This window comes from Flexithrix dorotheae DSM 6795, assembly GCF_000379765.1.
Lineage (GTDB): Bacteria > Bacteroidota > Bacteroidia > Cytophagales > Flammeovirgaceae > Flexithrix > Flexithrix dorotheae.
Genome location: NZ_KB903448.1, coordinates 1 through 104,965, shown reverse-complemented (window position 1 = coordinate 104,965; position 104,965 = coordinate 1). Strand labels below are relative to the sequence as shown.

At 37.0% G+C, this 104,965-nt stretch carries 89 protein-coding genes; 48 read left to right on the top strand and 41 right to left on the bottom strand.

The window, feature by feature from the left end; all coding sequences use genetic code 11:
- The 4 genes from A3EM_RS47110 to A3EM_RS0120275 all read right to left on the bottom strand — a co-directional run.
- The coding region (locus A3EM_RS47110) for an RHS repeat-associated core domain-containing protein (protein ID WP_026210446.1) at positions 1-240 on the bottom strand (240 nt) is incomplete at its 3' end.
- Entirely contained in the window at positions 209-1,102 is an 894-nt protein-coding gene (locus A3EM_RS0120285) for a fibronectin type III domain-containing protein (RefSeq protein WP_020530079.1), read from the bottom strand. The genes A3EM_RS47110 and A3EM_RS0120285, both read right to left, overlap by 32 nt.
- Before the next feature lie 552 nt (positions 1,103-1,654).
- The gene (locus A3EM_RS0120280) at positions 1,655-2,530 is read right to left on the bottom strand and encodes an AraC family transcriptional regulator (RefSeq protein ID WP_020530078.1); all 876 of its coding nucleotides are present in this window, start codon (positions 2,528-2,530) and stop codon (positions 1,655-1,657) included.
- 12 nt (positions 2,531-2,542) lie between these two features.
- Positions 2,543-3,418 carry a sugar phosphate isomerase/epimerase family protein gene (locus A3EM_RS0120275; RefSeq protein ID WP_020530077.1) on the bottom strand — a complete coding sequence of 292 codons (876 nt, stop codon included), beginning with the start codon at positions 3,416-3,418 and terminating at the stop codon, positions 2,543-2,545.
- 280 nt (positions 3,419-3,698) lie between these two features.
- On the opposite strand from A3EM_RS0120275, the gene A3EM_RS0120270 reads away from it, so the two are divergent.
- The 13 genes from A3EM_RS0120270 (at position 3,699) to A3EM_RS0120205 (ending at position 19,036) form a co-directional block, all read left to right on the top strand.
- Positions 3,699-6,578, top strand: coding sequence for a PVC-type heme-binding CxxCH protein (locus A3EM_RS0120270; protein ID WP_020530076.1), 2,880 nt, complete (start codon positions 3,699-3,701; stop codon positions 6,576-6,578).
- A 129-nt stretch (positions 6,579-6,707) separates the two neighbouring features.
- Positions 6,708-7,607 carry a sugar phosphate isomerase/epimerase family protein gene (locus tag A3EM_RS0120265; RefSeq protein WP_020530075.1) on the top strand — a complete coding sequence of 300 codons (900 nt, stop codon included), beginning with the start codon at positions 6,708-6,710 and terminating at the stop codon, positions 7,605-7,607.
- A 130-nt stretch (positions 7,608-7,737) separates the two neighbouring features.
- Positions 7,738-8,937 (top strand): Gfo/Idh/MocA family protein, encoded by a 1,200-nt coding sequence (locus A3EM_RS0120260; RefSeq protein WP_020530074.1) that lies wholly within the window; start codon positions 7,738-7,740, stop codon positions 8,935-8,937.
- Between the two features lie 51 nt (positions 8,938-8,988).
- Complete coding sequence (locus A3EM_RS0120255) at positions 8,989-10,389, top strand: Gfo/Idh/MocA family oxidoreductase (protein WP_020530073.1); 1,401 nt, start codon at positions 8,989-8,991, stop codon at positions 10,387-10,389.
- 251 nt (positions 10,390-10,640) lie between these two features.
- The gene (locus tag A3EM_RS0120250) at positions 10,641-11,420 is read left to right on the top strand and encodes an SDR family NAD(P)-dependent oxidoreductase (RefSeq protein WP_026210443.1); all 780 of its coding nucleotides are present in this window, start codon (positions 10,641-10,643) and stop codon (positions 11,418-11,420) included.
- A 34-nt stretch (positions 11,421-11,454) separates the two neighbouring features.
- Positions 11,455-12,411, top strand: a complete 957-nt coding sequence (locus tag A3EM_RS0120245) for an ROK family protein (RefSeq protein WP_044239189.1) — start codon at positions 11,455-11,457, stop codon at positions 12,409-12,411.
- Between the two features lie 139 nt (positions 12,412-12,550).
- On the top strand, positions 12,551-13,330 hold the full coding sequence (locus tag A3EM_RS0120240) for a sugar isomerase domain-containing protein (RefSeq protein ID WP_020530070.1): 780 nt from the start codon (positions 12,551-12,553) through the stop codon (positions 13,328-13,330).
- A gap of 1 nt (position 13,331) precedes the next feature.
- Positions 13,332-14,702, top strand: a complete 1,371-nt coding sequence (locus A3EM_RS0120235) for an FAD-dependent oxidoreductase (protein ID WP_020530069.1) — start codon at positions 13,332-13,334, stop codon at positions 14,700-14,702.
- 153 nt (positions 14,703-14,855) lie between these two features.
- Positions 14,856-15,884 (top strand): hypothetical protein, encoded by a 1,029-nt coding sequence (locus A3EM_RS0120230; protein WP_020530068.1) that lies wholly within the window; start codon positions 14,856-14,858, stop codon positions 15,882-15,884.
- Between the two features lie 428 nt (positions 15,885-16,312).
- Positions 16,313-17,161: an MBL fold metallo-hydrolase gene (locus tag A3EM_RS0120220; RefSeq protein WP_020530066.1), complete on the top strand. Its 849-nt coding sequence runs from the start codon at positions 16,313-16,315 to the stop codon at positions 17,159-17,161.
- Between the two features lie 35 nt (positions 17,162-17,196).
- A complete protein-coding gene (locus A3EM_RS0120215) occupies positions 17,197-18,147 on the top strand; it encodes a phosphotriesterase family protein (protein ID WP_020530065.1) in 951 nt (316 codons plus the stop codon).
- A gap of 9 nt (positions 18,148-18,156) precedes the next feature.
- Entirely contained in the window at positions 18,157-18,420 is a 264-nt protein-coding gene (locus A3EM_RS0120210; RefSeq protein ID WP_020530064.1) for a hypothetical protein, read from the top strand.
- Between the two features lie 265 nt (positions 18,421-18,685).
- The gene (locus A3EM_RS0120205) at positions 18,686-19,036 is read left to right on the top strand and encodes a hypothetical protein (protein ID WP_157637991.1); all 351 of its coding nucleotides are present in this window, start codon (positions 18,686-18,688) and stop codon (positions 19,034-19,036) included.
- A 37-nt stretch (positions 19,037-19,073) separates the two neighbouring features.
- Here the strand turns inward: A3EM_RS0120205 and A3EM_RS0120200 are convergent, their stop codons facing one another.
- From A3EM_RS0120200 to A3EM_RS0120180, 5 genes are all read right to left on the bottom strand, one after another.
- Positions 19,074-19,601, bottom strand: coding sequence for a hypothetical protein (locus A3EM_RS0120200; protein WP_157637990.1), 528 nt, complete (start codon positions 19,599-19,601; stop codon positions 19,074-19,076).
- Between the two features lie 379 nt (positions 19,602-19,980).
- Positions 19,981-20,361, bottom strand: coding sequence for a hypothetical protein (locus A3EM_RS0120195; RefSeq protein ID WP_169513392.1), 381 nt, complete (start codon positions 20,359-20,361; stop codon positions 19,981-19,983).
- A gap of 58 nt (positions 20,362-20,419) precedes the next feature.
- Positions 20,420-21,541, bottom strand: coding sequence for an amidohydrolase family protein (locus A3EM_RS0120190; RefSeq protein WP_020530060.1), 1,122 nt, complete (start codon positions 21,539-21,541; stop codon positions 20,420-20,422).
- Between the two features lie 21 nt (positions 21,542-21,562).
- Positions 21,563-22,531, bottom strand: coding sequence for a hypothetical protein (locus A3EM_RS0120185; protein WP_157637989.1), 969 nt, complete (start codon positions 22,529-22,531; stop codon positions 21,563-21,565).
- A 231-nt stretch (positions 22,532-22,762) separates the two neighbouring features.
- Positions 22,763-25,141 carry a family 78 glycoside hydrolase catalytic domain gene (locus A3EM_RS0120180; protein WP_020530058.1) on the bottom strand — a complete coding sequence of 793 codons (2,379 nt, stop codon included), beginning with the start codon at positions 25,139-25,141 and terminating at the stop codon, positions 22,763-22,765.
- Between the two features lie 356 nt (positions 25,142-25,497).
- On the opposite strand from A3EM_RS0120180, the gene A3EM_RS0120175 reads away from it, so the two are divergent.
- Complete coding sequence (locus A3EM_RS0120175; RefSeq protein WP_020530057.1) at positions 25,498-26,682, top strand: FG-GAP repeat domain-containing protein; 1,185 nt, start codon at positions 25,498-25,500, stop codon at positions 26,680-26,682.
- Between the two features lie 72 nt (positions 26,683-26,754).
- Here the strand turns inward: A3EM_RS0120175 and A3EM_RS0120170 are convergent, their stop codons facing one another.
- The 8 genes from A3EM_RS0120170 to mce all read right to left on the bottom strand — a co-directional run bounded on the left by A3EM_RS0120170 (position 26,755) and on the right by mce (position 38,344).
- On the bottom strand, positions 26,755-30,228 hold the full coding sequence (locus A3EM_RS0120170; RefSeq protein WP_020530056.1) for a caspase family protein: 3,474 nt from the start codon (positions 30,226-30,228) through the stop codon (positions 26,755-26,757).
- A gap of 301 nt (positions 30,229-30,529) precedes the next feature.
- Positions 30,530-31,690 (bottom strand): methylmalonyl-CoA mutase family protein, encoded by a 1,161-nt coding sequence (locus tag A3EM_RS0120165; protein ID WP_157637986.1) that lies wholly within the window; start codon positions 31,688-31,690, stop codon positions 30,530-30,532.
- A 64-nt stretch (positions 31,691-31,754) separates the two neighbouring features.
- A complete protein-coding gene (gene scpA, locus A3EM_RS0120160; protein WP_020530054.1) occupies positions 31,755-33,941 on the bottom strand; it encodes a methylmalonyl-CoA mutase in 2,187 nt (728 codons plus the stop codon).
- 129 nt (positions 33,942-34,070) lie between these two features.
- Complete coding sequence (locus A3EM_RS0120155; RefSeq protein WP_020530053.1) at positions 34,071-35,225, bottom strand: sodium ion-translocating decarboxylase subunit beta; 1,155 nt, start codon at positions 35,223-35,225, stop codon at positions 34,071-34,073.
- Between the two features lie 176 nt (positions 35,226-35,401).
- Complete coding sequence (locus A3EM_RS0120150; protein WP_020530052.1) at positions 35,402-35,824, bottom strand: acetyl-CoA carboxylase biotin carboxyl carrier protein; 423 nt, start codon at positions 35,822-35,824, stop codon at positions 35,402-35,404.
- A 50-nt stretch (positions 35,825-35,874) separates the two neighbouring features.
- Positions 35,875-36,240, bottom strand: a complete 366-nt coding sequence (locus A3EM_RS43080) for an OadG family protein (RefSeq protein ID WP_020530051.1) — start codon at positions 36,238-36,240, stop codon at positions 35,875-35,877.
- 124 nt (positions 36,241-36,364) lie between these two features.
- Entirely contained in the window at positions 36,365-37,927 is a 1,563-nt protein-coding gene (locus A3EM_RS0120140; protein ID WP_020530050.1) for an acyl-CoA carboxylase subunit beta, read from the bottom strand.
- Positions 37,928-37,933: 6 nt separating this feature from the next.
- Positions 37,934-38,344 carry a methylmalonyl-CoA epimerase gene (gene mce / locus A3EM_RS0120135; protein WP_020530049.1) on the bottom strand — a complete coding sequence of 137 codons (411 nt, stop codon included), beginning with the start codon at positions 38,342-38,344 and terminating at the stop codon, positions 37,934-37,936.
- 802 nt (positions 38,345-39,146) lie between these two features.
- Between mce and A3EM_RS0120130 the strand changes: the two genes are divergently transcribed.
- Entirely contained in the window at positions 39,147-39,560 is a 414-nt protein-coding gene (locus A3EM_RS0120130) for a MaoC family dehydratase (protein WP_020530048.1), read from the top strand.
- Between the two features lie 81 nt (positions 39,561-39,641).
- The gene (locus A3EM_RS0120125) at positions 39,642-41,189 is read left to right on the top strand and encodes a DUF4301 family protein (protein ID WP_020530047.1); all 1,548 of its coding nucleotides are present in this window, start codon (positions 39,642-39,644) and stop codon (positions 41,187-41,189) included.
- A gap of 254 nt (positions 41,190-41,443) precedes the next feature.
- On the opposite strand, the gene A3EM_RS46045 is transcribed toward A3EM_RS0120125, so the two are convergent.
- A complete protein-coding gene (locus tag A3EM_RS46045) occupies positions 41,444-42,361 on the bottom strand; it encodes a DUF4178 domain-containing protein (protein WP_020530046.1) in 918 nt (305 codons plus the stop codon).
- Between the two features lie 639 nt (positions 42,362-43,000).
- On the opposite strand from A3EM_RS46045, the gene A3EM_RS46040 reads away from it, so the two are divergent.
- Together A3EM_RS46040 and A3EM_RS0120100 are read left to right on the top strand one after the other, a co-directional pair.
- Positions 43,001-43,789: a tetratricopeptide repeat protein gene (locus A3EM_RS46040; protein ID WP_157637985.1), complete on the top strand. Its 789-nt coding sequence runs from the start codon at positions 43,001-43,003 to the stop codon at positions 43,787-43,789.
- A 280-nt stretch (positions 43,790-44,069) separates the two neighbouring features.
- Positions 44,070-44,855 (top strand): tetratricopeptide repeat protein, encoded by a 786-nt coding sequence (locus A3EM_RS0120100; RefSeq protein WP_020530042.1) that lies wholly within the window; start codon positions 44,070-44,072, stop codon positions 44,853-44,855.
- A gap of 60 nt (positions 44,856-44,915) precedes the next feature.
- On the opposite strand, the gene A3EM_RS46035 is transcribed toward A3EM_RS0120100, so the two are convergent.
- Positions 44,916-46,658 carry a T9SS type A sorting domain-containing protein gene (locus A3EM_RS46035; RefSeq protein ID WP_020530041.1) on the bottom strand — a complete coding sequence of 581 codons (1,743 nt, stop codon included), beginning with the start codon at positions 46,656-46,658 and terminating at the stop codon, positions 44,916-44,918.
- Between the two features lie 275 nt (positions 46,659-46,933).
- Between A3EM_RS46035 and A3EM_RS0120090 the strand changes: the two genes are divergently transcribed.
- From A3EM_RS0120090 to A3EM_RS0120070, 5 genes are all read left to right on the top strand, one after another.
- Positions 46,934-48,274 carry an ATP-binding protein gene (locus A3EM_RS0120090; RefSeq protein ID WP_020530040.1) on the top strand — a complete coding sequence of 447 codons (1,341 nt, stop codon included), beginning with the start codon at positions 46,934-46,936 and terminating at the stop codon, positions 48,272-48,274.
- Complete coding sequence (locus tag A3EM_RS0120085; RefSeq protein WP_020530039.1) at positions 48,275-49,519, top strand: tetratricopeptide repeat protein; 1,245 nt, start codon at positions 48,275-48,277, stop codon at positions 49,517-49,519. It begins immediately after the preceding gene.
- Between the two features lie 68 nt (positions 49,520-49,587).
- On the top strand, positions 49,588-50,640 hold the full coding sequence (locus A3EM_RS0120080) for a LacI family DNA-binding transcriptional regulator (protein ID WP_020530038.1): 1,053 nt from the start codon (positions 49,588-49,590) through the stop codon (positions 50,638-50,640).
- 90 nt (positions 50,641-50,730) lie between these two features.
- Entirely contained in the window at positions 50,731-51,204 is a 474-nt protein-coding gene (locus A3EM_RS0120075; protein ID WP_020530037.1) for a DUF4293 domain-containing protein, read from the top strand.
- Positions 51,205-51,276: 72 nt separating this feature from the next.
- Positions 51,277-51,834, top strand: a complete 558-nt coding sequence (locus A3EM_RS0120070) for a hypothetical protein (protein ID WP_020530036.1) — start codon at positions 51,277-51,279, stop codon at positions 51,832-51,834.
- Between the two features lie 148 nt (positions 51,835-51,982).
- Here the strand turns inward: A3EM_RS0120070 and A3EM_RS0120065 are convergent, their stop codons facing one another.
- The 3 genes from A3EM_RS0120065 to A3EM_RS0120050 all read right to left on the bottom strand — a co-directional run bounded on the left by A3EM_RS0120065 (position 51,983) and on the right by A3EM_RS0120050 (position 56,365).
- Positions 51,983-53,227: an RNA polymerase sigma factor gene (locus A3EM_RS0120065; RefSeq protein ID WP_020530035.1), complete on the bottom strand. Its 1,245-nt coding sequence runs from the start codon at positions 53,225-53,227 to the stop codon at positions 51,983-51,985.
- Between the two features lie 238 nt (positions 53,228-53,465).
- Complete coding sequence (locus tag A3EM_RS0120055; protein ID WP_020530034.1) at positions 53,466-53,813, bottom strand: YciI family protein; 348 nt, start codon at positions 53,811-53,813, stop codon at positions 53,466-53,468.
- 170 nt (positions 53,814-53,983) lie between these two features.
- Positions 53,984-56,365, bottom strand: coding sequence for a SpoIIE family protein phosphatase (locus tag A3EM_RS0120050; protein ID WP_083925274.1), 2,382 nt, complete (start codon positions 56,363-56,365; stop codon positions 53,984-53,986).
- Between the two features lie 241 nt (positions 56,366-56,606).
- Between A3EM_RS0120050 and A3EM_RS0120045 the strand changes: the two genes are divergently transcribed.
- From A3EM_RS0120045 to A3EM_RS0120020, 5 genes are all read left to right on the top strand, one after another.
- Entirely contained in the window at positions 56,607-56,849 is a 243-nt protein-coding gene (locus A3EM_RS0120045; RefSeq protein ID WP_020530032.1) for a hypothetical protein, read from the top strand.
- A gap of 289 nt (positions 56,850-57,138) precedes the next feature.
- Positions 57,139-57,783: an OB-fold-containig protein gene (locus A3EM_RS0120035; protein WP_020530030.1), complete on the top strand. Its 645-nt coding sequence runs from the start codon at positions 57,139-57,141 to the stop codon at positions 57,781-57,783.
- 59 nt (positions 57,784-57,842) lie between these two features.
- Positions 57,843-60,035 carry a flotillin family protein gene (locus A3EM_RS0120030; RefSeq protein ID WP_020530029.1) on the top strand — a complete coding sequence of 731 codons (2,193 nt, stop codon included), beginning with the start codon at positions 57,843-57,845 and terminating at the stop codon, positions 60,033-60,035.
- Positions 60,036-60,326: 291 nt separating this feature from the next.
- Positions 60,327-65,270 (top strand): DNA repair ATPase, encoded by a 4,944-nt coding sequence (locus A3EM_RS0120025; RefSeq protein WP_026210438.1) that lies wholly within the window; start codon positions 60,327-60,329, stop codon positions 65,268-65,270.
- Positions 65,271-65,347: 77 nt separating this feature from the next.
- Positions 65,348-65,614, top strand: coding sequence for a hypothetical protein (locus A3EM_RS0120020; protein WP_020530027.1), 267 nt, complete (start codon positions 65,348-65,350; stop codon positions 65,612-65,614).
- Positions 65,615-65,836: 222 nt separating this feature from the next.
- Here the strand turns inward: A3EM_RS0120020 and A3EM_RS0120015 are convergent, their stop codons facing one another.
- Positions 65,837-66,439: an MCP four helix bundle domain-containing protein gene (locus tag A3EM_RS0120015; RefSeq protein WP_020530026.1), complete on the bottom strand. Its 603-nt coding sequence runs from the start codon at positions 66,437-66,439 to the stop codon at positions 65,837-65,839.
- 333 nt (positions 66,440-66,772) lie between these two features.
- Between A3EM_RS0120015 and A3EM_RS47665 the strand changes: the two genes are divergently transcribed.
- The 6 genes from A3EM_RS47665 to A3EM_RS0119980 all read left to right on the top strand — a co-directional run bounded on the left by A3EM_RS47665 (position 66,773) and on the right by A3EM_RS0119980 (position 70,545).
- A complete protein-coding gene (locus tag A3EM_RS47665) occupies positions 66,773-66,952 on the top strand; it encodes a glycine zipper domain-containing protein (RefSeq protein WP_026210437.1) in 180 nt (59 codons plus the stop codon).
- An 18-nt stretch (positions 66,953-66,970) separates the two neighbouring features.
- On the top strand, positions 66,971-67,348 hold the full coding sequence (locus A3EM_RS0120000; RefSeq protein ID WP_020530023.1) for an iron chaperone: 378 nt from the start codon (positions 66,971-66,973) through the stop codon (positions 67,346-67,348).
- Between the two features lie 283 nt (positions 67,349-67,631).
- A complete protein-coding gene (locus A3EM_RS0119995) occupies positions 67,632-68,534 on the top strand; it encodes an NAD(P)-dependent oxidoreductase (RefSeq protein ID WP_020530022.1) in 903 nt (300 codons plus the stop codon).
- 15 nt (positions 68,535-68,549) lie between these two features.
- The gene (locus tag A3EM_RS0119990) at positions 68,550-69,365 is read left to right on the top strand and encodes a carcinine hydrolase/isopenicillin-N N-acyltransferase family protein (RefSeq protein ID WP_020530021.1); all 816 of its coding nucleotides are present in this window, start codon (positions 68,550-68,552) and stop codon (positions 69,363-69,365) included.
- A 41-nt stretch (positions 69,366-69,406) separates the two neighbouring features.
- Positions 69,407-69,880: a nuclear transport factor 2 family protein gene (locus tag A3EM_RS0119985; protein WP_157637984.1), complete on the top strand. Its 474-nt coding sequence runs from the start codon at positions 69,407-69,409 to the stop codon at positions 69,878-69,880.
- A gap of 32 nt (positions 69,881-69,912) precedes the next feature.
- On the top strand, positions 69,913-70,545 hold the full coding sequence (locus A3EM_RS0119980) for a hypothetical protein (RefSeq protein ID WP_020530019.1): 633 nt from the start codon (positions 69,913-69,915) through the stop codon (positions 70,543-70,545).
- A gap of 158 nt (positions 70,546-70,703) precedes the next feature.
- Here A3EM_RS0119980 and A3EM_RS0119975 read toward each other — a convergent pair whose 3' ends face one another.
- Positions 70,704-74,066, bottom strand: coding sequence for a ligand-binding sensor domain-containing protein (locus A3EM_RS0119975; protein ID WP_020530018.1), 3,363 nt, complete (start codon positions 74,064-74,066; stop codon positions 70,704-70,706).
- Positions 74,067-74,757: 691 nt separating this feature from the next.
- Between A3EM_RS0119975 and A3EM_RS46030 the strand changes: the two genes are divergently transcribed.
- Positions 74,758-76,401, top strand: a complete 1,644-nt coding sequence (locus tag A3EM_RS46030) for a PAS domain-containing sensor histidine kinase (RefSeq protein ID WP_020530017.1) — start codon at positions 74,758-74,760, stop codon at positions 76,399-76,401.
- Positions 76,402-76,409: 8 nt separating this feature from the next.
- On the opposite strand, the gene A3EM_RS0119965 is transcribed toward A3EM_RS46030, so the two are convergent.
- The 5 genes from A3EM_RS0119965 to A3EM_RS43050 form a co-directional block, all read right to left on the bottom strand.
- On the bottom strand, positions 76,410-76,946 hold the full coding sequence (locus A3EM_RS0119965; protein WP_020530016.1) for an inorganic diphosphatase: 537 nt from the start codon (positions 76,944-76,946) through the stop codon (positions 76,410-76,412).
- Between the two features lie 228 nt (positions 76,947-77,174).
- The gene (locus tag A3EM_RS0119960; protein WP_020530015.1) at positions 77,175-77,843 is read right to left on the bottom strand and encodes a PKD domain-containing protein; all 669 of its coding nucleotides are present in this window, start codon (positions 77,841-77,843) and stop codon (positions 77,175-77,177) included.
- 463 nt (positions 77,844-78,306) lie between these two features.
- Positions 78,307-79,248, bottom strand: a complete 942-nt coding sequence (locus tag A3EM_RS43055) for a sugar phosphate isomerase/epimerase family protein (RefSeq protein ID WP_020530014.1) — start codon at positions 79,246-79,248, stop codon at positions 78,307-78,309.
- A gap of 71 nt (positions 79,249-79,319) precedes the next feature.
- The gene (locus A3EM_RS0119950) at positions 79,320-79,751 is read right to left on the bottom strand and encodes a VOC family protein (protein WP_020530013.1); all 432 of its coding nucleotides are present in this window, start codon (positions 79,749-79,751) and stop codon (positions 79,320-79,322) included.
- 15 nt (positions 79,752-79,766) lie between these two features.
- Positions 79,767-82,079, bottom strand: coding sequence for a tetratricopeptide repeat protein (locus A3EM_RS43050; protein WP_020530012.1), 2,313 nt, complete (start codon positions 82,077-82,079; stop codon positions 79,767-79,769).
- Positions 82,080-82,297: 218 nt separating this feature from the next.
- On the opposite strand from A3EM_RS43050, the gene A3EM_RS43045 reads away from it, so the two are divergent.
- Together A3EM_RS43045 and A3EM_RS0119930 are read left to right on the top strand one after the other, a co-directional pair.
- Positions 82,298-83,062 (top strand): formylglycine-generating enzyme family protein, encoded by a 765-nt coding sequence (locus A3EM_RS43045; RefSeq protein ID WP_020530010.1) that lies wholly within the window; start codon positions 82,298-82,300, stop codon positions 83,060-83,062.
- Positions 83,063-83,132: 70 nt separating this feature from the next.
- Complete coding sequence (locus tag A3EM_RS0119930; RefSeq protein ID WP_020530009.1) at positions 83,133-84,116, top strand: hypothetical protein; 984 nt, start codon at positions 83,133-83,135, stop codon at positions 84,114-84,116.
- Between the two features lie 2 nt (positions 84,117-84,118).
- Here the strand turns inward: A3EM_RS0119930 and A3EM_RS0119925 are convergent, their stop codons facing one another.
- Positions 84,119-84,670, bottom strand: a complete 552-nt coding sequence (locus A3EM_RS0119925; RefSeq protein WP_020530008.1) for a DUF502 domain-containing protein — start codon at positions 84,668-84,670, stop codon at positions 84,119-84,121.
- Positions 84,671-84,900: 230 nt separating this feature from the next.
- Here A3EM_RS0119925 and A3EM_RS0119920 point away from each other — a divergent pair, with 230 nt between their 5' ends.
- The 6 genes from A3EM_RS0119920 to A3EM_RS0119895 all read left to right on the top strand — a co-directional run bounded on the left by A3EM_RS0119920 (position 84,901) and on the right by A3EM_RS0119895 (position 88,843).
- On the top strand, positions 84,901-85,365 hold the full coding sequence (locus A3EM_RS0119920) for a hypothetical protein (protein WP_020530007.1): 465 nt from the start codon (positions 84,901-84,903) through the stop codon (positions 85,363-85,365).
- A gap of 245 nt (positions 85,366-85,610) precedes the next feature.
- A complete protein-coding gene (locus tag A3EM_RS0119915) occupies positions 85,611-85,922 on the top strand; it encodes a hypothetical protein (protein WP_020530006.1) in 312 nt (103 codons plus the stop codon).
- A 135-nt stretch (positions 85,923-86,057) separates the two neighbouring features.
- Complete coding sequence (locus tag A3EM_RS0119910) at positions 86,058-86,489, top strand: SRPBCC family protein (RefSeq protein ID WP_020530005.1); 432 nt, start codon at positions 86,058-86,060, stop codon at positions 86,487-86,489.
- Between the two features lie 23 nt (positions 86,490-86,512).
- Positions 86,513-87,388 carry a zinc-dependent peptidase gene (locus A3EM_RS0119905; RefSeq protein WP_020530004.1) on the top strand — a complete coding sequence of 292 codons (876 nt, stop codon included), beginning with the start codon at positions 86,513-86,515 and terminating at the stop codon, positions 87,386-87,388.
- A gap of 33 nt (positions 87,389-87,421) precedes the next feature.
- A complete protein-coding gene (locus A3EM_RS0119900) occupies positions 87,422-88,054 on the top strand; it encodes a macro domain-containing protein (RefSeq protein WP_020530003.1) in 633 nt (210 codons plus the stop codon).
- Positions 88,055-88,216: 162 nt separating this feature from the next.
- Positions 88,217-88,843, top strand: coding sequence for a carbonic anhydrase (locus tag A3EM_RS0119895; protein WP_020530002.1), 627 nt, complete (start codon positions 88,217-88,219; stop codon positions 88,841-88,843).
- A gap of 65 nt (positions 88,844-88,908) precedes the next feature.
- On the opposite strand, the gene A3EM_RS0119890 is transcribed toward A3EM_RS0119895, so the two are convergent.
- The 6 genes from A3EM_RS0119890 to A3EM_RS0119865 all read right to left on the bottom strand — a co-directional run bounded on the left by A3EM_RS0119890 (position 88,909) and on the right by A3EM_RS0119865 (position 93,991).
- Complete coding sequence (locus A3EM_RS0119890; RefSeq protein WP_020530001.1) at positions 88,909-90,015, bottom strand: adenylate/guanylate cyclase domain-containing protein; 1,107 nt, start codon at positions 90,013-90,015, stop codon at positions 88,909-88,911.
- A gap of 153 nt (positions 90,016-90,168) precedes the next feature.
- Positions 90,169-90,576, bottom strand: coding sequence for a hypothetical protein (locus A3EM_RS0119885; RefSeq protein WP_020530000.1), 408 nt, complete (start codon positions 90,574-90,576; stop codon positions 90,169-90,171).
- Between the two features lie 71 nt (positions 90,577-90,647).
- On the bottom strand, positions 90,648-91,499 hold the full coding sequence (locus A3EM_RS0119880; protein ID WP_020529999.1) for a beta/alpha barrel domain-containing protein: 852 nt from the start codon (positions 91,497-91,499) through the stop codon (positions 90,648-90,650).
- Positions 91,500-91,511: 12 nt separating this feature from the next.
- Positions 91,512-92,159 carry a PAQR family membrane homeostasis protein TrhA gene (gene trhA / locus A3EM_RS0119875; RefSeq protein WP_020529998.1) on the bottom strand — a complete coding sequence of 216 codons (648 nt, stop codon included), beginning with the start codon at positions 92,157-92,159 and terminating at the stop codon, positions 91,512-91,514.
- A 258-nt stretch (positions 92,160-92,417) separates the two neighbouring features.
- Positions 92,418-93,185 carry an acyl-CoA desaturase gene (locus A3EM_RS0119870; RefSeq protein ID WP_020529997.1) on the bottom strand — a complete coding sequence of 256 codons (768 nt, stop codon included), beginning with the start codon at positions 93,183-93,185 and terminating at the stop codon, positions 92,418-92,420.
- A gap of 194 nt (positions 93,186-93,379) precedes the next feature.
- Positions 93,380-93,991: a sigma-70 family RNA polymerase sigma factor gene (locus A3EM_RS0119865; protein WP_085948282.1), complete on the bottom strand. Its 612-nt coding sequence runs from the start codon at positions 93,989-93,991 to the stop codon at positions 93,380-93,382.
- A 333-nt stretch (positions 93,992-94,324) separates the two neighbouring features.
- On the opposite strand from A3EM_RS0119865, the gene A3EM_RS0119860 reads away from it, so the two are divergent.
- Positions 94,325-96,031, top strand: coding sequence for a DEAD/DEAH box helicase (locus tag A3EM_RS0119860; protein WP_044239172.1), 1,707 nt, complete (start codon positions 94,325-94,327; stop codon positions 96,029-96,031).
- A gap of 154 nt (positions 96,032-96,185) precedes the next feature.
- Here A3EM_RS0119860 and A3EM_RS0119855 read toward each other — a convergent pair whose 3' ends face one another.
- From A3EM_RS0119855 to A3EM_RS0119845, 3 genes are all read right to left on the bottom strand, one after another.
- A complete protein-coding gene (locus A3EM_RS0119855; protein WP_020529994.1) occupies positions 96,186-96,932 on the bottom strand; it encodes a tetratricopeptide repeat protein in 747 nt (248 codons plus the stop codon).
- On the bottom strand, positions 96,929-97,540 hold the full coding sequence (locus A3EM_RS0119850) for an RNA polymerase sigma factor (protein ID WP_020529993.1): 612 nt from the start codon (positions 97,538-97,540) through the stop codon (positions 96,929-96,931). The genes A3EM_RS0119855 and A3EM_RS0119850 overlap by 4 nt, the downstream gene beginning before the upstream one ends.
- A gap of 238 nt (positions 97,541-97,778) precedes the next feature.
- Complete coding sequence (locus A3EM_RS0119845) at positions 97,779-98,564, bottom strand: peptidylprolyl isomerase (RefSeq protein WP_020529992.1); 786 nt, start codon at positions 98,562-98,564, stop codon at positions 97,779-97,781.
- A 222-nt stretch (positions 98,565-98,786) separates the two neighbouring features.
- Between A3EM_RS0119845 and A3EM_RS0119840 the strand changes: the two genes are divergently transcribed.
- Positions 98,787-99,407 (top strand): sterol desaturase family protein, encoded by a 621-nt coding sequence (locus tag A3EM_RS0119840; RefSeq protein ID WP_020529991.1) that lies wholly within the window; start codon positions 98,787-98,789, stop codon positions 99,405-99,407.
- A 105-nt stretch (positions 99,408-99,512) separates the two neighbouring features.
- The gene (locus A3EM_RS0119835) at positions 99,513-100,886 is read left to right on the top strand and encodes a dipeptidase (protein WP_020529990.1); all 1,374 of its coding nucleotides are present in this window, start codon (positions 99,513-99,515) and stop codon (positions 100,884-100,886) included.
- Between the two features lie 53 nt (positions 100,887-100,939).
- Here A3EM_RS0119835 and A3EM_RS0119830 read toward each other — a convergent pair whose 3' ends face one another.
- Complete coding sequence (locus A3EM_RS0119830) at positions 100,940-102,142, bottom strand: NAD(P)-dependent oxidoreductase (protein ID WP_020529989.1); 1,203 nt, start codon at positions 102,140-102,142, stop codon at positions 100,940-100,942.
- Between the two features lie 264 nt (positions 102,143-102,406).
- Here A3EM_RS0119830 and A3EM_RS0119820 point away from each other — a divergent pair, with 264 nt between their 5' ends.
- A complete protein-coding gene (locus A3EM_RS0119820) occupies positions 102,407-102,826 on the top strand; it encodes a nucleoside-diphosphate kinase (RefSeq protein ID WP_020529988.1) in 420 nt (139 codons plus the stop codon).
- 77 nt (positions 102,827-102,903) lie between these two features.
- Here A3EM_RS0119820 and A3EM_RS0119815 read toward each other — a convergent pair whose 3' ends face one another.
- Positions 102,904-103,716 (bottom strand): prolipoprotein diacylglyceryl transferase, encoded by an 813-nt coding sequence (locus A3EM_RS0119815; RefSeq protein WP_044239168.1) that lies wholly within the window; start codon positions 103,714-103,716, stop codon positions 102,904-102,906.
- Between the two features lie 118 nt (positions 103,717-103,834).
- Here A3EM_RS0119815 and A3EM_RS0119810 point away from each other — a divergent pair, with 118 nt between their 5' ends.
- The gene (locus A3EM_RS0119810) at positions 103,835-104,785 is read left to right on the top strand and encodes an NAD(P)-dependent oxidoreductase (protein WP_020529986.1); all 951 of its coding nucleotides are present in this window, start codon (positions 103,835-103,837) and stop codon (positions 104,783-104,785) included.
- The last annotated feature ends 180 nt before the right edge of the window (positions 104,786-104,965 follow it).

Genomic DNA, 104,965 nt, shown 5'->3' with positions numbered 1-104,965 from the left:
AAACTCATTCCCATCAATATCATAATTCCGTATCGGATTGTTACCTGCATAGTGGTAAGGAGAATAAGAGACATATTTCTCAGACATTCCATCTACTCCATGCCATCTACCTAAAGCAGGATCGTAATTTCTCCAACCATAGTCATACCAGTTCAAATCGAAGTCTTCCTGTTTTTCTTTACCGTTGTACTGGAACTTATGATCCGGACTACCTTTTTTCTCTATGCCAGTGAGGTTCATACCGAAGGGCAGTTATTTTATAGGCTTTGGTAGTACCTTCACTTAAACCACTATGTTGATAATATAAAGAATATCTGTCAACTGTCTCCAAGGTTGTATAGGTACCTCCCTTATTATCTGCTACTTCAATTTTATAACCAGTTACTCCAGGAACAGCATCCCAACCAATATTAAGTTTGGTAGAATTTAATTCTTTAAGAGTTAAATTTCCAGGTGCTGGTAATGGACCCGAATATGGGCCAGCCATGTCAACCTCTCCCACTTCTATGAAGTCTACAGCTTGAAAAAAACCATCAGCCTGAATCTCTATATAGTGATCTGTGCCTGATAAATTTACAATTCCATCAATTTCTAAAGTAGACCAATATGAACCTCCTAAATCTGGGCTTTTAGGAGAAATACTTCCATTAATTAGGGTGAAGTTTTTTTCTATACCATCTACATTAATAGTGTAATTCGCATTTCCATTGTCCCCACTTCTTAATCTTACGAAGAATACATAATCACCATCAGCATCAATTGTAAAAGGAATTTTTATTTTATCCCCTGGGTCAGGGATATAAGCAACTTTCTTTTTTGAGGCTGCATCTGGTTCACGTAAACCCACATTTGTATTAACAACATCAGTAATATTTGCTATATCCCCAAGGGCATCCTCAGCCTCAAAGATTTCTGAACTCAAAAGCTTGTATGTCGTGGTGTCATAAAATGAGCTGGTTAAGGCTTCATGTTCGGTAACATTACTTCCAAAACTCATTTGGAAGCTGAATAAAAGACCAAACAAGACAAACAGTGCTTTCTGCACCGATTTTGCCCGGCCTCCTATCAAGGTGTGAAATTGGATCGTGTATGTTTTTCCCATAGTCTATTATGATAATTGATAAAATGTTATTGATGATTGATTCTTTATTTGCAGTTTAAAAGTAGTCTTTCTACTACATTTTGCCAACTGGATGAAATTTAATTAAGATTATGATTATTCATATTAATATTAAAATAGTTATATAAGTTATGTGATGTAATATTTTCTTTTTAATAAACCATTCCTTTCATTGTTCCCCATCTGGTTTTGAATACAAGGGTTTTATGAAAAATGAAAACAAAAAAAAGAGGATTTATCTTTAAATTCCTTACATAAAAGGTGCCATAATTCTGGCCTTTAGTTACTATAACATCTGAAAATAGTTCAATATATGATTATCCTACTTTGAATACTCTTGGTTAACAAATATTATACTATATTTGTCTTGTGGGCAACATTTCCCACCCCCGTAAGAAAATTTGTTATTTTGGGTTTTATAATATTAAATAATAGGAAAATTGAACTAAATAGATTTTAGTTAATTTGGCGGGTCTTAGTTTGATCAACAGAAATTGTTTTAAAAAGAGAAACAAATATATTTTATTTCCCCCATTATTTCCCTAAAACCTGATGTTGTTTTTTATAAGCAAGGGGAGACTTGCCCGTAATTTTCTTGAATTGCCTGTTAAAGTTGGACAGATTATTAAATCCGCTTTCATAGCATATTTGGGAAATATGCAATTTATCCTCAATTAAAAGTTTACAGGCATTTCCAACCCTGATTTCATTGAGAAAAGTAGAAAAAGTCTTCCTGGTCCTGGCTTTAAAAAATCTGCAAAAAGCATTGGGAGACATATTTGCCTTTTCTGCTATTTCATCCAACTGGATATCAGAGGCAAAATTCTTCATGATGTATTCATAAACGTTTGTAAGCCTTTCAGAACCAGAGTTAGAATAATTCTTTACAAATCCGGGACTCGCCAGAAGTTGGTACTCCTGTGAGAGGGAGAGTTCTTCCAATATTTGCAATAATTTAATAATTCGGGTCTGCTCCTCATAAATGAATAAATCTTCCATAGCCTGGGCTACATTTGTCCTGGTTTGCCCGGTTATTTTGATGCCATATTTCGATTTTTCGAAAAAACGGGAGACTTTATGCATTTCCGGGATGGAAAAGAATCCCTTTCCCAGAAAATCTTCCTTAAAATGAATTACAATTGCCTCTGCTTCAAGGTCTTCCCTTCCTTCATAATATTCCGGATCATTATCGTAAACATGTGGGAGATTTGGTCCCATAAAAACCAAATCCCCATCATTAAAATTTTCAATATTATCTCCAACTATCCTTTTCCCCGAGCTTTTCACCACTAAAACCAGCTCGTATTCCGGATGATAATGCCATGGTGTGGGATAATAAGGCAACTTGTCCCTCAGTAATACAAAGGAATTCTTGGGCTCGAGGGTTAATTTCTCTAAAAGTGGTTTCATTTTCTTTTTTGGCTAGCCTATTTTATCGGGAAACAGACTTTTGACAAATTCTCTGTTTTTGATATAACTTTCCACCCTTTCTCCTCCTTCCGGGATAGCCCCCTCAATTTGAACCCATCCTCTGTAGCCAATATCATCGATGGCAGCTCTTACTTTCTTAAAATCAACTACACCTTCTCCAAGTAAATTGCCATTTTCTTTCAGGTGAAATTCGCAAATATTTTTCTTCCCCAACCATCGGATTTCTTCATAAATGTCGTAGCCCATTTTATTGGAATTGGCGGTGTCATAATATACTTTTATCATATCCGATTCCACTGCATCAATTATTTCCATGTGTTCCTTGGCACTCAACCATGATTCTATACCCAGAGTGATTTTTTCCTTTTCCGCTTTTGGAGCTGCTTTTTTGAGTCGCTTTATTACTTCTTTTGTCCCTTCCTTATCTCCTTTAATATCTCCCTTTCCAAAAAATGCAAGTAAAACTACTTTTACCCCCATTGCCTTGGCCACATCTATACTGTCCAATACCCACTGCTCGGTTTCTGGAGCAGATTTATAGGGTACAGAGTTTAGTTCCCCAATAGCCATTCCTCCAATAGCAACTCCATTTTCTTTTGAGGCTTTTTTATAGGCTTCCTGTATGGCTTTAGTCCTTAGGTGCATATTATCTTCAACAGTACCCAAACTAACCTGAACCCCATCTAACCCAATGCTTTTTGCTACACTCATGGCTTCTACTTTTGCTCTTTGCCCAATTGACCAGTCACATGCTCCAACTTTGAAGCCTTTCATTTTGCCATTATTTAAAAAATCATCCAATGTAATAAAAGGAATTGAGGCGGTTGCCACGGTGGACATTCTCAACATTTCTCTTCGGTTAATCATAGTCTTTTGGAATTTGGAAAAGTGAATATTAAATTAATTAAATTTCAATATAAACTTAAGCATTTCCCTAATTATGATAAAATATTATCTGGGTTGCCGCTAAGATTTTTGAATTTCTTGGTAAAATAGTACCAAAAACCATTGAAAAATCTTGTGATATTTGAAAAATGAAAGTCAATGGGAATTTTTAAGATTTTTACTTAGTGCAATTTGACTAAACTAAAATCCCGATAAATGAACCTGCGATTTATTCAAATAAACATTGAATTTTAAATTGAAAATGAAAAAAAACATCATCATTATTCTGGTGACTTTAATAGGGTTGATTTCCTGTAAAGACCCCAGAAAAGTTAAAGAATTTTATACTCCGCTTGATTTTACCAGGCAATTTGATGGTAACTTATACCTCCCCGATGATTGGGAATCTACCTTATGGGCAGAATCTCCCCAATTTTATAATCCCACAAATATGGATGTGGATGCAAAGGGAAGAATTTGGGTGACTGAGGCAGTGAACTATAGGGATTTTAATAATAATCCTGAAGACAGATTACATTTTGAAGAAGGGGACAGGGTGGTGATTCTTGAAGATACCAATAATGATGGAATAGCAGATAATAACAAAGTTTTTGTGCAGGATAAGGACTTGGTTGCTCCTTTGGGAATTGCTGTAATGGGCAATCAGGTAATCGTTTCCTGTGCGCCAAATGTGATCATTTATACAGATGAAAATGGAGACGATAAACCCGATAAAAAAGAGATTTTCCTTACTGGTTTTGGAGGACTGGATCACGATCATAGTTTGCATTCATTTGTAGCTGGTCCTGATGGAAACTGGTATTTTAACACAGGTAATGCAGGGCCTCACAAGGTAGTTGACAAAGCAGGGTGGACTTTAAGATCGGGAAGTATTTATAAAGGGGGTACTCCATATAATAAAGTAAATGAACCAAAACAAGTAAGTGACGATGGCAGAGTTTGGGTAGGAGGTTTGGCTTTAAAAATTGGTCCTGATGGAAAAGGTCTGGGGGTTTTAGCACATAATTTCCGAAATGCTTATGAATTGGCGGTAGATTCTTATGGCAATATGTGGCAGAATGACAACGATGATGAAGTGGTGGCTTGCAGGGTAAACTGGGTAATGGAAGGAAGTAATGCAGGATATTTTAGCGCAGATGGAAGCAGGACCTGGAAAGCGGATAGAAGACCGGGGCAGGATATTTTTACGGCACACTGGCATCAGGAAGATCCGGGGGTCTTACCCATTGGCGATAGAACCGGGGCTGGAGCACCCACTGGTGTGGCACTTTATGAAGGAGATGCCTTTGGTGACAAATACAGAGGAATGTTTTTAAGTGCTGATGCCGGAAGGAATGTAGTTTTCGGTTATCAGCCTGAATTGAAAGGGGCCGGTTATAAGTTTGATAAAAAAGATTTAATTACCTCTCTTGATGAATCTACCGAAGATTATGTGTGGAATGCAAAAGGTACTGATGAAAGAAAATTATTCAGGCCTAGTGATGTAGCTATCGGAACCGATGGAGCTATTTATGTCTGCGATTGGTATGACCAAATTGTGGGGGGGCACCAAATGAAGGATAAAAAAGGCTATGGTCGTATCTATAGAATTACCCCAAAAGGAAAAAATCTAACTAAACCAAAATATGATTTATCCACAATTGATGGACAAATTGAGGCTTTAAAAAGCCCGGCCATTAATGTCAGAAACCTTGGTTTTGTAAAATTAAAAGCACAGGGAGAAACTGTATTACCACAAGTTAAGGAGCTGATAAGTGATTCAAACCCTTATATAAAAGCCAGGGCAGTTTGGTTATTGGCTCAATTAGGGGAGAAGGGAGAGGTAGAAGTAGAAGGTATACTTAGAAATAATACTTCTCCTTTATTAAGAGTTGCCGCATATAGAGCGTTAAAAGCTGATCAGGATAAAATATTAGAAATTGCCAATATTGCCAAAGATGATCCATCCACCGCAGTTTTAAGAGAAGTAGCTATTTCTTTGAGGGATATTCCCTGGGAAAATTCAAAGGAAATTTTAATTGAACTGGCTAAGGCTTATGATGGTTTTGATGCCTATTATCTTGAGGCACTGGGCATCGGTGCAGATAAGAAGGAAAAAGAATTATACCTGGCTTTATTGGAAAATCAGCATGAAGATTTTACAAAATGGTCTCCTAGGTTTGCCAATATCGCCTGGAGGTTACATCCTGATGTGGCACTTCCAGCCTTCATGGAAAGGGCCGTGGCTGTCAATATTTCCGATGAGGACAGATCGAAAGCCATGGTGGCCATGAGTTATATCAATAATCCTGAGGCAATAAAAGCAATGGCTAAATTGGCAGACTCTCCCGTGAAAGCCGTAGGTGAACAGGCGGAATGGTTATTAAACTTTAGAAAATCAAACAACTGGTTTTCTCTGGTTGACTGGAAAGCCTTTGAGAATGAAAATAACACTGAAATTTCCCATGAACTATTAGCCCAAAAAGCGATAGTACTTGATGCAGAGAAATCGAATCAGGAAAAAATTGTAGCTATTCAAAAACTGGCAAAGGAAATTGATGGAGGGAAAATCCTTATTGCGCTGGCTTCAGACAATCAATTGACTGATGCATTGAAAAAGGAAACTGCCAGGGTGATTTTTAATAATCCAGATCAGGAGGTAAGAACATTGGCTGCTGAATATTTTGAAAATCCAGATAAAAAGGATGTTGCCTATGATGAAATAACGGCTTTAGCAGGAACTGTTGAAAAAGGCAATGAAATTTTCGGGCAGAAATGTACTACCTGTCACAAGGTGGGAGACATCGGAAAAGAAATCGGCCCAAACCTGAGTAAAATCGGGTCGAAGTTCGATCAGAATGGCTTACTAAATGCTATTCTTGAACCGAGTGCAGCATTAGCATTTGGTTACACTATGGTGGAGGTAAAAACCAAAGGCGATAATTCTTATTTCGGATTTATGGTTTCTGAAGGAGAAACTACAGTGTTGAGGGATGTAGCTGGTAAACAAACCGTAATTGATTCCCGGGAAATTGTGGCCAAAAAACCAATGGCCACCAGCATTATGCCAAGTGGAACGGCTTTGGGATTGAACAACCAGGATTTAGCAGACTTAACTACATATTTATTGACATTGAAATAATGATTTCCTCCCCCTAGCCGCCTCAATGGAGGGGGAAACGATTCTCCCCTTCTGGAAGTGGTTCGGCATTCCGAAGTTAGGGGAAGATCTTTAACATCTTGTTGTTTTGAAAAAGTAAATGATCTATATATGAAATTGAAAATCAAACTAATAACCTTTATTTTTTTTACTTTCTCACTGATTGTTAACGCACAGAAAAAGTCAATTGAAAATCCTTTTTTCTCTTTTAACACAGGTATCAAAAGTGGTGGTTACGAAACACTTGAGGAGCAGGCAAAACTTTTAAAAGATCTGGGTTATGATGGAGTGGAAAAAGAAGGAATCGATGGTTTTTCCGCCATGCAAAAAGCCATTGAAAATGAAGGATTAAATATTTATACCAATTATATAAGAGTAGATCTGGACAATGAACCGCAGCCTTATGATCCACGAATTGAAGAAATTTTTAAAATGGTTGAAGGAAAACCTACTATGATCTGGTTGCATGTGGTGAGTAAAAAATATAAACCTTCATCAGTAGAAAATGATGGAATAGCAGTACCAATTCTTCAGGAAATTGCAGATATGGCTGCCCAATACAATGCAAAAGTAATGCTCTATCCTCATGTATATTTTTGGATAGAATGTGCTGAAGATGCCATAAGAGTGGCAGAAAAAGTAAACAGAAGAAATTTGGGGATGACTTTTAACCTTTGCCATTACCTGGCGCATTGCCATATGAAAGGTATTGATCCAATACAAAAGTTTCCCTCAATAGCGAATGCATCAGTTCCATACTTATTTGCCATAAGCTTTAACGGTGCAGATGCAAATCCTGCAGATGAAAAACAAATATGGAAGTCATTTATTCAGCCACTGGGTGAAGGTGATTATGATACATATAATTATTTAAAAACTTTTCTGGACCTGGGATTTACCGGCCCGGTTGGATTGCAGACTTATAATATCAAATTAAACAGTGATATTCATTTAAAAAAGTCAATGGAAACCTGGCAGTCTTTTAAGAAGAAATATACTGCTGGGAAGTAGTTAATCGATGGATGCTGCTTTTCATTTATCAATAGAGGTTATAGTAAAAGCCTTAACTAATATAAGTTTTAAGCAGGCAAAAGATCAGTTTACAAAATACTAAAGCATAAATTATTTAAAAAAACAGAAAATGAAAGGACATAAAATTACAATGTTGGGCACAGGTTTAATTGGTAACTTTTACACCATGACTTTGCACAGCCAGAGGGGAAAAGACCGGGTGCAAACCATCTATTCAAGATCAGAGGAGAGAGCGAAAAAATTTGCCTCCGATTGGGGAATTCCCAAGTGGGAAACGGATATGGAGAAAGCAGTCAATGATCCGGAAACGAGTGTAGTGATTATAGGATTACCAAATAATCTGCACAAGGAAGCCATCACTCTGGCTGCCAAGGCTGGTAAAGCGATTTTATGTACAAAACCACTGGCCAGAAGCGCAAGGGAGGCCAAAGAGATTTTGGATATTGTGGAAAAAGCAGCTGTATTTGCCGGATATCTGGAAGATTTGGTCTATACCCCCAAAACCTTAAAAGCCATAAAGTCAGTTCAGAATGGGGCATTGGGAAAAGTGACCTGGACAAGATCAAGGGAAGCACATCCTGGCCCTCACAGTGACTGGTTTTGGAATTCGGAAGTTTCAGGTGGAGGAGCTATTGTGGATATGGGTTGCCATTGTATTGAAATCGGAAGAAATTTTATAGGAAAAGATATTTTGCCTGTAGAAGTCATGTGCTGGGCAGATACCTTAGTGAAACCAATCAATGCTGAAGACAATGCAGTTGGCCTGGTAAAATATGCTACAGGTGCAGTGAGTCAGTTTGAGGTAAGCTGGTCATATAGGGGAGGAATGGATTTGAGAGATGAAGTCGCAGGAGTAGAAGGGACAATTAGATTAGACCATTTTTTAAGAACAGGGTTTGAATTATTCACTGCAGTAGGGGAAGATGGCTATGTAGCCGAAAAAGCGGAATCGGAAACGGGCTGGTTATTTCCGGTAGGGGATGAAGCTCATGCCTTGGGTTATAATCACATGTTTACTGATATGTTTGATGCTATTGATAAAGGCACGGCACCAATGGAAACTTTCTACGATGGATATGTGGTGAATGCCATTATGGATGCCTGCTATAAATCTGCTAAGACTAAAAAATGGGAACCTGTGGAACTTGAAGACTGGAGAGGCAGAACTGATGTAACCAGTGGGATTGACATGGTAGAATATGATGCGGATCACTATTTGATCAAAACCGAAAAATTACCCGATGGTCGGGATAAAGTTATTTTGAAAAACAAAAATACAGGAGAAATCAGCCAGAAAGTGACTGGATGATTCAATTCAATACACAAAATTTTTATTTAAGTTTTTGAACTAAAAAGATTAATGAAAATGAAAAAGAATAGAAGGTCATTTATTAAAAAACTGGGCGCATCTTCTGCTATTATAGCAGGTGCTCCAACTGTATTATCTGCAAAAAACCGCAATCAACATGTGGAAATATTAGCCCATCCCAAAGAGGAAAAGAAGAATATTTCTGCTAATGATAAAATCAGAATCGCCTGTCTGGGAACCGGTGGAATGGGAATTGGCGATACACAAACGGCTTTAATGGTGGATGGGGTTGAGGTAGTTGCTGCCTGTGATTTGTATGATGGAAGGTTGACAAAAGCAAAAGAGTTATGGGGGAAAGATATTCAGACCACAAGGGATTATAAGGAAATTATTGATCGGGATGATATTGATGCAGTAATTGTGGCTACTTCCGACCACTGGCACGAGAAAATTGCCATCGATTCTATGAAAAAAGGCAAGGCAGTTTATTGTGAAAAACCAATGGTGCAGTATGTGGAGGAAGGTCATCGGCTCATTAATGCACAAAAGGAAACCAAACAGGTTTTTCAGGTAGGCTCTCAGTTTGTGAGTTCAATTATCCATGCGAAAGCTAAAGCACTTTTAGCTGCTGGAGAAATTGGTAAATTGAATTTTGTAGAGGCTCAATTTGATAGATTTAATGCGATCGGAGCATGGCAATATTCTATTCCACTGGATGCCTCGGAAAAAACGGTGGATTGGAAAACTTATGTCAGCAATACCACCAAGCGTGATTTTGATCCGAAAAGATTTTTCAGGTGGAGAAATTACCTCGATTATGGTACTGGGGTTTCAGGTGATTTGTTTGTGCATCTGCTTTCTATGTTACATTTCATTACCGGCTCCAAAGGTCCGACTTCCATCATGTCTATGGGGGGATTAAGGTACTGGACTGATGGCCGAGAAGTACCTGATATTCAAATCGGTATGTTTGAATATCCGGAAACGGATGCACATCCTGATTTTAATCTGGTTCTAAGGGCAAATTTTGCCGATGGTTCTGGAGGAAAATACCTTTTCAGACTGGTAGGCTCGGAAGGGGAAATTTCTGTAGGGTGGGATGAGTTGAAATTGACCAAAAAGAAATTGCCAAAAGCACCTGGTATGTCTATAGGATCTTTCCCAGAAGCGCAGAAGGAAGCCTATACCAAATGGTATAATGAAAAATATCCTGAGGAATATGAAATGGTAGCTCCTGAAGAATTTATCTTCAAAACACCAAAGGGATACAAGGGAGATCGCTATTTGCATTTTAAAAATTTCTTCGATTCGGTAAGAAACGGGACCCCGGTAGTGGAAGATGCAGTTTTCGGAATGAGAGCAGCCGGTGTATCTCTGGCGGGAAATAAAAGTTACTTCGAAAAGAAACTGGTGCAATGGGATCCTGAGAATATGCAAATAAAGGAGGTTTAATGATAAAAAATATAAGAGATATTTTGTCTTGGTCTTTGGGTAAAAACCATGAATAAAATTATTCCTCTCTGGAGTGGTTCGGCATTCCGAGGAGAAAGGAAAGGTTTTTCAAGTATAAAAACCTAATTCCAAAAATATTCTGTGATCAAATGCGCAGTATTTTATAATTATTAAATACTGATAAAGAGTGCGATAATTCTTGAAATAAAATAGTATCTGGTGCTGTTCGGATGCTTAAAAAAGTAGAAAAAATGCTAAAGGATAAAAAAATTGTAGTCATTGGAGGAACCACCGGATTAGGTTTTTCTGCCGCCAAAGCTTTTGTAGAAAATGGTGCTCAGATAGTAGTAGTGGGCAGAAAAAAAGAAAGCTGTGATAGTGCGCAGGAAGCTTTGGGGGATAATTGCTTGGCATTCAGGGGAGATGCTACAGATGAACTGGTCGCTGAAAGAGCCATCGCTTTGTGTAAGGAAACATTTGGTGGATTTGATGGTCTTTATCATGTAGCTGGTGGAAGTGGAAGACGATTTGGAGATGGCCCTTTGCATGAAATTACTCTGGAAGGATGGAATAAAACTTTCGAACTAAATCTGACTTCCATAATGCTATCTAACAGAGCTGCAGTAAAAGCTTTTTTGGAAGACGGTAAAAAAGGAACCATCCTGAATATGGGATCGGTGTTGGGCTACTCGCCTTCCCCTAAATATTTCGTGACACATGCTTATGCAGCAGCCAAATCAGCAGTAATTGGCTATACAAAATCCATAGCTGCCTATTATGCCGAAAATAACATTCGGATTAATGTACTGGCTCCTGCTTTAGTGGAAACGCCAATGGCACAAAGAGCTGCCAATGATGAGGTAATTCAGAAATTTATTAAAACCAAACAGCCTATGGATGGCGGAAGAATTGGAAAACCAGAAGACCTGGATGGGGCTGCAGTTTATTTTATGTCCGATTATTCTGCATTTACAACTGGACAGGTGCTTTCCGTAGATGGCGGCTGGAGCATAAGTGAAGGACAGTATTAAGCAACCCTCAAATTATCATGAAATAGCAAAAGCAATGGGAAATTACGCGATAGGAATAGATTTGGGAGGCACAAATATCAAAGCTATTCTCATTAATGAAGATGGGGAAATTTTAGCACAGCGCCAGCAGCCCATAATTGATACTGTAAAGGACAATGGGGCTCAATGGAAAAATTCTATTAAGGAATTTATTGAAGAACTTAAGAGCATATCCGGAGTCAATACGGAGACTATTGGAATTGCGGCTCCAGGTTTACCAGATCATTCAAACCACAATATTTCTTTTATGCCAGGCAGGTTATATGGCTTAGAAAACTTTAACTGGTCGGAGTTCCTGCAAGAGGAAAATGTGATGGTTATAAATGATGCCCAGGCAGCATTAATTGCAGAAAGTAAAATTGGGGCAGGGAAGGATTATTCCAATTTGTTGATGGTGACACTGGGTACCGGAGTAGGTGGAGGAATAATGATAGATGGGAAAATCCATCAGGGAAATGGACAGCGGGCTGGGCACCTGGGCCATATCTCCCTGGATTTCCAGGGCCATTGTGGCATCACCGGAATTCCGGGAAGTCTGGAAGATGCCATAGGGAATTCCACAATTGAAAAAAGGTCTTTAGGAAAATATCTTTCTACAGCCTCATTGGTGGAGGACTATAAAAAGGGGAAACCATTTGCCTCCTGGATTTGGCTGGATAGTGTGCGAAAATTAGCCATAGGGCTGGCTTCATTTTGCAATGTGCTCTCTCCTGACAAGATTATCCTTGGAGGAGGAATTTGCAATGCCGGAAAAGCTTTGTTTACCCCACTGGAAGAATTTATGGAAAATTATGAATGGAAACCTGGAGGCTTAAAAGTCCCTATTGTAAAAGCCAAATGTAACGAGTTTTCCGGAGCAGTAGGTGCAGCTTTTTTTGCCATGGTAAGTTCATCTGAGGAAAAGTTGAGAAGTTGGAAGTTGGGAAAAAATAAAATCGGAACCGGACTTTAGTATCAAGCGAAGCAAATACTTGAGCCTTTTCATAATGGAAAGTTTGCAACTTTCCTGCTTACTGGTGATATAATCGCCTTTTTCAGGCATCCTTGTTACAAATAAGGATGATAAATATTAAAATCAAAACCTAAAAAAAATGAGTTTAACCTTAGATTATTTGGAAAAATGCAAGGATATTATTGAAACTGTTGCCAACCAGAAAGATAAAATATTAATTGCTGCAGAATGGTATGCAGAGTCAATTTTAGCAGGCAGAATGGTGCATTTATTTGGTTCGGGTCACAGCCGGATTATGACCGAGGAAATGTGGCCAAGATATGGTTCTTTTCCGGGTTTTAACCCCATTGTTGAGCTGTCCCTGAGCTTTCATAACCTGGTGGTGGGTGCGAACGGACAAAGGCAGGCTATGTTTTTGGAAAATGTGACTGGTTTGGCCGGTAGAATTGTAAGAAACTTTGCTTTAAGCGATAAAGACTCTGCTTTGGTAGTTTCTTCAAGTGGATGTAATGTGGTGCCTATCGAAATAGCTGAAGAATTCCAGAAACAAAAAGTTAAAGTGGTAGGCTTAATTTCCAAAAAGCATTCTGATGAAAGTACCAGTAAAAGAGCCGATGGATTGAAACTAAGTGATTTTTCTGATTTGGTACTGGATACCGGGGCACCTGTGGGAGATGCTATGGTCAAAGTTCCCGGACTTGATACACCTGTTTCCCCCGGTTCCACTGTTGGTGGAGTACTGATCGTAAATACCATAAAAGCAGAAGTAGCCAGAATTCTTACAGAAAATGGACAACCTCCGAAGGTATTAAGTGGAGCTGCGGTAGTTGGGCCGGAAAGAGCAGTTGAATTATTTGAATCTGCTTATGATGAGCATGCCCACCGATTGGCGAAGTTGTATGAAAATGTAGGCAAATAAGATGGGAAGCATTTTTAATTTTGAACAGATTCCCATATTGGCGAAAACCGATGTGCTGGTAGTAGGAGGAGGCTCGGCTGGTTGCGTGGCAGCTTTGGGAACCAGAGAAAGCAGAAAATATAAAGTATTGCTTATTGAGCGGTATGGATTTCCCGGAGGCTCATCTACTCAGATGTTGGATACTTTCTATGGTTTTTTTACACCGGGAGATACTCCTAAAAAAGTGGTGGGGGGATTGCCAGACAGGGTAGTGAATAAACTGGATGAAACTAGAGATATTTTCCTCCGACCAAATACATATGGAGCAGGAACGGGAGTAAATTATAATCCGGAAAGACTGAAGTGGGTGTGGGATCATTTATTGGAAAGTGCGGGTGTGAAAGTTGCTTTACATACCACTCTGGTAGCTGTAGAGGAACTCGGGGACCATCAGATCTCCTGTGTGGTGTGGCATAAAAGTGGTTTTTTTAAGATCATTACTAAAAAAGTGATAGATGCTTCCGGTGATGCAGATTTTTGTCATTTGGCAGGATTATCTTACGAAAAAGCCGGAGACACTGATCCTGCCCAAAGTATGACTACCACCTTTCGCATGAGCAATGTGGATTTGGAAAAATATGAGAGGGAGGGAGGTAAAAAAATGGCAAAGGCAAAAATGGCAGAAGCAGTGGAAAAAGGAACTCATCCACTGCCGAGAAAGGAAGGATCTGCCCATGAAATGGTACAGAGGGGTTGTATTTCTACAGTTGCAGTGAAAGTAGCAGACCTCGACCCTCTGGATGTTTTTCAAATGAGTCAGGCTGAAAAAGAAGGGAGAAAACAGGCTTTTATCTATGAGAAATTTTTTCAGGATGAGATTCCGGGATATGAAAACTCCCAAATCATAGGGCTTTCTCACCAGATTGGAGTAAGGGAAACCAGAAGGGTTTTTGGCGAAAAAAGACTGACTAAAGAGGATTGTATGAGTGGCAAGGTAGAAAATGATTCTATATTGCTTTGTGGTGCTCCAATTGAAGATCACCGAAAGGGAAAGGATGGGCAGAGTGAAACTTTCTGGCAGTATGTGCCCAACGGAGGAGTTTATGGTGTCTCTTACGGAACCATTGTTCCAAAAGGAATGGATACTGTATGGGTGGTAGGCAGATGTTTTTCTGCAACTCATGATGCACATGCTTCCTGCAGATCGATGGGACAAACCATGGGATTGGGAATGGCTGCAGGATTAGCCACCTCAATGGCTTTGGATAAAAACTATGGTGCAAAAGATCTGGATGTAAAACAATTACGAGAAGTAATTCTTGAAAAAGGGGGAATCCTTGAGTTTCCAGATAAAGCTGCGGATGTCTCCAGGGATGGATGGAAGAATAATTAATTTTAGGAATTGGTGATTTGGGGTTGGTGATTAGTTTTTAAGACTTAGAGACAAAAACGTCCTAATCACCAATTCCTAATCCCCAGTCACTAACAACTAATAACCAGCAACTAACCACTAACGACTAATCCCCAACTAAACTAAATGTAAAAAATGAAAGAAACGCCCATTAGAACAACAGTTATCGGAAGTTATGCATTTCCCGGATGGTTAGAGTTTGCCAGTCAGCATCTTGATAAATTTGGAGAGGCAGATATTGCTGAAATGCAGGAAGATGCAGTAATTGCTGCAATTCACGATCAGGTTTCAGCAGGTCTGGACGTGATTACTGATGGAGAACAAACTAGATTTGATTTTAACCTGTCTTTTTACGGGTTTCTAACTGGTATTGAGCAAAATGAAATCAATCCCAGAAAATTTGGCCCTCCTGCCCACGACCAAAGAGGAAAACATTTAATTACCGGAGATATCACTGCTCCAAATGGCCTGGGTGTGGTGGAGGAGTTTGAAAGACTGAAAAAACTGGCTCCTGAAGGTCCTGTCTTAAAGGCTAGTATTCCCGGGCCATTTACGCTGAGCGGAAGACTTTTACCGAATGCCCAATACAAAGACAGGTATGCTATTACTGAAGCCCTTATTCCAATTGTGAGGGAGGAAATGGAAAAAGTGGTGGCAGCAGGCTGTACTGAACTCACCATTGATGAGCCATCCATGAGTTGCTATGCCTATAAAGAAGATACTAAAAAGTTTGTAGATATTTTTAACAGAACAGTTGAACCAGTGGTTGGGAAATGTAATTTGTCTACGCATTTGTGCTTCGGAAATTTCAAGGGTCATGCCGTGGGTTATCGGAAAATTTCTCCAATGATTCCCGCTTTTCTTGATTTTAAGGTTAACGAAATGCATGTGGAAATGGCGAATAGAGAATTTGCGGAAATAGAACTGATTGAACCCATTGCCAAAAAGATGAATGTAGCGGTAGGAGTGGTAGATGTGAAAAGCTATTACATTGAAACAGTGGAAGATATCAAAGAAAGCTTAAAGCTTTGCCTCAAATACGCACCGGCAGATAAACTATCTATTGCTCCGGATTGCGGATTAAGCCAGACAGCCAGGTGGGCGGCAAGGAAAAAACTAGAGAATATGGTAGCCGGAGCAGTAGAAATGAGAAAGCTGATATAGAAGAAAGGGGAAGATTAAAAATTCTAAAAGTGTTAATAGCAAAAGTTGAAAGTATTATAATCTTCCCGAAATAATTAGAAATAGCTAGAATTACAATGTAGATTTTTCCAAATACTGACAAAGGGGATATGTCAAATTACCTTATTTGTTTTGAAAGGAAAATAGGGCGGGTTGTCAGAAAGGCGGGGAGGTGTGTTGGTATAGTGTGGGAGGAAGCATCTTTTGAATGGTCCGACACTCGGCTAGACTTTTTTTGCTTCCTTTTTTGTGGCAATGACAAAAAGGAGCCGGGCTTGCATTCAAGTCGGGTTGAAAGGTGAAATCCTTTGGAAGTAGGATGGATAAATAATGTATTGAAAAGGGGGTAAAACTTTTTCAATAAAAATAGTCTAATTGACAGGAAAAAATAGCTTCAAAAAAGAATACAAATGCAATTAATCAAACCAAAATTACAAGGCAAGGCATTTCTGGATGATGTGAAAAGTGCCCCTGCAGGAAAAAATGAATTTTATATGTGGTGGCTGGGGCAATCTGGATATTTAATTCAGTGGGATGGAAAATTCATTTTGCTTGATCCTTATATTTCCGATTCCCTCACCAGGAAATATGCTGCTACAGAAAAGCCACATGTCCGAATGACTGAGTTGGTCATCCGGCCGGAAGATTTGGATTTTATTGAAGTGGTGACTTCAAGTCATAACCATACCGATCACTTGGATGGAGAGACATTGATTCCCCTAATTGAAAAAAATCCGGATATGAAAATGATAATTCCGGAAGCAAACAGGGCTTTCGTGGCCAATAGAATCAAAATGCCTGAAGGTTTCCCAATTGGTTTAACTGATGGAGAATCAATAGAGATAAACGGTTTTAAATTTTCAGCAGTTCCTGCAGCCCATGAGGACCTGGCCAGAGATGAAAAGGGAAATTACCATTACCTTGGCTACCTGATACAATTTGGTGATTTCACAATTTACCACAGTGGAGATACCCTGATTTACGAAGGTATGGTGGAGAAGCTGAGCGCTTTCGATATTGATGTGGCTTTACTTCCCATAAATGGCCGAGACCCCAAAAGAAAGGTGGCTGGTAACCTGAATAGTGAGCAGGCTGTCTGGCTAGGAAAGGAAATTGGGGCAAATGTGGTGATTCCCTGCCACTATGATATGTTTACATTTAACACTGCAGACCCGAAAGATTTTAAAGTTATTGCCCAAAAAGAAGAAGTAGGGTATAAGGTTTTAGAAGGAGGGGAAAGATTTGTGTATAAATATTAGGACTACAATTTCAAAAGCACCACAAATCTAAATTTATGAAATTTGCCAGAACTGTATTAGGAGATATTCCTGTAGAGCAAATGGGTTTGACCTATTCCCATGAGCATATTGTAATTGACGAAAGTTACCCGACTTTGGGTAATGAACTTTTTCTGCTCAATGATGTGGAAAAAATTTCCAAAGAGTTGAAGGAATTTTACGATTTGGGAGGGAGAACCATGGTGGATACCATGCCGGCTGATGCGGGAAGAAATGTGCTAAAATTGGCTGAAGTTTCGAAAAAATCAGGTGTGCAAATCATTGCCCCAACGGGAATCCATCTTGAAATCTATTACCTGCCCAACCATTGGCGGTATAGTTATTCGGAAGACCAGCTGACACAACTGTTTATTGATGACGTAAATATTGGAATCGATAAGCATGACTACAATGGCCCTTTTGTAGAGAGAACTAGTCATAAGGCTGGTATGATAAAACTGGCTACTGGTGATGAGCCTATCAGTCCACATCAGGAAAAAATTTTCAGGGCAGTGGTGAATGCCCATCTGGAAACTGGGGCGCCAATTTTAACTCATTCTAACTTTGGGAAACATGCAATTGCCCAAGCTGAAATGTTTGACAAGCTTGGTGCTGATTTATCCCACATTGTCATTTCGCATGTAGATCGTTACAAGGATGTGGGGTATAACAGGGCTTTATTACAAACCGGTATAAATGTGGAGTATGATAGTGCTTTTCGGTGGAAATCTGGTGATGAAAACTGGACTTATAAATTACTAAAAGAATTACTTCCGGAATTTCCTGCCCAAATTACCATGGGAATGGATGCTGCTAAAAGTTCCTATTGGAAATCTTACGGTGGTTCACCTGGACTATCTTTTTTACTAACCACCTTTAAAAGCGATCTGAAACAAATGGGATTGGCTGAATATTTCGACAAAATATTCTTTGAGAACCCTCAGCGGTTATATGCTTTTTTAAAATAATTAGGAAATATGAAATTAAAACAATTAGTTTTTGGCTGCTTAATCATGATCGCAGCCTGCCAGCATGAAAAACATGATGTTCTTGTACAGCCATCTGTAGAAAGATTTAAGAAAGTTACACTAACTACCGATTTGGAAGAACCTATGGAACTGGAGATTCTACCAAATGGTAAAATCCTTTTTGTGGAAAGAACCGGGAATATCAAGTTGCTCAACCCCCAAAACAGAAAAGGTAAAACTGTTGTCAAAATTAAATATTTACCATGGACATGAGCATGGGTTGTTGGGAGTGGTTTTTAATCCAAACGATGAGTAAGTCTCTCCGTTTTATTTAAAATAATATTTTTGAAAAAATCTGGTTTACAGTATTGATGATTTGATTTTTGAGTTGGTAATTAAAATGTGCTAAATGATTAATTACTTATCATGATAAATGTGAAATTGTAATTAAATTTTGGTAATTTTTACATCTTTTATGGCTGATATACACTTTTATCAAAGCAAATTTATTTTACGTTTTTTTAACTGTGAAAAGAATTTGCTAACCTCCAAATGGCAACCTACTTCAGCAGAAATGGTTACGACAGATTTTAAAAGGGAAATGACACTGCTTATAGAACACATAAAAAAGTTTAAAGCACAATACCTCCTTACCCTTACAAATGAGATGCAGTTTACCATTTCTCCTGAACTTCAAGAATGGGTGATTGGCAATATTATCCCTGAGTTACAAAAAACAGGTTTGAAAAAACAGGCTATGATTGTCCCCCATGAATTTTTTGCAAAGCTTTCTGTTGAACAAACTATCCATGATATCAATTCTACTAAAAGACCTATAACTAAAATTTTTTCTCATAAAGAGGGTGCTATGGAATGGCTATATAATTAGATTACATATCATCAAAACTTAGTTTTGTGCAAGTAGTCTAATTCCCAGCCGTTTCCAATTCAATTTTTGGTTGATTTGCTCCACCTTTTGTGAGTAGGATATGCAAAGCTAAAACTGCAGTGGATACTACAATAAAGATGATAGAATTGAATTTTATTAATTCAAAACTCCAGAACAGGGGCGTTTGAAATGTTTCTGTTAATTCTATTTGTTGGCTCACTTTTGCGGCACTATAATCCAGCGTATTCCACTTTTCATGAGATTTTTCCATTTCTGAAGCCACATAGTTTTTATTTAGAAAGGTGGCATTTATAAAATATCCGGCCCCTAATAAACCAATTCCTATGGCACCAATAGCTATTAAATGAATGATGTTTTTTACTACTGATTTGATTTTTTCAATTCTTAAAAATGCCATAGCCACTATTCCATAAATGCCAAAAAATAGCCCTGTCATTATAATGGCTGGAGTGGAATTGGTGGTAATTTCATGATTAATAATGGTCCAAATAGTTAAAGCTAACCCAAGGATAGCTCCATAAATCAGGGTCTTGTTAAGGTTCATAGTTTTAATGGTTGTAAGCAGAGCAAAAAAAAATGTAAATTTTAAAATAAAAAAATAATTTAAGTAGTAATTCAAAATTAAGCTTATATTTTTTTGCCATAAAGGACTGATAGAGAGATTACTATTTCTCTGAAATAATAGTACCCGTTGTGGAGCACCCGGTGTGGAGTACCCGGTGTGGAGCACTGGTGCTTAATCAAGAGGTTACCCTTAATTCTTAAAATTAGGATTTCTTTTATAAAATGCAAACAATCAGGGAATTAGAAACCTTTTTTCTTTTGAAATGGGTGAAGTTTAGAAAAATAAGTTATAGAGCATGTTTAAAATTTAGGTTTTCAAGCGAAACAGTTAAAATTTAAACATGCTCTTATTGGAAAGATTATCTTTCCGATAAATGCTTTTCCAGGGCATTTTTTAATTTTTGAAAAGTGTTTTCGTTGAGTTTGATTCTGGCAATTACAGGATCGCCTATTTTGAGCGTTCGGAATTTGAACAGTAAAACTTTTGATTCTTCTGTGCCTTTAATTTCCTCCCAGGGAATAAACAGCGGAGGATGAAAAAGCCTAAACAGAAACAGCACACTTAGAAAGATTCCTTCATCATTGTATTTCAGGATGAGGGCATTTTTGTACCTGGTTTTGTTGATATAGCCACTGATTAACCCCAATGATTTTGCAATTGGAGGTTTTTCTATTTGGAATTTTCCAGCCAACTTACTCCAACCTCCTTTAGAAATTAAAAAAGTTATAAAAACCCACATTCCAATAAAAAGAAAAGGGAATAAAATAAATTGGAGCCCCATGATTTAAATGATCTGGTTACACATCAAAGAAGACTGTTTGTAAAAACCTTTTGGGATTTTCCACTGCAATTTTTTGAAAAATATTTTCCCCCATCACCTTTCTGAAATTAAGGTAAAGTGCTGATTCTGTTTGTTTTTCCTGAGTGGTCATGTAAAAATCAGTTCCGAATAAGATTTTATCAGCCAGTTCGGGATTATTTTCAATTTCCTTTAACAACATTTGATTAAAGGCTTTGTCAGCCAGTGAGTAGGATACATCAGTAAAAATGTTGGGAAAATCAGGATTTAGAAGCAAATTTTTAATTTTTTCAAACAATTCTTCTCGCTTAAAGAGGGCTTTTCCTTTGCCAGTGTAAAAATCCCAACCAAAGTGGGCAAAGCAGACTTTTAAATCTGGAAATTTTTTGAAAACGGCTTCAAAATGATCCGGATGAATGAAATTGTCACAGAAAAGAGCATTGGTCTCACTGGGCTCAATTTTTGGTACATAATCTTTGACGAAGCTATTCGGATTTTGAAATTCGGAAGGCATGGTTTCCCCGGCAAAATAAATCCCTCCCTGACCACAATGGGTAATGATTGGAATTTCATGTTGAACGGCAAACTCATAAACCTTTTCTAAACCAGGATCGAAAGGGTAATAACCTAATGGTGGATATAGTTTTATGCCATTAAAGCCTTTACGAATATATTTTTCTAAAAAGTTTTTATTGCCTGTGGGCGTATCCGCCCTGGGATCGATATGGACAAATGGCAGAAAAGTGTTGGGATATTTTCTCTTCACTTCCATCATTTCATCCAACTGCTGGGTATATGAATTTTGCAGAGCACCTAACCCTATAAACTTAAAATTCAGCGGCAAAACCACAAACTTTGTGCCCTCAGGATAAGCCTTTTTCTCCTCTTCAAAAATCAAATCCTGAGTTTCCATAAGTCCAATTAATACAAAAGCCAGATGCTTGGACAGAAATGGATTTTTGATGAGTCTGGCGGCAATTCTGGCCACTTTTTTTTGCTGTAATAACCTTTTTAGGATAGGGTGGAGGACCCTTGGCACTTTCCGCATTCCATATTGCAGGAAGTTGTCGGGGGTGTTTTTGATACTAAAAGTATGGATGTGGGAATTGATAATTGTCATTCCTTTATTGTTTTATGAAGCTTATTTGTCTTTTTGTGCTGAACTTTTTACACTCATAACTTTCCCCAGTATCTCAAACCAAAGGGGCGCTCCGAATGAAATAAAAAGGGCACTCATAAGCCAGCCAATAATTGAAATGAGGCCTTGTATAAATAAGTTTTGTTTAATAGGTTTAGGTGATTTTTCCAATTCATTTTTGTTATTGAATAACTCATTTAATTTCCATCCAATTGGTAATTCCTGAAGTGATTTTAAATCCTGATAAACTGTTTGCATATCGCTTTCCTCAGGCATTGAGCTAATTTTATTTTCCTCATACCAATTGGTGGCTATGGAAGTTACTTCCCCTCTAAGTTGGTGGTTTTGCCAAAAAGACTTGGCAATGTGTATAGAATTGACATTTAGAAAAATGGAAATGATTAACCCCAAAAGAAACAGGCCTTTTTGAATCCTAATTTTAAACCATCCTCTCACCTGTTCCATATAGTAGGAAAACCAGGTGGAAATATTTTCTTCCAGTTCTTCCTGCGTTCGGGCATCTTTGCAGAATGTTTCCAGCCATTTTTTAAAATCGCTGTATTGAAGTGTTTCCAGCCCTGCTTTAAATCGCAAAAGTTTGTCCTCTAATAATTCTCCTTTTTCATAAACAATATCACCATTTCCCTTTTGCTCAAATTTTCCTTCATTCTTTTCATATTCATCGCCAATGATATCGATTAGTACTTTGGTAAATACCTCATTGGGGATGTATGGAGGATAACTGGTTTGCTTTTTCTTCAGTAAATCCACCAGGGGGTGGTTGTATAAAATATCTGCAAAGTTTTTATTGAGATGATCATTCATAATTTCCTCTATGGACCACCTAAGTAGTTTTCCTCTCGTCTGGCGGTATTGTAACCACCATTCATTGAGGGTGGAAGCCAGTGTGCTGAGGGTAAAATAGAAAAAGATAAAGGAAATACCGGTATCAAGGATAGGGGAGAGTAGCATTTTTTGGTTAGACTTGAATAAAAAATAAAGGCCAATGAAATTCAGTATGAATCTGATTTCCATTGGCCCTAAAATAACACTAAGCTTTGGAAAATGATAATGCTTTCCCTTTGAAAAATTTAATTTCTCAAATTGCTTAAAATTGGTTGAGTAAATTTCCAAAAGGCAGTATCCCAAAAAAAACAGATCCCGCTTGCAAAGAATGAATATTTTTGTGCTGCTTAAATAAAATTAAAATTTTATTTTTTGATCTCCGGCTTTTAAGGCCGTTTGTTTTCCTTCCCATTCGAAAATCCCTGTTATTCTGGGAGGAAGTGTAACCGTACCTTCAATACCATTCTTAGTTTTATTTAAATCCACTACCAATGCTCCATTGGGATGAGGGATGCTCCCTTTAATCTTGTTAAGATCGCCCAAATTCGGAGCAATTTTCACTGTTTTAAATCCAGGAGAAGCGGTTTCAATACCACAGATTAAGGCCAGAAAGTCGTAATTAGGACTTGCACTCCAGGCATGACAGTCCGATCGGGTAGGATCGGGTTTTTCAGCAAAGGTGGTCAGTCCAATGTCGAGCATTTCCTGCCATGGCTTTATCTGTTCCAGATATTTATGTCCATATCCACTTTTTTTCATGGCTTGGAATAAATAAAATTTAAAGTAAAATGAGGCCTGAATAATGGATGTATCGTACATGGTTTTCTCCATAACTGCTGAAACGGATTCCTGAGGAATGGCACCAGATAATATAGCCAGAATATTGGCATGTTGGCTGAAAATTGTTTTTTCCGGAGTATCGGCAATTAAGCCCTTTTCTTCATTCCAGCATAAATCGTAAGTGGCCTTTTTAAGATCCTCCGATATTTTAGCATACTTTTCGGCAAGGTGTTTTTCTCCAAAAGCATTAAAAAGTTGAACTGCGTAATCAATGGTATAGGCATACTGTAAAGAGATAATGGCCGAGTTGCCATCCTTTACTCCGGCTGGTACTCCTCCAATTCTATCCACCTCATTCCATTTCCAGGCCTCCGTCCAGTCTACAAAATTCCACCATTTCATGGCACCAAGCATTTGATTTTCATCCAATTGTTGTTCATACCATTCCAACACATTTCTTACTGCGGGAATCAGGTCTTTCACAAATTTTTCATCATCCCTGTGCATCCAGTAATCGTGGATCATAGTGACCCAGAAAAGGGAATAGGTAGGAATCAGTTGCATTTTAGAACAGGGGTATCGGCTTTGTGTGAGGCCATTAGGCAGGATTGAATTTTTAAAATTAAGGATTGATTTTTTCATTAAACGGTCATCTCCAGCTACATAAAGGGAAATGAATGCCTGGATTCTGGTGTCGCCCACATATTGCAATTGCTCATAATAGGGGCAATCCACATAAGTTTCCAGTCCACATAATCTGGCTGTTCGCCAACCTGTATCCCAAATTTTCTCCAATGCTTCATTATCAGAGGAAAAGCTGCCTTTTTCCTCAAATGGATAAACTGATAAATAGCCGTAAAAGTCTTCAATTGTAAGTGGAGCATTTCCTGTTTTGATATCAAGCTGAATATAGCGGTAAGTTCTGTTCCATAAGGGATGATAAGTTTGGTCCACATTACCATCAGGTAAATAGATGTCAAAATAACCTCTCATTTTTTTCCCTTCAATTTTATCTCTGTTCCCTTTCTGGTTATTTTCGTCAAACAGGGCTTCACTATAGGTAATTTTAATTTCACTGCCTTTCCCTCCTTTTACTTTTAGCTCCGGATAGCCAACTGTAAGGTAAGATTGATCAATTAAAACTTTTACTTCAGTATTTGCAGGAATGGCGATTGGATTATTTCCGGTTAAAAAGTCATCATTTATTTCAATCCCTTCAGTGCGGACAATTTTTTTCATTCTTAGTAAATCCATGGTCATTTGAGGGATAGTCCTTGGAGTAAGCAGCCATGATCCATCCGTGCCCAGTCCTATGGGTTTGGCTCTTTCTATTACCCTCACATTGTTCCAATTACTGTCATCAAAAGCCAGTTTTTCCCATTCCCAGGGGTATTTTGCGGCATCTAGTTTTTCACCAGCACCTACTACCAGATAGGCGTTTAATTTGGCCTCATACAGTGGAATTGGTTGATAGGCTTCATTTTTCATCACCTTCCAGGAATCATCTGTGTTTACTATCCATTCTTTTTCAGTATTTCCCTGAACCACCAGAGCAGTTTGTTGGGTAATCTGGGCTGCAGGAATATGTTCGCCAAAATTCCAGACTACTGCAGCCAGTACATTTTTCCCGGGTTGTAAGTATTCCGCAATATCATAGGTTTCGAAGCGCCAGTTTTGTAAACTTCCCCGGGATGGACCATTTCCAATATAATGTCCGTTTACAAAAAGTTTGTAGCGGTTGTCTGCTGAAATATTTATGATAAATTCTTCCGGTTTTTGGCTTAAGTCAAATGATTTTCTAAAGTGATACACTCCATAATTTTGTAAGAATTCATGAGGCTGACTTACCCAACTGGCTTCCCAAAAATGGGTAAGCAATTTTGGATTGAATTTTTCCTGGGCAATTGAGGAAAAAGAAGTAATTAAAAAAAGGTACAGCAATAAGTGAATTTTCATATTTAGACTATTTTGAAAATAATTTTGGGAATTTCTAAATTCTGTAGCCTAAATCAAAACTTCCCTCTATAAATAACTATCCTTTACTGTCCGGGCTTGATTTTCTCGTGAATTTCCCCGTTATTGAATAGAAAGGTTTTTCCTGCTAAACAATTTGTGGAAATCCTTGTTCCATAGAAACTAAATTCAAATGGTTTGTTTGTTGTTGGTAATCAGATGATTAGCTGCCTGAAAAACCATACTTGTTTCGTGTTAGTCGCACTAGCTTGTTCTACATATGCAGCAACAACCATGGTCAGAAACTTATTAAATTCTGATTTCAAACTTCAGTTTTCTAACCTTTAAAGCCCAAACCTATGAAACTTATTTTTCCCGTTTTTTTCGTAATTATTTTCATTTCCAGACTCTATGCGCAGGAAGTGCTACCTCCAAAATTTGAAGCCCAGGTGATAGATAATGTAGTGGAGATTGGATATGGCTTAGCCATTGGTGATGTGGATGGAGATCAGAATAAGGATATTTTAATGGTGGATAAAAAGCAGGTGGTATGGTACAGGAATCCGGATTGGAAAAGGTTTGTAATTGCCGAAAATTTAACCGAAAGGGATAATGTTTGTATTGCTGCCAGAGATGTGGATGGCGATGGGAGGGTGGAAGTAGCAGTGGGTGCCCAATGGAACCCTGGAGAAACTTCAAACAAAGAGGAATCAGGAGCCGTTTTTTACCTTGCTGCACCTGAAAATCCGGAAGAAATGTGGGAGGCAATACCCTTGTTTCATACACCAACAGTTCACCGAATGCATTGGGTAAAAATAGGGCAAAGTAATTTTCAACTGGTTATGTTGCCTTTACACGGAGAAGGAAATAACAACGGGGAAGGAGATCCTGTGAAAGTCATCATTTATGATTTGCCCTCCAAACCTTCAGTAAAAAATGCATGGCAGTTCGGTTTTATTAATACTGGAATGCATAAAACACATAATTTTGATATAGTTACTGATGAAAAAACCGGGGCCGAAGGGTTGCTAATTGCTGGACAGGAAGGAGTGAAAATTTATAAAAATAACCTTGGGAGGTGGGACAATGGAGAAGAGTTACCCAAAGTAAGAGGTGCTGGAGAAGTGCGATGGGGAACTTCCAATAAAAAGAAAAATGATAGATTTTTAGTAACAATTGAAGCAATGCATGGCCACGAGTTGGTTTTTTATGATAATTTCAAGTTTGGCAAAAGAAAGGTTTTGACCGGAAGTTTGAACCAGGGCCATGCGCTGGCTTGTGCGGATTTATTGGGTAAAGATTTTGATCAGGTGGTTGTGGGATGGAGAAATAAGGACAATGAGGAAAAAGTAGGAATTAAACTTTTTGTGCCTGATAAAAGATGGTCAAATTGGAAATCATATATCATAGATGATGATAATATGGCTTGTGAGGATTTGAAGATTGCCGATCTGGATAATGATGGTAAACCGGATATTATCGCTTCAGGAAGAGCAACTAATAATCTGATTGTTTATTGGAATAGAAGTGAACTTTCGAATTAGAATCCATTAAAAAAACAAACCCCAGGTTTCATGTGGAAACCTGGGGTTTGTTTTAGTGTAAATATTTGGAAATTAATACTTCATGATTACCTTGTCATCAAAGCCATAAAGTTCCGGAGTTTGTGTCCGGTTGTTCAGTCTCCTGGCCATATAGGTGACGTTTTCTTGCAAATAGGCACTCATTTCACTCATTACTAAAACTCCGTCTTTATTGGTGTCTGCCTCTCCCTGCAGCCCTTTCAGGAAGTAATAAGTAAACAAGGAGTGTTTCTTTTCAGGATACCAGGAAGAAACCTGATCTCCAGCTGCTGAGGTGAAAACCAGTGAATTTTCCGAAGCTTTAATTTTGTTTTCAGTTTTTATGAATACAGGGGAAATGTTATGCAGCAGCATTCCCTGATCAGAAGAACCGCTGAAACAGGCATCTACTACAATGGTCAGGTTTCTATAAGGCATTTGAGCCAGGTTTTCATAAAATGTATTAATTGAGTAACCATTAAATGCTACCAATGACGGATTACAATCCACTGGTACAAAATACCCTTCCTTACTTTCCGGATCTGGTGCACCATGGCCACTGTAGAAAACGAAAACATCAGATTTCCCAGGCTTTATCAGATTATAAAGCTGAGCTTTGTAATTTCCTTTTTTACCGAATGTACTGTTAAAATCTGATTGTGAAGCATTGGAAAAATAGATAATATTGTTTTCATCGAAACCAAATGCTTCAATCAGATACCTTTTCATGATTTGGGCATCCTGGATGGCAAAATCCACAGTAGGCACATCTGAGTTTTTATAATCCTTGTTTCCAATAACCACAGCAATGGCATCAGGATTCTGCACATTTACCTGAGGAATATTTTTATCCACATCGGAACTTAAGGACACCTGTCGTATTGGGGTATTGACCTGGATGTTTTTGGATGATACAACTACATTATTCGAATTCTGCAATTGCTGGTTCAGTTTCACCGCCATGGATTTGGTTTTGCCAAAACTACCCGAGCCTTCGGAAATCTGAGCAGTTACCGGAACATCTGTATCCGCATACCTTTTGTTGGTAAAGAATTCAAAGTCAATAGTTTTTGAATCACCCGGTCCTAAATTTCCTATGCTAAAAGAATTGTCACCCGCAGAAAATACATTTTGAGGCAAAGAGATATTTAATTTTACATTATCAGCCTGCCCCTGACCCACATTTTGTACCGCCATTTTCAGGTTAATGGGAATACCAAGGGCCATTTTTCCACCCAGTTCACTGGAGAACTGATAATCTACAATCTCCAGTTCCGGAGGCATAAAAGCAAAAGTTGGAATGGTGATTTTTATTGGGTCAGCATCAAATCCATTGTCTTCCAATACTTCTATATGGAAGTTCGCCTGACCAGTTTGCAACTGCATATTTCCTTTCACAGGGATAATCACTTCTTTTTCTGCTCCGGGGGCAAGGTCACCAAGATAATGTGTCGGATTAAATTCTAAACCACTTAATCGGGCTTGTTCGGTGACTTTTACCTGCATCGCTTTTGCAGGTCCTTTTCCCATATTCCTGATTACAAATTTAATATTAGTGGTTTCTCCTCCATCTATCTGATTGTCCTGATCAGTATCAGAAAAATTTAAATTATCAGTAACCAGATAGGCTGGTGCTGTTGGGGTATTTCCTCCCGGAGATACATTCCCTGTATTATTGCTCACATAAGTATTGCTGGAATAAGCACCTTTCTTTTTAAGATAAGAAACTCTTAAATAGTCAATCTGTAGCTCTGTTGACAGGGTGGCCAAAAAACCTACCCTTTCTCCAAAAACAGGTTCGTACGGCATGGTGTGCACCAGATTTTCATTGATGTACATATAATAATTTGCACCTATTTTTCTCACAGTTAACTTATTGAAACCATTTGGATCTATCTGGTCATTTTTGGTCCAGGGCACATAATATGACCATTCTCCATCAATGGTTTTACACACCCTAAAACTACCGTAGTTGTTGTAGCCCAGCCTAAAATCACTACTTTCTTCTTTACCCCAAAGCAGGGCGTTCAGGTAGCCTCCATCTCCTTTGGTAATCACTTTCATTCTGGTTTCAATTTCAAAATCTCTCGACTCGTCAAATGAAATTTTTCGGTATTTTGTCCATGCTCCGGATTTTCTGTAATGTTCAAAATGCAGGTAACCATTGGAAATCTTTGAACTTTGGTCATTTGTTTTTGACAAATCCCAGTTATTGACATCACTGTTAAAATCGTCTGAAAATATTGATTCTTTTTGGCTTGAAGAATAATAGCTGTAAGATCGGAAATCTGTGTCAGACTGGGCGTCCAGATAGGAAACTCTTAAATAATCAATTTGAATTTTTGTATGTGGAGCCACCTGAAAAGCTACCCGCTGACCAAAGAATTTTTTATTGCTCATAGAGTACAAAAACTGCTCATTTATAAAAAAATACAATTTCTGACCTACTTTCCTAATGGTTAATTTATTGTAACCATATTTATTCACAGCGGAAGAAGCAGTCCACTTTACATAATCATCATAAGATCCTTCATATTTATCAATTTTGTAGGAGCCATTTCCATTAAAAATGAAATCATAACTGTAAATATTTACGTTTTCATATCCCCAAAGCAATCCATTTGCACTGTATTCTTTCCCCTTTATATATTTCATTTTAGCCTCTATCTCCCAATCCTTATTTTCATCAATGCTAATTTCTTTGGAAGTCAGTTGGGCCTGATCTGTTAAAGATTCCCAGGAATAATAGCCATTTTCTACTTTTCCAACTCTTTTGCCCGGAGTTCCATATGACCAGCTATTTGAATTATTATTGAAATCATCGAAAAATATGTCCCTTTTCTGTGAGGTGGAAAAAGCAGAATAATTTGCCGGAGAGGCACTGAAAGACTTGAGGTAACCTACTGTGAGGTAATCGATATTAATGATGGTATTTGTTCCACACATAAACCCTATCCTGTTGCCAAAAAAGGGTTCAAAGGATTTGGTTTTTACCAGTGTTTCATTAATGAAAAAGTAATAATTATTTCCTACTTTTCTTACCGTTAGTTTATTGTAACCATCTTTATTTACAGCACTGGATTCTTCCCAGTCGATAATGCTTTCGTATTCTGAATTTACATACCGTGCGCTTCTTTTTTCACCATTGTCATTAAAACCAAAAGTGAAACAATCTCCATCGGATGATCTTCCCCAATTCAGCCCATTAAAATTGTATTGATTCCCAGTGATAAATTTTATTCTGGTTTCAATTTGAAAGTCCTTACTTTCATCAAGATCGACTTCTTTCCAGGTAGATCCTGAACTTTTAATTTGCGATTCCCAGTGGTAATAACCATAATTGACCTTTCCTACTCTTTCTCCGGCAGTGCCACTGCTCCAGTTATTATCGTTGTTATCAAATTGTTCATTGAAAACATAATCCAGCTGACTTTCCGAATAATCCGAGTAATTGGACTGGCCAAATAAATGGCTAAAAAAACAGGCATTAATTAGTAAATAGGTTAATAGTAATCTTTTTGTGAACATGTTAAAAAATTGTTGGTGGATGTGATTTTTGCAAAAACCAGATTTTAATTATTCAGGCTATATTTATGACATGTATAATTTAAAATAATTGCCCTGAATTTCAACTTTTTCTACGAAATGTTCAAAATTTTCCTAAAATCTTTCAGCATTTTGGGTCAGAAAAAAAATACCCGTTCCAATTGGGGTCAGAACGGGTAAAAAAATGTACCATTTCAGGTGTGTAAATTCTCTTCGTAAAGCTGAAAAAATAAAGAAGAATCAGGTAAAGAGATCAAGTGGAAAACGAAAACTTATTTTCTACCTAGACACTTTCTGAAAATAACTTCCAGGATTTCTCCGCAAGCTGGTCTGTGAGATTTTCTATGTAATACGATCCAGCTGCAGGATCAGCAACTTTATCCAGATAGGCCTCTTCTTTTAAAATATTGGACACATTTCGGGCAATCCTTTCTGCAAAATCATCTGATTGTTCAATGCCCAGGTTGTGAGGTAAAACGGTTAAGGAGTCACAGCCCCCAATTATGGCAGACATGGCCTGATTTGTATTCGAAAGCATATTCAGGTAAGGATCGGCCTTGGTTTCCTCATTTACAGTGATGTGGGTATTTACATGAATTTTTACATTAGGGTATTGGAAACTATCCAAACCATAAACCCGGGCTATTTGCACAATTAAAATTTTTAAAGCTCTTAGCGCAGCGATTTCAAAAAAGTAGTTGTTTCCCGAGTCCCAGCTAAATTGAATTTGTTTAAAAATCTGATCGGGTTCAAAACTTATTTCTCTTAATTTTTCAATAAGCTCAACCCCTGCAGTAAGCACCTTTGAAATACTTTCCTGATAATTTAAACCTTCCCTGTTCACAGTAAGAATTAATTTGAATCCGGGTAAACTGGTTAATAACTCGAATGATTCGGCAAAATCTTCGGTAGAGATATCTTCGAAATTGAAATTTAAAGTACCTTGGAGGGTTTCCGGATTGAAACCTGCTTTTTCAGTATAAGAAATAATATGTTTTAATAAAGCCATGGGAGAATAAATACCTTTGAATCCTATGCTGCAATAAGGCAACTGAATTCCATCAATTAACTGGCTGAACTCTCCTCTGTTCAGGTTTTTGGGAAGAGAGAAAACTATTCCATCTGCTCCATTATTTAGGGCTAATAAGGCTTTCCTGTTTGCTTCTCTTTTGTCTTTTACTGGAATTTCCGGAAGATTAAGCCATTGTCTAGGTCCTGTTTCTGGTTGATTTTCCTGCATACCTGAATTACTGATTTGCTTCAAATATTCCAAACCATTTAAATCTTCATGGTTATAAAAAGGATTGACTTTAAAGCCTTCTTTTGTATTCCATACTACTTTTTCTTCATAATTAGCTCCCCTCAAATCTTTTTCAATTTTGCTTTTCCAGGCGGCTTTATCTACCTGTTCAAATTCGTGAAATAGTTTGCCATTATTTTCCATGATGCGATTTTTCAAGTCTTTAATAAAATAATTTTTGACTCTGGAATTTGCCAGTTCTTTTTTTTTATTCGGCAAATTCAGCAAGTAAGTCTTCAAGAATTTTGCTTGCTGCAACTGAAATGACCGTTCCCGGACCGAATACTTCTACTACACCTGCATCGTATAAAAAATCATAGTCCTTTGGTGGAATTACTCCTCCTGCTACAACTTTTATATCCTCTCTGCCAATCTTTTTTAACTCATTGATTAATTGGGGAATTAAAGTTTTATGACCGGCAGCCAGAGAAGAACAACCAATAATATGCACATCATTTTCAGCTCCCTGCCTAGCCACTTCTTCAGGAGTCTGGAAAAGTGGACCGACATCTACATCAAAACCTAAATCGGCAAAACTGGTGGCAATTACTTTTGCTCCCCTGTCGTGACCATCCTGTCCCATTTTCGCCACCATTATTCTTGGTCTTCTGCCATCCAGTTCAGCGAATTTATCTGAAAGCCCTTTGGCTTTTTTGAAGTCATCATCATCTGCTGCCTCATTGGAATAAACTCCAGAAATAGACCGAATGGTAGCCGTAAACCTGCCAAATACTTTTTCCATAGCATCGGAAATCTCTCCTAAACTGGCTCTTTTTCTTGCTGCATCTACCGCCAGTGCCAGTAGGTTTTCATCATCATTATTAGGATTATCCGTATTGTTTTTCTTTTTCTCCGCACAAGCCGTGATTGCCTTCAAAGCTGCCTGAACATCCGCTTCATTCCTTTCTGCTCTCAACTTTTTAAGTCGTTCTAATTGAGACTGCAAAACCGCTTTATTGTCCACTTCCAGTAAATCAATTTCTTTATCTTCTGCAGTTTTGTATTTATTTACGCCCACAATCACATCTTTACCTGAATCTATTCTGGCTTGTCTTCTGGCAGCGGCTTCTTCAATCCGCATTTTGGGAATACCGCTTTCTATAGCCTTAGCCATTCCTCCCAACTCTTCTACTTCCTCCATCAAAGTCCAGGCACTTTTCACCAGTTCCTGAGTTAAATGCTCCACATAATAACTTCCTCCCCAAGGATCTACCACTTTACAAATATCAGTCTCCTGCTGAATGAATTTTTGGGTGTTTCTGGCTATTCTGGCAGAGAAATCAGTTGGTAGGGCAATGGCTTCATCCAAAGAATTGGTATGTAGTGATTGGGTGTGTCCAAGTGCTGCTCCCATTGCTTCCACATAAGTTCTGGCCACATTATTAAAAGCATCTTGCTCTGTAAGAGACCAGCCTGAAGTTTGGGAGTGTGTCCGTAAAGCCATTGACTTGGGATTCACAGGGTCGAACTGTTTCACAATTTTTGACCATAATAACCGGCCTGCTCTCATCTTGGCTATTTCCATAAAATGATTCATTCCAATTGCCCAGAAAAAGGAAAGTCTGGGTGCAAAATCATCTACTTTTAAGCCTGCTTTTATTCCCGTCCTGATATATTCCAAACCATCGGCAAGGGTATAGGCCAATTCAATATCATTGGTAGCTCCGGCTTCCTGCATATGGTAACCACTGATACTGATCGAATTGAATTTTGGCATGTGTCTGGACGTATAAGCAAAAATATCGGCAATGATTTTCATGCTGGGCAGGGGAGGGTAGATGTAGGTATTTCTCACCATAAACTCCTTCAGAATGTCATTTTGGATAGTCCCGCTTAATAATTCTTTTTTGACTCCCTGTTCCTCTGCAGCTACAATATAAAATGCCATAATGGGAATTACTGCCCCGTTCATGGTCATAGATACTGACATTTTATCCAGGGGAATCTGGTCGAAAAGGACTTCCATATCCAGAATAGAATCGATGGCTACACCGGCTTTTCCTACATCTCCAACTACTCTCGGATGATCTGAATCATAGCCACGGTGGGTAGCCAGGTCAAATGCTACTGAAAGTCCTTTCTGACCGGCAGCCAGGTTTCTTCTATAAAATGCGTTGGATTCTTCCGCAGTACTAAAACCGGCATATTGTCTGATGGTCCAGGGTCTCAAAACATACATGGTCGAATAGGGCCCCCGCAGGTAGGGAGGCAGTCCGGCTGCAAAATTTAGATGATCATAATCTTTGATGTCCTCAGAGAAATAGGCAGGTTTTACCGTAATTTTTTCTGCAGTATTCCAGTCTGGAAAATGGTTGTTTTTAGCATTCGAAGCGGGAGAATTTTTAATTTCCTCCCTAATTTTATCGAAACTAATATTTTTAAAATCAGGCTTCATAACTTTTGTGTTTTGAGGTTATAAAAATGATAACCCGTAAAGCAATTATAGCTAAATATTATGGCAATTTCTCTAATATGAATAAGTCGTGTTATCAAAGTGACTTGTCAGATTAAAAAAACTATTTATTTAAAGTAAAAAACTCATTAATATACCAGCAGCTACAGCAGATCCGATTACGCCTGATACATTAGGTGCCATGGCATGCATCAGTAAGTGATTGGTTGGGTCGGCTTTCAAACCTTCATGTTGTACAACCCTTGCGCTGTCAGGCACTGCTGAAACACCAGCTGCTCCAACCAGCGGGTTGATTTTGTTCCCTTCATTTAAGAATAGGTTCATAATCTTGGCGAAAGTGATTCCTCCGGCCGTGGCAATAATGAAAGATAATGCCCCAAGAACAAAAATCAGAATAGATTGTGGAGTCAGAAAAACATTGGCCTGAGTTGAAGCGCCAACTGTTACTCCTAGTAAAATGGTTACAATATCAATTAAGGCATTTCTAGCTGTATCGGCAAGTCTTTTAGTCACCATCGATTCTTTTAATAGGTTTCCAAAGAACAGCATTCCCAATAATGGCAGGGCTCCGGGTGCTAAAAATCCGGTTAATAATAATCCCAGAATCGGAAAAATAATTTTTTCCTCTTTTGAAACAGTTCTTGGAGGCTTCATCCTGATTTTTCTTTCACTTTTATTGGTTAATAACTTCATGATTGGTGGCTGAATAACCGGAACCAGAGCCATATAAGAATATGCTGCAATGGCTATTGGTCCAATTAAGTTTTTAGTGCCGTTCAGTCCATTTGCCAATTTGGAAGAAAGAAAAATGGCGGTTGGGCCATCTGCGCCTCCTATAATGCCAATGGCAGCCGATTCCTGCATATTAAATCCAAGAGCCAAGGCTCCCAGGAAGGTAAGGAAAATTCCTATTTGTGCTGCAGCTCCTAAAAGCATTAATCTCGGGCTGGAAATTAAGGTGGAAAAATCAGTCATGGCTCCAATGCCCAGAAAAATCAAAGGAGGATAAACCCCTTTCAAAACTCCCTGATATAAATAATTAAGTACACTGCCTTTTTCATAAATTCCCAGACTTAGCCCTGCATTTTCCACAAAGGGAATGTTACCTATTAATATACCAAACCCAATTGGAACCAGTAAAAGCGGTTCGTATTCATATCGGATAGCCAGAAAAATGAAAAATAAACCCACCAGGATCATGATGACATGGCCAATGGTTACATTGGCAAATCCTGAATATTCGTAGAATTGAAGTAATCCGTCCATAGCTTTTTAGATTGGGGTAAAATGCCTGAAATTAGGATGAAATCTGTGTCTCAGGAGTTCTTTTAGTTTGTTGTTTGTAGTTAAATAAACCCGGTTAATATAGTATCCTCTCGCATGGGAACTGGCTTTTTGAAAGCGAAATGAAAATGCTTAATATTAAAAGCTCAGGAACTTAATTATTCAATTTCAATCAGTACCTGCCCCTGCAAAACACTTTCGCCTACCGTGACTTTTATGGATTTCACTTTTCCGGATAATTCAGCCAAAACCTTATTTTCCATCTTCATTGCTTCCATTACCATCAATACCTGCTCTTTTTTCACTTCATCGCCTTCTTTTACCATTATTTCAAGAATATTCCCAGGCAGAGGTGCTTTTACCTGGCTTAGAGAAGCCTTTTTAGATAAAGGATTCGGTGCCGAAGTGGGTTTAGGTGTTTTTGCCCTCACCAGCTTAGGTGTTTTGGATGCTTTTACTTCTTTATGAAGCTCTACCGAATATTGAGTGCCATTTACCTCCAGTTCAGCCACATTATCTTCCAGTGACTTCAAACTGACATTGTAAGTGTTGCCATTTATGGTGAATTTATAATCTTTCATTTTTTTAGATTTATAGATTTTAAATCGGTAATCTCAAAGCCGCTTTTTCTCTATTTCTTTTGATGATTCAGCATCATTCTGCCCATTGTTCCATAGATTTTTGAATTCCAGGGTGAATAGGATTTGGATACCTTATTGATGGTTAAAATGGTTTCTTCCTCATCGTGTAATTCTTCAAAATATAAAATCAGCGCAGTAGAAATGGCAGCATTTACTTCCCCGGAAATCGCCAGTCTTTTTTTTATTGGCTCATGTTTCTCCACAATCTTCGATTTAGAAGGTTTAAGTAAAAAATTGAGCAGTCGGGGGAGATTATTAAAAACCAGAAAAAGCAAAACCAACGCGGCAAAAACAATGAAATAACCCACCAGTGCAATGGTTAGTCCTTCTTCGGTTATATTGGAAAAATCAAACATGGTCAAATATGATTTTGGTTATTTTTACTTAAAAAAAGTCAAAGCAATTCCATGCTAAACCCGAATAGTTTAGTTGATTTAAAATACAGTTAAACTGTGTTTTAGAGATGATTTATGCTATTGTTTATAATGGAATATTTCCATGTTTTTTAGGAGGATTTAGATCCTTCTTAGTTGCAAGAGTTTCAAGAGCTCTTATAATTCTGAACCTTGTATTTCTGGGTTCAATTACATCATCAATATAACCGTATTGGGCTGCCTGATAGGGATTGGCAAATTTGTTACGGTATTCATTTTCTTTTTCAGCAATAAATTCAGCTTTTGCTTCATCGCTTTCCATTCCTTTCAATTCCCGGAAATGCAGTACTTCGATTGCTCCCCTGGGTCCCATTACCGCAATTTCTGCTGTTGGCCAGGCATAATTGATATCACCTCTCAAGTGTTTGGAACTCATTACATCATAGGCCCCACCGTAAGCTTTTCGCAGGATAATTGTAATTTTCGGAACAGTTGCTTCACCATAAGCATAAAGTAATTTGGCTCCATGAAGAATGATTCCGCCATATTCCTGGGCACTTCCTGGCAAAAAGCCGGGAACATCAACCAGTGTGAGAATAGGAATATTAAATGCATCACAAAACCTGACAAACCTGCCTGCTTTTCTGGAAGCTTCAATATCCAATACTCCGGCAAGGTAATTTGGCTGATTGGCCACTATCCCCACAGACTTTCCATTAAACTTGGCAAACCCTATTACCATATTTCTGGCATATTGCCTGTGTACTTCCAGAAATTCCCCGTCATCTGCTATAGAATAAATAATATCCTTTACATCGTATGGGATGTTAGGGCTGTCTGGGATAATTTCGTTCAGTGAATCTTCAAGCCGGTCTATTGGATCAGAACAAGGGGTGATGGGTGTTTCCTCGAGATTATTTTGTGGAAGATAGGATAACAATTTCCTTAATATTGAAATACCTTCTTCTTCATGTTCCGCTACAAAGTGGGTCACTCCAGATTTGGTGGCGTGGATAGTAGCTCCTCCCAATTCTTCTTCTGTAATGTCTTCACCTGTTACTGTTTTGGAAACCTTAGGGCCTGTTACAAACATGTAACTGGTTTTGTCGGTCATTAAAGTAAAATCGGTAAGGGCTGGTGAGTAAACCGCTCCACCGGCACAAGGACCAAAAATAGCAGAGAGTTGGGGAATCACTCCGGAGGCCATAATATTTCTTTGGAAAATATCGGCATAACCTGCAAGACTTCTCACACCTTCCTGAATTCTTGCTCCTCCGCTGTCATTTATCCCAATTAAAGGTGCCCCTACTTTCATGGCCTGATCCATAATTTTACAAATTTTATTGGCATAGGCTTTTGAAAGTGACCCGCCAAATACGGTAAAATCCTGGAAGAAAACATAAACCACCCTGCCATCGATAGTGCCATGGCCAGTGACTACTCCATCCGATAAGTATTTGATTTTGTCGAGACCGAAATCGGTCGTGTGGTGGGTTACAAACATGTCATACTCCTCAAAACTTCCCTCATCCAGTAACATTTCTATTCTTTCTCTGGCAGTAAATTTACCTTTTGCATGCTGAGCTTCAATCCGCTTTTGCCCTCCTCCCAGGCGAGCTTCCTCCCTCTTTTCAATGAGCTCCTTGATTTTGTCTGTGTTAGATCCCATGGTTTATTATTCCTCTTTTTTTTCGCAAAGTTCTGTGAGTACTCCATTAGTGGATTTCGGATGTAGAAAAGCAATTTGAAGGCCTTCTGCTCCTTTCCTTGGAGTTTCATCTATTAACCGGACACCTTTTTCTTTTACCGTTTGAAGTTTATCTTCAATTTCGTTTACCGCAAATGCAATGTGGTGCATGCCTTCTCCTTTTTTCTCAATGAATTTTCCAATAGGTCCGCTGGGGTCAGTAGATTCTAATAATTCAATTTTTGTCTGGCCAACTTTAAAAAATGCCGTTTTTACTTTCTGGTCCTTTACCTCTTCAATGGCATAGCATTTCATTCCGAGTATCTCTTCATAATATTTAATGGAGGCTTCCAGGTCTTTTACAGCTATACCGATGTGTTCTATGTGGGTGGGTATCATGTGAATAAGTAGTTAAATAAAAGTAATTTGTGAAATTGTAGCTAAAAATAACTGCCTACAATATAAATATTCTCAAATTATAGTTTAGCACAGCAACTGAAATATTGATTCAGGTTTTTGCCAACAGCTCAAAGGTATATAGCGCATTAAGGTTTTTATATGATGCCAGTCAGCTTTTAGGCTAATTATCCCATTGAAAAATTGACTTTAAAGCATAAAAAATATGATGAAAAGCAGATTTAATGAATTGCAATGTTGGATAAGCGAATATGTGATTTATTTAAAATGGTTTAAATGAAAAATAGAGGGGTTTTTAGGGGAAATAGAATCGTTTAGACAATTACGAAAACAGGAAGGGCTATAAAACAAAAAAGAGCTTCGTTAAAAACAAAGCCCTTAGTCTAGTAAATATGAAAATGAAAAATCTTTAAATTCGCCCGTAGGCTAAAATTTTATATCTTTAAAGGTTTAAAACCTGTTTTATCTATTTGGTGAACCATTTAATTAATGATTACAATACAAAAGTACATTCGAGTGAGCAAATATCAAAATCGTCTAAGCGAATATGTAAATAAATAATGTGATTTTTAACTTTTTTTAATAGTATTTCTTACGTTTAACTAAATTTATTTGTCTGGTTTTGTGGTTTTTTATTTTTGTATTTGTGTTTTTTTTAGGTTATTATATTATTAATCAGGTTATTCCTTTTATTTATTTTTGTTGAGTTAATTTTTTAGATTTTTTTTAAAAAATATCATTAAAATTACGCTTTGTAAGGTTTTTTCATTTATCGTTAACATTTATGTCACATAAAATTAAGGTAGGAGATAGTTACGAATACGAGTTTTCATTTTCACAGGAAGATGTTGAAGCATTTGCAAAAGTTTCAGGGGATAATAATCCCGTCCATCTGGATGAGGAATTTGCCTCGAAGACGATATTTAAGCAGCCCATTATTCATGGATTTCTATCTGCCAGTGTATTTTCGAAAGTTCTGGGCACAGATTTTCCCGGATTTGGTTCTATATATTTGAAGCAAACCATGGATTTTCTCAGGCCTATGTATGTAAATTTGAAATACAAAGCTAAATTTACAGTGGAGGAAATAAATGAAGCCAGGCATCAGGCTGTCATTAAAACTGAGGTGGTAGATTTAGAAAAAGGGAAAACAACAATTTCTGGTTCAGCTACTGTGATGCACAAAGAAAGAATTTAAGGTAGAATATTATCTTTTTAATGATCTACAGGAATTTCACTATCCTCAGTAAAATTGATTTATTAACCAAAAAATATATAAATGTTTTCGGAAAAAGAATTAGACCAGTTTACCGCACAGGGAATTGAAGTTTCAGCGATTAAATCACAGATTGAAAATTTTAGGAAAGGATTTCCCTTTCTAAAGGCAGTAAAAGCTGCCACACTTGGAGATGGTATAATTTCCTTATCTGAAAATGACATCAACAATAGCGGAGAATTGTATGATCAATTATCAGAGGAACTAGAAGTGCTGAAATTTGTGCCTGCCTCAGGTGCGGCAAGCCGGATGTTTAAGGCATTATTTTCCTTTGTGGACACTTATTCAGGTTCGGAGGAAGATTATAAGAAATACTTTAGTGATAAAGGAACCAATTCGATTTTTGCCTTTTTCAAACGACTGGATGACTTTGCCTTTTATGAAGATTTAAAAAAATATTTTGAGGAAAATGGTGCTTCACTGGAGCAACTTCACCTGCAGAAAGAATTTGTAAAAATCCTTGAGGCGCTTTTGAACGAAGATGGCCTGAATTACGGAGGATTACCAAAAGGCTTACTGAAATTTCATAATTATGAAGATAAAGCCAGAACCCCTTTTGAAGAGCATCTGGTGGAAGGAGCAAATTATTGTAAGGATAAAAAGGGAAGGGTAAACTTGCATTTTACGGTTTCGCCTGAGCATGAAAGCAAGTTTAAGGAAAAACTGAATGAAGTGGTGGATGCTTATGAGAAGGAGTTTAGAGCCATTTTTGACATTTCATTTTCCCAACAAAAAAAATCCACAGATACCATTGCAGTGGATATGGATAATGAGCCTTTCAAAGAAGAGGATGGAAGTATTTTATTCCGGCCTGGAGGACATGGAGCCTTAATCGAAAATCTGAACGATTCGAAAGCAGATATTATATTTATTAAAAATATAGATAATGTGGTGCCTGACCGATTAAAAGGAACCACCTATTTGTATAAAAAAGCCTTAGGTGGTGTGCTTTTAAAATTCCAGCAGAAAACATTTGAATATTTAAAATTGATAGAGGCTGGTGAAGTAGATTCAGGTAAATTGGCGGAGATTACCAGTTTTGTTGAAAAAGAGCTTTGCATTTTACCTCCTGAGGGTTTTGCTAACAAATCGGACGAGGTAAAAATCGATTATCTTAAATCGAAACTAAACCGGCCAATCAGGGTTTGCGGAATGGTGAAAAATGAGGGAGAGCCAGGGGGAGGACCTTTCTGGGTAGAAAATTCTGATGGCACAACTTCTTTACAAATAGTGGAAAGTGCCCAACTGGATATGGAGGATGAAGCTCAAAAGGCTATTGCCATGGGAGCCACTCACTTTAACCCGGTAGATTTAGTTTGTGGGGTGAAAGATTATAAAGGAGAGCAATTCAACTTACTAGAGTTTAGAGATCCTTCTACAGGATTTATTTCTTATAAATCAAAAAATGGGAAGGAATTAAAAGCACAGGAATTGCCCGGACTATGGAATGGGGCAATGGCCTTTTGGAATACCATTTTCCTTGAAGTACCGATTATTACTTTTAATCCTGTGAAAACGGTGAATGATTTACTTCGGGATGAACACCAGTAAATTACATGCCTATTAAGATACAAAAAAGGCATTTCCTAAAAAAAAAGCCCTTGCCAGAAGCAAGGGCTTTTTTTATTCTGTTTATACTACCTACCTTAAATCGATATACTTATTATTATTTAAATTTTGTGCCAAATGCCAAAAGTTCTCTAAATACCTGCTATTGGTGTTTTTAGAGAGAAATGTTGTGGTTTGGAGTCTCACCTTGTAGAGAATTTCTACACAATGTGTGGAATTTGGAGCACAATGAAGGTTTAGTGGACTGGAAGAATATCAGAAAATTCGGTGGAGGATTTCAGGCTTCCGGCAAATCCTTTAAATTCATTTACTCCGATTTGCTCAACCCTGAGGTAATTTCTTCTGGAATCATCAAAATATTCCCATGAAATTATTTTCTTTCCAATCGATTTGCTGGAAAGATTAAATTCAAAACCTTGTTTTTGGGTTTCCCGGTAATATCTCTTTCCCTGAAAAACCAGGGCATTGGATGGTCGCTTATATTTGAAAATATCAGATTCTAAATTTTCATTAATTGCGTAAATATTGATGGGTTTTCCTGTGATTATCAGATAACTTCCTTCTTCTTTAATGAGGTGAATCACAGCCCTTTCATGGCTCTGACCGGATAATACAAAACTTCTTTCAGTTAAACCATTCTCCCAGTCATACTGTTTTTCAGTGATTACCTTCCAGGTTTTTAAGTCAAAATCAAGCATAAATCCGGTTTTCAGGTTATTTACTTTTAGATTGGAAGGATCGTAACTGATATTCAGTTTTCTGGGTTCATTGGCCAATATTGGTTTTTGAGGACCTTTTTTAATAGTTCTAAGGCCGTATTTTACAAAAAGCCTTCCCAGTTGCTCTTTGGCAATACCATAATTTTGTTTTCTTACCAATCCAGGGAGCCGGAAAAAGTCTATGAGGGTCCAGAGGCCTAATCCACCTATGGTCAGCCAGAAGATGATTTGGGTAAACCATTTTCCCCTGTATCCATAGGCTGCACCTATCATTATATGAAAGATATAAGCCAGTATTAATGATTTCTTTTTAGTGCTAAATTCAAATAAAAATTCTTTTTGACCACTTTCAGGCAGTTCCGCAAGCCTGTCCTGCAGGGTAAGTGGCAATTGATTAATTATATTGTTTGATTCAAATTCGGCTAATTCGTTCATTCAAAAATTCGGTAAGTAATTGCATCTAATAAAATTGGGATTAACCCTCATTGGGCTATAAATATAAGGTTAAAATAAATGAGGTGGAAAATTTCTTTTCTGAATGGAAAAATTTCTGTTTGGGGAGCTAGAAAGTGACTGATTTTAACGGATTGGAATGAAGGTAAACAACAATACTTATATTTAATGTTGGGTCTTTTTTCTTTGGTGAGAGCCTGAAATAGGGTAAAGTACTTCTTCATGGTTTGGAACCATGACTACACGAAAAAATTCAGGGACTTTCAAAAGGTTATCGGTAGTGGTCAGGTATCGCTTAGGACAAGAGTTGCAATCCCAAAGTTTTGATTTAAAAAATTAGTCTGCATTAGTTTTATTGATAAAAATTTGTAAATTTAGACAAGCAACCAAACTACAAATGGTAATTAATACTATCCTCACCAACTACACAAATTTTCAGGTTGCTTGTATGGAGTCCTTCAGCTAATTGGTAACAAATTAAACTTCCCTTTTAAGATTACCCTTTCAACCAAAGGAGTGAATGCGCCTGTGTTTAATCCGTCTTATGAAGGATTATGCCTTGTTGTTCAATTTCCCCCATCACTAACCTGTTTTTCTGAAAACTAAAAACCCAATTTAATTATGAAAAAGTTAATGAATCGTGTTATGCTTTATGCATGTATGATCTTTTTCCTGGCTCCATTTTTTGCCTCCGCACAGGATTTAATGCCTGTTACTGTCGATTCCAAACAAGCACATGAAATCTTTAATGAAGCTTTTGAGGCTGGATGGGTAGCAGATTTCGGGACTTTCACCGATAATCTGGAAATGGCCTTAGAGACCGATCCTGATTTTTTTATTGGTAATTTATATGCTGCTATGTGGTATAAAAATATTGGAGATATGGAGAGATTTGAAGAATATGCCAACAAAGCCATCGAACAAAAAGAAAATCTTAATGAAGATGAGCAACATCTTTGTGCCGGCCTGGAATTAATGCTTAATGATAAAGCAAAAGAAGCCACTCCTCATTTTGAAGTAGTGGCAGCAAATTATCCCAAAGATTTTAAAGCGAATGCCTATCATGGTTTTCAGCTGTTTTTAGCAGGAGAATATGAACAGTCGATTGCACAACTGGACAAAATGCTGGTGATCAGACCGGAAATGGAACCAATGATCCATAATATGAAAGGCTACAATTATCTCAAAGCAGAACAATTTGAAAAAGCAGAAGCTTCCTTCGATAAATACATTGAATTAAATCCTGATCATCCAAATCCTTATGATTCTAAAGGAGATTATTTTATGGCGGTGAAAGATTTTGCCAATGCAGTAGAAATGTTTAATAAGGCCTACGAAATGGACAATGAAAACTTTGAGTTTTCGAAGCAGAAAGCTGATCAGGCTAAGAAAATGATGGAGGGAAATTAGAATCATTATTTTTTCAGGAAAGGGTATATAAAAATGAATATACCTTTTTCTATTTTTTTGAAAAACCAATAGCAATTCCCAATGTATCCCAAAAATGCTTTTTCATAGCAAGGTCTTCGGTAAAGGCATTGTGTAAATCGAAATTGGGAGGCTTAAAAGACACAGTGACAGGAAAACGAAGACCAAGCTGAGACAACCTGTCCGGAACATCTTTTTTATCACATTGGAAATTGTTGGAAAACTAACCTGTTTTTTCTAAAAACCATTAAATCAATAGATTATGAAAAAAATACTGAATTTTTCTATGCTTTATGCATGTATGGTTTGTGTACTTTGGCCTGAGTTTGCTTTGGCCCAAACTGAAATGCCCATTACGGTAAATTCTGAAGAAGCACTGGAAGCTTATCATGAAGCTTTACAAACGGAATGGGATGGCAAAAGAACTCAAAGCCAGGAAAAATTAGAAATGGCTCTCGATTTAGATCCTGATTTTTTTATGGCATATCTTTTTGGAGCCATGCGAGCAAAAAATATGGGGGATATGGAGACATTTGAAGAAATGGCTGGAAAAGGAATCGATTTAAAAGATAATTTAAATGAAGATGAAAAACATTTGTGTGCAGGGCTTGAGCTAATCCTGAATGATAAAGCGGGAGAAGCTTCCCCTCATTTTGAAGTGGTAGCCGCAACATACCCTCAGGATTATGATGCAGTGGCTTATCATGCTTTTCAATTGTACATGGCCAAAGAACATGATCAATCGAATAAATATTTTGCAAAATTACTTGAAATCAATCCTGAAAGGACTGCTGTCTATAATATGATGGGGTATAACTATATGTTTGCAGAACAGTTTGAAAAAGCGGAGGCCTCATTCGATAAATATATAGAGACAAACCCAGATCACCCCAATCCCTATGATTCTAAAGGAGATTATTTCATGGCTGTAAAGGATTTTGCAAATGCAGTGGAAATGTTTAATAAAGCCTACGAAATGGATAAGGAAAATTATGAGTTCTCGAAAAAAAAGGCTGATCAAGCCAGGAAAATGATGGAAGGGAATTAAAACAAAATGGCTGCTATTTATTGGTGTTGGGTGTAGAATTAGTTTTCTACACCCTTTTTTTTATTCTTTTATAAATTTTTTAATGAGGGGGATTTCATTTCCAGCTTCAAGCTCAAGGATGTAAAACCCTTTCTGTAGCTCACTAATATCCATTAGTATTTCCCCATTTATTCCCTCCGAAAAAGTATTGCCTAAAATAAGTTGCCCCTGATAATTCAATATTTTAACTCCAACTGGTTTGTTTGGATTGATATTTTTTAAATCAATTTGAATCTGGTTTTGAGCCGGATTGGGAAATAATTCAAAGTCAAAAATTTCTTTTTCTGTGGAGGTAACTCCTGTTATAATATTGCCAGAATAATTAATACTACTAATCCATTGCACACCAGAACTTATGGGGTCCAGCCATGCTTTTAGCCCTCTGTCAGGTCCGTCATCCTCCTCTCTGGGATCATCAGGTACAATATTCGATTCCCAATGGTAGGACATTTTGCCATAGTAATCAGGCCTTCCATCTTTGTCGCAACTGGCGTTCCCTCCCGTAAGCGTGCCTACGATTTGCCCACCTAGATTAAATATGGGAGACCCTGAAGAGCCTGGTTCTGTAGCTCCTTTGCCATTTTCTGTTTGGGTCCAGATGACTTTCCAATGGGTATCATCCACTTCATCTCCGAAAGTTCCCGATTCAAGTGGTGTATTGTAGGTAGATATTTTTTTTGCATCCCCCTGTGGATGGTGGATAGAAACACCACTTCTGCTCGGCATTTCACTTATATCCCATCCGGCAAAAACAGGCTCATATTCTATTGGAATTTGTTCTTTCAATTCAAGTAATAAAAAGTCGGAGCCTTCTTCTCCTCCCTTATCATTGCTATGGGAAACCGGAGTTGCGCCTACCATGGTATTTCTGGGTAAATCTCCTTCGGTAAAGGCTCCCTGGCAACCATCTATTTCGTAATTAAAGAAAAATATCCACTGATCGAAATCTTCCTGAGGAATAAGCCTTTTTGAAAAATCATTCATGCCACAATGCATGGCAGTAAGAAAGTAAGGTGTAAAATCGTATCGGGTATTGTTGATGACACTTCCGGAACACCAGCCGATATTATCCCGGTTCCTTAACAAAATCCTTACTACTGATTTCCTGGTATCTGTCCATAAATCCCCTTCCGGACAACCTACATTTACATGACAACTGGCTGCATCTCCAAAGCTTTTGCGATTGTCCCTTGCTTCCACAAATCTGTAAGCATAACCCAATTCTGCGATTTCAAGGATTCCTTTTCCTTTTTGTAAAGCAGGCTCATAGTATTCTATTACCGCAACTTCTCCATGAATAAAATCGGTGGCAAATCGTCCTGAAACCGTATTGTTTTCAGCCGTAAAAGCTCCTAAAACTTCATATTTATCCTGGCTGTATATGAATAATTTTCCTCCTTCCGGAATGTGGAAATTATTAAAATAAAAATTAAGGCCTTTGGCTCCTTCAGATTTTACCTTTATACGCCAAATTCTGTCTCCGTTGTGAAGTACAGCCCATTCTCCACTGTTTTTAGGAGAAATATTTAAGGGAAGCAATCTGCCAATATTTGGAATATTTCCCTCAGCTTCAAGCACAAGGTCTTCTGCCGCTATCAGCTCTAAATCAGGCTTTTGGATAGTTTTGGTGGTTACATCCTGAACAGGAACTACATTGGATAGAAAACTAGTTGGTATTTCATTTTGACTGATTTGACCAAAACAAATGGTTGGAAAAATGAATAAAGTAATGCTGGCGAAAAGTTTTGAAAAAATATTTTTCATTCTTGGTGAATAGGGGAAGAAATGGTGTTAACCGTTCAAAAAAATCTTTGGTAAAAAAGTCGGTTGAAGTTTTAAGTAATTATTTATACAAATAATGGGCAAGTTACCCCACTATTGTCTTTAAAAATAGTACCAGAATAAAAATTATTTATCTTTTTATCCCAAAAGGGTTATGTTGTGAATTGTAATAGGTTGTTTGACTAAAACGGAAACCGAAAGAATTTCAGATATTGACAGGGCTGGTTTATATTTGATGGATAAAAAATCGAAATAATTTGGAACAGGACGAACTAAATAATCTAAAAGAGGCGATAAAAAATTCTCCGGAGAATATTCCCCTACGAAAATATCTGGCTGAATTATTAATGAAACACAAAAGATACGAAGAGGCTGAGCTGGAATATAAGGCTGGCCTTCAGTATTCGGCTGATGATTTACAATTAAAAATTGGACTGGCAGAATCCTTTTTGCACCAGGGGAAAATTTCGGCAGGTTTGGTGTTGGTGGAGTCCATTCAGGTAGAGGAAAAAGTACCTGTTAAAACCTGGCTGCTTTATGCCAAGTTACTTTTCGAGAATAAACAACTACTAGAAGCCAAAGACAATTATGAGAAGGCTTTAATTCTGGATCCATCCCTTGCCGATAGTTATTTTGAGTCTGAAATGAATATGAGCATCCAACAGGATGAAAATCAGGGGCCAGAGAAAATAAAACTGGGTTCAGGTGAGACTGATGAAGATAAAGACATTGAAATTGAAAAGCCTGAGGTGAATTTTGAGCAGGTGGGAGGGATGGAAAACCTGAAAGAGGAGATTCGAATGAAGATAATCGCCCCGCTGAAACATCCGGAGATTTTTAAGGCTTACGGAAAAAAGATTGGTGGTGGAATTCTAATGTATGGCCCTCCGGGTTGTGGTAAGACACATTTGGCAAGGGCTACTGCCGGAGAAGTAAATGCAAATTTTATTTCTGTGGGCATCAGTGATATTTTAGATTTGTACTTGGGGCAAAGTGAGAAAAATCTGCATGCGATTTTTGAAAAAGCCAGACGCCTAAAGCCTTCAGTATTATTTTTTGATGAAGTGGATGCACTTGGTGCCAACCGAACTGACATGAGGCAAAGTTCTGCCCGACAGTTAATCAATCAGTTTTTATCGGAAATGGATGGCATTGAATATTCCAATGATGGGGTATTGATTTTAGCGGCTACCAATGCTCCTTGGCATTTAGATCCAGCTTTCAGACGTCCAGGAAGATTTGATAGAATCCTGTTTGTCCCGCCACCCGATCAGGAAGCTAGGGAATCGATTTTGGATATTAAACTAAAAGAAAAACCCACAGATAAAATTGATTATAAAAAAATAGTAAAAAATACTCAGGATTATTCAGGGGCCGATCTGAACGCTATAATTGACCTGGCGATTGAATCTAAACTGGAAGAATCATTTAAGAAAGGGATTCCCGTGCCCATTGGGACAAAAGATTTGCTTCAGGCCAGTAAAAAACATAAGGCTTCAACCAAAGAGTGGTTTAATACAGCAAAAAATTATGCTTTATTTTCCAATGAATCTGGTTTGTATGATGATATTTTAGATTATTTAAAAATTAAGAAATAAATGAGTGGGTTTTTATTCAGGGCACAAATCCTGGTGCAGCAAGACAGATTTAAAGAAGCAGAAACCGAATTAAAAAAAGCCATTGCAGAAAACCCAAACGATGCTATGGCCTATGCTTTTCTGGCTGAATGTCAGTCGGAAAGTAACGAGCATGAGCAGGCTTTGAAGATGATCAAAAAGGCACTTTCCATAGATCCGGGAAATGCTTCATTTTTTTATATTTTATCCAAAGTCTATCTTCACTGGGGAAAACTGAAAGAAGCGGAAGAAGCTATAGATGAGGCAATTGGCCTTGATCCTTATGATGCAAATTATTTCCTGATCAAATCAAACATTGCTTACCAGAAAGGCAATTGGGAAAAATCCTTAAGCTTTGCGGAAAAAGGCCTGGAAGTAGAGGCAGAGCATGTAGGCTGCATCAATATGAGAGCCATGGCTTTAGTAAAACTGAACAGGAAAAAGGAAGCTGCTCAGGTGATGGATTATGCTTTGAATAAAGAGCCTGAAAATTCTTATTCCCATGCCAATAAAGGATGGGCAAAGATCGAATTGGGGGAATACAATGAGGCGATGGAGATCTTTAAAGAAGCATTAAGGCTGGACCCCAATAACCAGTATGCTAAGGAAGGGCTAAAAGAATCGATTAAAGGGAAAAACTATTTGTACCGTATTATCCTGAATTATTTCCTCTGGATGTCCAAATTGAGTAAAAATGGCAAGTGGTTTATGATTATCGGGCTTTATGTGGTATTTCGTTTCCTGAGGAATTTTGCCGAAAGTAATCCCGAGTTTGCACCATTAATTTATCCCCTGATTGCGGTTTACATCCTTTTTGTGTTTTCTACCTGGATTGCCACACCGGTATCAGATTTATTTTTGCGCTTGCATCCATTGGGTAAACATGCACTTTCCAAAGATGAAATCTTTGGCTCTAATCTGGTAGGATTATTTTTAGTGGGCGGAATACTTACAGTGGTGTCTTCTTTTATATTTGATTTGCCCAGGCTAATCTTATTTGGAGGATGGGCTATTTTTATGCTGATTCCCATAGGTGGTACCTTTTCAACCGTCCCAAAATCTAAAGGTAGGGTAATTGTTTCTCTTTATACTGCAGCGCTGGGAATTGTAGGGCTATTGGGGCTCACCCTAAATGATGAAATTAATGGTATATTTTTGATGGCATTTGTAATAGGGTTCTTTCTTTTTACATGGGTAGTAAACTACTTTGCAATTAATAAAAGGTAAGCTTCCCTAAATTTGAAATTCATTGGGTTTATTCGGAATTTTATCTTTTGGCAAATTGAAAATGAAAAATGAAGAGCAGTAAAAAAAGACTAATTGATATTGCCAGGGAATTGAAAGTTTCCACTACCACGGTTTCCCGTGCTTTAAATGGCAACCCAAAAGTAGGTGAAGCCACCAGAAAAGCTATTGTGGATTTGGCCAAAGAATGGGACTACCGGCCTAATATTCATGCACTTAGCCTGAAGAAAAAAGAGACACATGCATTGGGTCTTATAATCCCGGAGTTTACCCACTATTTCTTTTCTCTGGTGATGAATGGCATAGAAGATATTGCCAATAAGGCCGGTTATCATTTGATGATTTGTACCTCAAAGGAGTTGTATGAGAAGGAGAAAAAAGCCACTCAAATGCTTTCCGACTCCATGGTTGATGGTTTTTTAATTGCCCCGGCCATTGAGTCTGAGGATTTTGCACATTTCCACCGCTTAAAAGATGATGGTTATCCCATCGTTTTTTTCGACCGAAACTGTGAAGATTTAGAGTGTCCTTATGTGATCACAGATGATTTTGATGGAGCTAATCAGGCGGTCAATTACCTGATCAGTTCAGGCTGCAAGAATATCCTGCATCTAAAAGGACCGGAAAGTCTTCACCCAACTTTTACCAGATTTATGGGGTATCGGAATGCACATAAGAAAAACGGGCTTGAAATAAAAGAAGCCAACGTTTTGAAATGGCAAAATACTGAGCAGGAAAGAAAAAATCAGATTAAAGAAATATTGAAAAATAATAATTCAATTGATGGCATTTTTGCTTACAACGATTATGTAGCCTATGAAGCAGTTGAGGTTTGCCTGGAAATGGGAATTAAAATGCCAGATCAGCTTTCAATAATGGGTTATGCAGATGAACCGGTTGCTTCTTATATTACCCCAAAACTGTCCACAGTGAAACAACCAGCCTTCGAAATGGGCAAACACGCAGCAGAACTGTTATTGGAATTATTAAGGAAAAGCCCTGTAGATGAAGATGCACTTCATCCCATTATAGAGGAAAAAGAAGTTAAATCGGAAATGATTAAGACATCTCTTGTCCTGAGAGAAACCACACGGAAAGTTTAATTATTGACCATTCAGCCTAAAGAATTCGATTGGGTTTTTTAATAAAACTCCATTACCTAACTTTGCGCTCTAATTTAATTTATAGTAACAATGATTCAGCGAATACAAAGTATATTTTTAGCCATTTCGGCCATTGCCATGTTTGCCATGTTGTTTTTGCCTCTATGGCAGAAATATAATCCGGAAACCGAACAGAGAGCATTATTAACGGCCATTGAATTATCATATACAGAAGGAGATGAAGTAAAACAGCATGTCTACACCTTCTATATCGCTATTATGGCATTTGTTTCCTCCATTATTTCGGTTGGCTCATTATTCAGCTACCACAACCGCATGAAACAAATGAAATTGAACATGATCAATTCACTGGTGATGGCGATTACGATTGGGCTTACCATTTATTTCCTATTCGAAGGAGAGAAAATGTTTGAAGTCAGTAAACAAGGACAATGGGGCTATGGCTTTTTCTGTGTACCAATAGCCTTATTCTGTAATTCTATTGCTAATAGGTTCATCAGAAAAGATGAAAAACTGGTAAGAAGTGCCGATAGATTGAGATAATCTATTTAATTTTTTAAATTAACAAAACTTGTATTTATTTGGGTGTTTGCCTGATCTCGAAAATTAACTTACATGATAATATTTAATTTAATCGAAGACCTATTATTTTCTAAAGCTATTCCTCCAATAAAAAGTTGGGTTAGTAAAAATGAGATTATTGACACAATAGGAGTTCCAGATGAGGAAATAAGAAAGGATATAACAACTGAAATAAGGTATGGCAATTATTCATTGATATTTGAAAATTATAGTGGTGATTTACTAGAAATAAATAATATAAATGATGAGCCTTTTGAAAATCCTAATAAATTATTTAGTAATTTACTATATAGTAATAGTAAGTTATCTGTGATTGCTCATGGAGATAATTCCATAATAAAGGAAGTTTTATACTTATTTGGAGAATTACGGTTTTTACTTGACAAAAAAGGGATAAAGTATAATATCCAAAAGGTAAGACGAAGTAATTTAGTCGAGATGATTATTTTACAGCATGAAAATGGATTGTTTTTAGAGTTTATGAATATTGAGAGTTCATATAATGACCCATATCCAAATGGAAAACCATATTTTAAAGTGAAACAAATTAAAGAGGAAAAAGATTATGTCCTATGTGGAATATGGTATTAATCAAATAGCGCAAGCGTCCGCTTGTGCTTAAAAATGATTTTCAGCGTCTCGCTGAATCGTCAAAAGTTCAGGAAAACAGCGAGACGCTGTTCAAAAGGTAAGATCCAAGGGAGACCCTTGAACCATTAAGTATAGAGATTTAATTCTCTTAATCCTTTCCAATCTTTCCCAAAAGAAACTTTTTTTCCGGCTCAGTTTGAGCACAATCATAAGCCAACTGATAGCATTCCTGTGCTTTGCAATCCTCTCCACATTCCTTGTAAAAATCACCCAATGTTGTATGATAAATAGTATTTTCTTTTAATTCAGCAAGTTTTAATAATTCCTGAATAGCTTTTACCGGACCAATTACTTTGCCCAATGCAATGGCTCGGTTTAATTTGATTATCGGAGAGGGTTTTAAGGTTAAAAGCTGATCGTAAAGGCTTAGAATAGTTTTCCAATTGGTTTCCTCATAATGTTCAGCAGTGCAGTGAATACTGGCTATAGCAGCTTCCAGGTGGTATTCCGTAACAATTCCTTTTTGAGAGAATTGGAAATGGTAAAAGCCTTTTTCAATCAATTCCTTGTTCCATAATTTCCGGTTTTGAAAAGGCAAAAGAATCACTTCTCCGGCTTCATTTGTTCTGGCCTCAAATCTTGCCGCATGAAAGCACATTAATGAAAGCAAAGCATGAGTGGAAGGCGTATTGGTGTTGGGATGGGAGATAAGTAAAATGGTTAGCCTCATGGCTTCAAGGCAAATGTCTTTTTTGATAACAGTGTTGGAATTGGCACTGTAATAACCTTCATTAAACAGCAGGTAAATGGATTTTAAAACCGCTTTGAGTCTTTTGTGAAGTGCCTTTCCCAAAGGTACTTCTAAAGGAATATTCTCCTGAATAATTTTCTTTTTGGCTCTTTGAATTCTTTTGGAAATGGTTTCTTCATTGGTTAAAAAAGCACTGGCAATCTCCTTGTGGCTAAATCCGCAAAGGGTTTTGAGTGTGAGGGCAATTTGAGCCTCAAGTTTCAGAGAAGGATGGCAGCAGGAGAATATCATTCGTAGTTGGCTATCCTGAATTTCTTCTTCCAGAAAAAGATTTTCAATAGTGGGAGAAAGGCTCCATTCAGATTGCAATAAAACCTGAAGTTGGGGAGAAGAAGAGGAAATTTTTCGATTCCTTCTCAGAATATCAATGGCTTTATTTTTCGCCACTCGGTACAACCAGCCATTAGGGTTTTGGGGAATTTCAAAACGCCAGTCATTTAGGGCTTTGATCATGGTTTCCTGGACTACATCCTGAGCCAGTTCCAGGTTTTCCAAACCAAATACTCTGGTTAAAACAGCAACCATCTTCCCAGACTCATGCCTGAAAAGATGGTCAACAAGCTTTTGCGATTTTTCCTGCATTTTTTGGATTTAGTACCAGTACTTTCATATTAATTGGACAAAAATAATCCAAAGCTGAAACCTTTCAATCAGGATTTTATCTTCCATTCTTTTTATAAGTGAAAGCTAAAGCCTCCCCTGTATCCACGGAATGCCACATCCCTCCAGAGGAAAAAAAATCAGTTTCTCCCTCTGGAGGGGGATAGGGGGAGGATATTAAAGTCTAAGCAAAATTTGGATTTTTAATACTGCCTGCTAATTATAAATCCATTGGTTGAATTTCTCTCACTTCTACGGTGCCATCAAATTCAAAAATCGGACATGCTTTGGAAATCTCCACAGCTTCATTAAAATTCTCTGCTTTGATTAACAAATAACCACCTACAATTTCTTTTCCCTCGGCAAAGGGTCCATCGGTGATTACCTCACCACCTTTTTCCAATACTTTTCCTTCATTTTTGAGAGGTTGTCCACCAAGGAGTTTTCCTTGTTCGCCCAGTCCGTGCATCCAGGCGCCCCATTTCTGCATATGTGCCTGCATTTCATCAGGAGATTGTTGTACAGCTCTACCATCTCCTCCTCTGAATAATAACAAAAATTCGTTCATAGTTTCTAAGTTTTTAGGGTTATAAATTAATAAAATTCACCCACATGACGAAAAGGATTTACACATCCGGACAAAAAAGAGAAAAAATTTTAAAGAAAATGTAAATTGAATAAAAAAGCTGCTTCAGAACACTTGAGCAGCCTTTCTCTAAATGAAATAAATAAAATGAATTAGTGCATCAAATTAGATTTTACGTAATCCTTAAGGTTGATTTTGGTGGGGAAGAATTTTTCAGGATCAATCCTGAATCCAATAATTAAAATATCATCTAGTTGTTTGTGGTCATCTCCCATCCAGGAGTTAATTTTCTCTTCCAAAATAAGATGCTGGGTTTTGATGGGGGAATGATGAATTTTAAGAAATAATTCTTTGAGGTTTTTGATCATGAATTTCCTGTTGTGGCTACCACCAAACTGATCCTGATATCCATCAGAAAAAATGTAGAAAGTAGTTTCCTGTTCCAGGTCAATTTCATGTTTTCCAAAAACTCTTTCGTCTTCTTTTTGCAAGCCTCCAATTGGATGTTTGTCGCCTTTTATATGGTGAAGTTCCCCATTTTGTATGTAAACCAGTGGGTTTTTAGCACCTGCAAATTCCATTTTATGTAGATTTCTGTCAATCACACACAAGGACATATCCATGCCATCTCTGTTTTCCGTTTCCCTTTGCCTTAAAACCTGCTGAACCCCTTCATGCATTTTTTTGAGAATTAATTCGGGTTTCAGAATCTTTTTCTGGTTCACAATTTCATCCAGCAAACCAGAACCAATAAGACTCATAAAAGCTCCGGGAACACCATGCCCCGTACAATCCACAGCAGCAATGATAATTTTGTTGCCTATTTCTGAAAACCAGTAAAAATCTCCACTTACCAAATCTCTTGGTTTAAAGAAAATAAAGGAATCGGGAATCAGTTTTTGTAAATTTTCAAATTGTGGCAATTTTGCTTTTTGAATTCTTTGGGCATAATTAATACTTCCCCTGATGTCCTTATAAGCTTTAGCCAGTTGGTTTGTCCTGATTTCAATATCATCTCTTTGCGCTTCAATTTCCTCTTTTTGCTGTTCTAAAGCAGCATTTTTCCTTAAAATATCATTCTTTTTCTCTTCCAGAGAAATGGCCATCATATTAAACATTTTGGTCAGGTAGCCAATTTCATCATCCGATTTCACTTCAAGTTGAATATTGAAATCTCCAGTGGCTAGTTTTTTACTTCCTTTGGCCAATTGCAAAATTGGAGAGGCAATGCGGTAGGCGATTACCAAAGCACAGGCGGTTACAATTATGGAAATAATCAGAATGAGTCCCAATAACCTGTATTTTAGTCCTGAAACCAGATCGAATACTTCCCCTTCTTCCATTTCGGAAATCAAGGCCCAATGAAGGTCTTCTGTTTGAATTGGGGTATAGCAACTGAGAACTTTTTTACCAAGGTAATTTGTAGTAGAAATTACTCCGGTATTTCCTGCAAGAGCTTCTTTTACGGCCTCTGAATTGACTTGCTGATACAATACTGAGGTATGCTGAGGACTGGTCATGCTGGAGACCTGTTTCTGTAAATCAACTTCGTCCGCATCTTCTGAAAATATGGCGGCCCGGTTTTCAATAATAAATCGGGAATCAGAACGCATTTTCATGTCACTACCCACCAGATAACTTTCTCCTGAATCCCCCATTCCTGCTTGTTGCCAGTTGCCATCACCCGCCATTACCCCATTGATTTTGTCGATAGGGATTTGCACTACAAGCACTCCAATTAACTTTCCGTCTTTTATGATCTGAGTACCCATAAAAGCTACCGGAGCATTAAATGAAGGTAGATATTGCTCAAAATCGTAATACTGAATGCTCTGACCAGCCGGATTATTCAACACAATTTTGAAAATCTTTCCCAAACTCGATTTTTCAAATGGTCCTTTAGTCAAACTGGTTGCATAATCCACTTTTTTTGCTGCTGAGTACACAATGTAACCTGTGTGAGGATCAATGAGATAAAGGTCATCAAAACCAAAGTATTCTATAGAGCGTGAAATATCCGGGTGGAAATAATCATGTACACTTTTGTAAGGAAATTGCTCCTTAATTACTCCCCAGTTAGAGATATAGTTATATTGAAAAAACAGGGTTTTATGGTTGGTAGGATAAATATCGTAAAACAATTTTTCCTTTTCCTCTTTTTTAAACTCGGATAATTGTGTGAGATAAATATCATTATAATAATGCCTTACACCTTTGGTAAATTCTTTATTGATTACATTTTCATTGATATTGTGAAAGTGCATATTGAAGTTGGCCATGGCATCGGTAATCATCCGGCTTTTACCTAAAAAATTCACTTCTTCCTTCAGTTGGAAAAAATAATCTTCAATCGCTGTTTTTTTAATTTCTCTAACACTTTTCAAGTGGTTGTAAGCATCTTCTTCCACACTATTGACTACCACTTTGTATTCCATCCAAAGGGCAATGGAGAGTGGAACAGTCCCTATTAATAAGAAATAAAGAATTAGCTTATGCCTTATCCGCTTGGTCATATAAGATATTGAGAATTTCATTGGATACTAGTCAGGCTTAATTGTTATTTGGAAAAAGTGTTTCCAAATTACGAAAGATTAAGGATTTATTGTACTTTTTTGAGATTAAATCTGAAGTGTTGGAATTAATTTCGTCTGTAAATCAGTTGGTTATCACTAATTTATGGAATTATTATACGAATCGGTGTAATAAAAAACAGGATTATTCAACTAATTAAAAAAAATCTTTTGTAATCTTTCAGGATATAAATATCGACCAGCTATGAGTTTTGCCCAGGTAAAAGTGACTAACTACAAAGATATCCTCCACCCGCCATTTGCCGATTTGGCAGAGAAAAGGAATAAAATGATTTTAAAAAAAAATAAAGTAGGGAACAACAGGAGAATTAGTTTTTCGCCAAAACAAAAATTAAATGCCATAATTACAGCAAGGAAACAGGTAGATCTGATAATCAATAGTGTTTATGTAGTTACTGCAATAATTTTTCTGCTATCGCTTATATAATCCGTTATTGGGGTTTCGTTTGGAATAGGTGATTTTTATGAAAAAGAAATTTGACTGGAAAAAAAAGAAAAAATTTTTAAAGGAGAATTGTAATAAATTATCGAAATTACGGACCTACTTTTAAAATTTCAGATAGACCAGATTAAGTTTTTGTTTAACCATATAATTTCATGAATTTACCAATTGTGTTTGGTCAAATTTACCATGGTTAAAACCTTCTATGGTTATAAAAAGGAGAAAATCATAGACCAACTGAAAATTAATTTTAAACCACTTTACACTACAAGTCATGATAGAATTTCTTCAGGCTGCCTTATTACCGGTAAATATATTCTATACCTTTCTGATGGTGCTTACCATGCTGTATTGGTTTACGGTAATCATTGGAGTATTTGATATTAGTTCATTTGATGTGGATATCGATGTAGATATTGACGTTGATGTAGATATTGATGCTGAGGTGGATGCTGATATGGATACAGGTAGTTTTGGGATTGGCCAGGTGCTACATTTCTTCAATTTCGGAGAAGTCCCCTTTATGATTATTTTTAGTTTTCTATCCCTTTTTATGTGGGTTTCCTCCATATTGGCCAACCACTATTTGGGAAATTCCTCATGGTTAATTGCTTTGGGTTTATTTATCCCCATTTTTATTGGTTGCTTATTTCTAACAAAGTTTGCGACTTATCCAATTATGAAACTTTTTCATTTGGCTGAAAAAGAGGAAGATACTAGAGTGGTCGGAAAAATCTGTAAAGTGATTATTTCGGCAGATGCTAATAGTTTAGGACAGGCAGAGGTGGTAACTAAACAATCCACACAGCTAATTAATATTAAAGCAAATGGTGATAACATTCTCGATAAGGGATCAAATGGATTGATTCTGGAATATAACAGTGATAAAAATTTCTATATGGTTGAGCCTTATAATTAGTTCAATTTCAGGTGTTTGTGTAAAATCTAATCAAATATAAATTCTTAATAAAATAAAATATGATATCAGGAGCATTATTCAGCAGTATCATTGTAGTGGCAGTGATAGTATTTGGAATAGTAATTTTTTTCGTAACCTGTTATAAGAAGGTCCCACAGGGAAAAGCCCTTGTAAAAACAGGAGCTGGAGGCATAAAAATCTCTTTCAATGGCATTACAGTTATACCAGTATTTCATAGGATGGAAATGATGGATATTTCCCTAAAGAGTGTGGAAATCCAAAGGGCTGGCAAAGAAGGATTAATTTGCAAGGATAATTTAAGGGCAGATATCAAAGTGGTCTTTTTTGTAAGGGTAAATAACAATGAAGAAGATGTGAAAAAAGTAGCACAAGCCATTGGTACAGACAGAGCATCAGATACAGAATTACTGGTGAATTTATTTGAAGCCAAATTTTCAGAAGCATTAAAAACAGTGGGTAAACGGTTTGATTTTGTAGAGCTTTATACCTCAAGAGAGCAGTTCAAAAAAGAAATTCTGAATATTATTGGTACGGATCTGAATGGTTATGTTTTGGATGATTGTGCGATTGATTATCTTGAACAAACATCTGTAAGTAACCTGAACCCTGATAATATCATGGACTCTGAGGGTATTAAGAAAATTACTGAATTAACCGCTTCTCAAAAAATTCAGGCAAACTTAATCAGAAATGATGAGGTGAAGAGAATTAAAAAACAGGATGTAGAAGCAAAAGAAACAGTATTAGAACTGGAAAGACAACAAACGGAGGCAGAAGAAAAACAGAAAAGGGAAATTGCCATCATTAGATCCAGAGAAGATGCTGCTGCTGCCCAGGTAGAGCAGGAAGAAAAACTAAAGGCAGAAAGAGCCAAAATAGCCACTGATGAAGAAATAGAAATTGCACAGCAAAACAAAGAAAGACAGGTGTTGGTGGCTGAGAAAAATAAACAAAGAACCGAAGTTATTGAGGATGAGCGCATCCAGAAAGAAAAAGAACTGGAAGCTAATGAAAGAGAGAAAGTGGTAGAATTGGCCAAAATTGATAAAGAAAAAGCGGTAGAAGAGGAGAAAAGAAATATTCAGGATGTGATTAGAGAGAGAGTTGTAGTGGAAAAAGCGGTAGTAGAAGAGGAGGAGAAAATTAAGGATACTAAGGCATATGCAGAGGCTGATAGAAACAAAAAAGTAGCCATCACAAATGCTGAGAAAAATGCAGAAGAGGCATTGGTAGAACAATTAAAAGCGGCTGAAGCTGCTCACAAAGCATCGGAAATTAAGGCTAAGCAAGTCATGGTAGAAGCGAATGCGCAATTGCAGGCTTCCGAGAAACAAGCAGATTCGAAGAAAATCCTGGCGGATGCAAAAGTAGTAGAATCTGCAGCTGATGGACTTGCTGAAGCTAAGGTGATGGAAGCCAAAGCCAAATCACATGAATTGGAAGGCGAAGTGGAAGCCAGATTAATTGAAAAGAAAATGATTGCCGAAGCCAAAGGAATTGAAGTAAAATCAGCTGCAATTGAGAAGCAGGGAGCTGCTGAAGCTAAGGTGATGCAGGATAAAGGTAAAGTCGAAGCCGAGATCATTGAGGTGAAATCGATAGCAGAAGCGAAAGGACTGGAAGCTAAAGCAGTGGCAAAAGAGAAAGAAGGATTTGCCGAAGCAGAAGTGATGAAGAAAAAAGCAATTGTGGAAGCAGATAGAATTAAAGCAGAAGCAGAAGCTGTTCAGGCCATGGATGGGGTGGCCAGAGAATTGGAAGAATTCAGATTGAATTTGAATACCAATAAGGAAATTGAATTGGCGAAGATTGCAGCACAAAAAGATATCGCCAAGGCACAGGCAGATGTATTGGCTGAAGGATTGAAATCTGCGAAAATTGATATCGTTGGTGGCGAAACCATGTTCTTCGAGAAAATTGTGCAATCTATTTCTAATGGTAAATCTGTAGATGGTTATGTGAATAACAGTGAAGTGCTTAAGGATGTAAAAAATAACCTGCTGACCAATGGTGATGGTAATATAATTGAAAATATTAAAGGTTATATCCAACAATTCGGCTTGACAACCAATGATATTAAAAACCTGAGCGTGGCTGCCTTGCTCAGCAAATTAATTAAAATGACAGATGATCCTGGAGCAAAATCCACTTTGGAAGATATTTTCGAAAAGGCAAGGAACTCGGGAATGGCCAATGTAGCCATTGATTCCCTTGGAGTTTTTAAGGCTTAGGTATTTTAATAACCTTCCCCCAACCTCGGAATGCCGAACCACTTCCAGAAGGGGAGATAAGATGTAATTCCCCCTCGCTAAGGGGGTTAGGGGGAGGTTTAATTACGACCTGGCTTAAGTATCAAGCGAAGCGATTACTTAAGCCTTTTAATAAAGGAAAGTTTGCAACTTTCCTGAATTGCATAGCCAGTTAAAAACTGGCTTTTATTTGTAAGACTAAAGTTGCAAACTTTAGCCAGAAGGCAAAGAAACATAGATAACAAATCATCTGTAAAAAAGCTTAAAGATAAAATGGCTGAAGATCATACAGAAAATATACAAAATGAGGAAGTGAAGCTGGAAGGTGGGACTTATGAAATCATTAGAAAAAGACTTGAAAAACAGGGGCTTGAGTTAAATTCCCGGTTGGAAAAGCTTAATCAATCCCGGAAAAAAGTTTTTGGATCAATTGAAACAAAACTGCTGGGTACGGAGCGAATTGCCACTTCCAATAATTGTATCGCCCGGGACATGGTGCCTATTGGCAACCAGTTCATTTTTGGGTACAACGTGCACATGGGTTTGAAAACGGAGATGAATTTAGCCGATGTTTTTAATGTCTATGAATACCATTCTGCTGATCATTCTTTCCATGAAAAAGGACTGGATTTAATTCATGACAAGCGTTTTGAAACAGACTTTCGTGAACTTTATAAATATTACAAAGAAACCACTTTTGAGAAGTTTATCATTATCGGTCCTAATCTTTATTTTAAGTTTAGAATTGGGAAAAACAAAACGGATATTAAGGCCTTTAAATTTGTGATTGAAGGCAAGCACCTGAAATATGTTGACAACAGAAGTGACCATGAAATAAGATTTCCCGCCCAGCATGAGTTTGAGTGGAAAAGAACCCACAGAGATTTACACAGGGAAGGGAAATATCCCCATATTTCCATTTTGGATAGGGTTTTTGTAGAAACCATTGGTGGTGATCTTACCGTAAAAGTGGAGGATAATACCGATTCCGGAAGGGGAATTTATGAAGAAGCTGTGGAGAATTCCATGCAAACCCTGGATGATGCCGAGATCTTTTATGCCGATTTGGGTAATCTGATTTTAATGAAAATCAAACCCTATCAGGAAAAGGATTTCCGATACCTGATTTTTAATGAAAAGTTGGGGGAAGTTAAAAGAATTGATGCCATAAATGATGCCTGTATTCTGCTTCCCGATGAGCAGGGGATTATTTTTTCCAATGGCTATTATTTGCAAAGTGGAGAGCTTAAAATTTTTGATAGTCAATTAACCGACATGCGGTTTGAGCAGAAAATTCCCTCTCCCAACGGAGAAGATTTTTTATTTGTATTCTACAGCCAGGAATCGGGGGATTATATATTGCTTTCCTATAATGTGATTGGCCAAAAGGTAGAAACACCGATTACCTGTAGTGGTTATTCCCTCTTTTTCAATGGGGAAATGGTTTATTTTAAAGCCGATCATAACCCTAAAAAACAACATGCTTTGCAGGTTTGGCAAACACCTTATTTGCATCCTGATCATGAAGCGCCAAGTGCCATGGCTGATAATTATTTGTACAAAGTAGGAAACAAGGACATTGTTGGAGCGATGGCGGCCTGCAATGAATTATTCAACCTCACCCAGCGTGATGATTCTTATTCCGGATTGTATATTGACTTGGCCCAAAAATCGGCTGAAATTCTGGATAGTTATTTTTGGCTGAATAAGGCAGAAGCTTTTCAGCTGGATGAAACTATTGCAGAAATTAAAAATTCAGCAACCTCGGCCATCGATGAATTTGATAAGGTTACTAAAGTAAAGGAAAATACCAGTGCGGAAGTGAAGCGGGTTTCGGAAAAAGTTGAGGCTTTACTCAAAGAAGTTGACCGGAAAATTTTTAAGGATATTGATGAGTTTGTGAAGTTTCTGGCGGACTTCCGAATGGCGAGCGGAGAGGTGATTTCCCTAAAAGATTTGCGCTATGTGGATGAAGAACTGGTAGAAAAATATGAATTATCGATAAAAGAAAAATCGGAGAAACTTTCTGAGAAATGTGTAGAATTTCTGTTGCGTGATGATTCCCTGGAGCATTATATTCAGCAAGTAGGGATTCAGAAAGAAGGTATTGCCAAGGTAGAAACGGTAAATGAGGCGGAAAAGCTTGGAGAAACCATTGACCAATTGGGCAGTGATTTGGAATTGCTAATTGATATTGTCAGTAATCTGAAAATTCAGGATTCTACCAAAACTACAGAAATTATTGAGCGGATTTCCGAGATTTATGCGAACCTGAATAATGTAAAAGCGCAACTCAGAAATAAGAGAAAAGAATTACTCAGCACGGAAGCAGTAGCCGAATTCAATGCCCAGCTCAAACTGATGAATCAGGCGGTGGTGAATTATATTGAGGTGAGTGATACCCCTGAAAAATGTGAAGAATACCTCACCAAGCTCATGGTGAAAGTGGAAGAACTGGAAGGGAAATTTGCCGATTTCGATGAATTTATTGTAGAGCTTACCGAAAAGCGAAGTGAAATTTACAATGCTTTTGAAGCCAAAAAGCTCAATCTGATTGAGGCCAGAAATAAAAAGGCCAATGCCCTGATGAGTGCTGCCGAGCGAATTCTGAAAGGGGTGAAAAGCAAAGTGGGAACATTGCCCACACTTAATGAAATTAATGGCTATTTCGCTTCTGATTTAATGATCGAAAAAGTGAGAGAGATCATTAAGCAATTAACCGATTTGGACGATGCCGTGAAATCTGATGATATTCAGAGTCGGCTGAAAACCCTCAAGGAGGACAGCATCAGGCAATTAAAAGATAAAAATGAGCTTTTTGTAGATGGCGAAAATGTAATCAAATTTGGGAGACATAAATTTTCTGTAAATGTGCAGGAATTTGATTTGTCGATTGTACCCAAAAACGGGGAAATGTTTTACCATCTGGCAGGAACAAATTTCTTTGAGAAAGTGGAAAATGAAGCATTTTTGGCTACCAAAAGTGTGTGGAATCAAAGTCTTATTTCCGAAAATAAGGACGTTTACCGGGCTGAATATTTAGCCTGGCAAATTTTAAAGGATTTTATCAAAGGTGATCTTGAAGCCAATCTGAAGGATTTGCCCAAAAAAGAATTTCTTGAATTTGTACAGAAATACATGGCTCCCCGGTATCATGAGGGCTATGTAAAAGGGCTTCATGATCAGGACACGGCCTTAATCCTTTGGGATTTGCTGGATCTCCATCAGCAAATGGGTTTGTTGCGATATGATACCAATTCAAGAGCTTGTGCGGCTTTTTACTGGCACCATCTGGCTGCGGCAGAAAAGAAAAATATTTTGGGGCATCAGATAAAAGGTATCGGTATCATCCTAAAAGTGTTCCCCGATAGCCGGGAATATCAGGAAGTGCTGGAGGATTTGATGGAGGATATGGAAACAAAAATTTCCCCAACTGAGCTTTTTGATACCGAACTAATATCCTCAGCAGCCGAATATCTTTTCTTCGAACTTTGTCATAACGATGAATTTGTCATCAGTAAGGAAGCGGCTGATATTTGGCATGGATTCCATGATTTTATCAAAAGACAGAAGGTAGTTAAGGCATATGAACAATCCTTAAAAGAACTGGAAGAAGCGCCCATAGAGCGATTTCAGTTGATTAAAAACTGGATAAAAGCGTATCTGAAAAATGCTGCTACAGATTTGGGAGTGATTGGAGCTGAGAAGTTTATTGATGAAGTTGCCGGTTTATTGTACAGTGGAAGTTTCCAGCCGAAACTGGTGGTGGAAGTGGCTTCTACCCGGAAATTGAGCAAACTTGCCGGAGATCATTCCGTGATTGAAAAAGGGGAGTATTTGCTGGATTATAATCAATTTGAAAGGAAACTGACTGATTTTGAAAAACATGCAGTACCTAAATTTCAGCAATTTGAAGCCTTGAAAAAATCGCTTACTGCGGAGTTTAAAAGCCAGATCAGGCTGGATGAATTTAAGCCACGAGTGCTGACTTCATTCGTGCGAAACAGGCTGATTGATGAAGTTTATCTGCCTTTAATTGGGGATAACCTGGCCAAACAGATTGGGGTAGTGGGTGACCAGAAAAGAACTGACCTGATGGGAATGTTGCTATTGGTTTCTCCTCCGGGATATGGTAAAACCACTTTAATGGAATATATCGCCAACAGGCTGGGAGTGATTTTTATGAAAATAAACGGGCCGGCCATTGGGCATCAGGTGACTTCCATCGATCCGGGAGAAGCGAAGAATGCCACTTCAAGAGAGGAATTGAAAAAACTGAATCTGGCTTTTGAAATGGGAGATAATGTGATGATTTACCTGGATGATATTCAGCACTGTAATCCCGAGTTTTTACAGAAATTCATCTCCCTTTGTGATGGGCAAAGGAAAATAGAAGGAGTTTACAAAGGTGTCACCAGGACTTATGACATGCGGGGAAAAAAGGTTTGTGTGGTGATGGCGGGTAATCCTTATACCGAAAGTGGGGAAAAATTCCAGATACCCGATATGTTAGCCAACAGGGCGGATACTTATAATCTGGGAGATATTATTGGCGGTTCGGATGAAGCTTTCAAATTGAGTTACATAGAAAATTCCCTTACTTCCAATTCCGTATTAAGCAAACTGACTGGTAAAAGTAAAAAGGATATTTATACCATTATCAGGTTGGCGAAAACGGATAATCGGGAAGGAATTTCCTTCGAATCCAATATTTCTGCTGAAGAGCTGAATGAATATGTTTCCGTGATGAAAAAGCTGCTCATCGTGCAGGAAGTCATCCTGAAAGTGAATTTGCAATATATTGATTCAGCCGCTCAGGAGGATGATTTCAGAACAGAACCGGCTTTCAAATTGCAGGGTTCTTACAGGAATATGAATAAACTGGCAGAAAAAATATTTTCGGTAATGAATGACAAAGAATTGGAAACCTTGCTCTTGAGTCATTACGAAAACGAATCCCAAACCCTGACTTCCGGAGCAGAAGCCAACCTGTTGAAGTTTAAAGAACTGGTAGGGAAATTAGGAGAAGAAGAAGCCAAGAGGTGGGTGGAAATCAAAACCAAATTCCAGAAAAACCAGCGTTTCAAAGGCATGGGCAATCAGGACCAAATGACCCAGGTACTCATGCAAATGACCAGCTTCACCGATGGCTTAGAAGGCATTAAAAATGTATTGGAACAAGCTGCAAAGCAAAGGAAGAATGGGGGTGGGGAGTAGTTGGATATTAAAAATGCTGTTCGTCATTTGCAATGGCGAACTACTATTGTTGGATTTTTAATTTAAAATATAGGAACATGGTTAAGGTCAAAGTTGAGGAAGAAATAGAAATTATTAGAAACAGACTTCTTCCAATTAATGATGAAGTTTGCCTTATATATAATTTAAAAAAGAAGTATGTCTATATTATTACATATCCTCAAAATTTGAGTTTTGTAAGGGAACAACTTGTAGTATTTAGTGTGGAGGATTTTACTGAAGAAAAGAAAATTGAATTTATGATTTCAGAAGAGTTTAGTAATAGCACTATTTCAGGGAGGATTGATTTTGTAGATCGAGTATAGTCATTTTCTACTTTTTGTCATTTACAATGGCGGACCTCTATCATAGGATTTTCAATCCGGTTTTATATTGGGATTTTAAAGTGGATAGTACCAAAATTCACCGAAGTTAAAAACTTCTATAGTTTCCTCTTGAACAATTAATAAGGTACAACACTAACCATTGCGAGTAGCAAACTTACGCCAGAATCTTTCATAAAGAGCTTTTTGAATTTCGATTTGCTTCTATTCCTTTTCCTTATTAGGATTATACAAAACCATTATTTGAATCAGCACAGCCATTAATACTAGAAAAATTATTTCTACCCTGGTGAATAAATCAATGGAGTCCATGGTTTTTTGACTGAGGGACATTTGTCTTTTCCCCTCTTTGAGCTGTACTTTGGATAAATCATACAGATTATGCACGATGTCATCTATGGTTTTTAATAAATTTTCCTTATTGCTGTAGCCGGATTCCACATAAGCGGTTTCTAAGCCTTTTAAGATCTGTAAGTTCTTTTTCAATCTATCGAAGGTAAATCCTTCCTCTTTTGTGAGTTTGGTTTGTTCATACCGATCTATTAAACTTTGTATACTTTGGTTAGTTTTTGTATTGTTTTTATTGAAAAAACTGGAATCTGACATGGCTACAGCAAGTTCCTTTTCCTGAATTAAAACAGAAATTTCAAATATTAAATCATAGGCAATTATTCGGTCTTCATAAATGGTTACAATCGAATTTCTTAACCTGCTAAAATTATCTTTATCTATCAAATTGGTGGTGAGCACAATGACAAAAATCAGTAAGATACCGGCAACCCATTTAATTTTGTTGAATATTTTCATATTTAGATTAAAGCTTTTTGAATTTTATTGAAAGATAAAGAATATCTGTTGTACCACAAAAGGCCATGAACTTAGAGTGGAAATTGGTATTCTCAACCTCAAGCTGGCTCGGGAGCAACTGAATTGCGTCTGTAATTTTGCAGGGCATTTCAAATGCCAAATTAGTTTCAATCGAAATAAAAATGGGACCAATCCGAATATTTCCTGGAAAGTGTTTTTTCTCTCTTCTCATCCTGACCTAGCTGATTTTTCTAAAAAAAAGGCAGAGATTGAAATAAAACCTGTATTCACAATACTAATAGATTGCTAACTAATTTTTCACTAAATTTATCAATGATGAAACAACAAAATTATTTAGGAGTTGGAATCGCTCTTGGAGCGGGTATCGGAACAGCTCTGGGTGTGGCTATGGGAAATATTGCGATTGGAGTGGCGCTGGGAGCAGCTCTTGGGGTAGGGCTTGGATTGTTCATGGGAAATTTGAATAAAAAGGATTCAACTGGGGGAAAATAAAATCAAAACATAAATCAGATGCAATACGAAGTAAATACACCTGCAGAGTATTTTGAAATACTTGAAGATGATTGGAGGAAGGAAACCCTTTTGTCCATTCGGGATACGATTATTTCCAGGGCGCCAGACCTGAATGAATGTATTGAGTATAAAATGCTGGCTTACAAGGAAAATGACAAGTCTGTTTTCCATCTCAATGCCCAAAAGCATTTCGTTGGATTTTATGTGGGGGATATTCACAAAATAGATAAGAATGGCGATTTGCTGGAAGGACTGGATATGGGAAAGGGCTGTATCCGCTTTAAAAAATCAAATAAAATTGCGGAAACCAGAATTGGGGAATTTATTGAAAAAACTATGGAGATGGTGAAGAAAGGGGAGGATTTTGATTGTTAGAAAAAGAAGTGGTTCAAACTTATTTCTTTAGGCTGCAAATCACCATATAGCGTTTGCCCGGTTCAAGAACCTCAGTTCGCATAAAAATTTAGTATGGTCCGGTACATCGGTAGCGCTGCTACCAAGTGTTGGCGCAGTCCAAATTTTTCTACTTCCTTAGAACCTTAATCCGGCAGTCGCACGGTGACAATTTTTGCTTTAAAACAAAAAGTTTATATCACTTCAACTTCGTTTTTATATTTGCCATGAAATCCATTTTTTAATTAACTGACTCGTCAATTTCATGTCCAAACCATTTCAAAAACTAGTTTGTGTGGATAAAACAAATTTGGAGCAATGGGCTATTCAAAGGCTTAGTGATTTTTCTAAATCAGAGATCCAAATCTATGAAGACTATCCTCAAACTGAAACGGAACTTCTCGAAAGAATTGGGGACGCGGATGGTTTGTTTGTAAGTTGGAAAACAAAAGTTTCTGCAGAGGTTATTCAGAAGTCCAAAAACCTGAAATACATTGGCATGTGTTGTAGTCTGATTGATAAAAAATCTGCTAATGTGGATGTTTTGGCTGCGGAGTCTTTAGGAATAACTGTTCGTGGGGTCAGGGATTATGGTGATGAAGGTGTAGTGGAATTTGTCTTTTCCCAATTGATTGCTTTGGCTAAAGGGTTGGGAAAATGGCAGTGGAAATCCCAACAGACAGAACTCAAAGGAAAACAGCTGGGTATTATTGGTTTTGGAACATTAGGAAAAATGGTAGCTCAGGTGGCTTTGGCTTTTGGTATGAAGGTGAATTATTACAGCCGAACCAGAAAGCCTGAATTTGAATCTGCGGATTTAAAATATTTGCCCTTACCCGAATTACTCTCTAAAGTGGATGTCATTACTACTCATCTGCCCAGAAATACCAAAATTCTTGGTCATGCCGAATTTGATAAAATAAAACCCAATTCAGTATTAATTAATACTTCCATCGGTCCAACCTATGATATGGAGGCATTTAAAGAATGGATGACCGAAGGAGATCATTATACTATTCTGGATGCCGATGGTGCTGCTGGTTTTATAGATGATTATAAACAACTGGATCGGGTGATTTTAAGTGACAAAGTATCGGGAATGACAGACCAGGCTTATTTCAGATTATCTCAAAAGGTGATTCAAAATGTAGAAGATTATTTGAACTAACCATTTGAATTTTTTATGAAAACGCTACTTGCTATTTCCCTTTTTTTCCTGCTTTTGGGTAATTTGAAGACCAGTGCCTGTTCGGTGGTCTATTATATTGATCCGCAAACCGGAAACATATACATTGCCAATAATGAAGATTTTTGGTACGATACCAAAGCTTATATCCAGCTCATGCCCAAAACCAATCACGAACATGCCAGGCTTTGGTATGGCTGGGATAATTTTGCTCAGGGAGGAATTAATGAGCACGGCTTGTTTTTCGATGGTGCAGTAACTCCGGAACAGGAAATACCTGAGGGATATCACTCACCAAAGGGCAATTTGGGAGACAGAATATTAGCCAGTTGTTCGACTGTGGAAGAAGCCCTGATTTTTTTAGAAAAGGGAAAAATTGCCCTGAAAAATGCACATGTCATGTTCGGAGATGCGCAGGGAAATGCAGTAGTGGTGGAATGGGTGGATAAGGAAAGGAAACTGGTTTGGATAAATGAAAATCATCTGGTAATGACTAATTTTCTATTATCAGATACTACCAGAGGTAATTACCCCTGCTATCGATATGCTGCCATTGAAAAGCAGGTCGATGCCTTAAAAAGTAATGAAACTCCTCCTTCTTTTCTAAAAGTAAGTAATGTGTTGGGGCCTGCTGCCCAAATTCCAAAACCTGAAGAGAATGGTAAAATAGGAGGGACTTTATATTCCTCTTTTATAGATGTGACGAATATGGAATTTATACTGGCTTATAAACTGGATAATTCCAGGGTGACTAAAATTGATATGCGAAAGGCATTTGGAAAAGGGAAAAAGAGGAAAATTAAACTGGAATAGCCTGGTAATTCTCTTATGTAATTGAAATGATTAATGGCCTGATGATGAAGTGTTTATGTATAGTTGTTTTACTGGTTATTTCCCAGAGTTGTTCCTTTGAAAAGAAAAACACTACTACTTCTTTGGACAAGGAAATTGAAATACTCACACAAAAAATAAATGAATTTAACCAGGCTTTTAATACGGCAGATTTAGAAAAATTGGAGCAAATGGTAACGGAGAATTATCTGCATACCAATGGCAATTCCAAACCCATTCGAAAAGAAACCTGGCTCAATTATTTGAAGAAAAGAAAGCGTTCGCTTGAAAGTGGGGAATTAAAGATTGAAAATTATCAAATGACAGAGACGGAAATTGAAATGTATGATGATATGGCAATTGTAAGTACCAGAATTTCCTTTATCAGTAATAATTCCGGAACGGAAAAGGAGCAAGAATTCAGGGTAACCAATATCTGGGTAAAGGAAGGAAATGACTGGAAAAGGGCTGGGTTTCATGATTACCGTATAAAATGATTAACTTATACAAATACAAAAAGACAAACAAAATGATAGCCTTATTACATACCGGAGAGGTTCATGTAGAAAGATTTGAAAAAATCATCAAAAAGCACTTTGAAGGATTGGATATTCGGCATTTCGTAAATAGTGAAATATTGGATCGGGCTTTAAAAAGCGGGAAACTGGATGAAGATAATTTCCAAAGAGAAGTGGCGGAAATTAAAAAGGCCGGACCGGATTTAATCATTTGTACCTGCTCTACTTATGGTGAATTGAGCGAAGAGACCGAAGGCGTGGAAAGAATCGATTTACCCATTGCCGATTATATTGTTGCTAACTTTTCGAAGATTGGAGTAGTTTTTACCGCTAAATCCACCCAGGATACCAGTAACCGATTGCTATTGAACAGGGCAAAAATTCAGGGGAAGAGCATTGATTTAGTGAACTACGATTGTTCAGCGTTTTGGCCCTTTTTTGAAGAAGGCGAATTTGAATTATATGAAAAGGAAATAGCCCATAAGATTCAGGAAGTAGAAGATGAAGTGGAAGTGTTTTTCTTAGCCCAGGCTTCCATGCAGGGTGCCAAAAGTTATTTAACACATCTCAAAAAAGAAGTGCTTACCAGCCCGGAATATGGGATAAAAACTATTATTTCAGAGTGGTTAGCGAAGAAGAATTAAATGATTATTTTTCAACTTTATAAGTCTTCAACTTCCTTTGGACTGAATTAGGGTACGATCGTCACCTGTGGGAAAGTCCTCGAATAATGTGCTTTGGAGCAATTGAATTGCGTCTGAAACCAGGCTGGGTAATTGTGCCCGGTTATCTGCAGCAGGGCTTAATTTGAAGCCAGTTCCAATAATTCCTTATATCGTTTTTCATTAAAGGAAAGGACCGATTGCTCTATTTCCTCTTTCCATTGGGCAATCTCTCCGCTTTCAATTTGCATATTTTCCAGTAGCTGGATATGGTCGCTGGTATCGTAAATTTCCAGAGTTTTTAATTGCCCCACAAGGCTGGTCAATACAGTTTTATCTTTCTCGGATAAAGAAATTTGCACTGGAGCGTAAAGTTCTTCATCATTTTCCAATTCCGTATGTTTGCCATTTGGACCCTGTTTCACTACTTTTTCTTCCATGGGCAGGTAAAAATAAAATGTACTTCCTCTTCCTACTTCCGAGGTAACTCCAATTTTTCCGTTATGGGCCTCAACCGCCATTTTACAAAAAGTAAGGCCTATTCCAGTTGATTTTGTATTGCCTAAATCTTTGCTTTCAAACTGGGAAAATTTATCAAAAATAGCCGGTAAAAAATCGGGATTAATTCCTGAGCCAGTATCTTTTATGGCAATAAAAACGAAAGAATGGTTATCCTCTTTTTTAATTTCACCTGAAATTTTTATTTCCCCACCCGGATCTGTAAATTTTATGGCATTGGTAAGCAAATTAACCAGTACACGGACTATTAGCTCATCATCGGCTTTTACCCAAAGCCTTCCTCTGAATTCCTTTTTTATTCTCAAGCCCTTTTGCTGAACAAGCAAACCTACCTGGTTCATTGCAATTTCCACAACTTTCCGCATATTGCAGGTCTTAATATTTAGATGCATATCGGCCTCTTCAAATTTACTTGTTTCCAGAATATTCATGACCATATGCAACATTTGCCTCCCTGCCTGCTGAACAATTGGCGAGCCTTCAGTGAGGGAAATTACCGCATTCAATGGATTTTTAAGGTCATGCACAATCATATTGATGAGGGTTTCCTTAAATTTTTCCAGATCAACAAGTTTATGGTATGCTTCTTCAATTTCTGTCTTTTGGTGGTCTAATTTTACATTCGCTTTTTCCAGTTTAACCTTTTCATTATTCAGTTCTTCAGTACGAATAGCTACTTTCTCCTCTAATTGTCTGTTGCTGATAATTAGATTCCTCAACCGGATTTTATTATAGATATAAACACCACTCAAAAAAGCCACCGCCAGAATACCATAAAACCACCATTCTTTCCAGAACGGCTTTTGTATTTCAAAAGAAAATGTGGTGGCTTGTTCATTCCAAATGCCATCGCTGTTGGCGGCTTTTACCCTAAGGGTATAGGTGCCATCTTCAATTCTGGGATATCTCGCAGTGGTTTCACTAGTAGCCTCAGACCATTCCAGGTCATGCCCTTCCAAAAGGTATTTGTACCGCATTTTCTGGGGTTCTTTAAAACTTACCCCCAGGAAATCAAATCTTATTCTATATTGCCCTGGTGGTAAAACTACATCCTGATTGATATCTACCTTGTCATCAAAAACATAGAGGCCGGTGATATACACATTGGGCTTTACTTCATTGAGTTTATCTTCAAGCGGATCATATACCAGAACCCCCCTGTTTACCCCAAAATAGGCTTTTCCAGTAGAAGGTTCCAGATAAAAAGCATTGGTGCTGGTTTCTATTCCTGCAAGTCCCTCCAAATCATTCTTAAACTGTTCGAAAACCAGCGTGGAAGTATTTAACCGGGTAAGACCATTTCTGGAACCTACCCACAAATCGTTTTTCTTGTCGCAACCAATGGAATAAATATAATTGGAAAGTAGCCCTTCGGAAGTCGTGAAATTCGTGAAAGTTTCCCCATTGTATGCAAAAAGACCATTCCCATCCGATCCCAGCCAGATGTTGCCGTCTCCATTTTCGGTGATGCAATTAAACTCTATCCCTCTGATGGTTTCATTATCATTTAAAAAGAAAAAGACTTCATCTTCAAAATAACTCAGTCCCGGGACCGATGAGGAAATCCAGATTCTTCCTTTAGAATCACAAAACAGATCGCTAATGTTATTATGGAGAAATCCTTCATTGGTAGAATATCGCCTGAAAGTATTCTTTTTAAAATTGTAATAATAAACCCCATTTAGCCTTGTGGCTACCCAGATATTACCTTCTTTATCTAAGGTGAGGTCATTTATCATCCGCGATTGAAAATCATCTCTGTCATAAAAATTCTGAATACTATCTCCATCTTCACTGATAAAATACAGGCCTCCTTCTTTGAATCCCAGCCACATATTTCCATTTTTATCCTGTAAAATAGCGGAGCCGGCAAGGCTGTCCAGCCCAAGAATTTCATTATAGTAAATGATTTCTTTTCCTTCTGGCAAATTCAGGTGTTTTACGATTCCTTTATCAGTGGCATACCAATAGTTTTTGGCATTATCCTGATAAATGGCATTCACAAAAGGGGAGGGGAAACCTTCATTTTCAAGGGCAAATTTTTCTCCGGTATAACGGGCCAGACCTCCACCATTGGTCCCTACCCAGATATTTTCTTCTTTATCTGCGAATATGGATAGTATATGGTCGTCTGGCAGGTTATTTTTGGTGGAATAGGTAGTGATACTATTGATTTCATTTTCCTGATTGTCCCAAACCAATAGGTTAACTCCTGCATCGGAAGTTCCTACCCAAAGTTGATGTTCATTTTTAGGGAATATGCACTTAATATCATCGGAAGACAAACCTTCTCTGGTGGAAATATTTCTGAATTTTTGCTCTGATTCAAAAAGATACAACCCATTTTCATCGGTGCCCAACCAGTAGCCCTCTCCAAATTTGTTTGGCACAATGGTATTCACCTTCTGATTGACAAAAGCCAAAGGTCTCCTGATATTTTGGATTTCATCATTAAAAAGATCACCTATAATTAATCCATTATTAGTCCCAATAAGCAGTTTGTTCCCCTGATAAGGCTGTACACTATAGAAAAAAGATTCGGTTTTATTTTCGATGGGAATTAAATTTCCATCAGCCGTGATTTTAATTATACCGCTGTTTTGAGTCACAAAAAGAATAGATCCGTCCGGAATTTCTAAAATTTGATTAATTCTGCTTCTCTTATTTTCATCTGTCGGGACCGTAATGAATTTGTTTTGCGAAAAGTTGAATTTACTGATCTCTCCCTGATAATGGCCTACCCAAAGGTTACCCCTGCTATCTACCAGAGAGGCCGTAACAAAATCTTCCGGCAGATTGTCTTTTATATTGTAAGTTTTGAATTGATGTCCATCGAATCTGGAAAAACCATTCCCGGTTCCCAGCCACAAAAAACCCAGGTCATCCTGTGAGATAGAATAAATATAGCTTTGTGGTAATCCTTCATCCTGGGCATAGTTCACAAAATTGGGGAATTGAGCCCGTGTCTGTAATGCGGCTAACATTAAGAGCGCATGAAAGAGAAGAAGATGGGGATAGTTCAGCATAAAAAATCTTCAGGAGGTAATTAACTTTTAATCGAACAGCTTTAATCACTCAGGAAATTTAAAAATACATTTAAATTTCCCATAACTGTTTGATAATGAAGTGTTATTTCTCTATTTAATCGTACCAGGAACGGAAATCTGGTATATTTTGGGTTCAATTGTATAAAGCTCCCGGAGTTGAGTCTGATTTTTCACATTCAAATCGCCAGGGTTATTTTTTCGCAAAGTTAATAATAAGTACCTGAACAATAATCATTTCTTTTAAAATTGAAAAATTTAATATTCAGGACTGGCTGGAGAATTTAGGCATATTCACCAAGAATAACATTAAATAGATTTTTGGCTTTTCGAAAATAAAAAACAGGAAAAAAATAAATTTTCAATGTTTATTCAAGAATAAAGCATTATTTCCAATTTTTTTGTAACTTGAAAGAAGATCTACCAAAATACTAATTTTTTGCATTTAATTATTATGGCCTTAGGACTGAATTAGCTATTCCTTTTGCCTTATTTTATGAATTAAGATCTATGACCACTAACTAATTTTTGATTTTCCGAAATTGTTGACAACTTAAAAAACTACTAACTAAAAAATCTCTTCCCGCTGGGAAAGGGTTTGGTATTTCCAAAAAACTAGATTGTCCATAAGGTGAATTTAAATTTATTCAATGGCTCAATTTCGAGCCAGAATGAAATTGTTTTCCTCATAGACCCTGAGTTTAATTTGCTTTTTTTAAATGAGGCCTGGGAAGGGACTATGGGATTTGATTTAAAGGAAAGCTTGGGTAAACCATTTGTGAAATTTCTATTGCCGCACGATAGAGATACCTTTTATGGTTTATTGGAGGCAATGGACAGTCAAAATTCAAAATCTGCCAAAACGAGCCTGAATTTTCTCACTAAAACAGCTGCCATTGTAAAGAGTCAGGTTTTTGTCACCAAAAGCTATAATAAGGATCAGGAGTTTACCGGTTACTCAGGGTATTTGAAACAAAATGGAAATGATCCTAAAAGTAATAGCATTCCCGAAATAAATGATGAAAACCTGAAGTACTTTTTCAATATGGGGCTTGTAGGTATGGCCTTACTCAACGGTGCATTGGAGTGGATAATGGTAAATGACAAACTTTGTGATTTACTGGATTTTTCCAGGGAAAACCTCATTGGTCAATCTCTTACTGACTTTTCCCCTAAAAATGAGCTGGATCTGGTTTTGCCGGTTTACCATAAACTTTTGAATGGACAACTTGAAGAAATGGTATTGGAAAAACACTTTGTCCGTAGTTCAGGAGAGGTTGTTTTTCTTGAAGTGGAATTAAAAGGCATTAAAAACCCGGAGAATGAGGTAGAATTTATTATTGCCCAGTTCAGGGATGTTTCCTATCAAAAATTTGCTTCAAAAAAAATAAATGAATTAAACGAAAAACTGGAGCACAGGGTAGTAGAGCGTACCAAAAAGCTGGAAGATACTTTTGATCAACTTAAAACGGCTCAAAGTAAACTGGTACAGTCTGAAAAACTGGCTTCTCTAGGAGTGCTGACCGCGGGTATTGCCCATGAATTAAATAATCCAATCAACTACATCAATGCGGGGATTGTAGGGTTGAGGATTTTAATAGAACATATTGTGAAAGTGGTGGAGGAAGTTGAAAAAATTAACCCTGAAAATTTCCGTGAGCAGTTGGAGATTCTGGAAAAATTAAAAAATAAAATAGCTTTTTACAAAAGGGTTGAATTATCCAAAAAAGTTCTGGAAGATATTGGGTCAGGGGCAGTAAAAGCCACCGAAATAGTGAAAGGGTTGCAGGCATTTTCCAGAGCAGGGGATGAGGTGGCCAAAAATGTGAACCTGCACGTTGGGCTGGATGCTACTTTACTTTTATTGCAAAATCAATTAAAGAACAGAATAGAAGTAACCAGAGATTATGGTGCTATTCCTTCTATTACCTGCTTCCCTGGAAAATTGAATCAGGCTTTTATGAATATTTTGCTCAATAGTATTCAATCCATCAAAGATAAGGGGGCAATAATTATTAGTACCAATTCAGATCAAAACTGGATTTATATAAAAATAACTGACAGTGGTGTAGGGATGTCGGCTAAAGTCAGGGAAAGAATTTTTGAACCATTTTATACCACCAGGGAGGTAGGAAAGGGAACCGGGCTGGGTTTATCCATTACCTTGGGAATAGTAAAGGCCCATAAAGGAAAAATAGAAATAGAAAGTAAAAAAGGGAAAGGAACCCATGTAAAGATTTCCCTTCCCCTTAGTTTTACCGGAGGTTCCTCCTAAACTAAAACTTATTTTTTTACAAACTGCTCAATATATCTTTGTTGGCTTTCCAATATTGTAGCATATGCATCTTCAGCAGGTAAAAAGCCATCTACCTTTGTGATCTTGTGTTCCAATGCCTTGTAGTCATCAAAAAAGCGCTGAATCTCAATTAAAACATGCTTGGGAAGTTCATCAATACTCTCATAATGATTGAAAGCAGGATCATCAAGATGAACGGCAATTACTTTATCGTCCTTATCTCCCTGATCTATCATTTGCATTAACCCAATAGGCTTTGCTCTCATAATTGAAAGCGGTACAACTGATTCCTGGCATAATACAATAATATCCATTGGATCATTGTCTTCAGCAAGGGTTTTGGGGATTAGACCATAATTTGCAGGATAATGAACTGCGCTGTAAAGCATTCTGTCCACTTTAATTCCGCCTGTTTCCTTATCGAGTTCATATTTTACTTTTGACCCTTTAGGAACTTCAATTACCGCAGTAATTTCTTTAGGAACATTTTCCCCAATAGGGAAGTCATGCCATGCATGTTTCATCTTTTGTAATTTGTTTTATATTTAATTATGTATTATTCTGTGCACTCAGGATTAATAAGAAAAAATCCTGTAGAAATCTTATTTTGAGTTAGTTATGGCCAGGATATGGATGTTTATCCTTCCCGACAAATCAAATTTTGGGAATAAAAAAACAAAGGTAGTGCTTTTAGGATAATGATGAAGCAAAAAAATTAAATTAGGAGTTTAAGGATTGTTAAAGTTCAACTATTATTTGATAATTATTTTCTTTTTTCCGCATATCCGTTTTTTCAAACCATTTTCGGCTATGCCCTCTACAATAAGCCTGACATCATATTCTCCTGGTTTTGAATACCTGTTGGATGTAAGCACCTGGCAATCGTAATTACCATCACCAAAACTCCAGTAATAATTGTCAATCTTAAAATCCTGATTGATAAAAGTATTGGAGCCATCGAAATAATACTGAAACTGATCTTCTTTAATTTCCTGAATGATCACAATTTCATCGATATTGACATTGTATTCAGTTGTATCAATTATGGGAATTCCATTCATCTCCCTTTGGGAAATTAACAGAATAGGATATTCTCCATATTCATCATAGCAATGTTCCAGTTTTGGCCCATGTCTCAGGTTTCCATCTCCTAAATTCCAGGTGTGGGTTATTTTGTTGCCATTCGGACCGATTTGTTCTGTTACAGAAAGTTCCACACAATAATATTCATTTTTGTGTTCTAAACATTCATTATTATTGGTTTGGAAAACCTGATCGGCACTACAAGCAACCTGTGCCTGATTTTTCAACTTAGCCTTGATTAATTGAAGTGGATTCAATGCTGAAATTTGTGAAATGGCTAATGTTAGTACAATAAAAGGTTTTGTCAGTAAATTAGTGAGTCTTAATTTTTTTCTCATTTTAATCCAGAAAAGAGAGTAAAAAAGGATTATTCGTACAGTCTAAAAAATTTCACAAGCAAAAAAAATCATTTTAAAATCATCGCTCAACCTGCCTGCCTTAATATATGTTAACCAGTGTAGGTGAGAAATAACATCTGTTTAAAGGAGTAGTACTAAGTTGTTAATAATCAATGATCTAGCCAAAGTCATTTATGGGTTATACACTGGTCAAAAAAAATAGCAGAAAGGTTTGTTAACAATTACCTGAGTTCGATATATCGAAAATGCAGAAAAAAGGGGTTGAGTAAAAAGTTCTTTTTTCAAGGATAGAAAGAAACATGTTGCAATCAATAAAAATAAAGTAGCCGAATAATGATGTATTACTATTGTATTTCCAGTAATTTCTACTTTATCTCCCTTTAGGAAAAGGTAATTTTCATTATTTTCAAATCCTTTTATTTTTTAAACAACCCCATATGGATCAGACTTTACTCATAAAATTAATACTTTCGCCAATACTTTTTATTGGATCCGGAGACTGGTCCTGCTCTACATAACATTGCTCTACACCGATTTTTTCGGCAAGGGCTAAAACTCCTTTAATATCTACAGTTCCATTTCCAAGTTCTTTAAAAGTATCTACCGGGACTTCCCCTTCATTATAAATAACAGGGGCACCTGCTTTTTTATCTTTGAGATGCAGCAGACGAATTCTATTTTTCAGTTTTTTCATGGTTTTCTCGGGATCCCATCCGCCAAGGCTTGCCCAGAAAATATCCAGCTCAAACTGAACCATTTTCGGATCCAGGTCTTCTATTAAAATATCGAAGGGAGTGGCATCGCCTTTCTTTTCAAACTCAAATGAGTGGTTGTGATAGCACAGTTTGATTCCCGCTTTATTACATTTTTCCCCGGTCTCGTTCAATTTTTTCGCAATTTTTCTAAAATCATCCAAAGTTTCTCTTTCCTCTGGCCTTAAGTAACCAAAAACAAGATATTCCAGATTATTTTTCTCTGCCAGGTCAATTACGTGATCTACCGTTTTCCCTTTGGGTGGGGTAGAAGTTCCTCCAGGACTTACCAAATCCCATCTGCCAGTTAAGTAAGTCCATTTGAAAAAAGAACTATTCACCTTCAAACCCAAATCTTTGGCTATGGGCATTAATTTTGGCAATTGATCTTCCAAGTCCATTGCTTCCAGCCGGGAATATCCAAGTTCCTTTATGGCTTTTATGGTCCCTTCAAAGTTCTTATCTAACTGATTACGAACAGTATATAGCTGAACTCCAAGCGTGTCGTAGTATTTTGAGTTTTTTACCAATGCTTCAAATGGTTTTGACATGCTCATCAGCGGCAAGGCCGTTCCTAAAAGTGCGGAACCGGATTTAATAAAATTTCTTCTTGATTGATTTTTGTGATTCATAATTTATCATATTTACGTAATTGAGAAAAGATAACTTGTCCCTCATTTTTTTGCAGCAATTGGATTGTAATTCAACTGGCAAAAAGTTGATTCATATCTTTAAAGGATTTGAACTCCAGGGCATTTCCGGATGGATCAAGGAAAAACATAGTGGCTTGTTCTCCTGTCTGGCCTTTAAACCTGATATAAGGATCTATCACGAATTTCGTGTTATTTGCAATCAGTTTATCTCTCAGGTTTTCCCAATCTTCCCAATCCAGCACCACACCATAATGAGGTACAGGGACATCGTGACCGTCAACAGGATTATGGTGCAATCCTTCTTTTTGCTCAGGTTTGGGTTTCAAATGAATCACAAACTGATGTCCAAAAAGATTGAAATCTACCCAATGGTCTGAACTTCTTCCTTCTTCACACCCAAGGATATCCCGGTAAAAACTTCTTGTTTCCTGTAAATCATAAACTGGAATTGCTACATGAAAAGGGTTTATTTTTTGTGCCATGGTTGCTGAATTTGTTTATTTTAAATTGGTATTGATGGTCTGCATAAATTGCTGAAATTGAGGCTGGTTTGGATTGGCAGCCAATAATTTTTCTGCATGTGGTTTTGCCTTGGCAAATTGCTGTTGTTGTAAATACAATATAGTTAAGGCATAATCCAGGTCAATTAAGTTTGGATCTACTTTTAAACCTTCCAGAAAGGCAACCTCAGCTTCAGGAATTCTGTTTAAATTTTGCAAAGCAAGTCCCCAGTTGTAATAAATCCTGGGGTTATTTCCCACAAGTTTGGCGGCCTTTCCCAGATATTCCACTGCTTCATCTAATCTTTTCATTTCAGCCAACAGCAAACCAGTGGAATAATAAGCAGGACCATATTCCGGCTCGAGTTGAATTACGGTCTGGAAAAGAGCCAGTGCATCTTCATTTTTGCCTTGCGAATTATACAAATTGGCCAGATGAATTCTGGAAGGATTAAACAAATAATCCAGTTCATTGGCTTTTTTATATGCCTGCTCTGCTTTTGATGGTTGATTAATTTTATCAAAATACTGTCCGAAAGCCATTTGCCCGGCTGGGAAATCTGCATTAATACTTAAAGAAATACTATACTCCTGCATCGCTTTGGTGAATTTTCCTCTTACCGATTCCTCAAATTCATTGATGGGAATTTCCGCCAATGCTCCGGCTGCCATGGCCCTTACAGATTTAATAGAATCAGAAAGTAAAGGCGTAAGTAATTGTTTTTTCTGCTCTGGGGGAAGTATCATTAAAACACGTGCTGCGGTGTACCTCACAATGGGTTCATGATCTGATAAGCCTGAAACTATAGGATCAAAAATTTCCGGGTTGGGCAATTGTCCCAAATACCAAAGGGCTGTGGCTCTGGCAATGGCTGGTTGTTGAGTATCCTGTAGAAGATTTACCAAATCACCCATGGCTTCAGGGGATCTTGTACTTCCTTTAGTAAGGGCATCAGAAAAATGCGGGTCTCTTTTCTTGCCGTACCACTTTTCAATAGCCGCAACGGCCCATTCATCACTTTTATCTTCATGGCATTGGGTACAGGCATTTGGAGTATTATACTCAATACTCTGATCGGGGCGGGGAATGCGGAAACTATGGTCTCTCCTGAAATCATTGCCCATATAGGTTTTGCCTGTCATGTGGCAATTCACACATTCTGTACTTTCATTTTCGCCTTCATGAAAATGATGATTCTTGGTGTCGTACTGATTCCCTGCATGACATTGCAAACAAAGCTGATTGCCTTTGGCTTTTAGTTCTAAACTATGTGGATTATGGCAATCCGTACATTTCACCCCATTATGATACATTTTACTTTGAGTAAATGAACCAAAAACATAGTCTTCATCCAGGATTTGACCATCGGGATGGTAAAATTCATCTCCGATTATTTGAGGAGCATAATAATCCATAAAAACACCATTATGGTCAAATCCATCTACATACTGAGTCCTTCTGGCATGGCATCTGGCACATTGGTCAACCTGCTCGATAGATGATAATCCGCTGGTCAGATGCAAATGATCTTCCGGGTGGTATTTTGATCCTTCCTTAAAATTACCTGACTGCATAAACTCCACATGTTTTTTCCCGGGACCGTGGCAGGCTTCACAACTTACATTAATAATGGAATATTCGGAATCGAAAGAACTGGTTTTATTGTCATAGTTCTTCTTCACATTGGTAGAATGGCAATCCGAGCACATCGTATTCCAGTTCAGTCCTCCTTTGGTCCAGTGTATCCATTCCCTGGGATCAATATCCAGATCGGGATAAAGATCAAACCATACCTTTTTTTCTGTATCCCAGGCGGTTCTCAGGCATTGAAAATGGCCATTGGGAAATGCCACAATATATTGTTGCAGAGGTTCATAACCGAAAGTATAGGAAATTTCATAATCGTGATTTTTTCCATCCGGTCCTTCAGTGTTCACCATAAATTTCCCATCTTTTTTGAAAAATTTAGAGGTTACTCCACGGCTTTCAAACACTACACCATTGAAATCACCCCTTACACTGCTGTCCGAAGCATGAGCCATGGCTTTGTCATGGTGAGAATTTTCCCAATCTTTAAATTCAGTCTGGTGGCAGGTTTTACAAGTCTGGTCTCCCAGGTAATTTGGGTCGTGATTTACCCTGATTAAGCCTTCCTCCTTTTCATTATTTTTTGAGTTACCAGTTGTTTGATCTTGTTCAGTGTGCTCCGATTTACTACAACTTTGAACCAGTGAACCCATTTCAATACATAGTAAGGAAACAAAGGCAATGGTAGCAATAGATTTTATGGAGGTGAAATTTATCTTCATGGAAAAATTTTATGATAGTGTTTTCTATTCAGCAGGGGCAATGGCTCCGTATCGCTAAATAATTTCACAAGTTTATTGAATTGAAGGGGATTAAAGGAAAGAATGAGAAAAAAAATACCTGAAACAGGATGAATTACAATTTTAGAGGAACACACATTGGTTTTTTGCTGAAAAAAATGTGAAGAAATACATTCTTTGAATTGCTTACCTTTGAAATTATGGCATTCAAAACAGCTTATTGGTTTTTAATCTTAATTCAATTTTTCTCTGCAATGAGAGAGGAAAAAGTTTCAGTTGAATCAGAAGAAAGAAAATCGGGCTTGGAGATGGTTTTTGTGAATGGAGGGGAATACCTGATGGGAGGGAATGATCAGGTAGATGATGGTGGAAAACCGGCACTCAGAATGGCCGATGAATGCCCCCACCTTGTTATTGTTCATGATTTTTCTATTGGGAAATATGAGGTAACCCAACTGGATTGGGAGGAAATAATGGGTACTACACCAGGTTACAATCAGGATTGTGATGATTGCCCTGTGGAGCAGGTTTCCTGGGTAGATGTTCAGAAGTTTATTAAAAAACTGAATTTTAAAACCGGGGGAAATTATAGATTACCCACAGAAGAAGAATGGGAGTTTGCCGCCCGGGGAGGATTAAAGAGTCAGGGGTTTATTTATGCTGGAAGTAATGAGGTTGAAAAAGTAGCCTGGTTTAGGGAAAACTCAGGAGGGAAATCTCAACAAGTTGGCATGTTAAAACCTAATGAATTGGGTATTTTCGATATGAGTGGAAATATTTGGGAATGGTGTAGTAATTTCAAAAATCCGTATCCTTGTGATACTTTAGGAAAATCTTTTGATTCCAGAGTACTAAGAGGAGGAACTTTTGGGAACCGGTCAAGTAGCGTAAGAATTCGGGACCGGAATGCAAGAGAACCTTCTACCAGATTAAAGACTCTGGGATTTCGGTTGGTGAAGGGGTGAGTATGCTTTTTTCCATCCAAAATAAGGCAATTGAGATATATTAAAATTTTTTATTTGAGATAATCTTCTGATGATTGATAAGGATAAAGCTCTTTTTTGGGGGGAGTTTTTTTTAAAAGTGATTCCAGTATTTTTACCTTTACCTTTAATATTAATTTTTGGATTTTTCCTTAAGGGAAATACTCTTCTTATCTTATTTCTTTCTATTGGAATTTCATATTTGTGGAGGTTTGCATTTTCCCCTCTTTGGGAAATTTGGGTATATAAAAGAGTTATTGAACCTGATCAGTTAAAACAAGATGCATTAGAAAGTCAACTTATATGGGAGAAAGAGAGAATTTATAATTCCATAGACCTTTTTTTTGAAAGATTAATTGAACATATTGAGAATAGGCAGACGAAAAAGAAGGAAACATCTATAAGTAAATCGGTAAGAAGGAATACAAAAATTCAAAGCTATGGTCATTTAATGGGGTTTTCATTTTGTATGGTTGTTTTCTTGGTAGGGAAATCTACCAAAAATGAAGACATAGTTAGGACTAAGGATTTAATAAAAATAAGCGCAGTTCTTAGCTCCAAACCTGAATACCATTCCTCTAAAAATTCAAGGTATTATAGTTTTAACATAAAGGGTTGTGCAAAACAATTTAGGATTGAAAATTTTTTTTGTGATGCTTTATGCAAGGAAAAATTCACAAGAGATGCTATTGTAAATAGGAAAATTGAAGTTTTTTTATCTAAACAAGGCTTGGAGAATATTAATAAAGGAAACTGTATGATTAATTCTAAAAGTGTTAATCAAATTGCAATTGATGGAAAAATGTATATAGATTTAGACTTGAGGAATAAATTAACGAAGGCTGAATCTAAATTGATCTACATTTTGCTTCCCATTGGAATTATCTCCTTTCTTTTTGCTTTTTGCAAAAAATACAGACTTAATTCACTTATCCTTATTGTAATTATAATGTTTTTTTCTGTTTATTTTTACTTTCAAGAAACAAAAGAAATATTCAAAAATTCAAATAAAGCGGAATTTTGCTCTAAACTATAATCTCACTCCTCCACCTTAGCTATACCACCAGCAATAATGTATTTTAAAATGTCTGTGGGTTTTCCCTTTATTTCTGTGATATAGCTTGGAGGCATAAGGTAGAGTTGCCCGGAAATGGCAAAAGAATGGGGAATATAAACGGTAATATAATCAGTTGGGGTTTTGAGTAAGTGGTGGGCATCATCCGTAATAAAGCCCAGCCTTCTGATCTCGGAATTTTCGTAGAGTTTAACCAAAACCGGTCGCTTAAATCCTCTTTTCTGTCCCAGAAAGGCATCCACAAAATCCTTTACGGTAACGTAAATGATCTTTACAAAAGGCATTTTCCTGATTTTGCTATCGAAATACCTGAACATGGGAAATTGAATCAGATAGCTGCCAATGGCTCCTATCAAAGTAATAGTAACTATAATCACTAATAAGCCAATTCCGGGATAGGGAAAATTAAAAATATTATCCAGGTAATGGAAAGTGGAAAAAATAAGGTAAATAGTAACTGCAAGTGGTGTGACGAATAAAATCCCCTGAAGGAAATAGCCTAAAAGTTTTTTCATGCTTGCCTAAATGTTTATTGCTGTCTGTTCAAAATATGGTTACAATGTTACAAAGTAAAATCACAAATTCTTTTCTTAAGCACCAGTGCTCCACACGGGGTATTCCATACTGGGTACTATTATTTCCGAGAAATAGTAATCTCTCTATCAGTCTTTTATGGCAAAATAGTACATGGTTAATTTTGAATTATTACTTAATATTGATGGATAAATTTAAAAGCCCTTAAAAAATGAAATATATAATTTTAGTATCTCTGTTTGCAATTACTGCCATAAGTTGTTCCCAAAAGAGTGAAATAAATGAAGAAACAGAAATGGCTAACCCTTTAATTGGCACCTGGGAATTGATTTCGAATACCACCATAAAAGGAGACTCGATTACCGAAGTGGACAGACAAGGCAAGAAAATGATAAAAGTATTCAATAATACCCACTTTGCTTTTTTCAATCACGATCTGAACAAAGGTGTTGATTCTACGGCATTGTTTGTGTCGGGTGGTGGGCCATATACCCTGGTGGGGGATCAGTATACCGAATATCTGGAGTATTGTAATTTTAGGGAATGGGAGGGACATCAATTTGACTTTACAATTGTTTTTAAGGATGATACTTTAATCCAAAGTGGGATTGAAAAAATTGAAGAACTGGGAGTAGAACAAAAAATTATTGAGAAGTACCTGAAAGTCATGAACTAAATATTCTCTGGTAGTGATTGAAAAAATAATCCAGCTAAATGCTGAAATTTTCATGTGATTTTTGGGTTAATGCTACAGGTGTATTTGCCGTTATTTTAAATGGTTATTTTAGTTCAATTGTTTATATTCCGAATGGTCTGTAATCTTTTTCCCGATTTTATCCCAAATCCCGGTTTTACTTGGTGGGAATATGCTGAATGACACTTTAAATCGAAGTAAACGCTCAATAATTAATAAAACCTATCATGGTAGTTTGGTCAGGTAGAGGGATACTCTCCGTTTTGGTGTTAATTGTATCTTTTGTTTTAGGTGTGAAGTTATTCCCACCTGCATATAGTGATTATGCTTTTGTGTTGGCATTTTTTCTGGCTGGAGCATTTAGCTGGTTTATGGGTAAAAAGTGGAATGAGAAAGAAGGGAGAACGGTAATTGATAAAGCCACAGGTCAGGAAATTGTATTTAAGCCCAACCACAGTTTATTTTGGATTAAAATGCAATATTGGGCATTTATCTTTGGTGCATTTGGATTGCTCTTTTTAGTACAGCAATTTGTATAAAATATTAGGAAAATTATTTTTATAGCGTTTTACTCTCACATGGTTTTAAATTTCAAAACCTAAAAGCCTCACCAGTTAGAGGCTTTTTTAAAATCAGATTTATTTTTAAATTCAGGAAATCTAAAATTCAAGAAAATGCCCAATATCCTCCACAAATTTCCAGTCAATGCTTCAATAGATAAAGTTTTTGAGTGTATTTCCACCCCGGAAGGACTGGATATCTGGTGGGGGAAGTCAACCAAGGGAACGCCAAGTATAAATGAGATTTATCACTTCGATTTTGGTCCTGGTTATCAATGGGAGGCCAAAGTAAGCCAGTTTGTGGAAAATGAAATTTTTGAACTTACCATTACCAAAGCAGATAAAGATTGGATTGGAACCAAAGTCGGATTTGGTTTAAAAGCAAATAATGGTTCAACAAAAGTGGAGTTTTACAATTCCCACTGGAAATCGGAAAGTGAGCATTTTAGGATTTCCAGCTTTTGCTGGGCCATGTACCTGCGATTGCTCAAACGGTATTTGGAATTTGGGGAAGTGGTGCCTTATGCAGAAAGACTAAATGTTTAAAACATGTGCTTAGATAATTCAATATGACAAATTTAATTATTGCCCTGGTATTATTGGTTGGAATATTTTTTTTGCTGAGGAAAATATTGAGTGATAAGAAATGGGTATTGCCCAAGGATCCTTTCCCTTCCCCGTGGAGGATAATTTTATTTGAAAAAGTCAATTTTTATCATGCACTTTCACCAGAAGAAAGGGCTTTGTTTGAAAATAAAATTCAGGAATTTTTACTGAATTGTAAAATTACCGGAATTGCAGTTTCCATAGATATTGCGGATAAGGTTTTAGTAGCGGCCAGTGCGATTATTCCTGTTTTCCGATTCCCCGATTGGCGATATTCCAACCTAAAAGAAGTCTTGATTTATCCGGACCGGTTCAATGAAAATTTTGAAACTTCTGGCGAAGGAAGAAATATTCTGGGCATGGTGGGAACCGGCTATATGGAAGGGAAAATGATTTTATCCAAATCGGCCTTACATCATGGTTTTCAGAATGAAACGGATAAGAAAAACACGGCTATCCATGAATTTGTACACCTGATAGATAAACTGGATGGCAGTGTGGATGGTATTCCTGCCCTGCTTTTGGAAAAGCAATATACCATTCCCTGGCTGGATTTGATTAACAAAAAAATTGATGAAATTTATAAGAAAAAGTCTGATATTAATCCATATGGAGGTACCAATAGGGCTGAGTTTTTTGCGGTAGCCAGTGAGTATTTTTTTGAAAGGCCAAAACTCCTGGCTAAAAAACACCCTGCACTTTATGAGGCAATGGAGGAAATTTTCGATCATGAAATGGATGATAGGAATTTGGTGAAAAATAAAATTAAGGTCAGTAGAAACAGCCCTTGCCCATGTGAAAGTGGTAAAAAATTTAAGCATTGCTGTGAGGGGAAATGACAATTATTTAAGTTTGGAGTCTAAATAAAATTTATGGAATTTAAACTTATTGGAATTAATGAAAAATTAACCCAGGCATGGGAAACAGTTTTTAAAGATGTTGAAAATGTAACTATAATTAAAGATTCTATTTTTAATCACCCTTCTGATGTGATTGTTAGCCCGGCAAATAGTTTTGGCTATATGAATGGTGGAATAGATTTTTCTATTTCCAAGAACCTTGGTTGGCACATTGAAAAATTGGTTCAGCAAAAAATCAGAAATGAATTCTTTGGAGAACTTTTAGTCGGACAATCCCTAATTGTAGAAACTAATCATAATGATTTTCCCTATCTTATCTCCGCCCCAACTATGAGGACTCCAATGACGATTTTAAGGTCTCCAAATGTTTACCTTGCTATGAAAGCCATTTTAACCTTGTGGAAATACGGTAAATTGGAAAATGGTGAATTAGTAAAAAATAAAGTGAAAAGTATGGCCATACCTGGTTTGGGAGCAGGTGTAGGGCAAGTTCCCCCAATAGTTTGTGCAAGGCAAATGAGAATTGCTTGGGAAGATGTCATGAATGAAAAGTATAGTACTGAAGCTGGATGGAAAGCACTAAGATCAAATTATGCTTATTTTTTCACTCATGATGATAGAGATCTTCATTATGATATTCCTTAAGAGAATTAAAGTTTTAAATCAATTTATGAGCCTTAACTAAGGTGAATTAAAAACTGGATTAAGGAATAATTTCTTTTAGTTTTTCATTTAAAGTTCAAAATGTTTAATTTACTTTGAGTAATATAAAAAATTCATCAATTTAATCTGAATACTTATACCAATATGAACAAAGAAATAATTTTTGAGAACAACAAGAAGTGGATTGCTGATAAACTTTCAATTGACGAGAACTATTTTGAAAATTTATCAAAAGGTCAAAGCCCGGAATTTTTATACATTGGATGTTCTGATAGTAGGGTTACAGCTGAAGACCTAATGGGGGGGCAGCCAGGAGATATCTTTGTCCATCGGAATATTGCCAATATGGTACCCAATACCGATCTAAGCTCAATGTCGGTAATCAATTATGCTGTTGCGCATTTAAAAGTAAATCATGTGGTGGTTTGTGGCCATTATTTTTGCGGTGGTGTAAAAGCGGCCATGCAATCTGCTGATTTGGGTATTTTGAATCCATGGCTGAGAAATATTCGTGATGTATACAGATTGCATCAGGAGGAATTGGATGCCATTGCAGATGAAGAAGCCAGATACAAAAGACTGGTTGAACTGAACGTGCAGGAACAGTGTGTTAATGTGATCAAGACAGTGGAAGTGCAAAATGCTTTCAAGGAACGAAATCTAAAAGTACATGGCTGGGTGTTCGATATTCACTCGGGAAAACTAATTGATCTTAATATAGATTTTGATAAGATCCTGAGTGAAATCATGGAAATTTATAATGTTGGTTAATTCGAATTAGCCAAAAATTTAATTTTAAAAAGAGTCAATAATGAATATAAGTAATTGGCTCTTTTTTATGCTTTAGAAAGTGTAGAAGAGGTTTGCTCCACACTAAAGATTTTTACTACTTCATTTTTCCCCCTCAATAATACTTCCCCAAGTTCATTGGAAATATAAGAATTATCCAATTTTAGTTTCTCTTTCAAAGATTCAGAAATAAGCAGGCTTTGCCCATACTCATTACATTTTCCCTGAATCCTTGCTGCTGTATTTAGTACATCACTATGATAGGCTATTTCCCTTTTTATAACCCCTACCTCTGTAGTAGTAACAGTTCCGATATTTCCTCCTGCTTTAAAAACCGGTACCAATCCATATTTTCGGGTATAATATTGTGATTTTTTATTTAAAGTATCCTGGTAGTGGAAAAATGCTTTAATACAATTATGGTTTTTCAATCCTTCCTTCATTTTCCATGTAAGTACAGCCTCATCACCTACATATTGATAGACTTCTATCTGGTGTTGAAAAATTGTTTCGGTGAGATCGCTGAAGCAATCTTTTATAAGGTTGCTATACTTAATATGTCCAAGCTTTTCGGCTATGGTAGTGGATGATTTCAGATCGACAAATAAAAATATTCGCTCTTCCTCTATAGGATTTCTGTATTTGCCCAAAAGAAGGTTGAAGAATACGTGAGGCCCAATTTTTTGTTTTACCGATCTAAAGAAGTTGATAAATAAACTTACAATTAAGGAGTAGCTAAAAAAAATGAAAAAGGTTTTGCCAAAAATAATTCCGGCTGTGATGGCTTTAATATCAATTATTTCATCGGCCGGCAGGTAATTCCGGGTAACGGATATTATACCCAAAATGGCTAATAATGTAATTATTAACTGGCAAAAAGTTTCTATAAGAATGATGACCAGGTAAGATTTTTTTCGGAGGTTGGTAAATTCAAATCCAAGATTTATAACACTGAATAGTATGCCAATAATTAGCCCTCCCGTAATGGCCTGAGCTATTCCCCTGAATATATTAAATTCCATTGTTCTTTCAAATGCAGGGGTTTCCTCCACTCCATATGACCGGATGAGAATAAAATAGAAAAGGAAAATTATCCAAATGATAATATTAGTCAGGCTATCATAAATTAACTTTCTTGTGTTGTAGCTTTTCATTTGTATTCAATGCATAAATGATATTGCAGGAAGAAAATTACGAGATGTGGCCTGCCTTTAAATATAGGCAGGTGCAATCAAAAAGACTAGCGCCTGAATGAGGAATTGTTGGAAAATCAGAGCTTATTGCAAATCTGTAAAATTAACTTTAGGCTATTCAGCAAGCCATTTTCTTCCGGCTTCCAAATTGTCGAAATATTGGGTTTGGAAGGCTGCTTCCTGTTCCATCGTTTGCTCAATACTCACTTGTGGGAAAATGTATTCCGGCACAACAAAAGCCAATTTTTTGGTGCCACTTTTTACCAGCCTGGGGAATAGATTATCATTTATCCAATTCTGATATTCCGGGGTAATTATAAACCTGAACTTTAAAGTATCAACAAGATGTTTCTCGATATTATACTTTTCAGAGATATCACCTATTACCATATGTTCAGATTTATATTCTTTTTCGGTAAAGTTAACCGTTTCTTCGGTCCAGTGATATTCGATTATATCCTTATTTTTAGTAATTCTGAGATACTTACTTTGATATAAAACTTCAGGTTGTTCTTGTTCCATTAAATACTAGTCAAAAAAATGGGTTTATTTTACAAATAGTTTAAAAAAATACTATAATTTCAAAATAAAACTCAATTTTTATCAAATAGTTTTGATTTTATATATAGCGCTTTTTCGAAAGCCGCAAAATTTATATCAGGGACCTGATTGATAGTTTTTAGAAATTCAACAAGGGTAATTGTATTTAGATTTCCAACTAATTCATTTTTGGCCATGGGGCAGCCTCCCATTCCTCCGATTGCCCCATCAATTCTCCTGCATCCAGAGTTGAAAACAGCTGTTATTTTTTCCAGAGAAGAGGTTGGAGTAGTATGTAAATGAGCCCCAATTTCCATGTTAGGGAAGAGGGGAATAATTGAATTGAAAATTTTGGTAATTAATTCTGGTGTAGCAGAACCAATTGTATCAGCCAAAGAGATGATTTTGATATCAATAGCTAAAAGTTTTTGGATAAACTGCTCTATAATAGCCTCATTATACGGTTCTCCATAGGGATTACCAAAACCCATAGAAATGTAAATCACCAGTTTCTTTTGAGTTTTTATACATATTTCCTGAATGCTCTTTACAGTATCAAATGCTTCTGAAATACTCTTATTTGTATTTCTTTGCTGGAATGTTTCTGATATCGATAAAGGAAAACCTAAAAATTGAATTTGATTAAATACTGCAGCCTCTTCTGCTCCTCTGGTATTGGCTACAATGGCCAAAAGGTCTGAGCGGGTACTTTCCATGTCTAATCCTGCCAATACCTCCTTTGTATCCTTCATCTGAGGAATGGCTTTAGGGGAAACAAAACTTCCGAAATCTACGGTATCAAACCCCACCTTTAAAATGGAATTGATATACTCAATTTTTCTTTCGGTGGGAATAAATTGGGAAAGCCCCTGCATTGCATCCCTGGGGCATTCAATTATTTTCATAATATTATTGATTTATGCCTGTAAGGTGATGATAGACATGAGTATGGCAACGTAATGACAAATACTTGCTGCCAATACAAAAATATGCCAGATTGCATGGTTATAGGGAAGTTTTTCCCATAAATAAAAGACGACACCAAGGGTATATAAACCTCCGCCCACACACAATAGAATAAAACTTGAAGCAGGCAGGTTGTCAAGGAATGATTCAGGGGCAAATACCAGAATCCAGCCCATAAGCAAATAGATTATGGTAGACAGATAGTTGTATTTTTGAGTGAAAAATATTTTAAAAACAATTCCCAAAAGGGTGAGCCCCCAAAGAATTGAAAGAATGGTGATTCCGGCAGGGGTAAGGAAATAAATCAGGATAAAAGGAGTATAACTTCCGGCAATTAAAAAGTAAATACTGATATGGTCGAGTGTTCTAAGAACTTCGGTGACTTTCGGTATTTTAATACTATGGTAAAGTGTGGAAAAGGTATAAACCATCAGGAAAGAAAATCCATAAATACTCACACCAACTATTCCTGAAATACTTTCCTGGCTAATTGAAAATCCAATTAAAATTGGAATTGAAATAATGCCAAATAACAATCCAAATCCATGGGAAATACTATTGGCAAGCTCGTTTTTTATATGTTGTGCTGTTAGAGTCATTTTCAATAGATTTTAATAAATTATAAAATTCTACCAGTAGCAAAGGAGCTAAATTTATATAGCAAGTTACTTGTTGGTAATCAGTTGATTAGCGCGATTTAAAACAATGACTGATTAGTCCTGGCTGCACTGGTAATCTGTCCTATAAATTTAAGCTATTCAGTGGGGTAAACCAATAATATTTCAGGTTTGGAAATTAGATTTTGGACAAAAAAAAACGGGATTATTCATCCCGTTCTAATTATAATTTTTATTAAATTATGCAGCTTCTCGAATAGCTTCTAAATTCAATTCTTTTTGATTTTTCAACTTGATAATTCCCATTTTGCTAAATAGGGAAATAAAAATATAGGTTGGATCAATTTCATGCCATCTGATTCCTCCAAAATTAGCTCTGTTACCATATTTATGGTGATTATTATGGTAGCTTTCCCCCATCATCAGGAAGTCAAATGGAAGGAAGTTTTTAGAAGTATCCCCAACTTTAAAGTTAGTATATCCATACTTATGGGCAAACCAGTTAATGATTGCGCCATGGATTGGTGATAACAGGAATTGAGCTGGTAATAATAACCATAACCACCATGTAGTAGCAAATTCCATATAGAAAAGCACATATAAACCTCCCCAGAAAATTCTCGATACCCATGATCTGGCGAATTTATCGAAGAAATCCCATCTTGGAACACCTTCAGTAAATCTTGAATCAACTTTTGTTTTTCCCCCCGCAATTCCTGAATATATAGTTTTGGTTTTCCACATCATTTTCCAAATACTTTCATCATATTTTGGAGAGTGCGGATCATTTGGGGTATCTGCAAATGCATGGTGCATTCGGTGCATTACTCCATAGCCATAAGGGCTTAGGTAATTTGATCCCTGAAAAATCCAGGTCAGTACAAAAAATACCTTTTCGGTAAATTTTGACATGGTGAAAGACCCATGAGAGGCATATCTGTGCAAGAAGAATGTTTGAAAAAATAAGGATAAATACCAGTGTGCAATAAAAAAAGCTATTATTATCATAATGTGAATTTTAGTTATAAATCGTAACCTCGACCGTTGTTTTTTTAATGAATAAACTTTTGTTTATTATTAAAGACAAGGCCGAATTGGTTTTGTGACAGATTTGATAAAAAAAAATATTTTTTTTTGTAAAAAATGAAAATTAGCTAGGAAATCAGCTGTGAGGTTGAATTAGAAAGGTAAATAAAATTAACCTAACTAAATTTTAGGGAGAGTTCTTTTTTAATCTCCTGAATAAAATCATTAGGATGGCCAATTTTACATGACTCCTTAAAACTTTCCAGAAACCGGGTATGTTTGGAAATATCCAAATTGAATTTGAAGGGTTTTAGGGTCAGCTTTTCTTTAGCTCTGCAGAAAATCTGCCGACAGTTATCCTTCTTTTTGTCAAATAAAACCTGGAGCTCTTCATAATCAAAATCAAACACCTCTCTAAGGATAAAAATCGCCTGTTCCAAAGGCTCCAGTTTTTTGTGAATTACAGCAAGGGCTTCGGAAAGTTCATTTTCCAGGTCAATTTTTGGTGCTTCCCAGTCTATATATTTTTTTACCAAATCACTTGAATTAATATTTTCAAGATATTCGTCCTTCTTTCTTTTTAAAGAATTAATGTGATTGATACTGTTATTGGTCACAGCCCTGATCAGGTATGATTTATTATTTTTTATCTTATCCTGATCCACTGTAAGCCATTTTAGAAAAGTATCCTGAACAATATCTTCGGCATCAGAAAATGAACCGACCATCTTCAAGGCGATTGAATATAGGATGGGATGATATAATGATATGGTTTGCGCTTCTGTCAAAATGCTAAAAAATAAGCTGCAAATTTAAGCTGAATTTAGTAATAACAATAAAAATAGAAAAGTATTTTGGTTTAAATATAAGCTAATTGGTGTTTTTTTTAATTTTTCTGGTAGTTCTTTGAAATATCTATTCTAATAATGCAGAAATCTGACCTTTATTTTTCATCAATATTTTCAAATTAGATGAGGGTAAATTGAAATAAATCAAAAAATCAATCTAATTTTGCGGCTTTATTGAACAGGGGGCTAAAAATTAGTTTCCAAATTATATTAATAAACCCGAATATTCCGGACATGGGGGAAAAGTGTTTGGAATGGGTTAAAAAAGCGTATATGAATACATTCGAAGAGATTGGGTTAGGGCCGGAAATTGTAAAAGCTGTGAGTGATCTTGGATATGAAAATCCAACTGAGATTCAGCAAAAGGCAATTCCTTATGTTTTATCCTCTCAAACAGATTTAGTCGCATTGGCACAAACAGGTACAGGGAAAACTGCTGCATTTAGTTTGCCTGTATTGGAAAAAATTGATATTGATGAAAAATCAGTTCAATGTCTGGTTCTCTGTCCGACAAGAGAGCTTTGCCTTCAAATTACAAAAGATATTGAAGGTTTCTCCAAGTATATGAAAAAACTTGATGTAATACCAGTTTATGGAGGCACAAGTATTGACAAGCAAATCAGAGACCTGAAAAGAGGTGGGCAAATCGTAGTGGGCACGCCCGGTAGAATTATCGATTTGCTTAAAAGAAAGAAGTTAAACATTCAAAATATCCGTTGGCTGGTATTAGATGAAGCTGATGAAATGCTTTCTATGGGATTTAAGGACGATTTAGATACCATCCTTTCTGAAACACCAGAAGAAAGACAAACTTTATTGTTTTCGGCAACTATGCCAAGGGAAATTGCCTCCATTGCCGAAAACTACATGCATGACCCAATGGAAATCTCTGTGGGTAAAAAGAATAATGCCTCTAACAATGTAAAACACGAGTATTATGTGGTACATGCCCGGGATAGATACAATGCCTTAAAAAGGATAGCAGATATGAACCCTGATATTTATGGTATTGTATTTTGCAGAACACGAAAGGAAACCAAAGATGTTGCGGATCAATTGATGCAGGATGGTTATAATGCGGATGCTCTCCACGGAGACCTTTCTCAGGCCCAGAGAGATCAGGTAATGGGCAAGTTTAGGGTGAAGCATTTGCAAATCCTTGTAGCTACTGATGTGGCAGCCAGAGGTTTGGATGTAAATGATTTGACCCATGTAATCAACTACAATCTTCCAGATGATATCGAGGTATATATTCACAGGAGTGGTAGAACAGGAAGAGCAGGGAAAAATGGTGTTTCTATCGCAATTGCACATTCCAGAGAGATTGGCAGGGTGAGGGATGTAGAAAGGAAAGTTGGGCAGAAGTTTGAAAGGAAAATGGTGCCAGGAGGAAAGGAAATCTGCGAAAAACAACTTTTTAACCTGGTAGATAAAGTGGAAAATGTGGAGGTGAATGATGACCAGATCGAAGAATATTTATCTGTCATTTATAAAAAGCTGGAGTGGTTGAACCGGGAAGATTTAATTAAAAGGTTTGTATCTGTAGAGTTCAATAGATTTCTTTCATATTATGAAGATGCACCTGATTTGAATGTTACTGTAAGAGATAGAAATGACAGGAGGAATGACAGAAGGGGAGACCGAAATGACAGAAATGGCAGGGATAGAGATCGGGGAAATAGAGGGAATTTTGCACGGTTTTTCCTTAACCTGGGCAATAAGGACAATCTTACTGCAGGTAAGTTAATTGGAATTATTAATGAACAACCTGCTTTGAGAAAAATTGATATTGGAAAAATTGACATCATGAATAATTTCTCCTTCTTTGAAGTGGATAAAAAGCATGAAAGAGACTTACTGGGAGCCTTGAATGGAGTGGATTATGAGGGTAGTGCGATTTCTGTTGAAGTAGCCAGAAGTAAAGAATCCAACACTGGATTTGGGGGTAGAGCTAAAAGGAGAAAAAGAAGGATGTATTAAAACACCCTTTAAATTTATAAAACAAAAAAAGCTATCCTGTGTGGATAGCTTTTTTTATATCTGTAAAAAGGTAAAGCCAAAAAATTTGGTGATTAAGCTATTCTATGATTGGATTCTATTGATAGTCAGGTCTCAACAAACTATGACATTTGGCTTACCCTTTTATTTTTAGAATTCGGAGTTTAATTATTTGCCAATTGGATATTTGATCATTGTACAAGTGATCTTCATTGTCTTTTATTTTTTCAAATAAGGCTAGTGCCTGATCGTAATGTTCACTTTTAAGCTCTGACAAGGCCAAATACCATTCAGCGTTTTCGGATAGATTGGAAGAATTATCTTGGATTACTTTAATAAAACAATTTTTTGCTTCTTCTGGTTTGTTTAAACCCAAAAATGCATTTCCTGCATAAAAGTTTGCTTTTGCATTATTTCCATAGGCAGGTGATTGATTGAACTGCTCTATCACAGATTCGAAGTCTCCTTCATGATAGGAATTTAGGAGTGCATTCAAATCGCTTTCTTCCGCATTTCTTGCCTGATAGTTGAAAAGTTGCTGGTTGTCCAAAATATTCTGCTTATTGATCAGGGAAGCCTGTACCAATATTCCTGATAGGATTAAGACCAGTACTGCAGCAATATATTTCATTCTTGGAAAGATAGGGACCACAATTGATTCCTTTTCTTCCATAAATTTGTTATGGACTGATTTTAATTCTTCATAAATGCCATACTCTTTTACAAGATTAGCTGCCGTTATGTACTGCTCTACTTCAGCTGCAAATTCTTTATCCGTTGATAACTTTTGTTCAAATGATGTTTTGGTTTTACCAGATAAATTTCCCTTTAAAAAAAGGTCTATTTGTGCTAGCTTTTCTTGGTCGTTATTAAAATTTGTCATTTTAGTAATAAGTTTTTAAAAGTAGCCTTTAAATCAGGGTTTTGTTCCAATAAACTTATTAGTGATTTCATGCATTTCCCTTTCTGATTACTTACCACCTGAACATTTTTATATTCCAGTTTTTCGGCTAATTCTTTTAGGGTTAAATCTTCATAATAAAATGCGACTAAAATTTGCTTGCATTTTTCACCAAGCTGACCAAAAATCTGAAGAAGGTTTTCTTTTTTCTCTTTTTCTTCAAATTCCCTGTCAAACCTTGTCGTTTTTTGGAAATTTTGCTCGTGATATTTCTCTTCCCTGTTAGAAACTGAAAATTGTTTGTTTTTCAAATCCTTCCAGCGAAATTTACATATTGAATACAAACAGGTCTTTATTTTGGATTCTCCTCTGAACTTACCAGTTCTGACCATATTTACAAAAACGACCATTACTTCCTGAAATACGTCTTCTGCATCTTCAGGAGAACCGCCATTTCTCAAAATATGTCCGGCAAGAGAATCAAAGTTGTCTTTGTATAATTGAGAGAAGCATTTCTCTAAATTCTTCCCCTGTTGTATAAGTCTGACAATTTCTTTATCGGAAAAATTACCCGATACATTGAATATCATTATATCCTATTAGTTAGTGGTGTTGGATTATAAAAATATAACCTAATTGTTAAGTTTTTTTTTGAGTAATAACGGATTTTTTTGTAAACATGATCTAGCTAAATGCTTACTGTCTGATTATCAGTAAATTATAATTTTGTGAATTTAACATTTTATTCACCAATTATATTTTATTTCTGTAAATTTCTTGTTTGAATTACTCAAATAAAGATGACATTAGGAAAATTAAAAGGTAAAATCAGTTTTGATTTTGGATGATTTCTGTGCTGATGATAGACACATCCTTTATGGGCCAATTATCTTCAGGTGAGACCTCCTCCTGTGCAATTTTGATCACTATCTCCATCCCTTCTATTACTTCTCCAAATACTGTGTGTTCTCCATCCAGGTTGGCGGTCCCTCCAATAGTAGTATAAATTTCGGTTTGGTATGGTGAAAAAGTGACATTATTTTCTTTTGCCAGGGCATCTAATTGGAGTTGATTATACACTGTGCCAAGCACTATGTAAAAATCAAACGGAGTAGATCTTTTGGTGGGATTGTTTTCGTAATTTCGGGCAGCTGCAATTGCACCTTTTTTATGAATGTTTTTTGGTTGGAATTCAGCGGGAATGGTGTATTTCCCAAATTTTCTTTTTTTGCCTTTATGTTGTAATTCGTCTGTATCTCCACCCTGAACCACAAAGTCCTTGATTACTCTGTAAAATTCAGTATTATCGAAATATTTATAGGTGGCAAGCCTAAGGAAGTTTGCTTTGTGAAGAGGCGTATTTTCATATAATTGAATCGTAATATCTCCAAAATTGGTTTTAATAATTACTTTATCTTCAGCATGGTCCTCTCCAAATAAAGTAAGGACTTCTACTACATTTTTATCTTTAAGAGGCCGGAGTTTTTCCTCTTTTTTCTTCGTTTTTTTTGTTGCAGGACCGGTGTTTGAGGATTGTTCTTCTTTGTTTTTATCGCAAGATCCGATGAGTAGGCAACAAAAAAAAATGAGTATAGTGTTAATCTTTGCATCCATTATTATGAAAATTCTTGTTAGTTGTAAGATTGAAATAGGAGAGTTTCTTTAATTCCTGAAAGATACAATACAAATCTAATTATTTGAGAGATTTGATTTCCTTTTTATATCAGAAAACAATTCGGAAGAAAAAATTATTTAAGGATTAAAAAGTATAATTGGCAGATTATTTTTTTAGTATTAGTTTTGCCACTTGGATAATTATAACTTTAAAATTGATAAATGGAGACTACAAAAGTAACACCTAAAAATGTAGGGAAAAAGCAGTTGTTTGAGAACCCCATTTTAGAAAGACTAACCAGAACCCATATTTCCATTCCTCTTATTATTTTTAATGTTGGAGGAATTGCCATGATATATTATGGAATCACCAACGGGTTAATTAATGCCGTTGAAGTTATAATTTCATATGTAATTGGTGTGCTTGCTTTTTCTTTGGTTGAATATCTGATGCACAGATATGTTTTCCATATGGAACCAACCAATAAAGTAAAAGCTAATATTCAGTATAAGTTTCATGGAGTACATCATGAATATCCTAAGGACAAGGAAAGGCTTGCCATGCCTCCGGTAGTGAGTATCGTTTTGGTATGCATATTATTCCTTTTGTTCAGGCTGGTGATGGGTAATTTGGTTTTTGGATTTTTACCCGGCTTTTTGTTTGGCTATACAGCATATTTATGGGTACACTACATTGTTCATGCTTTCAGACCTCCTTCCAATATTTTTAAAGTGCTATGGGTTCACCATGGTATTCATCATTATAAAGATAATGAAAGAGCTTTTGGAGTATCATCTCCATTATGGGATTTTATATTCAGAACAATGCCCAGAGAGGGATAAATTATAATATTTTTGAAATTAAGAAAGCCACATTTTGTTGTGGCTTTTTTTATTCTCTAGATTTGAGTAAATATGGTTGCATTCCAATAAAATAACACCAGAAAAATGAATAAATACATTAAAGAAAATGAACAAAGGTTTATTGAGGAATTATTAGATTTATTAAAAATTCCCTCTGTGAGTACCGATAAAAAGTTTAAGCCGGATGTATTAAAAGCTGCAGATTTTTTGAAGGAAAAGCTGGAAAAAGCCGGAGCGGATAAAGTAGAGATTTGTCCTACTGAAGGCAATCCGATTGTGTACGGTGAAAAACTTATTGATAAAAACCTCCCTACCGTTTTAGTTTATGGCCATTACGATGTTCAGCCAGCTGACCCGATTGAGTTGTGGAAATCTCCTCCCTTTCAGCCGGAAATAAGGGATGGGAAAATTTATGCCAGAGGGGCATGTGATGATAAGGGGCAAATGTATATGCATGTAAAGGCATTTGAAACGATGATGGAAACAGGAAATCTCACCTGTAATGTCAAATTTATGCTGGAGGGAGAAGAAGAAATAGGATCTGAACATTTGGTGGATTTTGTAAAAGAAAACAAAGAAAAAATTGCGGCTGATGTGATTCTTATTTCCGACACAGGAATGATTTCAAATGAAATTCCATCCATTACAGTCGGATTAAGAGGGCTGAGTTATCTGGAGGTTGAAGTAACCGGACCGAACAGGGATTTGCACTCCGGATTGTATGGTGGAGCTGTGCCTAATCCATTGAATATTTTGGCGGAGATGATTGCTGCCTTGAAAGATGAATATCAATGTATCAATATTCCAGGGTTTTATGAGGATGTTGAAGATCTTTCCAGGGAAGACAGGAAGGCCATGGCTCAGGCCCCTTTTAGCCTTGAAGATTTTAAAAAGGAGATTGGGCTAAAGGATGTGGAAGGGGAGGTAAATTATTCTACCTTAGAGCGGGTTTCGATTCGACCTACGTTGGATGTAAATGGAATTTGGGGTGGGTATATGGAAGAAGGAGCCAAAACGGTAATTCCTTCGAAAGCTTATGCAAAAATTTCCATGCGGCTTGTGCCTCATCAAAGCTCAGAAAAAATTACGCAATTATTCACAGACTATTTTACCCAGATCGCTCCAAAAAGTGTATCGGTGAAGGTCACTCCCCATCATGGTGGGGAACCGGTGGTTATCCCTACTGATTCTGTTGCCTACCTGGCTGCCAGCCAGGCTTATGAGGACACTTTTAAAAGAAAACCTGTGCCAATGAGGGGAGGAGGAAGTATTCCCATTGTAGCCATGTTTAAGGATGAGTTAGGACTGGATTCCATTATGATGGGTTTTGGATTAGACTCTGATGCTATCCATTCTCCCAATGAGCATTTTGGTATTTTTAACTATATGAAAGGCATAGAAACTATACCTTTGTTTTATAAGTATTATGCCGAAATGACTAAAAAGGCAAAAAGTTAAATCTGAATTATAAAAAAGGCTGGTAACCTATTTACTCTGGTTACCAGTCTTTTCTATTGATTTACATAATCTTCCAAATATAAATAATTTCCGTAAAGCTTACCATTCTCTGCAATGGTTGCTCTTTTAATAATTTCCTCTTTATCTTCAATAATTAAGCTGTCCAGTACATTTTCTATCAGTTGTTCGCCAAAAGCTATAGACGCATCTCTCGGCAGTTCATTCGGCAGGTTATCTACAGCCATAACTGTAATATTTTTGGAGGAGGAAAATGGAGGGACAACCTTGTCTTCAAAAGGATCATAATCGTAAATTGGATCATCAATAGATGAGGCTCGTTTAGTGGAAGGAATAGACCCTTCAATATCACAAGTGATATCTGCAATTACCTTTATTTTAAAATCCTCTTTCTGGGCATCATCCTGAGTAAACAGTACCGGTGCATGCGGATCCCAATAAGCTCCTGCAATAACCATATCAGTTTTGGAAAGGAATTTATCAAAATTTGAATTAAACCGTTGGGGATATTTGAAAAACTCCGCCAACTCAAAAGCTTTCCCCTCTTTGTGGTAATGATAATCTTCCATTTCCAACTGAACATAAACCGGCTCGTCATAATTATTCATAAGGAAATCCTCAGTATTTATTTTATGGATTTTCATCCCATCCAGAATTTCCATAGCTCCATGTGACACCCGGCCTCCACCCGTAAGCACTATTTTGATTGGAGGAAGTTTTACTTTTTTAAATTCCTGTCTCATTTCTGCCATGTCAAAACATTTATGGGCTGGTTTAAGCTCAAACAAACCGTGTTTTAACCCATAAGTTTTGATGGCATTATAAGCTCCTACAAGCCCTGCAAAACGGCCAAATGCAATGATTCTCTGCCCATTTGTATTCGTAAGGGTTTCGTAGTCAATAAGCCTGATTTTCTTATTTAGCACCGAAATGAGCAAATCCCGGTTATAAGCTTGTTTTTTAATGGTGTGGGAGAAAAACAGGTAAGTTTTTTGGGGTTCCAGTTCTTCAATTGGGACTTCCTTTATGCCCAAAAGTATATCACAATCGGAGATATCATCTACAAGCTCAAAGCCAGCTTTTTTGTATTCAGAATCTTTGAAACATCTGAGAGGGCTTTTTTGAACTACAATTTCAATATCTTTATACCTCTGCTTTACAATTCTGCATTGGTTTGGAGTTAAAGCTACTCTTCTATCTACAGGGAATTTCCCTTCCCTGATTATTCCAATTTTCATATATTTTGATAGTTTTATGTGTGTTTATTATCCCACAATTTTTTTGGTTAAGGAAAAACTGTGGTACGCTAAATTGCTTAATTTTATTCAGTTTAAAAATAGAAGAAGCACATTTTTTACTCCAATCGGAAGTCCTTGCCAGATGAAATTTTAGGGGATTTTAAAATAAATGTAAAAGTAATTTTTTCCAAAAACATAATATTTTAGCTTTGTGTAAACAGAAAATTTCAATAATTAAATTTTTAATTCAATAAAAAAAGGAATATGGCAACTAATAGGACCTTCACCATGATTAAACCTGATGCTTTTGGGGATGGGAAAAGTGGCGCAATTATCAAGATGATTGAAGAGGCTGGTTTTAAAATAATTGCTGCAAAAGTGACAAAATTGACGAAGGAAAGAGCTGGTCAGTTTTACGCGGTGCATAAAGAGAGACCTTTTTATTCAAGTTTGTGTGAATACATGAGCTCCGGACCAATTATGGCCATTATTTTGGAAAAAGAAAATGCGGTTGCAGATTTCAGGAAACTAATAGGTGCAACGAATCCTGCCGATGCTGCAGAAGGGACTATTAGAAAATTATATGCTAAATCCATGGAAGCCAATGCAGTACATGGTTCTGACTCTGATGAAAATGCTGCCATAGAAGGGAATTTCTATTTTTCTAAAACAGAAGAATTCTAAGCTTTTTATTGGTTTTTATCAGATAACAGCAAAAGAAACTCAGGGTTTGGGATTGATTCCAAACCCTTTTTTTATTCCTAACCTTTCTTAATTTCTTTCCTTTTTAAATTCCAATAAAAATACAATGCAGAGAGGATAACCAGTACCGAAATAAATTGGGAATGGGAAAGGTAGTTTTCAATAATAAAACCTCTGCTAATATCTCCCCTGAAAATTTCAATAAATGATCGGCCAGTTGCATATAGTATCAGGTAAGTTAAAAATACTTGTCCCTGGAAGGATTTGTTGGATTTGAGGTAGAGCAGGTAAATCAATATGATTGATATGAGTGTAATACTATATAATTGTGTGGGATGAAGTGGCGTATTTAATGGATTTGCAAGGCTGGCAGGATGGTGAAATGTAATGGAAGCAAAACCATCATGAGGTAAACCATAGCAACAGCCTGCCATCAGACAACCCATTCGTCCAAATCCATGGACAATACAGGTGGTTACCGCCATGATATCCAGCATGGGTAAAATGGGTAGTTTTTTGGATTTGAAATAAATCAGCATAGTGGGAATACAAAAAAGCAGGGAACCAAAAAAGACAAATCCGTTTTCAAAACTTTTCAAGATTTCCCCAGGGTTTTTTATGAAGAATATTGGGTCTTCAAAAAAGAAGAATATCTTTCCGCCCACTACTGCAGCCAGAATTAAGAGGATGGCAATATCTGCAGACTGATGGAAGGGGACATCAAATTGTTTTTTTGCCTGAGTGGCGGTATATAAAAAAGCAAATAATGCTCCGAGAGAGATCAGGAACCCATAACTATAAATGATAATTTCTTCGGAATAAAGACCTTGTAGAAACTCTGGTAGTTGAAATTTAAAAAGTTCAGGATGCATAAATTTAGTCCAAGCAAAATTTAAAGTCAGGCGATTTAGGTTAAAATTATTAAGACAACTGTAGCCCAAAACCAGAAGAATTATATTTTTGCCGAAAAATACAAATTTTCCGAATAACATGATAAAGTGTTTAATTATTGATCCGGCCCATCCAAGTATTATTCCCCTATTGGAAAAGATTGGTGTTTCTCCGGATTACCGCCCTGATATTACCAAAGAAGAGGTATATGATATTTTGGGAGATTATGAGGGGTTGATTGTAAGGAGTAAAATGAAATTGGATGAAAAGCTGCTGGCCAAAGGTGAAAAGCTAAAATTTATTGCCAGGGCAGGGGCAGGGGTAGATCAGATTGCAGCTGATGTTTTGGAAAAAAGGCAGATTAAACTTTTTAATGCTCCGGAGGGAAACAGGGATGCAGTAGGAGAACACACGGTAGGTATGTTGCTGTGTCTGTTGAACAAAATGCATTTGGCTAATCTGGAAATAAGGAAAAAACAATGGAGAAGGGAGGAAAACCGTGGCTATGAAATAAAGGGAAAAACTGTGGGCCTGATTGGTTATGGCAATATGGGTAAAGCGGTGGCGAAACGCCTGAGTGGATTCGGGTGTGAAGTAATTGCCTATGACATTAGAAAGAATATAAAAGGAGATGAAAATGGGAGATTGGTTAGCAAGGAAGAATTGTTTGAAAAAACAGATATTTTGAGTTTACATATTCCCCTGAATGATTTCAACCGTGCTTTAATCGATGAAGCCTATTTAAGTGGGTTCAAAAAGAATATTTACCTGATTAATATGGCCAGAGGAGAAGTTTTACCATTTAAGGCGATAAGGAAAGCACTGGAAAGTGGAAAGGTGATAGGAGCGGCTCTGGATGTGTTGGAAAATGAAAAACTGGATACACTTACTCCTGAACAATCTGCTGATTTCGATTATCTGTGTAGTTGTGACAATGTGTTGTTGACACCTCATGTGGGAGGCTGGACTTTTGAATCGTATAACAGGATTAATGAAGTTTTGGTAGAAAAAATTGACATTTACCTGAAAGCATTAGAATCTAAATCCTGAATACAAAAAAAGGAGCCTTACGGCCAGTCATGGTCGGAAGAAATTCCGACCATTTTTAATTTTAAAGATTCGTTCCGGGTTACCTCCAGCTAGATAAATCATAATGGCAATAGCAAGTTCTCTTATTTCGGTTTTAAACCTTCTTTTAGCAGTTTTATAACCAATATTATTAGCTTTTTT

What these genes read in the sequence shown, in the direction of transcription:
- A3EM_RS0120130 (WP_020530048.1), top strand. Translation starts at nt 39,147, where the DNA reads ATGTCACATAAAATTAAGGTAGGAGATAGTTACGAATACGAGTTTTCA.
- A3EM_RS0119845 (WP_020529992.1), bottom strand. Translation starts at nt 98,564, where the DNA reads ATGGATGCAAAGATTAACACTATACTCATTTTTTTTTGTTGCCTACTC.
- A3EM_RS0119915 (WP_020530006.1), top strand. Translation starts at nt 85,611, where the DNA reads ATGGTAGTTTGGTCAGGTAGAGGGATACTCTCCGTTTTGGTGTTAATT.
- A3EM_RS0119930 (WP_020530009.1), top strand. Translation starts at nt 83,133, where the DNA reads ATGATTGATAAGGATAAAGCTCTTTTTTGGGGGGAGTTTTTTTTAAAA.
- A3EM_RS0120240 (WP_020530070.1), top strand. Translation starts at nt 12,551, where the DNA reads ATGAGTTTAACCTTAGATTATTTGGAAAAATGCAAGGATATTATTGAA.
- mce (WP_020530049.1), bottom strand. Translation starts at nt 38,344, where the DNA reads ATGATACCCACCCACATAGAACACATCGGTATAGCTGTAAAAGACCTG.
- A3EM_RS0119905 (WP_020530004.1), top strand. Translation starts at nt 86,513, where the DNA reads ATGACAAATTTAATTATTGCCCTGGTATTATTGGTTGGAATATTTTTT.
- A3EM_RS0120280 (WP_020530078.1), bottom strand. Translation starts at nt 2,530, where the DNA reads ATGAAACCACTTTTAGAGAAATTAACCCTCGAGCCCAAGAATTCCTTT.
- A3EM_RS0120185 (WP_157637989.1), bottom strand. Translation starts at nt 22,531, where the DNA reads ATGCTACTCTCCCCTATCCTTGATACCGGTATTTCCTTTATCTTTTTC.
- A3EM_RS43055 (WP_020530014.1), bottom strand. Translation starts at nt 79,248, where the DNA reads ATGAATCACAAAAATCAATCAAGAAGAAATTTTATTAAATCCGGTTCC.
- A3EM_RS0119950 (WP_020530013.1), bottom strand. Translation starts at nt 79,751, where the DNA reads ATGGCACAAAAAATAAACCCTTTTCATGTAGCAATTCCAGTTTATGAT.
- A3EM_RS0120220 (WP_020530066.1), top strand. Translation starts at nt 16,313, where the DNA reads ATGCAATTAATCAAACCAAAATTACAAGGCAAGGCATTTCTGGATGAT.
- A3EM_RS0119965 (WP_020530016.1), bottom strand. Translation starts at nt 76,946, where the DNA reads ATGAAACATGCATGGCATGACTTCCCTATTGGGGAAAATGTTCCTAAA.
- A3EM_RS0119860 (WP_044239172.1), top strand. Translation starts at nt 94,325, where the DNA reads ATGAATACATTCGAAGAGATTGGGTTAGGGCCGGAAATTGTAAAAGCT.
- A3EM_RS0120085 (WP_020530039.1), top strand. Translation starts at nt 48,275, where the DNA reads ATGAGTGGGTTTTTATTCAGGGCACAAATCCTGGTGCAGCAAGACAGA.
- A3EM_RS0119880 (WP_020529999.1), bottom strand. Translation starts at nt 91,499, where the DNA reads ATGAAAATAATTGAATGCCCCAGGGATGCAATGCAGGGGCTTTCCCAA.
- A3EM_RS0120260 (WP_020530074.1), top strand. Translation starts at nt 7,738, where the DNA reads ATGAAAGGACATAAAATTACAATGTTGGGCACAGGTTTAATTGGTAAC.
- A3EM_RS0119990 (WP_020530021.1), top strand. Translation starts at nt 68,550, where the DNA reads ATGAAAACGCTACTTGCTATTTCCCTTTTTTTCCTGCTTTTGGGTAAT.
- A3EM_RS0120270 (WP_020530076.1), top strand. Translation starts at nt 3,699, where the DNA reads ATGAAAAAAAACATCATCATTATTCTGGTGACTTTAATAGGGTTGATT.
- A3EM_RS0120065 (WP_020530035.1), bottom strand. Translation starts at nt 53,227, where the DNA reads ATGCAGGAAAAATCGCAAAAGCTTGTTGACCATCTTTTCAGGCATGAG.
- A3EM_RS0120265 (WP_020530075.1), top strand. Translation starts at nt 6,708, where the DNA reads ATGAAATTGAAAATCAAACTAATAACCTTTATTTTTTTTACTTTCTCA.
- A3EM_RS0120155 (WP_020530053.1), bottom strand. Translation starts at nt 35,225, where the DNA reads ATGGACGGATTACTTCAATTCTACGAATATTCAGGATTTGCCAATGTA.
- A3EM_RS0119900 (WP_020530003.1), top strand. Translation starts at nt 87,422, where the DNA reads ATGGAATTTAAACTTATTGGAATTAATGAAAAATTAACCCAGGCATGG.
- A3EM_RS46045 (WP_020530046.1), bottom strand. Translation starts at nt 42,361, where the DNA reads ATGAACGAATTAGCCGAATTTGAATCAAACAATATAATTAATCAATTG.
- A3EM_RS0119870 (WP_020529997.1), bottom strand. Translation starts at nt 93,185, where the DNA reads ATGATAATAATAGCTTTTTTTATTGCACACTGGTATTTATCCTTATTT.
- A3EM_RS0120190 (WP_020530060.1), bottom strand. Translation starts at nt 21,541, where the DNA reads ATGACAATTATCAATTCCCACATCCATACTTTTAGTATCAAAAACACC.
- A3EM_RS0120150 (WP_020530052.1), bottom strand. Translation starts at nt 35,824, where the DNA reads ATGAAAGATTATAAATTCACCATAAATGGCAACACTTACAATGTCAGT.
- A3EM_RS0119890 (WP_020530001.1), bottom strand. Translation starts at nt 90,015, where the DNA reads ATGAAAAGCTACAACACAAGAAAGTTAATTTATGATAGCCTGACTAAT.
- A3EM_RS0120020 (WP_020530027.1), top strand. Translation starts at nt 65,348, where the DNA reads ATGGTTAAGGTCAAAGTTGAGGAAGAAATAGAAATTATTAGAAACAGA.
- A3EM_RS0119810 (WP_020529986.1), top strand. Translation starts at nt 103,835, where the DNA reads ATGATAAAGTGTTTAATTATTGATCCGGCCCATCCAAGTATTATTCCC.
- A3EM_RS0120250 (WP_026210443.1), top strand. Translation starts at nt 10,641, where the DNA reads ATGCTAAAGGATAAAAAAATTGTAGTCATTGGAGGAACCACCGGATTA.
- A3EM_RS0120125 (WP_020530047.1), top strand. Translation starts at nt 39,642, where the DNA reads ATGTTTTCGGAAAAAGAATTAGACCAGTTTACCGCACAGGGAATTGAA.
- A3EM_RS0120215 (WP_020530065.1), top strand. Translation starts at nt 17,197, where the DNA reads ATGAAATTTGCCAGAACTGTATTAGGAGATATTCCTGTAGAGCAAATG.
- A3EM_RS0120165 (WP_157637986.1), bottom strand. Translation starts at nt 31,690, where the DNA reads ATGGAAAATAATGGCAAACTATTTCACGAATTTGAACAGGTAGATAAA.
- A3EM_RS0119995 (WP_020530022.1), top strand. Translation starts at nt 67,632, where the DNA reads ATGTCCAAACCATTTCAAAAACTAGTTTGTGTGGATAAAACAAATTTG.
- trhA (WP_020529998.1), bottom strand. Translation starts at nt 92,159, where the DNA reads ATGACTCTAACAGCACAACATATAAAAAACGAGCTTGCCAATAGTATT.
- A3EM_RS43045 (WP_020530010.1), top strand. Translation starts at nt 82,298, where the DNA reads ATGGCATTCAAAACAGCTTATTGGTTTTTAATCTTAATTCAATTTTTC.
- A3EM_RS0120140 (WP_020530050.1), bottom strand. Translation starts at nt 37,927, where the DNA reads ATGGGATCTAACACAGACAAAATCAAGGAGCTCATTGAAAAGAGGGAG.
- A3EM_RS0119895 (WP_020530002.1), top strand. Translation starts at nt 88,217, where the DNA reads ATGAACAAAGAAATAATTTTTGAGAACAACAAGAAGTGGATTGCTGAT.
- A3EM_RS0120075 (WP_020530037.1), top strand. Translation starts at nt 50,731, where the DNA reads ATGATTCAGCGAATACAAAGTATATTTTTAGCCATTTCGGCCATTGCC.
- A3EM_RS43050 (WP_020530012.1), bottom strand. Translation starts at nt 82,079, where the DNA reads ATGAAGATAAATTTCACCTCCATAAAATCTATTGCTACCATTGCCTTT.
- A3EM_RS0119975 (WP_020530018.1), bottom strand. Translation starts at nt 74,066, where the DNA reads ATGTTAGCCGCATTACAGACACGGGCTCAATTCCCCAATTTTGTGAAC.
- A3EM_RS0120230 (WP_020530068.1), top strand. Translation starts at nt 14,856, where the DNA reads ATGAAAGAAACGCCCATTAGAACAACAGTTATCGGAAGTTATGCATTT.
- A3EM_RS0120285 (WP_020530079.1), bottom strand. Translation starts at nt 1,102, where the DNA reads ATGGGAAAAACATACACGATCCAATTTCACACCTTGATAGGAGGCCGG.
- A3EM_RS0119835 (WP_020529990.1), top strand. Translation starts at nt 99,513, where the DNA reads ATGAATAAATACATTAAAGAAAATGAACAAAGGTTTATTGAGGAATTA.
- A3EM_RS0120080 (WP_020530038.1), top strand. Translation starts at nt 49,588, where the DNA reads ATGAAGAGCAGTAAAAAAAGACTAATTGATATTGCCAGGGAATTGAAA.
- A3EM_RS0120245 (WP_044239189.1), top strand. Translation starts at nt 11,455, where the DNA reads ATGGGAAATTACGCGATAGGAATAGATTTGGGAGGCACAAATATCAAA.
- A3EM_RS46035 (WP_020530041.1), bottom strand. Translation starts at nt 46,658, where the DNA reads ATGAAAAATATTTTTTCAAAACTTTTCGCCAGCATTACTTTATTCATT.
- A3EM_RS0120100 (WP_020530042.1), top strand. Translation starts at nt 44,070, where the DNA reads ATGAAAAAAATACTGAATTTTTCTATGCTTTATGCATGTATGGTTTGT.
- A3EM_RS0119815 (WP_044239168.1), bottom strand. Translation starts at nt 103,716, where the DNA reads ATGCATCCTGAACTTTTTAAATTTCAACTACCAGAGTTTCTACAAGGT.
- A3EM_RS46040 (WP_157637985.1), top strand. Translation starts at nt 43,001, where the DNA reads ATGAAAAAGTTAATGAATCGTGTTATGCTTTATGCATGTATGATCTTT.
- A3EM_RS43080 (WP_020530051.1), bottom strand. Translation starts at nt 36,240, where the DNA reads ATGTTTGATTTTTCCAATATAACCGAAGAAGGACTAACCATTGCACTG.
- A3EM_RS0119830 (WP_020529989.1), bottom strand. Translation starts at nt 102,142, where the DNA reads ATGAAAATTGGAATAATCAGGGAAGGGAAATTCCCTGTAGATAGAAGA.
- A3EM_RS0120170 (WP_020530056.1), bottom strand. Translation starts at nt 30,228, where the DNA reads ATGTTCACAAAAAGATTACTATTAACCTATTTACTAATTAATGCCTGT.
- A3EM_RS0120210 (WP_020530064.1), top strand. Translation starts at nt 18,157, where the DNA reads ATGAAATTAAAACAATTAGTTTTTGGCTGCTTAATCATGATCGCAGCC.
- A3EM_RS0120050 (WP_083925274.1), bottom strand. Translation starts at nt 56,365, where the DNA reads ATGAAATTCTCAATATCTTATATGACCAAGCGGATAAGGCATAAGCTA.
- A3EM_RS0119980 (WP_020530019.1), top strand. Translation starts at nt 69,913, where the DNA reads ATGATAGCCTTATTACATACCGGAGAGGTTCATGTAGAAAGATTTGAA.
- A3EM_RS0120195 (WP_169513392.1), bottom strand. Translation starts at nt 20,361, where the DNA reads ATGTGGGTTTTTATAACTTTTTTAATTTCTAAAGGAGGTTGGAGTAAG.
- A3EM_RS0119910 (WP_020530005.1), top strand. Translation starts at nt 86,058, where the DNA reads ATGCCCAATATCCTCCACAAATTTCCAGTCAATGCTTCAATAGATAAA.
- A3EM_RS0120035 (WP_020530030.1), top strand. Translation starts at nt 57,139, where the DNA reads ATGATAGAATTTCTTCAGGCTGCCTTATTACCGGTAAATATATTCTAT.
- A3EM_RS0120000 (WP_020530023.1), top strand. Translation starts at nt 66,971, where the DNA reads ATGCAATACGAAGTAAATACACCTGCAGAGTATTTTGAAATACTTGAA.
- A3EM_RS0120070 (WP_020530036.1), top strand. Translation starts at nt 51,277, where the DNA reads ATGATAATATTTAATTTAATCGAAGACCTATTATTTTCTAAAGCTATT.
- A3EM_RS0120255 (WP_020530073.1), top strand. Translation starts at nt 8,989, where the DNA reads ATGAAAATGAAAAAGAATAGAAGGTCATTTATTAAAAAACTGGGCGCA.
- scpA (WP_020530054.1), bottom strand. Translation starts at nt 33,941, where the DNA reads ATGAAGCCTGATTTTAAAAATATTAGTTTCGATAAAATTAGGGAGGAA.
- A3EM_RS0120200 (WP_157637990.1), bottom strand. Translation starts at nt 19,601, where the DNA reads ATGAACCTTAACAAGACCCTGATTTATGGAGCTATCCTTGGGTTAGCT.
- A3EM_RS0119920 (WP_020530007.1), top strand. Translation starts at nt 84,901, where the DNA reads ATGAAATATATAATTTTAGTATCTCTGTTTGCAATTACTGCCATAAGT.
- A3EM_RS47665 (WP_026210437.1), top strand. Translation starts at nt 66,773, where the DNA reads ATGATGAAACAACAAAATTATTTAGGAGTTGGAATCGCTCTTGGAGCG.
- A3EM_RS0120175 (WP_020530057.1), top strand. Translation starts at nt 25,498, where the DNA reads ATGAAACTTATTTTTCCCGTTTTTTTCGTAATTATTTTCATTTCCAGA.
- A3EM_RS0119840 (WP_020529991.1), top strand. Translation starts at nt 98,787, where the DNA reads ATGGAGACTACAAAAGTAACACCTAAAAATGTAGGGAAAAAGCAGTTG.
- A3EM_RS0120015 (WP_020530026.1), bottom strand. Translation starts at nt 66,439, where the DNA reads ATGAAAATATTCAACAAAATTAAATGGGTTGCCGGTATCTTACTGATT.
- A3EM_RS0119960 (WP_020530015.1), bottom strand. Translation starts at nt 77,843, where the DNA reads ATGAGAAAAAAATTAAGACTCACTAATTTACTGACAAAACCTTTTATT.
- A3EM_RS0120025 (WP_026210438.1), top strand. Translation starts at nt 60,327, where the DNA reads ATGGCTGAAGATCATACAGAAAATATACAAAATGAGGAAGTGAAGCTG.
- A3EM_RS0120235 (WP_020530069.1), top strand. Translation starts at nt 13,332, where the DNA reads ATGGGAAGCATTTTTAATTTTGAACAGATTCCCATATTGGCGAAAACC.
- A3EM_RS0120030 (WP_020530029.1), top strand. Translation starts at nt 57,843, where the DNA reads ATGATATCAGGAGCATTATTCAGCAGTATCATTGTAGTGGCAGTGATA.
- A3EM_RS0120055 (WP_020530034.1), bottom strand. Translation starts at nt 53,813, where the DNA reads ATGAACGAATTTTTGTTATTATTCAGAGGAGGAGATGGTAGAGCTGTA.
- A3EM_RS0119985 (WP_157637984.1), top strand. Translation starts at nt 69,407, where the DNA reads ATGATGAAGTGTTTATGTATAGTTGTTTTACTGGTTATTTCCCAGAGT.
- A3EM_RS0119885 (WP_020530000.1), bottom strand. Translation starts at nt 90,576, where the DNA reads ATGGAACAAGAACAACCTGAAGTTTTATATCAAAGTAAGTATCTCAGA.
- A3EM_RS0119855 (WP_020529994.1), bottom strand. Translation starts at nt 96,932, where the DNA reads ATGACAAATTTTAATAACGACCAAGAAAAGCTAGCACAAATAGACCTT.
- A3EM_RS0120180 (WP_020530058.1), bottom strand. Translation starts at nt 25,141, where the DNA reads ATGAAAATTCACTTATTGCTGTACCTTTTTTTAATTACTTCTTTTTCC.
- A3EM_RS0119850 (WP_020529993.1), bottom strand. Translation starts at nt 97,540, where the DNA reads ATGATATTCAATGTATCGGGTAATTTTTCCGATAAAGAAATTGTCAGA.
- A3EM_RS0120045 (WP_020530032.1), top strand. Translation starts at nt 56,607, where the DNA reads ATGAGTTTTGCCCAGGTAAAAGTGACTAACTACAAAGATATCCTCCAC.
- A3EM_RS0119820 (WP_020529988.1), top strand. Translation starts at nt 102,407, where the DNA reads ATGGCAACTAATAGGACCTTCACCATGATTAAACCTGATGCTTTTGGG.
- A3EM_RS0119925 (WP_020530008.1), bottom strand. Translation starts at nt 84,670, where the DNA reads ATGAAAAAACTTTTAGGCTATTTCCTTCAGGGGATTTTATTCGTCACA.
- A3EM_RS0120275 (WP_020530077.1), bottom strand. Translation starts at nt 3,418, where the DNA reads ATGATTAACCGAAGAGAAATGTTGAGAATGTCCACCGTGGCAACCGCC.